Source organism: Trinickia dabaoshanensis, from assembly GCF_002879885.1.
In the GTDB taxonomy this organism is placed as follows: domain Bacteria; phylum Pseudomonadota; class Gammaproteobacteria; order Burkholderiales; family Burkholderiaceae; genus Trinickia; species Trinickia dabaoshanensis.
This window is the reverse complement of the sequence record NZ_PNYA01000003.1, coordinates 111,631-225,575: the sequence shown is the minus strand read 5'-3', so window position 1 is coordinate 225,575 and position 113,945 is coordinate 111,631. Positions and strand designations below refer to the sequence as shown.

Sequence of the window (113,945 nt, the reverse complement as noted above, 5' to 3'; positions counted from 1 at the left end):
TTTACTGCCTTGATTCGTCAGAATCAGGCGGCCGGTGGCGCATGCCGCCCCGTCCGCACCGAGGTCGGCACAAGGCACCCCCGCCGCGTTCGCATGGTTGTTGTCGATGGCAACCCGCAGCGCAAGGCTGCTGGCGAGAAAGGCGGTGAGCGCCGCTGGGCTCTTGGCGATGCCGGCGGCCGAATCCGGGCTCGCCGCGGGCGACGCCGCTAGAGCAACGGGCGGCAAGAGCGCGGCGGCCGCGGCGAGCAAGCCGGCGCGCGCGAAATGCGCAATGCGTTTCATAAAGTCTCCTCTGAAAAAAATGGCGATACGACGCCGCTCGATTACGTCGCTGCTATCGGGTCTTTCAAGGAAGCGGAAGCGCTACTGCCGAGATGAGGTGACGAGTCCTCTCGCATGACCGGTCCGAGGTGGGGACGGCAACCGGTCACGGGAGGATCTTAGGTGGACTTTGATTGGTATTCAAGTGGCATTAATTTGGAAGCTAATTGGTATTTAATGCCGATGGGAGGGGCGGGTCGCCGCGCGGGAGATGTAAGAAAGTCGAACGAGCGTTTTAAGCAGTGGGACGGCAGCGTGGCGTGACGAGGGCCCGGTTCGACACGCCGCCTGAGTGCGGCTAGATCAGCCCGCGGGCCGCCAGGTTCCGATACAACGCGCGCACGCCGAAACGCCAGGGCGCGATCTCGGTGGAAAGCCGCACGGTGTTGACGAGCGCACCGAGCGCCGGCGTCGCGATCGTCACGACATCGCCGAGGTGATGCGTGAAGCCGCCGCCCGCCGTGTCGCGATCCTTGATCGGCGAGAACATCGTGCCGAGGAACAGCATGAAACCGTCGGGATACTGGTGATGCGAGCCGCACGTTTGAGAGACCAGATCGAGCGGGTCGCGGCTGATCTCGCGCATATGGCTCACGCCCTCGAGCACGAAACCGTCCTCGCCCTCGATCAGCAGCGAAACGCTGGCCTCGCGAACGGTGTCGAGCGTGAAGTCGTCGTCGAACAAACGCACGAACGGCCCGATCGCACACGATCCGTTGTTGTCTTTCGCTTTGCCGAGCAGCAGCGCGGAACGCCCTTCGATGTCGCGCAGATTGACGTCGTTGCCGAGCGTCGCGCCCACGGCTCGTCCCGCCGCGTTCACGGCCAGCACGACCTCGGGCTCGGGGTTGTTCCAAGCCGACGTCGGGTACAAACCCACCTCGGCGCCGAAGCCCACCGCCGACATCGGCTGCGACTTGGTGAACACTTCGGCATCCTCGCCGATGCCGACTTCCATGTATTGCGACCAGGCGCCACGGCGTTTCAGTTCCTCCTTGAGCCGCATCGCGGCAGCCGAACCCGGCTTGATCTTGGCGAGGTCGGTTCCGATCAAATCATGCAGCGAGGCACGGATATCGGCGGCGCGGCCCGCATCGCCGCCCGCTTGCTCCTCGATGACGCGTTCGAGCAAGCTGACGGCGAACGTCACGCCGCAAGCCTTGATCGCCTGCACGTCGCACGGCGCGAGCAAGCGGGCCACGGCGTGCTCTTGGGCTTGCGGCTGCATGGCAGCCTGCAACAACGCGTGTGCGTCGCCGAGCAACTCGCCCGGGACCGAACGCGCGACGGCGGCGGCGTCGTCGCGATCGAACAGGTCGCTCGTGGTCGGCGCGCTGGCGGTGATATCGAATACCTGCCCGTTACGGATCACGACGACGGCCGGCCCGTTGTGGGGCGAGCCGCGCCAGAGCCGCCCCACGAGCAGGGCGCGGCCGAGGTCCGAGGGCAGACAGGAGGCGGGATCGAGTGGCATGAAGATCAGGTCTCGCGGTGAATGAAACGGTGGACTCGGAATCAGTGCGAGTGGCGCGGATCGCCGCGCGTCTCGATCACTTTCAGATAAAGCGTGGCGGGCTCGAGGCAGCCGCCCGTCGACAACTGCCCGACGAATTGCCGGTAGATCTCCTGCCACGGCGTTTGCGACGGCGGCACGCTCGGCGCGGCCTCGTCGCGGCGGCGCGCGAGTTCGGCTTCGTCGACGAGCAGCTCGACGCGCCGCGCGTTCAAATCGACGCGCACGCGATCGCCGGTGCGCATCAGCGCAAGCCCGCCGCCCGCCGCCGATTCCGGCGACATGTTCAGTATCGATGGGCTCGCCGACGTACCGCTTTGCCGTCCGTCGCCCATGCAAGGCAACGATGTGAGGCCCCGCTTCACGAGCGCGGCCGGCGGCGCCATGTTGACGACCTCGGCGCTGCCCGGATACCCGAGCGTGCCGCAGCCGCGCATGACGAGGATGCAGCGTTCGTCGATTTGCAGCGAAGGATCGTCGATGCGGGCGCGGTAGTCTTCCGGACCGTCGAACACGACGGCGCGCGCCTCGAAGGCGTTCTCCGCACCGGGCTCGCTGAGGTACGTCTGCCGGAACGCGTCGCCGACGACCGACATCTTGATGATCGCGCTATCGAAGAAGTTGCCCGACAGCACGATGAAGCCCGCGCCATGCTTGAGCGGTTCGGAGTACGAACGAATCACGTCGCCGTCGGCTTCCGGCGCTTGCTCGACGATCTCGCCTATCGTGTGGCCCGACACGGTTGCGCACTCGCCATGCAGCAGGCCCGCTTGGGCCAGTTGGCGCAAGACGGCGGGCACGCCGCCCGCGCGATGGAAGCTTTCGCCGAGGTACTCGCCGGCCGGCATGCAGTTGGCCAGTAACGGCACGTCCGCACCGAGGCGCTGCCAATCGTCGAGCGATAGCGGCACGCCGATATGCCGTGCGATGGCGATCAAATGCGGCGGGCAATTCGTCGATGCGCCCAGCGCCGAGGCCACGACGATCGCGTTTTCGAACGCCTCGCGCGTGAGGATGTGCGAGGGACGCACGTCCTCGCGCACGAGCTCGACGATCCGCTTGCCCGTGGCGTACGCCATCTGTCCGCGCTCGCGATAGGCGGCCGGAATCGAGGCGCAGCCCGGCAGCGACATCCCCAGCGCTTCGGCCAAGCTGTTCATCGATAGTGCCGTGCCCATGGTGTTGCAATGGCCGATCGAGGGCGAAGCCGCCGCGGTCAGCCGCATGAAGCCTTCGTAGTCGATCTCGCCGGCTGCGAGCAAGTTGCGCGCGTGCCAGATGACCGTGCCCGAGCCCACGCGCTTGCCTTCGAACCAGCCGTCGAGCATCGGGCCGCCGGAGAGCACGATCGCGGGCAGATCGACGGTGGCCGCGGCCATGAGGCAAGCGGGCGTCGTCTTGTCGCAACCCGTCGTCAGCACCACGCCGTCGAGCGGATAGCCGTGCAGGATCTCGACGAGCCCAAGGTAGGCGAGGTTACGATCGAGCGCCGCCGTGGGCCGGCGGCTTTGCTCCGCGAGCGGATGCACGGGAAATTCCATCGGAATGCCCCCGGCGTCGCGAATTCCTGCCTTCGTGCGCGCGGCCAACTCGATGTGATGGCGGTTGCACGGCGCGAGATCGCTCCCCGTTTGCGCGATGCCGATGATCGGACGGCCCGATTGCAGCTCCTCGCGCGTGAGGCCGTAGTTCATGAAGCGTTCGACATAGAGCGCCGTCATGTCGGCGTGACTCGGATCGTCGAACCAGTTTTGGCTGCGCAGCCTGCGCGGGGGCGTCGATGACATAGGTATTTCGTTCTCCTAATCGGTACGGTGTACGGATCAGCCAGCGTGCACGAGGCCGCGCGTGACGACGTTTTGGGGCAGGCCGGGAACGGGCGAGCGGAACGTGAACAGCGCGCCCGCCAGCGTCTCGCGCTCGCGCTTGTCCGCGCTCAAACCTTTCATCGCCGTCGTCACGTAGGCCGTGCGCAAGTCGTCTCCGCCGAACACGAGCTTCGTGATGTTCGAGCAGGGAAAGGCGACGGTGTCGATTTGCTTGCCGTCCGGCGAGTAGCGTTCGATGCAGCCTCCGTTGTATAGGGCGATCCAAACGCATCCTTGCGCATCGACCGCCATGCCGTCGGGATACGCCGATCCTTGCACTTTCACGAACACGCGCTTGTTCGAGAGCATGCCGTGCCCGTCCACATCGGACGCGTAGATCGTTTGCCCGCGCGTGTCGGTGTGATAGAGCGTGCGTGCGTCCGGGCTCATGGCCGGGCCGTTCGCGATGTCGTAGCCATCGTCGCGCCGTTCGATCGCGCCGGCGTCGCTCACACGATAGACGGCTCCGGTGGGCGCTTGTTCCTCATCGTCCATCGTGCCGAACCACAAATAGCCCTGCGGGTCGGAAAAGCCATCGTTCAGGCGATTGCCGGTTCGTTCGCGCTCGACTTCCACGAGTTTGTCGAAGGTGCCCGCGCGCGGATCGAATCGATACAGGCCTTTGCGCAGGCCGCAGATGAACGTTTCGCCGGAGGTGGGAATGACGAAACCCGGCTCGCTGGGAGCGGGCCAGGTCATCGTCTCGTGCGTCGCGGCGATATAGCGGTGCACCTGCTTGCGCTTGATGTCGACGAAATAAACGGCTTTCTCGGTTTTGCTCCAGACGGGCCCTTCGCCCAGTTCGGCCCCTAAGGGCCAGATACATTCGGGTGTGATCATGAAGATGCTCCATACCATCCCGCATCGACGAAGTACTCGCGTCCCGAGCATCGCGAGCCGTCGTCCGATGCGAGAAACAAGGCCATCCGTGCGACATGCTCGGGCTCGACCCGCTCGGGTAGGCATTGGTCGGCCACGAGCTTCGCCTCGCTTTCGGGCGATTGCCACAGCTTCATCTGCCTCGGCGTGCGCACGGCGCCCGGGATGATCGCGTTCACGCGGATACCGAAGGGACCGAGTTCGCGGGCCATCGCGCGCGTCATGCCTTCGATACCGGCTTTGGCCGTCATGTAGATCGACAGGCTCGGCAGCGCGCGATGCCACGAAATCGAACCGAGGTTCAGAATCACTCCGGAGCGTGCAGCCTTCATGCCGGAGGCCGCGTTTTGCGCGCAAAAAAATTGGTGCCGCAAGTTCACGGCGATCCGCTCGTCCCAGTAGGCCGGCGTGATCTCGCCGAAATGGTGGCGATCGTCATTGGCGGCGTTGTTCACCAAAATGTCGATCGAACCGGCTTGCGCGCAGATCGAAGCGAATACTTGCTCGATGGCGGCGATATCGCGCAAGTCGCAGCGGTGGAAGATGGGCGGATGGGCGCAAACGCCTAGGCGTTCGGCCAGCGCCTCGGAGTCGGCTTCGGCGATGTCGAGGAAAAAAACGCGCGCGCCTTGGGCGGCGAACGCTTCGACGATCGCGGCGCCGATGCCGCTTCCGCCGCCCGTAACGACGACGGTTTTATCGACCAAGCTCGGATAGATGGCGTACGACATGCGAAATTCCACGTTTGAGGAAAAGCCGGCCGTGCGTGACGCGCTCAGCGCATCGATAGCCGGCCGGGCGAGTTCGGGGGACGCCTCAGCGCCGGTTCGTGCGCGAGACCACGTCGATCCATACGGCCACGACCAAAATTGCGCCTTTGGCAATCATTTGCCAATAGGCATCGACATCGAGCATCGACATGCCGTTGTCTAGGCTTGCCATGACGAGGGCGCCGACGAGCGCGCCGTAGACGGTGCCCGATCCGCCGCGCATCGAGGTGCCGCCGATGAAACACGCGGCGATCGCGTCGAGTTCGCCCATGTTGCCCGCCGACGGCGACCCGGCCGCGAGCCGCGCCGTATTGACCATGCCGGCGAAGGCGCACATGAGGCCCATCAGCGCGAAGATCGCGAGCTTGACGCGGTTCGTATCGACGCCCGACAAACGCGTGGCTTCGAGGTTCGAGCCTACTGCATAGATGCGGCGGCCGAACACGGTTTGCGTGGCGATCCACGTGAAGATGCCGAGCATCACCAAGACGAGCAGCACGGGCACGGGGATGCCGCCGTAGTCGTCGAGCGTGGCGACGAAGGCGACGATGACGGCGGCCGCGCACACGATCTTCGCGGCGTCTTGCCAAAGCGGCGGCACGGCGAGCGCGTAGCGGCGGCGGTTGCCGCGGCCGCGCACCGTCACGAAGGCGAGCACGGCGATCAGCAGCAGCGCGAGCGCGTTGCCCGCCAGGCGCGGCAGATAGCCTTGGCCGAGGAAAACGAAGGGGTCCGATACGGGCGCGATCGTGGAGCCGCCCGTGATGCCGAGCAACACGCCGCGATAGGCGAGCATGCCGCCCAAGCCGACGATGAACGAGGGCACGCGCCGGTAGGTGGAGAGCCAGCCGTTGAAGAGGCCGGCGAGCACGCCGAGCGCGAGCACTAGCGGGATCGTCGCCGCGAGCGGCCAGTTGTGGTTCGCATCGAGAATCGCGGCGACGCCGCCGAGCAACCCGAGCAGCGAGCCGACCGACAAGTCGATTTCACCGGCGATGATGACGAACACCATGCCGCAGGCGAGCATGCCGCTGATCGCCATCTGGCGCAGCAAGTTCGACAGATTGCGCGGGGTGGCGAAGGCGCCGTGCGTGAGGACCGTGAAAAACAGCCAAATCAGCGCGACGGCGATGAGCAGCGCCAAAATCTTGTAGCGCGCGAACCATTGGCGAATGCGGTCGGCGCCGGCGGGGCCCGACGTGCCGGCCGGGCGGGCGGGGGAAAGGTCCGGTGTCATGCGGATGCGGTCTCGTTGGGTTGGGCGGCGCGGGCTCGATGCGCAGGCTCGATGGCCGCCGTCAAAATGGTCTCTTGCGTGAGGCCGTCGTTGGCGAAATCGCCGCGCAGTTCGCCCTCGCCCATGACGAGCACGCGGTCGGCGAGACCGAGCACTTCGGGCAATTCCGAGGACACCACGACGATCGCCATCCCTTGTTTCGCGAGCGCGAAGATGAGTTTGTAAATCTCGTACTTCGCGCCGACGTCCACGCCGCGCGTCGGCTCATCGAGGATCAATACCTTGGGTTCGGTGAGCAGTACGCGCGTGAGCACGGCTTTTTGTTGATTGCCGCCCGACAAGTGGGCGATCGGCAGCAGCGGGTGGGCGGCGCGCACGGAGAGTTGCTTCATCGATTTGTGGATCGTGTCGAGCTCGGCCGCGGCATCGATCGCGCCGCGCTTGACGAAGCGCCGCAGCACGGAAAGCGTGATGTTGTGGCCGACGCCGAGCTCAGGCACGATGCCGTGCGCTTTGCGGTCCTCGGGCACCATGCCGATTCCAGCCCGGATCGCGTCGCCGGGCGAGCCGATGTCGATCGTTTCGCCGTCGATCTCGACCTGCGCGCGATACGTGCCCGGATACGCGCCGAAGATCGCCTGCATGAGTTCGGTGCGGCCCGAGCCGACGAGTCCCGCCACGCCGAGGATTTCGCCGCGCCGTACGTGAAACGAGACGTCGTCCACGCGCTTGCGGCGCGGGTTCGTCACGTCGATGCAGGTGACGTTGCGCGCTTGCAGCACGGTTTCGCCGATCTCGTGGGGCTCGCGCGGAAACAGATTCGTGATCTCGCGCCCCACCATCAGCGCGACGACGCGAGCGGGCGGCATCGCGGCGAGCGGCGCCGTTTCGACGTGCCGGCCGTCGCGGATGACACTGACCGTATCGCAGACGGCCTGCACTTCGTCGAGCTTGTGCGAGATGTAAATGCAGGCGACGCCGCGCCGCTTGAGGTCGCGCACGATCTCGATCAGCACGCGCGTTTCGGCCGCCGTCAGCGAGGACGACGGTTCGTCGAGGATCAGGAGCCGCGCTTGTTTGTTCAGCGCCTTGGCGATTTCGATCAACTGCCGATGCCCGCCGCCGAAGTTCATCACAGGCTGCGCGACGTTGATTCCTTCGATGCGCAGTTCGCGCAGCAAGGCGTCCGCGCGCCGATGCATCGCCGCATAGTTCATGCGGCCGCCGGGCAGGGTGATTTCGTTGCCGAGGAAGATGTTTTCGGCCACGGACAGCTCGGGCACGAGCATCAATTCCTGGTGGATGATGACGATGCCGGCGCGCTCGGTGTCGCGCACGCCCGATGCGCGCAGGATCTGGCCGTCCCAGACAATCTCGCCGTCCCAGGTGCCGTGCGGATAGACGCCCGAGACGATCTTCATCAGCGTGGATTTGCCCGCGCCGTTTTCGCCGCACAGGCCCAGGCATTCGCCGGGGCGCACCGACAGGTCGATGCCGTCGAGCGCCTTCACGCCCGAGAAGGTCTTGACGATACCGCGCAGCGACAGCAAGGGTTCTGAGTGCACCATGCCTCTCGTTCCTTTTCCGATTGCGGAAATGCGCGGCCCGCCCGAGGGCGGCACCGCGCATGAGCCGTCGTTTATTGGCCCGAGAGCTGCGCTTGCGTGTAGAAGCCGTCCTTCACCACGACGTCCACGTTCTTCTTGGTCAGCAAGACCGGTTGCAGCAAAACCGTATCGACCTTCTTCTTGCCGTTGTCGTACTGCGCGTTGAAAGCGGGCTTCTTGCCTTGCGCCAGATCGACGGACAACTTGGCCGCCTCGGTGGCGATCAGCTTGATGGGTTTGTAGACGGTCATCGTCTGCGTACCGGCGATCACGCGCTTGACGGCCGCGAGGTCGGCATCCTGGCCCGAGACCGGCACTTTGCCCGCGAGTTTTTGCGCGGCCAGCGCCTGAATCGCGCCGCCGGCGGTGCCGTCGTTCGAGGCGACGATCGCGTCGATCTTGTTGTTGTTGGCGGTGAGCGCGTCTTCGACGATACGCAGCGCCGTCGAAGCGTTCCACTCCGGCACCCACTGCTGACCGACGACCTTGATGGCGCCGCTGTCGATCGCGGGCTGGAGCACCTTGAGCTGGCCTTCGCGCAGCATCTTGGCGTTGTTGTCCGTCGGCGCGCCGCCGAGCAGGAAGTAGTTGCCCTTGGGCTGTGCGTCGAACACGCCCTTGGCTTGCAGCTCGCCGACCTTCTCGTTGTCGAACGAGATATAGGCGTCGACGTCGGCGTCCAGGATCAGGCGGTCGTAGGAAATGACTTTGATGCCCGCCTTCTTCGCTTCGGCGACGACATTGCCGAGCGTCTTCGAATTGAACGGCACGATGACGATGACGTCGACGCCGCGCGAAATCAGGTTTTCGATCTGTGAAATTTGACGCTCTTCGCTCGCATCGGCCGACTGCACCGAGACGGTTGCCCCGAGCTTTTGCGCGGCGGCGACGAAGTAGTCGCGATCGCGCGCCCAGCGTTCGACGCGCAGATCGTCGATGCAAAAGCCGATGACGGGATGTGCCTTGCTTGCGTGCGCGAGCGGCGCCGCGAGGGTCAAGCCCGCGAGCACCGCGCTCGCGACGAACGAGCCTAAAATGGAACGACGCTTTGCGAATGCCATGTCTCCACTCCTGTCTTATATATTGGACGTCGCCGTTTTCCGATCGGGCGGCGCGTGCGCGCGGCGACTCGCGCGCACGCTGTGAGGTTGCCGCCGGGCCGCCGCGAGTGCGGGCGGCCGGGTCTCGGAGTGCGGCCATGGTGCAGCGGCGCCGCGCCCGCCACAATTGCGAAATTGCACAGCGGCATTAACGTTTCTTGCCGACGCATGGGGAAGTGGGCGGCGCGCGCCTCATTCGGGCCTAAAATCGCAGGAAGCGCCAGACGAGGCGAACGCGGCCCGGCCATAGCGATCGAGCCAAGCGGCGACGACCCGGGCGAGCGGCAACGATCGATAGGAGACGACACCATGCGCGAAGCCGAGACGGCCGCGCGAGAGCTGTGACGATGACGAGGGCCAACGCCCCCGCGCCGCAAAAGGCGCATCGCATCGCGCTGCTCTTCAACGCGAACAAGGTCTATGACCGCGAGATCATCGCGGGCGTCGGCCAGTATTTGCTATCGACGCGCGTCGGCTGGAATCTATTTCTGGAAGAGGATTTCCGCTGCCGGCTCGGCGGGATCGAACGCTTCGACGGCGACGGCATCATCGCCGACTTCGACGACCCGGCGGTATGCGAGGCGTTGGCCGACTGTCCGCTGCCCGTCGTCGCCGTCGGTTCGTCGTTCGAAGATCCGTCCCACTATCCGGGTAATGTGCCGTACATCGCCACCGATAACGTCAAGCTCGTCTCGCTCGCTTATACCCATTTGATCGGCGCGGGTTTGCGGCACTTCGCGCTCTATAGCTTGCCCCTCGCGAACGAGCACCGTTGGGCGTATCAGCGCGAGCTCGCGTTCGCGCGCTTGCGCGAAGCGGATGGGCGCACGCGCGAGCAAATCGACGCCGAGATCTACCGGGGCCTTTCGACGAGCGCGCCCACCTGGAACCAGGCGATCGAGCAATTGACGCAGTGGTTGCATGCGCTGCCCAAGCCGGTCGGCATCATCGCCGTCACCGATGCGCGTGCGCGGCAACTGCTGCAGGCTTGCTTGATCGCGGGCATTCCGGTGCCCGAGGACGTCGCCATCATCGGCATCGACAACGATCCGCTGACGCGAACCTTGACGCGTATCCCGCTTTCCTCGGTGATCCAGGGTACCGAGGAGATGGGGCGCACCGCTGCGCACCTGTTGCATCAGATGCTGCACGGCGCGCGTTTTCCGGGGCGCACGATTCTCGTGCCGCCCGTCGGCATCAACGTGCTCGATTCGACGAAGCATCAACCGCTCGCGAGCCCGTATGTGGCGAGGGCGCGGCATTTCATTCGCCAATACGCGTGCCAAGGCATCCGTACCGAACAGGTGGCCGATTACGTGGGCGTATCGCGCTCCTCGCTCGAAGAACACTTCCGGCGCGAACTCGGTTGCACGGTGCACCAGGAGATTCTTCGCCAAAAGCTCGACGCGGCCAAAGCGCTGCTCGTCAAACGCGACGTATCGAGCGCGGACGTGGCCGTGCGCTGCGGCTTCAAGTCGGTCCAGTATTTGCACGCGGTGTTTCGCCGGGAACTCGGCTGCACGCCGCGCGAGTTTCAGGCGCGCGCGGATGCGCGCGAGCCGGTTTGAGCGCATGCGATGGATGCCCCACGCTTTCGCGGCGCCTTTGCCCTACCTATCCAACTTCACGAGCCTATGATCAGCACTGCTAAGTTGTCGCACGAACCTTGGGGCTCGCTGCCCGACGGCCGGACGGTTCACTTGTTCACGCTACGCAATGCGCACGGCATGCGTGTGTCGATCAGCGAACTGGGCGCGACGCTCGTTTCGTGGCACGCTCCCGATCGTGCGGGACGGCTCGGCGACATCTTGCTCGGTCACGATACGCCCGCCGAGTATTGGGAAGCCAAAACTTACATGGGCGCGCTCGTCGGCCGCTGGGCCAATCGCATCGCCGACGGGCGCTTTACGCTCGACGGCATCGCCTACTCGGTCGATCGCAACGAAGGCGGCAATTCGCTGCATGGCGGCGTGACAGGGTTTCATCGCGCGCTGTGGACCGCGCGCGAGGACGACGGCGCGCTCGTTTTCACGCTCGATTCGGAAGAGGGCGATGCGGGCTTTCCGGGCAACGTGCACGCGCAAGTACGCTACACGCTCGATGACGACGGCGAATTGACGATCGATTATTTCGCGCGTACCGATGCGCCGACGCCGCTCAATCTGACGAGCCATGGCTACTTCAATCTGACGGCGCAAGCGGGCGCGGACATCAAGGGACACGTGCTCTCGATCGATGCCGATGCGTTCTTCGAAGTGGACCCGGCTTTGATTCCGATCCGGCAATCGGCCGTCGCCGGCAATGCGTTCGATTTTCGCGAGGCGGCGCCGATCGGGGCGCGGCTCGACTGGCCGCACGAGCAACTCTCGCTCGCGCGCGGCTTCGATCACTGCTACGTGCTGCGCGACGCGCAAGGCTCAAGCGAGCGGCCCGTGCGCCGCGTCGCGCACTTGTACGATCCGGCGAGCGGGCGCGAAATGACGGTATCGACCGATCAGCGCGGCTTGCAGCTTTATACCGGCAACTATCTCGACGGCGTGCCGGGGCGCCACGGCTCGGCCTACGCGCGCCACGCCGGCCTGTGTCTCGAAGCGGGCGGGTTTCCGAATCAGATCAACATGGCCGATCGCGAGGATGTCATCTCGCGGCCCGAGAAACCGTACCGCCAAGTGACCCGGTATCGCGTCGGCGTGCTCGACTGAGCACGCCGGACCCTGCCGCTAAGACACGCACTCGTAGCGGCACACTTCGTGCCCCGCGCGCAGGCCGGGATGCTCGCGCGTGGCCTGCCACAGCGGCGAGGCGCCGACGTTGCCGTCGTGCCCGTGATGGCCGCGCGCGGCCGCGCGGCGGTGCGCCTGCGCATCGGTCCAGCGCGCGAAGTTCAAAACGTGGGCTTCGTCGCGCGTGGCGAAAAAATTCGCCGAGATCAGGCCGTCGGGCGGTTCCGCATCGCCGTTCAGCGCGAGCGTGACTTTGTCGATCCAGCTTGCCTGAATGGCGGCGTTGGGTTTTTCGAGCGACTGGCGCACGACGACGAGGCACTCTCCGGGGCCGCTACGGCCGGAGCTCCATCCGCCGGCCGGCACCGCCACGTCCACCCACTGCGCGATGGCGTGCGCGCCGAGCGGCTCGATGGCGTGGGCGATGGCGTCGACGACCGTGCGCTCGGCCGCTTCGAAGCGGCTGACCCGCCAGGCCGCGACGAAAAGTAGCGCATTGGCGTCCGTATCGCGGTAGACGTCGGCCAAGGTGCCCGTCGGGACGGTGCGGGCGTGTTCGATCAGCGAGGGCATCGCGCGCTCGAGGGCGTCGCGCGAGGCAAATAGCACGCGGCCTGCGGCAAGCAGGCGAATATCCGGGTCAATGGGGTTGAAGCGGTTCGACAGGGGCGACATGAGCTTTTTCCTCCTCCATTGCATCTAAGTTACCGCGTCTTGGCGATGCTTGCCGTACCGATCGTTCGGATTCGTTGACCGGCCCTCATTTGACAACCCCGTAACGCTCGCGTAAATTTCGCGCACGCGTCGGGAGAGCGCGCTCGCGGTAGGGTTTTGACGCCCGCCGGGACGCCGCCGAAGGGGCACACCCACAAACTCTCAGGCAAAAGGACCGACCGCGTCGAAAGACCTGTTCGCGCAGGTGTTTTCGCACTCTGGAGAGAGGCGGTAGTTCATGGCGGCGCACCGGTAACCACGGTTTCGCGCGCCGGTTCAAGCCGCCCACCGAAGGGGCGCGCGTCGAGCGGGAAACGAAAATTCGTCCCCCCATTCGGCGCAATCTCTCAGGTACCGAGGACAGAGGGGTCATGCATCGCAGCCGCCGCAGGCATTCGAGCCCGCGCGCGTTGCCAGGCATGGCCCTTTTTTGTTTTCGCGATACCTTCGCGCGCCGAGGCTCCCATGACCGAATTGAAACAAACTCCCCTGAACGCCGCTCACCGTGCGCTGAATGCGCGCATGGTCGATTTCGGCGGCTGGGACATGCCCGTCAACTATGGCTCGCAGATCGACGAACACCAGGCGGTGCGCACCGACGCGGGGATGTTCGACGTTTCGCATATGTGCGCGGTCGATTTCGCGGGCGCGCAGGCTCGCGCGTTCTTCGAATACGCGATCGCCAACAACGTCGGCAAGCTGCAAACGCCGGGCCGTGCCCTGTATTCGTGCATGCTCAACGAGGACGGCGGCGTCATCGACGATCTAATCGTCTATTTTTTCTCCGACGATTTTTTCCGCGTCGTCGTCAATGCGGGCACGGCTGAAAAAGACATCGCCTGGTTCAACGCGTTGAATGCCGAGCGCGGGTTCGGTTTGTCCATCACGCCGCGCCGCGATCTGGCTATCGTGGCGGTTCAGGGTCCGAACGCTCGCGCCAAGCTGTGGCAAGTGCTGCCGTCCGTGCGCGAAGCCACCGAACCGCTGAAGCCGTTCAACGCCGCGCGCGTGGACGCGGCGCCGTACGGCGAATTGACCGTGGCGCGTACGGGGTACACGGGTGAGGACGGCTTCGAGATCATCGTGCCGGCCGCGCACGTCGTCGCGCTCTGGCAAGCGTTGCACGCCGCCGGCGTGCGGCCTTGCGGGCTCGGCGCGCGCGACACGCTGCGCCTCGAAGCCGGGATGAATTTGTATGGCCAGGACATGGACGAAAAAGTCTCGCCGCTCGATGCGGGACTGGCCTGGACCGTCGACCTCGCCGCGCCGCGCGCGTTCGTCGGCCGCGCGGCGCTCGAGCGCGACGGGTCGCGCCAAGCATTCGTCGGGCTCATTTTGCAAAAAGAGAACGGCAAGGCGGGCGGCGTGCTGCGCGCGCACCAGAAGGTCATGACGCCGCACGGCGAGGGCGAAATCACGAGCGGTACGTTCTCGCCGACGATGCAAGAATCGATCGCGTTCGCGCGGGTGCCCAAAGACGTGCGTCCGGGCGACGTGGTGCAAGTCCAAATTCGCGACAAAGCATTGCCCGCAAGCGTGGTAAAACTGCCGTTCGTGCGGGGCGGCAAGGTGCTCGCCGCCTAAGCGGCGGCCCGCGCACGAAGCGATACCCGATCGATCCCAATTACAACGCATCCACCCTATTCACCAGGAGTCTCAAATGAGCAACGTTCCGGCCGATCTGAAATACACCGACGAACACGAGTGGATCAAAGTCGAAGGTGACGGCACCGTGACGGTCGGTATCACCGACCACGCGCAATCGACGCTCGGCGACATCGTTTTTCTCGAACTGCCGCAAGTCGGCAAGGACATCAAGGCCGGCGATGCCGTCGGCGTGGTGGAGTCGGTCAAAGCCGCGTCCGACATTTACGCCCCGGTGGCGGGTGAAATCGTCGCCGTCAACGAGGAAGCCGCCGACTCGCCCGAAGAGGTCAACAGCGATGCCTATGGCTGCTGGCTGTTCAAGGTGAAGCTCGCCGACGCGTCCGCGGTCGACGGCCTGCTCGACGCCGCCGCTTACGAAAAGCTCATCGGCTGACCCTCATTACTCGTTCTTGCCGCGCGGCGCATCTCGAAGCGTTCCACGCTCGAGCGCCGCGCAATATACGCCGCCCTACCATGAAACTCGAACATCCGGATCGTCTGATGAACCGCTCCCCTCTCTCGCTTGCCGCGCTCGAAGTGCACGACGCCTTCGCCGAGCGGCACATCGGCCCGGATAGCGCCGACCAGCACACCATGCTGGAGGTGCTCGGTTTCGCGTCGCGCGCCGCGTTGATCGACGCCGTGATCCCGCCCGCGATCCGCCGCAACGGTCCTCTGCCGCTCGGGCCGTTCGCCGAGCCGCGCAGCGAGGCCGAGGCGATTGAGCGGTTGCGCGAACTCGCGGACAAGAACGAGGTGTTCCGTTCCTACATCGGGCAGGGCTACTACAACACGCACACGCCGGCCGTGATTTTGCGCAACGTGCTGGAGAACCCGGCTTGGTACACGGCCTACACGCCGTATCAGCCCGAGATCTCGCAAGGCCGGCTCGAAGCGCTGCTCAACTTCCAGCAGATGATCGGCGATCTGACCGGCCTTTCCATCGCGAACGCGTCGCTGCTCGACGAAGCGACGGCTGCCGCCGAGGCGATGACGCTGCTGCAACGCGCGGGCAAGTCGAAGTCGAACGTGTTCTACGTGGCCGACGACGTGCTGCCGCAAACGATCGAAGTCGTGCGCACGCGCGCCGAGCCGATCGGCATCGAAGTGCGCGTCGGTCCGGCCGATGCGGCGGCGAGCGCGGGCGCATTCGGCGTGCTGCTGCAATATCCGGGCGCGGCCGGCGACGTGCGCGACTATCGCGCGCTGACCGAAGCCGTGCATGCGGCGGGCGGCTACGTGGTCGTCGCGGCCGATCTGCTCGCGCTCACGCTCCTGACGCCGCCGGGCGAGTGGGGCGCCGACGTCGCCGTGGGCACGTCGCAGCGCTTCGGCGTGCCGGTGGGCTTCGGCGGCCCGCACGCCGCTTACATGGCCGTGCGCGACGAATTCAAGCGCCAGATGCCGGGCCGGCTCGTCGGCGTGACCGTCGATGCGCAAGGCAAGAACGCGCTGCGCCTCGCGCTGCAAACGCGCGAGCAGCATATTCGACGCGAAAAAGCGACCTCGAACGTTTGCACGGCGCAAGCGCTGCTCGCGATCATGGCGAGCATGTACGCCGTCTATCACGGGCCGCAAGGCTTGAAGACGATCGCGCAGCGCGTGCACCGCATCGCCGCGCTGCTCGCGGCCGGCGTCAAGCAACTGGGTTACGCGCTCGTCAACGAAACGTTCTTCGATACGCTGACGATCGAAACGGGCACGCGCACGGCGGCCGTGCACGAAGCCGCTAAACGCATGCGCATCAATCTGCGCCGCGTGAGCGATACGCGTGTAGGCGTTTCCATCGACGAAACGACCAAGCGTGCCGATCTCGCCGATCTGCTCGCGCTTTTCGCGCACGCGGCCGGCGCGATCGACGTGCCGCACGTCGATGCGCTCGACACGGCGCTCACGCGGGCCGAGGAGCAAGGGCAGGGGGGCTCGCTGTCGCTGCCGGCCTCGCTCGCGCGGACCAGCGCTTATCTGACGCATCACGTCTTCAATCGCCATCATTCGGAGACGGAAATGCTGCGCTATCTGCGCAGCCTCGCCGACAAGGACCTGGCCCTCGATCGTTCGATGATCCCGCTCGGTTCGTGCACGATGAAGTTGAACGCGACGTCCGAAATGCTGCCGGTCACCTGGCCCGAGTTCTCGCAGATTCACCCGTTCGCCCCGGCCGAGCAGACGGTCGGCTACCGTGAAATGATCGATCAGCTCGAGCAGATGCTCGTGGCGGCCACGGGCTATGCGGCGGTCTCGCTGCAACCGAACGCCGGTTCGCAGGGCGAGTACGCGGGGCTCTTGATCATCCACGCCTATCACGCATCGCGCGGCGAAGGCCACCGCGACGTCTGCCTGATTCCGGCATCGGCGCACGGCACGAACCCGGCGTCGGCCCATATGGCGGGCATGAAGGTGGTCGTGGTCGGCTGCGACGAACAAGGCAACGTCGATATCGACGATCTGAAGGCGAAGGCGGCCGAGCATGCGGCCAACCTGGCGGCGATCATGATCACGTATCCGTCCACGCACGGGGTGTTCGAGGCCAACGTGCGCGAAATCTGCGAGATCGTGCATGCGGCGGGCGGCCAGGTGTACGTGGACGGCGCCAACATGAACGCGATGGTCGGCTTGACGGCGCCGGGGCAGTTCGGCGGCGACGTCTCGCACTTGAACCTGCACAAGACGTTCTGCATTCCGCATGGCGGTGGCGGCCCCGGCGTCGGGCCGGTCGCGGTCGGTCCGCATCTCGCGCAGTTCCTGCCGAATCAAACCTCCACGGGCTATCGCCGCGCGGAAAGCGGCATCGGCGCCGTCTCGGCCGCGCCGTACGGTTCGGCCTCGATCCTGCCGATTTCGTGGATGTATATCGCGATGATGGGCGCGAAGAACCTCACGGCGGCCACCGAAGTCGCGATCCTGAACGCGAACTACGTGGCCAAGCGCCTCGCGCCGCACTATCCGGTGCTGTACGCGGGGCCCGGCGGACTGGTCGCGCACGAGTGCATTCTCGATTTGCGCCCGATCAAGGACGCGAGCGGGATCACCGTCGACGACGTCGCCAAGCGCCTGGCCGACTACGGCTTTCACGCGCCGACGATGAGTTTTCCGGTGCCGGGCACGTTGATGGTCGAGCCGACCGAATCGGAATCGAAGGAAGAACTCGATCGCTTCATCGAGGCGATGATCGCGATTCGCGAGGAGATCCGCGCGGTGGAAGACGGCCGCGCCGATCGCGAGGACAACCCGCTCAAGCACGCACCGCACACGGCGGCGGTCGTGACGGCGGACGAATGGCCGCATGCGTACTCGCGCGAGAGCGCCGCGTACCCGTTGCCCTCGCTCGTCACGCGCAAGTACTGGCCACCCGTGGGCCGCGCGGACAACGCTTATGGCGACCGCAATTTGTTCTGCTCGTGCGTGCCCGTCGCCGATTACGCCTGACAGCGTAACCGTGAGCGCAACGGCGCGAGCCGTCGGCGCGGCGACGCGCGATCGACGCCCCCGCCGCGCCTTGGCGTGCGCGGGTGTGCGTCGTTCGACGCGAATCCCGGTACCATCTCATCCCGCGATCAAGCCAACGAAGGAGCGACCGATGGGGCGAATGGTGCCGGCAGCGATGGCATGTCTGCCAACTGTGCAACGGGATGGATCGAGCACGCTCGGCGGTGAACGGACGGGGCCGGGGCGCCGTCACGCCCCGGTGAACGCCGAGGCGCGCCGGGGCGGCGTGTCGCTCGCGGCCTGCCTGATCGCGTGCGCGGGCTTGCTCGCGCATGCCGGCGCCGCGCGCGCGGCCATGAACTTCTGCGCGGCCCCGGCCATGCAAACGAGCGAGCGTACGAGCGCCGCGCCCCCGGTGCAAGCGCTCATGAAGAGCGTGGCGGCGCGGCTCGGCGATCAGCCCAAGCCGCTCGCGCGTCTGCATACCGAAGGCACGCTGCCGCACGAAGGCATTTACGACCAGAGCGTCGAGGCCGAGCAAGAACTCGAGCTCATGCGCGACGCGGCGCTCGTCTGGCGCGCGACCGGGGACGAACGCTATCTGCGCCTCGTCGATCGCTTCTTGCTGGCCTGGGCCACGACCTATCGGCCGAGTTTCAATCCGATCGACGAGACGCATTTCGATTCGATGATCTTGGCCTACGATTTGACCGCCAGCGCGCTGCCCGTCAAGACGCGTAACGCGACGGCCGCGTTCATCACGACGCTCGCGAACGGGTATGTCAACCAAGTGGACGCGCAGCCGCGGCCTTTGCGCGGGACTTATCGTAACAATTGGGAAAGCCATCGCGTCAAGCTCATCGCCATGGCCGCCTTCACGCTCGACGATCGCAAGCTCATCAATGCCGCGCAGCGGCTGTTCGTCGAGCAAATCGGCACGAATATCGCACCCGATGGGGCGACGGTGGATTTTGCCGAACGCGATGCGCTTCATTACGTGGCCTACGACTTGCAGCCTCTCGTGGAGGCGGCCTTGTCGGCCCGGCGCCACAACCGCAATTGGCTCACGCTGCGCGCGCCAAACGGCGCCACGCTCGCCGCCGCGCTCGATTGGCTCGCGCCTTACGCGCTCGGTGAAAAAACGCACGAGGAGTTCGTCCATTCGAGCGTGCCGTTCGATGCCAAGCGCCGCGAGGCGGGTTTGCCCGGCTACTCGGGGGAATGGGACCCGAAGAGCTCGGCGCAGTTGTTTCATCTAGCCGCGCGGCTGTCCGGCCGCTATGCGATCGTCGCGCAGCGCGTCGCTGCGATGCCGCCCGCGTGGCTGTCGGTCTGTCTGCCGTTGCCGGCGAGATAGCGAAGTTAGCGAAATCGGCGTGCCATGCCGCGATCCGGATGGCCGCCCCTTGAACGACGCCGTGACGGCAAATCCGGCGCGGCGTTTCCACTTATCAATCCGAGGCGCGTACCCGCCTCGATCAGCGTCTGGAGCAACAATGGCAGTCAGCGTTTTCGACCTCTTCAAAATCGGCATCGGCCCTTCGAGCTCGCATACGGTCGGGCCGATGCGCGCCGCGCTGCTGTTCGTGCAAGGGCTCGAACGCGACGGCTTGCTTGCCCAAACGGCGTCGGTGAAGGTGGAACTGTACGGTTCGCTCGGCGCGACCGGCAAGGGACACGGCACCGATCGCGGCGTCATGCTGGGCCTGATGGGCGATGCGCCCGATACGGTCGATCCCTCGACGATCGCGGCCCGGCTCGACGCCGTCCAAAAGTCTCGCCGGCTCGCGCTCGGCGGCACGCACGAGATCGCGTTCGTGCCGAAGGAGCAGATCGTGTTTTATCGGCAAGCGTTGCCCGAGCATCCGAACGGTATGAAGCTGCGTGCGGCCGACGCGGGCGGCGCGGTGTTGCGCGAGGCGACTTACCTGTCGGTCGGGGGCGGCTTCGTCGTGACGGCCGGCGCGCCCAATACGAAGGTGCTGCAAGCGGCCGACCAGCGCGCCCATCCGTTCAGCACCGGCAATGAATTGCTTGCGCTGTGCGCGTCGACGGGCAAGTCGATCGCCCAGCTCATGTGGGACAACGAGCGCGTGTGGCACACCGAGGAGGAAACGCGCGCCGGACTGCTGAAGATTTGGGATGTGATGCAATCGTGCGTGGCGCGCGGGTGCGGGATCGGCAATGCCGACGCCGACGGTACGCTGCCCGGACCGTTCCAAGTCAAGCGCCGCGCGCCGCAGCTTTATCGCGCGCTCTCGGGCAACCCGGAGCAGGCGCTGCGCGATCCGCTCTCGATGGTCGATTGGATCAATCTGTATGCGATCGCCGTCAACGAAGAGAATGCGGCGGGCGGCCGCGTCGTCACGGCGCCGACGAACGGCGCGGCCGGTATCGTGCCGGCCGTGCTGCACTACTACACGCGCTTCGTGCCCGGCGCGAACGAGCAGGGCGTCATCGACTTCTTGATGACGGCCGCCGCGATCGGCATTCTGTACAAGCTCAATGCGTCGATCTCGGGCGCGGAAGTGGGCTGTCAGGGCGAAGTGGGCGTGGCGTGTTCGATGGCGGCCGGCGCCTTGGCCGCGGTCATGGGCGGTACGCCGAAGCAAGTCGAGAACGCCGCCGAGATCGGCATGGAGCACAACCTCGGTCTCACGTGCGATCCGGTCGGCGGCATGGTGCAGATTCCGTGTATCGAGCGCAATGCGATGGCGTCGGTGAAGGCCGTCAACGCCGCGCGCATGGCGCTGCGCGGCGACGGCAGCCATTATGTATCGCTCGATTCGGTCATCAAGACGATGCGCGAGACCGGCGCCGATATGAAGACGAAGTACAAAGAGACGTCGCGCGGCGGCTTGGCGGTCAATATCGTCGAGTGCTGACGAGAACTTGGTCGGCCGGGTGCCGCACCACGTGTCAAACGGCGGGTCTATCGAGCAGACAAACCCGCCTCCAGGCGACTGCACGAAACGCGAGTAACGGTGTAAAATCGCTCCTGGAGTGCTGGTGCGCCGGATGTTTTAAGTTACCCGGGCGAGTGCTTCAACGCTTTTAGGGCCGCTTTCGAGCGGCCTTTTCTATTTCAGCGTGCAGGCGGCTTGTTTGCGTCTCCCTTCGGGATCACCGAATACAGTTCGGCTCGTGGCTTTCGTTGCGTCAGCTCCAGCACTGCCCGATCCCGCACTACATTTCCGTACCGGTCCTCTCTCCGCGTGACGCTTTCAAGCGCGGTCATCTTGGCATTGGGCATCACTACGGCATCGGCGGCTAGCGCGCTCGCGATCTGTCCCATGACATCCTCGATGGTGTAGTTGTCCCGCACAATGCGAGCCTACGGCCGTGACAGCCCCGGCGGGTCAGGCGTAAGCTGTCGGCGCCGTCTCTCGCGATTCGCTCGCCGGTCGTTCCTTCTCGAACAACAAACCCTAGCCAGTCAGGAGGTTGCCGCACCATGCCGAATGTCGCCGATACCGCCAACGTGACCGGAGCGCGCTTGCTCGTCGATGCGCTCGTCACGCACGGCGTCGACCGTGTTTTCAGCGTACCGGGTGAAAGCTTTCTCGCCGTGCTCGACGCGCTGCACGACGAAACGCAGCGGATTCGCACGATCGTCTGCCGGCATGAAGCGGGCGCGGCCAACATGGCCGAGGCAACCGGCAAGCTTACGGGCCGCCCGGGCGTGGCCATCGTCACGCGCGGGCCGGGCGCGACCCATGCCTCGATCGGCGTGCACACCGCGTTTCAAGACTCCACGCCGATGATCTTGCTCATCGGCCAATGCGCGCGCGACCATCTCGATCGCGAGGCGTTTCAAGAGATCGACTATCGCCGCATGTTCGGCCAGATGGCGAAATGGGTCGCGCAAATCGACGACGCGCGCCGTATTCCCGAGTACATGAGTCACGCGTTTCACACGGCATGCGCGGGCCGCCCGGGCCCCGTCGTGCTCGCGCTGCCCGAAGACATGCTCACCGACCTCGTCGCCCCCGTGCCCGCCGCGCCGCGCTTTCATCGCGTGGCGGCGTCGCCTTCGGCCGCGCAGATCGACCAAGTTCGCGTGATGCTCGAAGGCGCCCAACGCCCGATGGTGATCGCGGGCGGCAGCGGCTGGAGCGAGCAAGCGTGCGTGGATCTGCGCCGGTTCGTCGAAGCCTGGCAATTGCCGATCGGCTGCGCGTTCCGCTATCAAGACACGATCGATAACGATCACCCGAACTACGCGGGCGACGTGGGGCTCGGCATCAATCCGGCACTGGCGCAGCGCATTCGCGAGGCCGATCTGCTGCTCGTCGTGGGTCCCCGTCTGGGCGAAGCGACCACGGGCGGCTATACGCTGCTCGATATTCCGAAAACCCGGCAAACGCTCGTGCACGTGCATCAAGGCGCGGAAGAGTTGGGCCGCGTCTACGCCGCCGACTTGCCGATCGTCTCGGGCATGCCCGAAATGGCGGCCGCGCTGGCCGCGCTCGAGCCGCGCGCCACGCCTGCTTGGGCCGGCACGGCGCAGCAAGCGCACGGCGCGTACCTCGAGTGGCGCGCGCCGCGGCCGATGCTCGGCGACGTCCAACTCGGCGAAATCATGGCGCAACTGCGCGAGCGGCTGCCCGCGGACAGCATCGTCACGAATGGGGCGGGCAATTACGCCATCTGGCTGCATCGGCATTTCGCTTATCGCGAGTGGCGCACGCAGCTCGCGCCGACCAGCGGCGCGATGGGCTACGGCGTGCCCGCCGCACTCGCGGCGAAAGCGATGTACCCCGAGCGGACGGTGGTTGCGTTCGCGGGCGACGGCTGCTTCATGATGTCGTCGCAAGAGCTCGCCACGGCGATGCAGTACGGCCTGAACGTCGTCTTCATCGTCGTGAACAACGCGCACTTCGGCACGATCCGCATGCATCAGGAACGGCACTACCCGGGTAGAACGCACGGCACCGGGCTCACGAACCCGGACTTCGCGGCGTTCGCCCGCTCGTTCGGCGCGCACGGGGAAACGGTCGAACGCACGGCCGATTTCCTGCCGGCATTCGAGCGATGCGTGGCGAGCGGGTTGCCCGCGCTCATTGAAATCCGCGTGCCCAAGGAAGTCAGCACGCCGGCGGCGACGCTCGACGACATTCGCGAGCAAGGCCGGCGCGCACGCGCGTCGGCGACGAAGTAGGCGCGCGTCGCGTGGTGACTCGGTCGCCCACGCGCTCGCCGGTTCGATCGGCCGGTCGGTGGCGGCGTCAGTGCCCTCGATAGAGTGCCCGCTGGTTCTCGGATAGATCGAACCTGCTCGACGGCGGATGCGGGAACGACGGCATGCGCATCGTCGGCGCGATCAAGAAGCGCGGCAGCGTAAAAACGATGACCGGCGCGTGGGCGGCCGCGGTATGCGGCGGATGCTTGCGGCGATGCGTCACCCCGCGCCGGACGCCGTGGCCGCGTGCATCCCGAAGGCTCGCGCTTCGCGCTTCCAACGGAACGGATCGATGCTCGTTCGGACGCAGCGCGTCGGATGGCTTTGGGGGCGCTACCGGTGCGTCGGACGGCGGTGCGTCGCTGGATGCCGGCGGCGCCGAGCCCTCGATCGGGCCGTTGAAGCTTTTGTCGGCGGCGCCGGACGGCGGCGGCGCATCGCGCTCGTCGCTCGCCGCGCTGCGCGTTGCATGTACCGGCGCAGCCGCTTCGCTCGGCGGCGCTTCGTCTGAAGCCGCGGGCGCAGTTCTCGGTGATGCCATGCTCGAGAAGGTTGGGGCGCTGGCAACGGCGGGCGTTGCCGTTTCAGTCGAATGCGCGGGCGATCGTCGAGTATGCCTAGCTTTGGCGGGCGCGGCCGGTGTGGCCGCGGCGCGTGGGACGCTCGCCGTACCATGCGTTCCCCGGTGTGCACCGTGCTCGCGACGCAGCCGGGCCGCGTCGGCATCGTCGTCCGCATTCGCGTGGGCAATTTGCTCCGCCAGCAGCGGCAATTGTGCAGACGATAGGGGCGGGCGCGCCGCCGTTTGGGCCACGGCGAGTGCGTCGCTTGCGCGTTGCTTTCGAGCGCCCGGGCCGGTTCGATCGCGCGCGTTATTGCCGACGCCGTCACCGACACCCACGCCGACGCCGATGCCTTCGTCGATCGCCATGTAAGCGGCGAAGACGCCGACGACCACCAACAGCAACAATCCCGCTCCGAAACTGAGGCCCCAACGCCGGGCGCCATTCGCATCGGCGGGCGTCCAATGCCTAGGCAGCGCCTCGGCGAGCCATCGCGGGCGGGGACGTTCGGCTTCGCCAGCCGGCCCGATGCCCGGCGCCGCGCTCGGCGGCAATGGCCGAGTGCAACGTGGGCACTGCTGCAATCCGCGCGGGATCGGCGCGCCGCAGCCGGGACATCGTGCGCGTGGTAGGGGACGAGAAATCGTTCGGGGATGCATGATTTCGAATATCCGGCCCGCCGCCCGCTGCGCAATCGAGCGGACGCGCCTATGCTGGCGACTATGTGGCGTTGCGCGCACGCGGGCAATCGGTGGCGGTGCACGGGCGTGCGTTGGCCAACATACGGTCGCGCCGCGACCGTTCTTCATGTGAGTGATCGACAGCCACTTGCCACGAGAAGACGAGCATGAGCAACCGGCGCGCGCATCGGTGGCTTACGGGCCTTGCGATGGCGCATGCGCTCACGGCGTCGGCGCAGTCGGCCCCGCCTTCGCTATCGACATCGCCGCTTTGCGCGCCGGCGTTGTCGGTGACGGATGTCCAACCGCGGTTCCGTTTCGAGCGCGATTGCGGCATCGACCCGCATCGGCTCGAACGCTTCGTGGCCGATGCGAACCGTGCCGCTCACCGAGCGCATTTGCCGGGCAGCCAGCGCGTTGCCCTCGCTAAAGCGGCCGATTGGATGTTCGAGGCGATGCCGGAGCAGGGTTTCGACGCCGTCGCGCCGATCGTGCTGGCCCTCGCGGCGCAAAGCGGAGAGCGCGACGAAGTGGATTTCGTCGCCCTCGCGCACGCTTGGACCGAGCGCTACGCGTTGTTGCGCTGGCGCACGCGCGTCGTGCGCACGGACGATCCGCTCGAGCCGCAGGTCGACGCGGCGATTGCCGCGCTGGACTTGGACGGCGCGGCCAAACTGTTCGCCGCCGAACTCGCCGAGCCCGGTGCGCCGGACGATCTGATCGCAGCGCGCAGCTTCGACGCGGGCATCGTCGAATGGCTGCGCTTCTCACCGAGGCGCTCGCTGGCCTTCATCCGCGTCGCTCATGTACTCCGGCCCGACGATCCCGGCGTCGCCGAACTTTACGGCGATCTGCTGTTCGAGGCGCGCCTGCTCGAGCAGGCGCAGCCGGTCTACGAATCGCTCGTGCTGCGCTATCAGGTGCTCGCGCACGGCAAGCCCGAACGCTGGCGGCCGCGCTTTGCCGGGGCGTTGGCCAAGCTCGGCCGCTTATATGCGGCGCTCTCGTTGCCGGCCGACGCCGAAATGGCCGACTTGCGGGCGCTCGGGATGTATTGGAGCTTGGCACGCGAGCAGCCGGTGCGCTTCGGCCCGACCGTCGCCGATTTGCTCGGCACGCTGGGGGCGCTCTACCGCGATGCCGACCAGCCGGGAGATGCCATCGACGCCTACCGCGAGGCGCTCAAGCTCGAGCGCGCGCTCGTGCGGCACGATGCGCGCGGCTATACCGCCGATTTGGCGACGACGCTGAACGACCTCGGCGTGCTCTATGCGACGGCGCACCGTATCGACGAAGCACGCAACGCATACGCGGAAGCGCTCGACCTGCAACGCGCTTTGGTACGACAGAACGCGCTGGCTTACGAGTCGGCGCTGGCCCGGACCTTGAACAATCTAGGCAATCTGGACAGCGACGCGGGACGGCTCGAGCAAGCGGAGCAAGCCTACGGCGAGGCGCTGGCGATTCGTCGCAAGCTCGCGCAAGAAAGCCCCGCGCGCGGGGCGTCGGACGTGGCGCGAACGCTGACGAACCTGGGCGTGTTGTATCGGCGGCAGGGGCGCTCGTCCGAGGCCGAGCATGCGTACCGAGAGGCGCTGCGCACGCTCGCGTCGTTCGAGTCGGCGGCGCCCGCCGCCATCGGTGCGGAACGTGCCCGCACGCTGAACAATCTGGGCGTGCTGCTGAGTACGATGCGCCGTCTGTACGAAGCCGAAGGGGTCTTTCGGCGCGCGGTCGCGCTGTACGGCAGGCTCACGAAACAAGAGCCGGCCATCTATCGGGGCGACTACGTGCGCGTGCTCGGCAATCTCGCCAAACTGTACGGCGAGATGGGGCGCAAGCGCGATGCGAAAACCATATTGAAGACGATGGCCAAGTTGCAGCACGATGCGGCCGAATCGTCCTGAGCCGCGCGAGCGGGAAGTCAGCGCCGGGGTTTGCTTCTCGGCGGGACGTAACGCCAGGTCAACAGAACGGCGAGGGCGAAGAGGACGTAGGCGACGGTGAAGACCCACGTGGGCAGTTCGTAATATAGAAGCCGCCCGAGCCAATATTGGAGAAAGCCTTGCGGGCCGGCGCGGCCTGTGCGCAGCCAATCCTCGAGCGTCGTCGAGGGGCACGGTATGTCGAGTGCGGCGAGCAGGGCGACGATCGCGATCGCCGTGAGATGCACGAACCGGAACCGCCGTTCGCGCACCCATGCCCAGCCCCGCATGGCGCCGATCCAAATCGCGACGAATCCGCCGACGATGAACGTGGCGAGAGCGGCGTGCAGCACGAGGACGATGTCGGCGAGAGCGGTCATGGCGGACGAAGATCGGCACCGCGGAACAATGCCGGCCAGTATCGCACCGCCAGTGTCCAACGGTTCGGCCTATCCGCGGCCGCCGCCTATAAAGGCCCGCCTTCTGAGATTTGCCGGCCGTATTGGCCCCCGGCCCATTGCATGATCCACCCGCCGCGAGTAGGCTGTCGAACTGTCGGCGGCTCGCCTCTCGAGGCGCCGACACTCATCGGCCGCCGCGCTACTTGGCGAGCCGCTCACCTTTCACCGATTCGACATCGATGACGAATTGCATGCGTCCGCGCGGTTTTGTCTCCCGCACCTCCGGTTCGAACGCCGGCGGTGGACGCATCGCGTTCTCGACTGTCGTTGTGCTCGTGCACGCCGGCTCGCCTCCCCCGCCGAGGCAAGTCGTAGCCGGCATCGCCGCGCCGCCGCCCGCGCGCGGCTAAACGCCGGCTTTCCGGTTCGCCCGCGCATCCGCGCGCAGTGACCTCGCGTTCATTCGAACGCCGAGCGCGCGTGTGCGGGTCCCATGCACACTTGCACAGGTGACGTCCAAATGAATTCCATTCGAGCCGCGATGACGGCTTACGGCACGACTTCGCTTTTCGTTTTACTTTGGAGCAGCGGCGCGATCTTCGCCGAACTCGGTATCCGGCACGCGCCGGCCTTTGCCTTCTTGCTGATGCGCTTCGCACTCGCCTGCGCCGCGCTGGGCCTATTCGGGCTCTGGCGCGGGCGCTGGCTTCCCGCGCGCGGTACGCGCTGGCGCGTCGCGCTGACCGGCGCGCTGCTCACCGGTGGCTACTCGATCTGCTACCTGCTTGCACTCTCGCGAGGGCTGACGCCGGGCTTGCTTGCGACGATCCTCGGCGCGCAGCCGATCCTCACGATGCTGGCAACCGAGCGGCGCTATTCGCCGCGGCGCCTCGCGGGGCTTGCGATCGCGCTCGCCGGCTTGGCACTGGTCGTGCATCCGGGCGGCAACGCTGCCACGGCGTCGACCGGGGGCGCGCTGCTGGGACTGGCGTCGCTCGCGTGCATTACGGTCGGCGCGATTTTTCAGAAGCGCATCGCGCAGGCTCCCATCGACGTGCTGCCGTTGCAAAACGCCATCGGCCTCGTCATGTGCGCGGCGATCGCCCCTGCCATGCCGCTCGCGTTCAAGCCGGACGCAACGCTCGTCGTTTCGCTGCTGTGGCTTGGGCTCGTCATCTCCGTCGTTGCGCAATTGCTGTTTTACCGGTTGGTGCAACGCGGCGACCTCGTGAACGTGACGAGCCTGTTTTATCTCGTGCCGATCGTCACGGCGCTGATGGATTACGCGTTCCTCGGCAACCGCTTGCGAGCGGGCGAAATCGCCGGCATGGCGGCGATTCTGAGCGGTCTCGCGCTCGTCCTGAGCGCCGATCGCCAAACGCGAGGCATCGGCCGGCGCGTCGGCGTGGGCGAATGAGGGGCGGACGCACGGCGGGGGCGGCTACAATTGCGCACCGGTGCGTCCCTCACTCATTCGATTCATGTCCAATGTTGCTCGGGCCGATTTACTCGGCCCTTTGCTCAAAAGCGTTTCCCGCTCGTTCTATTTGACGTTGAACGTCTTGCCCGGGCCGATGCGCGATCCCGTCGGCCTCGCGTATCTGCTTGCGCGAGCCGCCGACACCATCGCCGACACTTCGCTGATCGAGCCCGCGCGCCGGTTATCGCTGCTGCTGGCGCTGCGCGCCGCCGTGGGTGGCGATCGGAGCGACGACACGCGACGGGCGATTCGCAGCATCGCGGGTGAAGTGGCCGGCCGGCAGGCACTGCCCGACGAGCAGCGCCTGCTCGAATCGGTCGAGCCGGCGCTGGCGGTATTGGACGAGTTCGATGTGGCCGACCGCGACGCCGTGCGCGAGATCGTGACGACGCTCACCACGGGGATGGAGTTCGATCTGCGCACGTTTCCGGCCGAGGATTCGGGAGAGATCGCCGCGCTGCGCGACATCGCGGAGCTCGATCGTTACACTTACCTCGTGGCCGGCTGCGTGGGCGAGTTTTGGACGAGGATGACCTGCGCGCATCTGCCGGGCACGTTCGGGGAGCCGGTCGAGACGGTGATCGCGCGCGGAGTGCGCTTCGGCAAGGCACTTCAACTGACGAACATCCTCCGGGATTGCTCGAAAGATCTGCGGATCGGCCGCTGCTATCTACCCGCGCCGCTGCTGGCCGAGCATGGCCTGACGCCGGCTTCGCTGATGGGGCCGGACGCCTCGCTGCGTGCGCGACCCGTGCTCGTCGAGTTGATGACGACGGCCCTTGCGCACTATCGCGCGGCGGCCGATTACGCGTTCGCGATTCCGCGCCTGTCGATTCGTCTGCGCCTGGCTTGCTTATGGCCGATCCTGATCGGACTCGAGACCTTGCGGCTGCTCGCCGCCAACGAAGCGTGGCTCGATCCGGCCAAGATTTCGAAGGTGACCCGCAACGACGTCTACCGGCTCGTTGCCGGATCGACGGCCGTCGTGTGTTTCGACAGCGTGCTGCGCGCATGGATCGAACGGATGATGCGCGAGATCGAGGCGACGCTCGGTACCACCGTTATTGCGTGATTTCGTAGTCGATGTGCGGTTGGCGGCGCATTAGCCCAAACCATGAAATAATCGAATCGTCCGCGCGACTGGCGCCGTGAGATGGAGCACACCATCGGGAAGCGCGGGACGAAGGTGCGGGCGAGCGTCTCGCTGGCGCCTTGGTCGACGGATTTGCCGCGCGCCTGGGCATGTAAGGCCTGCCGTCAATCCATCGTCGATCGAGGAGAAGCAATGCCCACGTCCAGTTCTCTACTTGCATTCGGTCTAGTCGCGCTCGGTATCGCGCTGACGCCCGGCCCCAACATGATTTATCTCGTCTCGCGCTCGCTTTGCCAAGGGCGCGCGGCGGGCATGATTTCGCTTGGGGGTGTGGCGCTCGGCTTCGTTTTCTATATGGTCAGCACCGCGTGCGGAATCACGGCGCTGCTGATGGCCGTGCCGTTTGCCTACGACGCGTTGCGCCTCGGCGGCGCGCTCTATCTGGTCTATCTCGCCTGGCAGGCGCTCAAGCCGGGCGGCCGCTCGCCGTTCGAGGTGCGCGATCTGCCCGCCGATAGTCCGCGCAAGCTCTTCGTCATGGGCTTCGTCACCAACCTGCTCAATCCGAAAATCGCCGTCCTCTATTTGTCGCTGCTGCCGCAATTTATCGATCCGCATCAAGGCAGCGTGTTGACACAGTCGCTGACGCTCGGCAGCTTGCAGATCGCGGCAAGTCTCGCCGTCAATACGGTGGTGGCGATGATGGCCGGCTCGATCGCGGCGTTTCTCGCGGGCCGTCCGAGTTGGGTGATGGTGCAGCGCTGGATCATGGGAACCGTGCTTGCCGGGCTCGCCGTTCGCATGGCGACGCAGGCGCGGCGCTGAGCCGAGCGCGAAAGACGCGGGCGCTCGCTCGCGCTTTCCAATGAAAAACGCGGCACGCCTTGGTGGCGGTGCCGCGTTTTTTATTGGGCGAGTTCGAGTTGAAGCTAAAGCTAAAGCCGCCCGTGCCCGTCAGTAGCCGATGGCCCTTGCGGCGCCATCGAGTTCTTGATTGATGACGCGCTGCTCGTCGGCCGAAATGCCGCCGCCGTGCTGGCCCGCCATGTCGCCCGTTTCTTGGCGGATGACGTCCAGGCGGTGATGCAGCGCTGCGCCCGTGGGCGGCGGATAGTACCCTTGGTCTACGCGTTGATCGATGCGGCGGCTCAGATTGTCGATTCGCTCGTCCACTTCGGCGCGCCGGGCGAGTTCGGCCTCGTGCGGATTGGGCCGGACCACCACGGGCGGCGGCGGCGGAGGCGGGGGATGCCGGCGCGGCGGCGGCGGCGTCACCACGCAAGCCGCCAGCGTGGAAACCAGCGCGCAATAAACGAGCGCGCGAATCGAGCGTTGCATCCCATTCTCCTTGTGGTTATGCATGGGTCTTCATGTGCGGGTAGGCCGTCGCGCCCACGCGATATCAAACGTTCGGCACGCTTACCTAGATGACATAACGGCCCAAAATGTTGCGTCGAGGGTCAAGCCGGCACGCGCACGAACGGTAGCCGTTTGCCCTCTCGCGCGCTTTCGTTCGCCAGTTCGATGATCGTCATGACGTCGACGGCGTCTTGCGGCGACACCGGGAACGGCGCTCCGCTCGCCGCCGCCGTCGAAACGGCGCGGTAGAACTCGACGTACGCTCCGTCGCGCGTCGGCACGGCGCGCTCGACCTCGCGTTCGCCCTCCAGAGCACGCAGCGTGCCCGCCGCGTTGCCACCGCCAAAGCCGGCCGCACCGGGGCGCAGCCCCGCTTTGAGTTGATCTTCCTGTGTGTCGAGCCCCGCTTTTACATAGCTGCCGCGCGTACCGTGGACGATGAACCGCGGCGGTTCGATCGCGACCAGCGCGCTCGCGTGGAGGATGACTTCCTTGTCGGGATAGCCGAGCAGCAGATGAACGTAGTCGGGTGCGCTCGCGTGGTCGCGGTGCTGCTTGACCGTTGCATAGACCGATTCGGGCGCGCCGAACAAAGCGAGCGCTTGATCGATCAGATGCGGGCCGAGGTCGAACAGCAGACCGCCGCCGCGCGACGCTTGTTCGCGCCAGCGCTGGCGCACTTCCGGCCGAAAGCGATCGAAATGCGATTCGAAATGGACCACGCGCCCAAGCACGCCGCTCTCGATGAGCGCGCGCACCGTCATGAAGTCGCCGTCCCAGCGCCGATTGTGGAACGGCGCGAACAGGACGCCGTGCTCGCGGGCGAGCCGAGCGAGCGTGCGGGCTTCGTCCGACGTCAAGGTAACGGGCTTGTCGACGACGACATGTTTGCCCGCCGCCAGCACTTTGGCGGCCAGCGCGAAGTGCGTGTCGTTCGGCGTGGCGATGACGATGCAATCGACCTCGCTCGAGGCGATGAGCCCATCGATATCGGCGACGATTTCGGCGTTGGGGTAATCGGCGAGCGCGCGTTCGCGCTGTCCGGTGGCGATCGCGGCGATGCGCGCGTAGGGCGTATCGGGTGTCTCGGGCGGCGCTCCGCAATGATCGATGACGGGCGCGTGAAACGTTGCGCCCGCGTATCCGTAGCCCATCAAACCGATTTTCAACGTGCAAGCCATGCGTGCTTTCCTCCGCGTGACGACAAAGGGACGCCCCGGCGAGACGGCGCCCGCGTGTTTGCGAACAAGCGCCGCCTCAGCCGTGCGACGGCGAGAGAGTCGAACATTGTGGCACGCATCGCGGCGAGGAGAAACCGATCCCATTCGGTCTGACCTGTCGATGCGCTCATCCGTGTTAACATCGCGCACTCGCCTTCACGGCTTTGCGCGCCGCATTCGCTACAGCATGGATGCGGGCCCCGCCAACCTCGTTACACCCATCCACAGACGATGTCCGCAGGATTGAATCCCGCTCAGAGCGAAGCGGTGCGCTATCTCGACGGCCCCTGCCTTGTGCTTGCCGGCGCAGGCAGCGGCAAGACGCGCGTGATCACGCAGAAGATCGCTCACCTGATCGAAAACAAAGGCTTCGAGCCGCGTCATATCGCGGCCGTGACCTTTACGAACAAGGCCGCCGCGGAAATGCGCGAGCGGGTGGGCAAGCTGCTCGAAGGCAAGACACTGACCGCTCCCGGGAAAGAGGGGCGGAAGGTGCCCGTCAATCAGTTGACGGTGTGTACGTTCCACTCGCTGGGCGTGCAGATCTTGCGGCAGGAAGCCGAGCATCTGGGACTCAAGCCCCAGTTTTCGATCATGGATTCCGACGACTGCTTCGGCATGATCCAAGAGCAGGTCGGCTCGACCGATAAAGGCTTCATCCGCAAGATCCAATCGATCATCTCGCTTTGGAAGAACGGCATGATCGACCCGCCGACGGCCGCGGCCATTGCCGCGAACGAAGACGAGCATCAGGCCGCGATCGTCTACCGGAACTACGTCGCGACGCTGAGTGCGTACCAGGCTGTCGATTTCGACGACCTGATTCGCCTGCCCACCGAGTTGTTCAGGCAGAACGAGGCCGTGCGCGACCGCTGGCAAAACAAGCTGCGCTACCTGCTGATCGACGAGTACCAGGACACGAACGCGTGCCAGTACGAACTCGTCAAACTGCTGGCGGGGCCCCGGGCCGCATTCACGGCCGTGGGAGACGACGACCAGGCGATTTACGGATGGCGCGGCGCTACGCTCGAGAACTTGGCGCAGCTTGGCAAGGACTTCCCGAAGCTGCACCTGATCAAGCTCGAGCAGAACTACCGTTCGACGGTGCGTATTTTGACGGCCGCCAATAACGTCATCGCCAACAACCCGAAGCTGTTCGAGAAGAAGCTGTGGTCCGAGCACGGCATGGGCGACACGATCACCGTCACGCCCTGCAACGACGAAGAGCACGAGGCCGAATCGGTCGTGTTCCGCCTGTCGGCGCATAAGTTCGAACGGCGCACGCAGTTTCGCGACTACGCGATTCTTTATCGCGGCAACTTCCAAGCGCGCATCTTCGAGCAGGTGCTGCGCCGCGAACGCATTCCGTATGTGATTTCGGGCGGCCAGTCGTTTTTCGACAAGGCCGAAATCAAGGATATCTGCGCTTATTTGCGCTTGATCGCCAACCCGGACGACGATCCCGCGTTCATCCGCGCGATCACTACGCCGCGGCGCGGGATCGGCAATACAACGCTGGAGGCGCTCGGCTCGTTCGCGGGCCAGGCGAAGGTGTCGCTGTTCGAGGCCGTCTATATGGGCGGGATCGAGGCGCGCTTGTCGGCGCGCCAGGTCGAACCGTTGCGCGTGTTCTGCGACTTCATGCAGCGAATCGCGGATCGGGCGACGAAAGACTCGGCAACCACGCTGATCGACGATCTGATGGAGGCGATCCATTACGAGGCGTACTTGTACGACACGTTCGACGAGCGGCAAGCGCAGTCTCGGTGGCAGAACGTGCTCGAGTTCCTCGAGTGGCTCAAGCGCAAGGGCACGAAGCCTGAGCCCGAACAGGCCGAGGACGGCGAGGCGACCGGGTTCGATAACGCGGACGGGTTGGGCGATACGGGCAAGAACCTGCTCGGCTTGATTCAGACGGTGGCCTTGATGTCGATGCTGGACGGCAAGGAGGAAGACCCCGACGCCGTGCGATTGTCGACGGTGCATGCATCCAAGGGGCTGGAATATCCGCACGTGTTCTTGGTGGGCGTGGAAGAGGGAATCATGCCGCACCGCGGCGGCGCGGACGACGAGCCGATCGACGATGCCCGTATCGAGGAAGAGCGGCGCTTGATGTACGTGGCGATTACGCGCGCGCAGCGCAGCCTGCATTTGAATTGGTGCAAGAAGCGTAAGCGGGCCCGAGAGACGGTGGTGTGCGAGCCGTCCCGATTCATTCCCGAAATGGGGCTGGACGAGGCGCCGCCGCCGACGCCTGAAGAGGCGCCGATGACGCCGAAAGACCGGCTGGCTAGTTTGAAGGCGCTGCTGCAGAAACCTTGAGGCGCTGCGACGCGTTGGGCGTCTAGTGTTGCGGTTCAGGTGTGAATAAGGCAAAAGGCCCCGATGCAATGATTGCTCGGGGCCTTTGCTTTGTGGTGCGCTGCCGTGCGGTTCGGTGCTGATCCGCGGATTACTTGGCTGCGTTGACCATGTAGTCGACGGCGGCTTTGACGTCGTCGTCGGAGGCGTTCGAGCCTCCTTTGGGCGGCATATTGCCTTTGCCGTGCAGCGCGTAGTTGTAGACCACGTCCATCGGATCTTTGAGCCGCGGCGCCCAATCGGCCTTATTGCCGAATTTCGGGGCGCCGAGCACGCCGGCGGCATGACAAGCCTGGCAGACCTGGGTGTAGAGCGCTTTGCCGGCTTGCGCCTTATCGGCTCCGGGGGACGCGGCGGCCGGTGCCGGTGCGCTCGGCAGGGCGGCGATGGCGGCGGCCGCTTGATCGTTCACGGTGCCGGTGCTGGCGGTGGGGCTTTGGGCGGCCGATGCGGCTGACGCCGGCTCGGCTGTTTGCGCGGCATTCGCGCCGGCGGCGGGGGCGGCCGGTTCGGGGAAGCTGGCACCGGAATGATCGGCCATGTAGACGACGGCGCGAGCGATCTCGTAATCGCTGTAGTCGTCGGGGCTCGTGCCGCCGCGTGGGGGCATCGCGTTCTTACCGTGCAGGGCCGATTGCAGTAGCGCCGCGTAGCCTTGCGCGATACGGGGCGCCCAGTCGGCATTGTTGCCGAACTTCGGTGCGCCGGCGGCGCCGGGCGTGTGGCAGGTGGTGCAAACGGCTTTGAAGACTTCCTCGCCGGTTTTGAAGACGTGCGGCGCGTTGGGATTGCGGACGTCTACTTGGGCGAGCGGGGCGATGCGTTGGGCGACGGTGGCATCCGCGAGGCCGTCGGTTCCGGCGCCCGAGCGCTCCGACTGATTGACGTAGTACGCGAGTAGCCAGATGACGACGATCGGAATGGCGAACGCCGCGATGACGGCGGCGATCAACTGGCCGGGCGTTTTGATCGGGGCTCCGTGTGGTGCTTCGCTCATGCTTGTCTCGTCTCCCGGGAATATTGTGTTGGTGAGCGGTAACAGCGCGACGGCAACAGCAACAGCTAAAACCTGAAACGGCTAAGTCGGCATCGACTTAATTAATTCGATCAAACACGGGTCGATTATAGACTCAACGTTTTGGCGACGGCGAGCGGGGCAGGTGGGGCGAGGGGGCCGCGTTTACCCGGGTTGGCGGATTGTGGGGACGGGGGCTCGGTGGACGCGATAGGCGAAACCAGGTATGCTCTCGGTCTCGCTCGGCGCCGCGCTTTCAAGCCGCGACGCCGCACGCGCTGAAGCGCCCGTAGCTCAATGGATAGAGTACTGCCCTCCGAAGGCAGGGGTTGCTGGTTCGATCCCAGCCGGGCGCGCCATATCTGGTAAGGCTTTTCGCGATTTCCCCTTTTCCTCGGACTGCGTCTTTGCAGCTAAATTGCAGCTAGCATCGGCGCGGGCGCAGTGGTCAGCGGCGTCACCCATTGCGCCAAATGGTCAGCCGACAGGTGCGCGTATCGCTGAACCATCTCCATCGTTTCCCAGCCGCCCAACTCCCTTCAACACCTGAAGCGGTGTGCCGCGTTGGACGTGCCAACTCGCCCAGGTATGACGCAGGTCGTGCCAGCGGAAATCGCCGATTCCGGCGCGTTTAAGCGCCTTTCGCCATGCCGCAGTCACGGTCTGATACACCGGTTTGCCGTGGTAGACGAAAACGCTGTCGATGAATTCCGGCGCTCGCTTCTTCGTGAGCTGCCGACGCAGCACCGCAATAGCAGTGTCCGACAGCGGGACAGTAATTGCCTTCTTCGCCTTCGCTTGGTCGGGATGAATCCACGCGACGCGCCTCACAATATCGACTTGCGACCATTGAAGCCCGGTCACATTCGACCGACGTAACCCAGTCTCGCGGCGTGTGCGTTCTTCTCCGTCGCGAGATCGGCGCTTGCCGTATCGAGCTTGCCGGCGTACTCGTCGACACGTGCGGCCAAGTTCTTCGCGAAACCCGCGAGTGCTTCGACGGCCTGCGTCATATCAGCGAATCGCTTGCCGTCATTGGCGCCCTTGTCTTTCACGAGGCCGAGCAGTTCGTCCACGCGCTTGAACAGGGATACCGCTCCTCCGCCCGCCGGCGCTACGGTCTCGAACTCGATCGCCGCTCCTTCGTCGATATCAGGCGTGCTCCATTGCAAAAAATTGCGGCAGGTGCGTCTGGCTCGCCCCGCGAGGAACGGCGATATCATAGTTCGTCCGGCCTCTAGAACGGGACGGACGAACTGCGAGACGTGACGCGTTAGTCGGCCTGGTTGATATTATTCAGAACGACCTTCCAACAAGCTTTGTCCCGCGATAAGCGAGCCAACAGCGCTTCACAGAATGACCACATCGAATGCTTCGAGTGTGTCGCCACTCTTTCTTACCCTAAAGCGTACCTTCTGATTCTGATTGTATTTAATGGTTTCGAAAGTGAAGAAGAATTGACGTTGTCCATATTCTATGAATCCGAATTTCTTCTCTGGGACAGTCTGGCAAATGGAGCCAACAAATGTTCCATCGAAATTTCCTTCGCTTCCGTCTAGACGATTGTTGGCCTCCTTGTTTCGATCGAGATAGATTTTCTTGGCCTGATCGAGAAGCTCTTTTGTGAGTGCTGCGTCTTGTGGTAAATCTCTGGAATTTCGTTTGCCTTCCCGGGTTTTTAAGGCGGAATTTAATAGAGAGATGGCTGTTCTGAAGTAGTCGTTAAAACTTCTTGCTGCGTTGTGCAACGCATCGCAATAACGCTTGCAGTATGCGGGATCACTTAGGCGTTTCGAATTGAACGGCCCGGTTGCGAGCATTCGGATAATTGCCGCAATATGAAACTTCCATTTCACAGGAATGCTATTGTTGCGCTTTATTTTTTCGGATATCAGATAAACCAGATAGCTGGCTGAGTAATATGGGTACGGATCATGGGTTTCGCTAAAAAGCGATGATTCATTGCCGGAGCTATAATCCGATAGAAGTTGTCCGTAATAAAAATGTATTTTGTGAGGTTCATCGAGGAACACGGATAAAAATGACTTTATTTGTGATGGAATCGAAATTATGCGATTGTGTTTGATTGTAGAGTCAAAATCATATTGGCCAGGCCGACGCTCGTAGTACAGTCGTTCGGAGATCGGAATGCTCGCATAAAATGCTTCCAACTCCTTATGAAAAGGCTGCAGCCCCGCAAATGCTTCCAGTTTGACCTCGGTTTGGCGATTTGTTGCCTTCGTGATTTTGTTTGCAATATCTACGTCTTCTGTCTCGATTAACTTTATCGTTACAAACTCGCTTCCAGAGAGTAGATCCTTGTTTCTATGGAGGACGTGACTGGTTTGGCAGCCATTAACAACCTGGAAATCTCGAACTGTAAAGTCGAAGCCGACTGGATTTATCGCCTTGCAAACGACGGTCACGCCGTTGTTTAAAAGGACGAACGTTTCGCGACCAGGGCCGTCAGACGCTAGAGTGGAAAGAATTTCTCGATTGACGGAGTTTTCACCTTGGAAATCGCGAACGTTATCGTAAAAGACATTTTTCAAAAGTTTGCCGTCATCGTCGCAGATAAGCTTGAGATACTCTTTGCACGGGAGAATGCCGATGAAGGCGCGCTTAACCCCCTGTATTTTCGGAAGGATTGTATGTTTTTCAAACGTAATTTGTTTTGTTACCTTATTGGAGAGACGGCGATAGATGGACTTTAAATCCTCTGAATTTATGAACTCGAAACTCACGGTAGAAAAGAGGCCTGTTGATTCGAGTAGTCCTTTTTCTCGAATTGCAGTTTCCGCGATGAGATCGCTCGGACGTCCAGCGCTAGTGGTTACATAGCGAAAATCAACTCTCGGATTCTCAACGAATTTTATGGCCTTCCGATAGATGGCCTCTTTGACATCATGCTCAGCGCCAAGTCCATAGGTAGCCGGCTTGGCATCTTTCGAAAAAAATTGACGTACTGCTTGCGTGAACTTGAGAACGTCGCCTTGATCGTATGAGGACGAGGTTTTCGATTGTATAAATAAAAATCTTACTTCGATATTATGTTTTGCCAACCCTTCGATCTCGGCGGCATCCTCAATTAAAATGTCATTTACAAAGATTGCAACCGAGTCGATGCCATTAGCATCGCCGACGGATAAGTTCTCGGCGTCGAAGTGCCCTTGATAATCTCTGGAAACTAGGCAGTGTGCGACGAAGTATTCGAATTGCAAACTTTCCTTTGTATCCGAATATTCAAATTTGTTTGCAAAATCATCGAGATAGCTTTTTAAAATTATGTCGTTCATTGGTCGATCCTCGTGGTGTGTTGCAGATTTTAGTTGTATGCAAGCCTTCTACCTGATCCTAGCGCAAAACGAGCATACGACAGTTTGAAGGTCGGATCAACGATAGGCGGGTCTCGATGTGCCGCTCGGCAAAATTCCAGTTGCTGTAAGGCCATCATGGGGGCGCGGCCGACCGATGTTGCATTGACGACGCTAGGCAATGATGCGGGCGCTCCCGTGCAGCGTTACGGCGTTTTTCTGTCGGACAAGCGTCGATTGTCGCCATCGAGTAAGCGGCTGCCGGGGCAAGCGGCGAAGTCAAGCCGCTGTTCGGGCGAGGTATTTTCGGACTTCGTGGCTGATAGGACTCTTCTGTCGGCCTAGTTTGCCGCACTGGCCGCGCTGCGAACCATTTCTATCCTCTGTCACGCCGAAATCGGGGAATCGGCACCACGGGCAATTCGATCGGCTCGCCAATCCAGAGCACCGGCCAGTTCCACGAGTCGTCGGTACCAATGAAATTCCAGAGCATCTGACCGTCTGCGTTCCAGCCGTTAAAGCGTGACGGTTGTATCTCGTCCTGCCTATTGGCTCGTGCTCCCATCGTGGCCGAGCTTCGTGTCGCGGCAGGTGTCTTGGAATCGGGGGCGGGAATTACCCTGATGCATCGGTCGGTGCTACGAAGCGCATGGATGACGATGCTCAACCGAGAGCTTCCCTTGTGCGTGATGGTGATTCTGGTCACGCACTCCCTGAGCGCAAGTAGCCCAGCGTCGCCGCTCGGCGCTCAGATCGTTGCACTGGCGGCCGTCGCGTTGAGTTACCTTCGTTGGCGCAATGCCTTGCTCAGCATGATCGTAGGGCTAGCTGTCCTGGCGATGCTTACGCGCTTCATTCACTAGGCCGAGCGCCTCATATTCTTGTTCGTCCGCCTCGTTGCGTCGGCGGGTGACCCAAGTCCCGTCATACCGGGCGAGTCTGCTCAACCGGACGTAGAGACCGGTTGCCCGGAATCGAACCACTACGGCATTGGTGCGTGTGTGCTCGCCTCAACCCCGCACGCCGCCCCATCGCCCCCTGTAGCGACGCGAGGATCTTGCGCAAGAACCGATGGATCTGCGCGTTCGTCTGCTCGATCTCCGGCATCAGCGCATTGAAATCGAAGCTCGGATGATCGGACGGCTCGGGCATGCGCAGCCATTCTTGCGGCGGCGCGCCAAGCCTGCCGGATGGGCCGCCGATGGTGGCGCCAGGCGCATCGAACGCGATCCCGTGCTTGTCTAGCAAGTCCTTTGCTTCCTTCAACGTCTCAACTCGAAACGCGCCGCTTCCGGGCACGTGCACGCCGTAGCCCTGCTGGGTCGAACTGGCCCACACGGCCGGGCGGCGCGAGGTCGTGGCCGGACGGCTGTCGACCATCATCGCTTGCGGTGCGCCGTTCGGTTTTTGGCTCGGGATGGATAGCCTCGGGGGGGGCGGACGCTGGGCGGAAGGGCTCGTATTGGTTGCCCCGCACTGCACGCCGCGCTTACCCAGTAAGGCTTGGGCTTCGTCGAGGTTCACGGCGAGAGACGCGCCGATGCTTGGAATATGCACGCCGCCGCGTTTGCGTCGAACTCGGATAGACCCGATAGCGCTCCTCGGCCTCTCGGCCGTAGCGGCGCCGAGGGCGCTTTGCCAATGCCAATGCCAATGCCAATGCCAGCGTCGAGCGGACGATTGCTCGTCGGCGTCAGCATCGACCGGAAATTGAACACGCGCAGCGACATGGCGGCAGCCGTATGGATGAAATCTAGCGATCGATGATTCGATTGTGCTGCGCCTCTTTTCGCCGGCCCATTCGCGCCTTCACCACTCAACATCGCTTCCCATCGGGCACCCCCGGCTTCGACACACGCGAGACGCCGGACGAATCGAGTGCGCTCATGCACCTCGATGCACCTCGACACATTCCATCTCCACTGCTTCGCACTGCGAGCGTTGCATTCGCATCGCGCCGGCGAAAGCGCATCGGATGCAAGAGACTTAGCGCCAGGGGACGCCCATAACGCAAGACCCGGCCGGCACGCATGACACGGCCATGCGTGGCGCCGCCGCACGCTTTTGATCGCATGACTCCAGCAGACGAGGACAACGTGACTTACACAAGATGCAGCGACGAGATAGCCGGCGGTCTCACCAAGATGTTATGGACGGCGTCGCAGTTCGACGATGAGGCCGACTTCGAGGATCTGCTCGAGGCGATGCGCGTGCTTCGCCCTAGATGGGACGGCGCCGGCACGGTCGCCGCATGGCGTTACGTGCGGCGCCAGTCGTGGGACGACGCGCGGCGCGTGCTCGAGGATGACGACGCCGATGCCAAGCGTTCGGGGCTGCATGCCGCGTTGATGGCGGTGTGCCTCTTCGGCCTCGAGGATCCGTTGTGGCACAGCTACGCGCGCACGGCCGTCGAACAGCGCGAGAACCCCGATGCCGCCAAGATCGGCGCGCGCTTGCTCGAGCGGGCCGCGAAGCTCGACGCTTCCATGCAACCGGCGGCGAGCCCGCAAGCTGGCGCGTCGGCGTCTACCTCGCCGCAGCCGCAAGGCTCCGATAACGGCGGCTTTTCCGCGTCGATGATGTGGGTCCGCGCGTAATGCCCGCTTCTCGCGCTTCGGTCGATTCGCGTTTCAACCGCAATGTTCGCGCCGGAGCGCTCAAGCAGTAGGAGCAAACCTAGACTGACTTCGCCAAGCAACACCGAAGGTCATCCGAAAACTCACCCGACAGGAAGGAAGCATCATGGAACTCAACGCCTCAGGCATAACGAATTACTCCACGGACCCGGCTGCGTACCTGCAGCGGCTGACCCACGGCATGGCCAACGGATCGTCGGGCAATTCGCCGCAAGATGTGCTCAAGGAAGTCATCGGGCTCATTAGCGAACTGCTCAAGCAAATGCAAAACGGCCAGGGCGGCGAAGGCGGCGGCGCAGGTGGCATGCCCGGCGCCACGGGCGGCGCAGGCGGCATGCCCGGTGGTGCCGGCGCGATGCCGGGCGGGGCCGGCGGCGTAGGAGGCGGTGCTGGTGCCGCCGGTGGCGCAGGTGGTGGCGCTGGCGGTGCCGGTGGCGCAGGCGGCGGCGCTGGCGGTGGCGGCATGTCGGTGCAAAACGCGGCGGGCGTGCTCGCTTCGTATATGGGCCAAAACGGCATCGACGCCGAAGACCCGAACGCGATGTATCAGCTGGCATCGAACGCCAACGGCAGCACGCCGCCGACGGTGCAGCAAGCCGCCAAAACGATGCTCGCCAATCCGAGCGCGTATCAGCAGATCGAGACGCACGACGTGGCCGGCACCGACGGCAAATCGGGCGTGAGCAACTTCCAATGGGCGGCGCAGGGCGGTCTAGGCGCCGCGGGCAATGCGACGGGTGGCGCAGGTGGGGCCGGTGGCGCAGGTGGTGCGATGGGTGCCGGCGGCGCAGGCGGCGCGATGGGGGCGGGCGGCGCAAGCGGCGCCGGCGGAACCGGCGGAACCGGCGGCTTCGGCGGAACCGGCGGCCTAGGCGGCGCGACGGGCGGTTTGCCCGCGAGCGGCATGACAACGCCGGTCAAGCCGGGCACCGGCGACCTCGTCAAGGACGGCAAGTCGATGCAAATGGCCGACGAAGGCAAGGCAATGTCCGACTTCAACAAACAGGACGGCGCCGACTTCCAAGCGATGGAAAGCGAACTGTCGCACGGCGACGGCAACGCCGCGACGAAGACGCTGGCCAAGGCGGTCCAATCGGGCAAGCTCAGTCAATCGGATGCGGCGGCGATCGGCTCGCAACTGCAGCAGACCGCGAACGCGCACGGCGGCGGCAAGATCGACGACGAGTCGAGGGACGCGTTGAAGAACGCACTCGGCGGCGCCGACGTCCTGACGCCGGGCAAATCGCGCCTCGAAGTCGCATTCGATCACTTGACGGGCATGAATACGGACTCGATCGCCGGAGTGAGCACGAAGTAAGGGCTAGAGAGCCAGGACGAGCGGGGCGGCCGCAAGGACCGCCCGGTTCAGTGCAAGAAGCACGGCCGCGCTGCATGACATTGCAGCGCGGCCGTTTTGTTTGGATTCGTTTGCTCTTTGCTTTTTGCTCTTCAACCCGTCATCTGCCGGCGCTGGCTAGCGTTGAGCGGACTCCAGTCGAGCAACGCAACGAGCCCGTCCGCCGCGGCAACGACAATCCAGCGGTGATATTCGTGCACGACCTGCCCGGGTTCATACCGATGCGGCTCCTTCCACGCCATCGCGCGCCGCACATGGACCTTCATTTGATGCAGCGGCGCGATGCATTCGCTGTTCCCGCATGCGCGCACGACCCTCATCACTTCGGCCACGGGCGTTGAAAAATCGAGCGTGCGCTGAGCGTCGTCGAGCCGCGGCCAGTAGCTGCCGCCGTTCTGGGTGCGCCGCCCGTTCCAGCGTTGTTCGAAGTCGCCCGCCACGCGCGCGGCGAGCCGCTTAGCGGCCATTTGCAGCTTCAATTGCAGCGTCTCGTGCCATTCGTCCGCGTCGAGCGGAAAGTGCTCGGCATCGATGATCTCGCCCGTATCGAACTGCGCATCGATTCGATGACAACTCACCCCCCAATCGCGCCGGCCCTCGAGGATCGCTTGCATCGCCGGATAGGGGCCGCGTCCGTCGGGCAGCGGCGACGGATGAAAATTCGCGGCATAGCGCAGGTGCGGTTGCCAATCCGGAATCTTCCAGCGATATCCGGCTACGATCAACGCGTCGCACCCGCGATCGGCGAGCCGGCGCAGATCGTCCTCGCAGATTCGCGAGAGCTGGACGGGAATGCCCAGTTGCTCCGCTCGCGCGACGATCTCGTTGTTGAAATCGAGCCGGTTGTCGACCGGAATCGAATACAACGCCATGGGCTCCCACCCGGCGCCGACGAACGCCTCGAACACCACACGCCAGCGGTCGAAGCCGGCGAACGCGAAACGCATGATCGTTTCTCCTTTTCAAAAGATGCCAACGACGGCCGATCGCCATCTCGGCATTCAGCTTAGGGACGTGCGAACGAGCGGCGCCTATCGAGGCCGAAGTTCGGTCGAGCGTTGCGAATCGTCCATGGTAGCCAAGCGGGCTTCGCGTTTCACGGCGCCGCTTCGTAGGAGGGGGCATGGCGCGCGATGCTTTTCTTTAGATTCGTGTATGAGCCGCCGAGATGCGGCTTTGCCTCGGGCGCCTCGTCAAGCGCGCCGTTCACGATCAAGGAGAAAACAAATGAGCTTTATCGGCAATGTCGTCAAAGACGTGGTTCACGACGTGACTCACGCGGCTAGCGATGTCGTCAACGGCGCGGGCAAGGCGCTCGGCGGCCTGGGTGAGATCGGCAAGGGGCTGCTCGATGGCAACCCCAAGGAAGCGCTCAAAGGCGCCGGCGATATCGCCAAGGGCGGCTTCAAGGCGTTCGAAGGCGGCAAGACGCTCGCCGAGGACTTGACGCCCGAAGGCGCCGCCACGACGGTCGCGCTGGCGGGCGGAAAGGAAGCGGTTAAATCGATCACCGGTGGCGGAGCCTCCGTGCCGCCGGCCTCGGCTTGACGGACAGGCGGTGGCGACGATGATGGCCCTGCTCACTGAAATGCCCGCCGACGCACCGGCGATGGCCCAATCGATCATCGAGCATATCGAGGCGAACGAACTCGACGAAGCGGAAACGTTGCTCGCGCAGATGAACGATACCTATCCGCAGACACGCGAAGTGCCGGTCTTCGCGGTGACGATCGCGCTCGTGCGCGGGCGCCCCCACGAAGCATGGCAGCTCGTCAACGGCCTGCCCGACGATCGCTCGCCCGAGCTCAAGGCCATCTGCCTGAAAATGCTCGACGATCCGTCATGGCACGGCTACGCGACGGCGTACGAGGATAGTCCCGATCCCTACGTGCGCCTAGCGATGCGGCGTTTGCTCGGAAGGGATTGATTGACGACGACACGGCCGCCGCCCCCGATCCACGGGGCGGATGCCGGCCGATCACAGATCGCAACGCACTCGTGGCCGCGTCGATGCCGGCCCTTCCTCACGATCCCTCCCATTCAGCGAATGCCGTGGCGGCTCCAACGACGTCCGCCTTTGGCGGTCTCCACGCTCGCTTCATCATCGCGATCCGATCAAACTCGATCCGATGCGAAAGGCTCCCGCTTGCGCGAAACGACGGCTCGGTCGCCGCCTGAGTAATCGACCCACACGACGGACCCAAAAAAATTCCGCCCGAAGCTCGGGCGGGACGGTAACGATAGATGCGGACGTGTCGCGATGGACGCGCGTGTATGACTCAGAGGCCCTGCTGGAAGAATTGCTCGGCGTACTGATCGCGATTTTGCATCTGCGGATCGCTCGCCTGTTCGAAATCCTTGTCCCAATCCAACGCTGCCTGCTCGGGCGTGGAGTCGTTCTTGATATCGCTGATCGTCTTGCTGTAGGTCGTATCGAGTTCCTGGTCCATATACCCGATATTGGCCTGAAGGCTGCCCGGATCGAGCCCGTGGTCGTGGGCATAGTTGATCTCGCCTTGCTTGCGTGCGCCGCCCCATTGAGCAAGACCCCAACCGTTGCCGTTGTCGTCGGCGAAATTGCCGGACGGTGCGCCTTTCGCGCCGCCTTGGTTGATATCGCCCTGAAGCCCGCTTTCCTGCTGCAGGTTGCCGAGCACGCCGGCTGCTTGCGCCGCGTTGAGGCCGTAACGCTGCTCGAGGTTTTGAGTGATTTGAGAGGCCGCATCGCCGCCGGATAGGGTCGGCGGCGCACCGCTGCCGCTGCCAGCACCACCACCGCCACCGCCTACGCCGCCAACACTGCCACCACCGCCGCCGGCTCCACCACCGCCACCACTGCCACCACCGGTATTTGCGACCGGCGCCGGTGCGGGCGGCGGCGCAAACGATGCGGGGCTTGCACCGCCACCACTGCCGCCGCCACCGACTCCGCCCACGCCGTCGTCGCCCGAGCCCGAACCCTGGCTCTGACTGAGGATCTGCTGAAGCTCTTGGATCAAGAGTTCAAGGAATTGCTCGATCTCGTTTTGATTGTCCGAGCCGCCGACGCCGCCCAGGCTGTCGAGGCCGCTCGTATATCCGCTGTTATAACCAAGGACTGCCGTGCTGGACATGATTTTCTCCAGGTGGGAAATGACGGTGTGAGGGAGTTGCCGGCCCGGAACAGCCGAAGCGGGCCGCCGCGAACACTAATTTATTGCGCAGCGCCTGCGCCGCCTTAGCTGACACGAAGTTATCGGCGGATTGACGAAGCGATCTCGCGGTGTACACGGGCGCCGAGCGTGCGGAAGGACAGATCCGCCGCTGTCAACGCGAGTCCTGGAAGTTCGAGGAGAAGCGAACGACTTCGCAATTCCTGTCGTCGCATCGCATCGCGGCCGACTCGTTTCGACCAATGCCAATAACCTGCCATGGCATTCCTCGACATTGCTGCGCAAAGGTGGGATGCGAAAGGCCGCGCCGTTGGCAGTTGAACGATGGCCGACGGCGAGGAACTCGTAATTTCACTCCAGGAGGTCGATCATGGCTAATGACATAGGAAGCATCCCAACCGGCATCGTAGGCAGGATGCGCGAGATGCTCGAACCGAAAATCGGCACGGGCACGGCTAACCCAGCGCAGGCGAAGCAATCTCCTGCGATGCGCAATCCGGGGGGACAGTTGGAAGGCTTGTCCAGCTTCAAGGGGCCGGACAGCGGCGCGTCGGCGGGAGCACCGCGGCGCTCGGGGTTGCCGGGCCAGACGTTGGCGGGCGCCGCGCTTCAGACGGCAAGCCATTTGATGCCGCCCGGACCGGGTTCGATGCTAGCGATGGCGGCGGGCCACGCACTAACGGCTTCGGGGAACCAAGCGCAAACGGCTTTCGCCGGCGACTCGATGGCGTCTTCGGTGATGGGAGGGGGGAACCAAGGGGATGCCGCGGTTGCGCAACATGCGACGCAGGCGGCTGACATGATCCGGCTGCAAGCCCAGATGTCGCAGATCGACAACGAGGGCAAGATAGCCGGGATGTTGATCAATCAGCAAAATGAAGAGGTTTCCACGTTGGCTACGCTTGGGAACGAAGGGACGAAAGCCATGACGAAGGCCGTCACAGGGCAATAACGTTGACGTGAGTCGCGAATGGAATACCGCGGCTCACCGGCTCAACTTTTCTGCTGCTTGGTTTGGAAGGGCTCCCGCCTTGCGGGGGCCCTTGGTCTTTGGTTCAATCGCCCGCATCCGCCGCGCTCATCCGTTCGACGATCGCTTCGATCGATCCGGCATAGCGGTCGCGTTCGGCGGGCGTCTCGGAGTGATAGGCGCCGATGGCGGCCCACGTGTTGCCGTATTTGATCATCATCTTGTGCAAGTGCCAGGCGGCGACGAAGACGCTCAGGCACGGGTTCATGAGATCCGTGGCCGAGACGCCGTAGCGAGAGAGCGTGGGCAGATGGATCGAGTTGATCTGCATCATGCCGTAGTCGGTCGAGCCGTTCCGGTTGCGATGCATCGCGTTGGCGTTGCCGTGCGACTCTTGCCACGCGATGGCGCGCAGCACGATGGGGCTCACGTGCTGATAGGCACCGGCCGCGGCGTAGCAGTCGATGACTTCAGCCCGCGCGGGCGCGGGCCGGGCGGACAGGATGGCGAGCATCAACGCAAGCGCAGGCTTCAGAAGAGGTGGTCGCATGATCGTGTACCCGGGGAGTGCGGCGATGCGCCCGAAAGCGGATATCGCGGTTCAAACAGAAACGCCGCCCGACCCACGCGTTGCGTGCGAATCGGGCGGCGCCGCTTCGAGAAGAAGCCGGACGCGGCAGGCGGCAGCCTGGCTCAGCGGCCCATCGTTTCCGACGGCGCTTCTTGGAACACGCGGCGATAGCCGTTGATCAGCGTCGAGCGATGGCGCACGCCCCACTTGTTGGCCACGTCGAGCAAGCGCGTGACGGGTGCGCCGTCGTCGAGCAGGTCGCCGCGGATGCGCTCCATGCGCTGGCGGCGGATCAGCTCGCTCGGCGACAGGCCCAAGTGGTTCTTGAACGCCGCCTGCATCGCACGCTCGGTGACGCCCACGTGCGAGGCCACTTCGCGCACCGACAAGTCCTTCTGATCGAGGTTGTCCATGAGGTAGCGATAGGCGCGGCGATATTTGGCGGGCAGCCGCGCGCTGACGTCGTCGGAGCGTTGCACCGTGCGCGTGCTCTGCACGTGTTCGCTCGCGACGGCGGGCATCGACATGCTGTCGGCCCGCACGTGCTGGATCGAAGCGAGCGCATAGCGGCCGTAGAACTGCGCGAACTCTTGCGTACGAAGCTGTTGCTGCATGATCTTCGCGCGGCAATAGAGGTAGTCGAGATACCAGCGCGCATGTTGGCTGCCCTGTGCGTTCGCCGCGCCCGAGGTATCGAGCATCGTTTCGGCGAGCGCCGTCGCATGGCCGGCGATCGCGGCGAGCGTGATCTCGAGGCACAGGCTGCGGTGGTAATCGGTGAGGCCCGCTTTGCGGCTCGCGCTCACGTGCTCCTTGAGGCCTTCGCTCGCGGCCGCGTCGCCGCGGGCGAGCGCGACCAGATGGCGCAGGTGCTCGAGCCGGTCGGCCAGTAGCGGCAGCACGGTGCCGTCCGGAGCGCAGTTGCGCATCGGTGCTTGGTCCGGCGCGAATTCGGCGATGACCGAGCGCCAGTAGATGTGATCGGCGAGCCGCTCGGAGCAGTGCAGTTCGTGCTGCGCGAACAGATCGCGGCGCAGCGCTTCGACGAGGTACGTCCAGCGCCGATCGCTATGCGTGGCGGCCAGCGCCGCCAGTTCGCCGAGACGATGGCAAGCGGCTTGGATGAGGCCCAGGTGGAACGAGACGAGCGTGGCGCCGACCAGGCTGTCGAGACGCTGCCGGGGCGTGGCCGCTTTCTCCTCGCCGACGCGCTTGAAGCAGCTCAGCGCCACGCTGAACTGATTGCGGAAGAACGCTTGCCAGCCCGTGTTGCGGCACGAGGCGATGCGCATGCCGTCGCGTTGTTGACGAATCGTCTTTTGCGCGCGGCGATAGATTTCTTCGGCCTCTTCTTGGCGGCCGAGCAACAGTTCGAGATCGCCGTAGATCTGCAGTTGCGCGTAGCTCGGCTGAACCTGCACCGCGTCGGTGTCGGCGTGATGGGCGGCGCTGCGGGCCGCCTCGAAGAATTGGCCATTGAGGAGCTTCGAGGCGACGTCGGTCGGCGTGTCGTCGAAGGAGAGGGCGGAAGCGGCTGCGAAGTAGATCGTCGAGAACATGTCGTGCTCCTGACTCGGTGAGCGGTGCGTTAGTCGGCGTGTAGCCATTCGTGAAGCAGTGAGTGCATGTTTTCATCGCGGACGAACTTTTACCGAGGTTTGTGATGGTTTGTTACCTTCGTTTTAACGTTTGCGCGCAGAAGCGTTTTCGATGAGGAAATCGGCCTTTTCAGGGTGGCGGGCGATCGGTTTCGTCTCGGTTTTTCGACGATTTGTTACGTTCGCCGACGAAAAGCGCTTGAAGTGCCTCGAGCCGCCGTATATCCGCCGCGCGCGAACGCGGCGGTAACACAGTTTCGTATAGGAAATATTTCCGTATTGCGATGGCGAGCGCGGGTGTGCATCACTGCCATTTCTTGGAGGGGAACGCGCAAAGTCTTACTGGGCGGGCGTCTCCAGTATCGACGCGCTCGCTCGCGAGCGCAGAGGTCCAGATGTTGAATATGCAGTGATGATGCCTATTTCAGACGATTTTTTTTTCGCTAAAGCTCTCGAGTAGGTTGCCGTAGACACGGATTGCCACGTAGTACTATCCTGGCGCCGGTTTTCCCATTTCCTACGGCGCTACCTTCAAATTCCTTACGCGCGCTGCCGCATTTTCGGAAAGCATCGATGCGTCGGGAACACGTGCGAGGAGCGGCTTGCCGTAGCCCGCGCGACTGGCGGGGTGCATGGTTTGAGCAGAATGAAAACGAACTTCGCAACAACAAGAGTCGAGTGTGCAATACAAGTGCGTCGCCTGAGCGGTGCAAGCCGCGAGTGGGGGAACACGGGCGAGCGCGGCCGCATCGCTTCAGTCGCGCTCAAAGCGTCGCTATGCTGCGCCTGGTTGTTTTGCGTCACGGCGCACGCATCGGATCGGCAAGTCGTCGTGGAAGGCGGCCAGCGCATGAGCGGTGTCGTGCGTACGAACGGGCACGACGTCCCGCTGTTGCGCGCGCTCGAACAGATCTTGCCGACGAGCTACAGCGTCAATGTGCCCAATGCGGGGGCGTGGGCCGATACGCCCGTGAGCTGGCATGCGGGCGGCGCGGTCACGCACGTGCTGGGTGAAATTCTGTCGGTCGATCCGGCCTTGCAGGCGCGCGTGGATACGGACTTGCGCCTCGTCACCGTGACCGCGCACGCGCGGCCGGCGAGCGCCGATCCGGCGCCGGCCGCGGCCGAGGCGTCATCGGGTGTGAAGGCGCTCATGCCCGTCGCACCGCCGGTTGCACCGCTCGCGTCGGACGTGTCGATGGCGCCGCTCTCCAAGGCTTCGAGCGTAGCGCCCGCGGCGACAGGCTTGCCCGCGGCCCCACCACTGTTGGTGAGCGCGGCGCCTGCCGCTCCATCTACCCCGCATGCCGCGACGCAATTGTTGCCCGTGGCCGCCGAGCCCGCTTCCGCGCCGGCTCCAGCGCCAGCGGTTGCACCCGCGCTTGCACCCGCGGCGCCGCCCGAGCGCACCGAATGGGAGATGCGCACGTCGGACGGCTCCGTGCGCAACGCGCTTGCGCGATGGGCGAGTGAAGCCGGTTGGCAATTCGTCTGGGACGTGCCGACCGATTTCGAGGTCGATGCGGCAGCAAAGATTCACGGCACGCTCGAGCAAGCGCTGCGGCAAGTGACCAATGCGCTGGCCGGCTCGCAAATGCCGATTCAAGTGGTTTTATACAAGGGCAACCGTGTCATGCGCGTCGTCCCGAGAGGAGCAAATTGATGAACGCGCTGCGTCGTCCCCTCGTCGTCGTTGCCGCGTGCTTGTCGCTGCTGGCGGGTTGCACCGGCCTTACTGAAAAAATCGACCGCAACGCGAAGGCGGATACCGCGCGCGCGGATCAACTGCTCGGCAAGGTAGCGGGCGGCGACAATCGCGCGCTGGCCGCTCCGGACGACGTCGTCGTCAAGAACGAGCTTTGGCTATCGGGCAAGACGATCAAGATCGCCAAGAAGTCGACCTTACCCGGTCTATTCGAGGAGGCCGCCAGTTTCGACGGGACCGTCGACTCGCTGCGCGCATTCGCCGATCGAGTATCGCGCCTCGCCCACATGCCGGCGAAAGTGGCGCCGGGCACGAGCGAGGCCGCCATGCGGGCGACGCAGCCCGCCGCCGATACGAGTTCGGGTGGCGGCGCCGCGGCGCCCTATCCGGGTGTGCCGCCGCTGCCCACGGGGCTTTTGCAGGGTCCCTCGCCCGCCACGAGCGCGCTGGGGCTCAACACCACACGTGTTCCCTCCGTGACGACGCCGATCCATATCGTCTACTCGAACGGTACGCTGCGCGGGCTGCTCGATACGGCGGCGGCGCGCTTCGGCGTCTACTGGAAATACGAGGACGGCTCGATCGTGTTCTTCTATACGGCGACGCGCGTTTATCAGGTCGTGGCGATCCCGGGTGAATCGAAGGTCGACACGAACGTCGTCAGCGGCGCAAGCAACAGCGGCGGCACGTCGGGCGGCAACGCGAGCGGCGGCGGAGGCGGCGCGACGAGCGCCAGCGGCGGCGCGGGCGGCGGCTCGTCGAGCTCGCCCTCGGTGTCCTCGGACAACACCGCGAACATCACGATGAACGCACAGCTTTCCGTCTACACGGGCTTGCAAAGCGCGATCAAAGCGATGCTCTCGCCGGCAGGCTCGGTCATCACCTCGCCCGCGACGGGCTCGATCACGGTGACCGATACGCCCGACGTGCTCGAGCGCGTGGGCGAATTCATGGAGCAGCAGAACCAGGTGCTCGCGCGGCAAGTGCTCGTGAACGTCACGGTACTGTCGGTGACGCTCTCGGCGCAGGACAGCTACGGCATCAACTGGACCGCCGTCTACCAAGCGCTCGGGACGCGCTTCGGCATCACGACGGCATTCACGAGCCTCATCCAAAATCCGAGCGAACTCTCGGCGACGGTCATCACGCCCTCGAGCCGCGCCTCGAGCACGTCGGCCATCATCGATGCGCTCTCGACGCAAGGCACCGTGCACCGCAAGACCTCGGCATCGATCACGACGCTCAACGATCAGCCCGTGCCCGTGCAGGTCGCCGAGCAGCAAGGTTATCTCGCGCAGATATCGACGACCAACACGGTCAACATCGGCAGCCAGACTTCGCTCACGCCGGGCACGGTGACGACCGGCTTCAACTTGACCGTTCTGCCGCATATTCTCGACGACGGCACGATCATGATGCAGTTCTACAGCAACATTTCGTCGCTCGTGAGTCTGCAGCCGTTCGGGCCGGCCAACGGGCAGATTCAGCTACCCACCGTCGATACGCGCAACTTCCTGCAGCGGATCGCGGTGAAGTCGGGCCAGACGCTCGTCATCAGCGGGTACGAAGGGATCAACGATCAGAACAACCGTCAAGGCGTGGGCAGTCCGTCGAACTATGCGATGGGCGGCTTCAATGCATCGGGCTCGCGCGAGGTGATCGTCATCCTGCTCTCGCCGATCGCGATCAACGGCGCTTGACGCGCGCGACGGAGCGGATTTCTCATGGCGACGCAAGTCATCCAGATCGGCCGTCAGCGCTTCATTTGCGGCCTATTCTGGCAGTCGCTGTCGCGCCGGCACGAACTTCGTGCCGAAGCGGCGGAGCTCGCAGGGCGCTTGAACTTCGATGCGATGGTGCTGCGCATCGATCGCACGTTCGCGGGCGCCGGTTTCGCGAGCACGCGCGAAGGGGCGCAGCTCGGGCTGCCCTCGCTCGGCGCGCTCGTATCGAAAGCGATCGCCACCGAGGGCGCATTTTACGACGGGCGCCAGCAGCCGGCGCCGAACTGGCTAGGCGCGTTCCTGTTGCCCGACGGGCGCTGGGCCTACTTCGCCGTGCGCGACGGCGCGTTTTTGCCGAACGGCGACTGGATCGGCTCGAGCGAGGAAGTGTTCGAGCGCTTGCATAGCGACTACGGGCTTGGCGGCTGGAACGTCGTGATCGGCGATCCGCAGCTCGAGGTGCAAGGGTTCCACAACTTCTACGCGCGCCGGATCGACGACATGATCCCGCGCCGCGGCGGCAAGCCCCATCTGCCGCGCTGGATCAATCTCACGCGTGCCTCGCGGCGCGCCCCGGTGCGCGAGATGCTGATCGCGGCGGTCGTGCTGGCGGTGCTCGTCGGCGGCGCCACGGGTTACGTGCTGTACCGGCGGCACCGGATCGAAGTGGAGCGCGAACAAGCCTTCGAGCGGATGCGTGCGCAGCTCGCGCTGCAGCAGCCCAAGCCCGTCATACCGCACCCGTGGGCAAGCGAGCCGCGCCCCGATGCGTTCGTGCACGCCTGTCTCGACCACTTCGCGGCCATCGCGCCGGGCGGATGGGACCTCGACGAATACGTCTGCCGTTCGTCGAACGTCAGCTATAGCTGGTCGCGCGGCGGCTCGAACGTGGCGATGCTGATGGCGGCCGAACCGCGCGCCACGATCGATGCCAACGGCGAGCATGCGACCTACGTCGAACCGGTCAGGCTTCCCCCGGGCGGCGATGAAGTCCTAGACGGCATTCACGGCGTGCGCTTGCGCATGTTGTCGGCGTTTCAACTGCTCGGTATCCCGCTGACGTTTTCGCCGGTAAGCGTTGCCGCGCCGGAGCGCGGCCTCGCGGCGCAAACGCTGGATCGGCTCCATCCGGGCACGGCGCAGCCGAGCGCGCCGGCTTGGCAGACGTGGCATCTGTCGGCGCAATTGGGCGAAGTGGGGCCCGACGGCGTCATCAAGTATCTCGACGAGCCAGGTGTACGCATCGAGACGCTTTCGTACAAGTCCGGGCAGTGGACCCTAGACGGAGTGCTTTATGAGAAATAACCGTGCATTGGCTGTATTGGCCGCATTGGCACTCGCTAGTGCGGCCGGGTGGCCGCTCGCGGCATTCGGCGAGGCCAGCGCGACGGCGGCCGACGCCGCGCCGCGCGTGGACGTCGTCCCCACGGCGGCCGCCAAGCAGGCGGCGAACGAATTGATGCGGCTGCAGGAGGACACGCTGATCCTGAAGGCGCAACTGAAGAAGCTCGATGCGCAGGCACAGGTCGTCGAGCGTCAAGAGACGCTGCATCGCATGGGCAGCACCGTGTCGACGTATTCGGACGTGTCGCTCGTCGCCACGCAAAGCCTTGGCAAGCGAATCAGCGCGACGGTGGCGACGAGCGACGGCGCCGAGTTCGACGTCGCGACCGGCGACACGCTGCCCAACGGCATGCGCGTCGCCGCGATCCGCTCCGGTGCGGTCGTGCTCACCGCGGCGGACGGCCATCGGACGACGCTGACGGTATCGGCGAGCGTCCGCGACCCGGCCCGCAACGTGGCGCAAGCCGGCGCGGGCGCGGTGCCGCCTATTCCGACTTACCCGATGCCCGCGAGGTGATGCCATGAGCTCGACCACTCAGCCCCCGGGCGACGGCCCGAAAAGCGTTACGCCGCTCGTGTTGTCGCGCGCGGTGAGGCCGCTGCAAGTGGACGCGGTCGCCCCATCCTCGCCGGTAGCCGGGCCGGTCGCCGTGCCGGTAGCCGTGCCGTTTGCGCAGGAGGCCACGCAAGAGGCGGCGCCGGCGCTCGCCTCGATCGCGCCGCCGCAAGCCGTACCTCAGTCGTCGGTACCGACGGCGCGTCCGCTCTCCGACAGCGGCGAGTTCGCCGCCAGCAACGAGGAGCGCAAATTCCTCTGCCTGCTCGATGACGGCACGCTGCTCATCGCCGAAGGGCACGAGATGAATCCGTTCGTGCTCTCGTACTGCGCCCGTCTGAACCGGCTCAATTGCCGCTACACGACACGGCTCGTCACGCTCGAGGTGATCCGGCGCAGCTATCAGGGCCAACGCCGCGACGGCAGCGGCGAGCGCATCGACCATACGCAGATGCAGGTCATCGCGAAGAACCTGATCGCGCGCGCGTGCGAGGAGCGCGCCTCCGATATCCACATCCGCGTCAACCGCTTCAGCACCGAGATCTTGTTCCGTGTCCACAACGAGCTCGTGCGCGTGTCGGAGCAGACGCGAGAGTACGGCGAGCGGCTGCTCGCGACGCTCTACGCGGCGATGTCGAGCGTATCGGACAACACCTACAAGCCCAACGAACGGCAGGATGCGGCGATCGGCGATCGCGACAAGCTGCCGGACCGGCTCTTCGGCGTGCGCATCGCCACCGCGCCGACAAGCATCGGCAGCGTCATGGTGCTGCGACTGCTCTACAACGATGCGGGCGAATCGACCGACCTGCGCGAGCTAGGCTTCACGGTGGCGCAGGCCAATGCATTCGATATGCTGACGCAGCAGCCGCATGGGATGAACATCATCAGCGGGCCGACGGGCTCGGGCAAATCGACGACGCTGCAGCGCGTGTTGACCAAGCAGCTACGCGAGATGGCCGGCACGATCCACGTGATCACGGTGGAAGACCCAGTCGAGTATCCGATCGAGGGGGCCGTGCAAACCCCGGTCGTCAACGCGCCGACCGAAGAGGCGCGATCGCTTGCTTTCGCCGCGGCGATCGCCAATGCGATGCGGCTCGATCCCGACACGATCATGATCGGCGAGATGCGCGACCGCGCGTCGGCGCAAAGCGCGTTGCGCGCCTCGATGACGGGGCACCAGGTGTGGACGACGGTTCATGCGAACGGCGCGTTGGCGATCGTCGATCGTCTAGTCGATCTCGGCTTGCCGATCGCGATGGTGACCGACGAATCGCTCGTGACCGGGCTCATCAGCCAGCGTCTGGTCAAGCAGCTGTGTCCGCACTGCTCGCGCCCGCTCGCCGATTCGATGGCGCAGCTCGACTTGGGGCTGGTCGCGCGCGTGAAGCGCGCGGTCGGCCCGCGCTTCGATCAGGTGCGTGTGGCGGGGCCCGGGTGTCCGCATTGCAAGAACGGTACGGTCGGGCGTACGGTCGTGGCCGAGCTGGTGCGGACCGACGCGACGTTCTGCGAATTGCTGCGCGCGGGCCGCAAGGCCGATGCGCATCGCTATTGGATCGACGAGCTTTCGGGGCAGACGGTGGCGCAGCATGCGCTCGAGAAAGTCGCGGCGGGCCTCGTCGATCCGCGCATGGCCGAGCGCATCGTCGGGCCCTTGGAGCCGACGACGGGCGAGTTGCAGATGACGCTGGGAACGGGCTATGGCACTTGATGTGAATCGCCGCTGGGCCCGCCTGCAACTCACGACTCAGGCGCGACTGCGGCTGTACCGCAAGATCGCCAAGATGCTTGCGAACGGCCTGCCGCTGCTCAAGATCCTCGAAGAACTCGAGATGCGCGCCTCGCATGAAGGGCGCAAGCCGAGCGAGCCGCTTGCCCTCACGCTCGCCGACTGGCGCGGCATCGTGCAAAACGGCGGGATGCTGGCCGAGGCGATGGCCTGGTGGGTTCCGCATACGGAGCAGATGATCGTTATGGCGGGCGAGCAGTCGGGCCGTTTGGAAGCCTCGCTGCTCAACGTCTGTGCGGTGGTGCAGTACAGCCGGCGCATCCGCACGGCGATCGTAGGCGGGCTGACGTATCCGGCGGTGATTGTTGCCATGACGATCGGGTATGTCTATCTGTTCGGCAAGCTCGTCATTCCGCGCTTCGCGTCGATCGTCAATCCCGAGCATTGGCATGGCGTGGCCAAATCGCTTTATACGTTGTCGCGCTTCGTGCAGAGCGGAATGGTCTATTGCCTCCTGGTGCTCGCCGCGCTTCTGATCGCGCTGTTCTATTCGATGCCGCGCTGGGCGGGGCGCTTGCGCGTTTGGCTCGACCGTTTTCCGCCTTATTCGATCTATCGCCTCATTACGGGGTGTGGCTTTCTCGTGGCGTTCTCCTCGCTGCAGCAGGCGGGCTTCACCGTCGAACGCTCGCTCGACCGGCTGGGCGCCGATGCGCGCCCGTGGCTGCGGCAGCGCATCGACGACATGTTGTTCGGCGTGAAGTCGGGCGTGAACGTGGGCGAGGCGATGAAGAACGCGGGATATGGGTTCCCGTCGGAGGAGATCGTTGACGACTTGTGCGTCTACGCCGAATACAAGGGATTCGCCGAAGCGCTGCACTCGCTCGCGAGCGAGTGGATGAGCGAGGGCGTGGAGACGATCGAGGCTCAGATGCGCGTCGTCAACGGGTTCGCGATCGTCGTGCTCGCGCTCGTGCTGTCGTGGCTCATCACGGGCTTCTTCGGAATTCAGCAGGAAATTGCGGCTATGGCTCGGAGCTTACATTGAGCCTGCCGTGTAATGCAGTGGGTGTGAACGATTGTCGGACCGGGGGGCACGTCTCTTTTCGTGCCGATTGCAGAAATCAAGGAGAGCAACATGACTGTTAAAACCGCGGCATCAATTCGCGCCAAAGCAGCGAGCCGCCGATCGCGACGCGCGCAGCGAGGAGCTTCGCTACTTGAGGCGATCGCGTATCTCGGGATTGCGGCAATCGTCGTGATCGGGGCGGTAGCGCTGCTCAACGGAGCATTTACGAGCGCGGGTACCAACGAGTTGTCGGAGCAGGTCGCCGCGATTCAAGCGGGCGTGAAGAAGCTCTACATGGGGCAGACGCAGGGATACACGGGCATTAGCAATTCGGTATTGGCTTCGGCGGGTGTGTTCCCTAGCACGGTTCCCATTTCGGGTGCGAGCGCGTCAAATAATTGGGGCGGATCCGTTACGGTCAGTTCGTCTTCTCAAGGTACGTTTGACATTGCATACACGAACGTGCCGCCAGCTGTATGCATCAACGCGGTTACTGCCGGAGGTAGTTGGACGCAAATCAAGATCGGCGCCAACGCTGTTACGACCTTCCCGATCACGCCTGCGATTGCGACAACCGACTGTGGCACGTCAGCTGTAGCTATCACGTGGACCTCTAATTGAGCAGACCTGAGTCTCGTTGATTAACTGGGCCCAGCCATGTTCATGATCTGGATCGTCGCCGTGCTCGGGATGCTGACGGGTGCCTACGCGCTCCTCGGGCAGGAATCGACGCCGGTGCCGCAAGGCCCGTCGCCGATGGCGCTCGCGGCGAACATGAGCGAATACCGTCAGGCCGTCGTCGCGTTCGCGCGCGCGAACCCTTCGTTCACCGGCGTCGTGCCGGCCGGCAGCCTCGCGCCGTACATGGGCGCGAACGTCCCCAATCCGATCTGGAAGAACTACGTCCAGCCCAATACAGCGTATACGGGCAGCCTCGTCGTGATCTACGCTTCCTCGCCGGCGGCGCCGGATGCAATCGTCGGCATGGAACAACTCGCACAGGGCTCGATGTTGGCGGGCGTCGCGCTCGGCGCGAACATCGTCTCTCCCGGCAATCCGGCCGTGCCGCTGCCGGCCGCGCTCGCGAACGTCATTCCGAACGGCATGCCGGTATGGATGGCGCAAGCCTATGACTAGGCAGGCCGGCGCGCGCGCATTCGCATCGATACGCCGCGACGATTCGCGGCGCCGCCGTTACACGTCCGGCTTCACGCTGATCGAAATGCTGGCCGTGCTGGCGCTGGCGGCGATCATGATGGCGGGCCTCGTGACGATGATCAACTCGTCGCTCGAAGATACGCGCGGGCAACAGACGGCGCTTTATCAAGCTCAACTGACCGCAGCCGCGACGCGCCTCGTCGAGCAGAACTACACGGCGCTCGCGGCGCAAGCGACGTCGGGCAGCCCGGTGGTGGTGAAGCTGAATGGCACGCCTTATGTGCTTTCGAATTACCTTCCAAGTGGGGTGGGGGGGACGAACGCCTACGGTCAGACGCCGTGCTTACTGATCTACAAAGCGTCGTCGGGCAATGCGCTGCAGGCGCTGCTCGTGACCGAAGGGGGCCAGACGATCCCCGATCCCGAACTCGGCTATATCGCGGCGAACGCGGGGGCGGGCGGCGGAGCGATCCAAGCGATAAACAGCCCGGCGGGGGCCGCCATCGGCGCGTTCGGGAGCTGGAAGCTCGCGCCGCCCAATCCCGCCGGTCAATCATGCACCGGCACGCCCACAGGCGTTGGCCATTTGGCGAGCCTCATTTCCTACGACGGCACGCAAGCGCAAAACGCCGACTATCTGTACCGCGTGGCCGTGCCGGGCAATCCGCAGGCGAACACGATGCAGGTGCCGATCGTACTCGCCCAGCAAACGGACTATGACCCATGCACCCAGTACGGCGCTATTGCAGCCGACGGTTTCGGCAACGTCGTCGACTGCGATCGGACAGAACGGCGATGGGTGCCGAAGGCCTCGTACCACTGGCGCGAAGCGGTGAGTTCGGAAGCCGCCCTCCAGGGCGCGGCGATGCCGGTGCAAGAGGGCGATGTGCGCGTCACGCTCCAAACCCATCGCGCTTACGTCTATAACGGCAATGCTTGGCAAGCGCTGGCCGTCGATGAAGCCGGCAACCTTGCACTCGGCAACACGAATAAGGCTGGCGACCCTTGCCCGCCCTCGCCTCAGCCAGGCGTCGCGGCGCCTGCGCCCAACACGACGCTAGTCTCAACCGATTCTGCCGGGCACGTGATGTCCTGCCAAAACGGCAAGTGGCAAACGCAGAACGATATCGAGATTGCCGACAGCGTAACGCAGTGCCAGATCATCATGGCCAATGCGAACGGCGGCGCCGGTGACTACAACAACTGCTTCGGTCAGCCCGGGGGCGCTTACACGTCCGGCGACTACTCATTTCAATCGAGCAACGGTACGTACTCGTACACCTATCAACGGAAGGTCACACTCGACAAGACCGGCATTATCGTCGCGTCGACATGGGCACATATGAACGACGGCCTGTGCAATGGGCCGACGGGCCATCACGCGCAGATTTCGCAGAGCGTCGACATCAAGAACGGCAGCGGCACCGTCGTGGCGCATACGGAAAGTCAATCGCCGACGCTGATCGACGATTCGGGGGGGATCAACAACTCGCTCACGCAAGGCTTGCAAAGCGACACCTATACCATCGTCGTCACAACCAATTGGGCAACCTACGCCGGCATTACGACGCCGTGGGTCAGCAACTTTTGCGGCGCGGGCAACACAACGATCCAGAACACGCCCATCGCGGCGGGCTGGACCATCAACTCTTACTACTGAGCGCATCCGGTGGGTCAACGTGAATTCTTCGACATCGTGTTTTGCCGCCGGTCTCTCGACGCGAGCGAGCCGCGCGCGCCGGGCGCGCCACGTGTCGCGCGGCTTCACGATGATCGAAATGCTGGCCGTGCTCGCGCTGGCTGCCCTGATGATCGGCGGCGTCGCGACGATGATCAACTCGACGCTCGACGACACGCGCGCGCAGCAAGCGGCGCTGTACCAGGCGCAGCTCACGGCCGCGGCGACGCACTTGATCGAGGGCAATTACACGGCGTTGACGACGCAGGCCACGACGAGCACGCCCGTGGTCGCGGCATTGACGGGCACGACGTACCAGCTTTCCACCTATCTATCGAATGCGACGGGCGCGAAGAACGCGTACGGTCAGACGCCGTGTCTCTTGATCTACGGCACGGCGACACCGGGCGTGCTGCAGGCACTGCTCGTGACGGAAGGCGGCAGCACGATCCCCGATCCGGCGCTCGGCTACGCGGCGGCCAACGCGGGGGCAGGCGGCGGCTCGATTCAAGCGACCAACAACGCCTCGGGCGCGGCCAACGGCGCGTTCGGGAGTTGGTCGGTGGCCGCCCCCAATCCGGCCGGCGCTTCGTGCTCGGGCACGAAGACGGGAACCGGGCATCTGGCGAGCCTCATCTATTACAACGGCACGCAGGCGGCGAGCGCCGATTATTTGTACCGCGTGGCCGTGCCCGGCAATCCGCAGGCGAACACGATGCAGGTGCCGATCGTGTTGGCCACACAGGTGGACTATCAAGCCTGCACGAGCCCGGGCGCGATCGCGGCCGATTCGCTGGGCAACGTGCTCAATTGCGATCGCGCGAGGGCCGTGTGGGTGCCCGAGGCTTCGTTCCACTGGCGCGACGCGGTGAACTCGGAAGCGGATCTGGCCGGCGCGCTGTCGCCGCCGCCTCAACCGGGCGACGTGCGCATGACGCTGCAAACGCATCGTCCCTACGTCTACAACGGCAGCACCTGGCAGGCGCTGTCGGTCGACGAAGCGGGCAACCTCGCGCTCGGCAACGCGCAAACGATCGGCGCGTCCTGCCCGCCGGCACCGCAGAACGCGGCGATCGCACCGGCCTCGGCCAGCACGACACTGATCTCGACCGACGCGCGCGGCCGCGTGCTCTCGTGCCAAAACGGCACTTGGCAGGCGCAAAGCGAAATCAATCCGCTCACGGTATCGACCGATTCCGACTGCGCGATCGACGTGGGCTCGGCAAGCGGCAGCACGAACTTCACGTGCGGCACGGCGCCTTCGGCGCCGCAATACGATCCGGCGATGGGCTATTGGGTTACCGTCGTCAATCGCGGTGTGCCGGCGCTGCCCGCGAACGGGGCAGTTTCGGTCTACGCCTGGGCGCATATGCAGGACGCCTATGTCACCTCGTGCCCGAGCGCGCCGCAGGACTTGAGCAATGGGCAGGGCGCATACGTGACGCTCTACGCGCAACTCATCGACAACGACACGGGCAACACGCTCGCCAGCGCGGTGAATCAGTCGTCGAAGATCGTCGGCGATCTGGCGAACGTCAATTTGAATTTGACGCACGCGCTGCCGAAAAACAATTCGGGCTACACGGTGCGCTTCACGACGTACTGGATCATTTACGGCGGCGCCAACCCAGCGTCCTTCCAGCCGAGCTATTGCGGCACCGGCAACAACATTTTCTACACGCCCGGCGTGGTGACCTCATGGACGATCACGCCGTTCTATTGATGCAAGCGGCCATAGCCGGCCGCCTGCAATCCTCAATGCGGCGCGAGCGTCTGCAGCATCTCGTGCAGCTCGAGCCGGTTGTAGGCGGCGCGCAGCGCGTCGCGCGGCAAGCATTGGTTCTTCGACGCGAGCGAGAACAGGTGCTCGTTGAGCAAGCGCGACATGTTGTCTTCCTTGCGCTTCATGAAATCGGCGAGGAAGGGCAGCTTGCCCGGATCGGTCAGCATGCTGCTGATCTGCTGGTTGTTGTTGAACAGAAGCTCGCTCGCGAGCACGAAGTTCTCGCCGTCCTGAGTGGGCACGAGGCACTGGCAGATGACGCCGATCAAGCAATTGGCGAGCGCGGCCGCGTAGCGCTCGCGCTGCTCGGGCGGAAAAAACGAGAGCAGCCGCGTGAGCGTGCCGATCGCACTGCCCGTGTGCATCGTCGCCAGCACGAGGTGGCCCGATTCGCCGGCTTGCAGCGCCGTCTCGGCCGTCTCCGGATCGCGCACTTCGCCCACCATGATGACGTCGGGCTTTTGCCGCAGTGCTTCGCGCAGACCGGCCGAAAAGCTCGGCGTGTCGTTGGGCACTTGGCGCTGCGAGATGATCGAGGTGCGTCCCTCCAGCTCGTACTCGATCGGCTCCTCGATCGTGACGATGTGGCTGTTGCGCGTGCGGTTGATGTGCTCGAGCAGCGAGGCGATCGTCGTCGTTTTGCCCGAACCGGTGGGGCCCGTCACGAGCACGAGGCCCTTCGCGCTGTCGATCATCGAGCGCACGTAGGCGGGCAGCCCGAGCTTGTCGAGCGTGAGCGGCTGCAGCGGCAGGCGCCGGATCGAGATGACGAGCTTGCGGCCGCCGTTGGTGCGGTAGATGTTGCAGCGAAGACGGCAGCGCGTCAGCACGAACGGGCGGTCGATCGCGCCGCGTTGAAGCAGCGCTTCCCAATCGGGTTCGATCGAGGCGAGCGTCGGCAGCATCTCATCGTAGAGCACCGGTTCTTCGCCGACGGCGAGCCAGCCGCGCGGCGCCTTGATCATGATCGGCCGGTCCTGCTCGATATGAATATCGGTAAACGTTTGTCGCAGGTCGACCAATTCGAGAATCTCGCGCGTCAAGTCGCGACGTTCGTGATTCGGAGCATTCATCGTCAGAGCCCTTCCAATGAGAGATAGTCGGAACTTACATGAAAACTTTGTCGATGTGTCGGAGAAGCAAGCGGCGATGCGTCTCTCCGCCCGTGGGCGGTGCGTCGTGAGCTGGGCGCATAAAGCGGGTACGCTCGCGCTGGCCGCCGCGCTTGCGATCGGCGCCGTCGCTCCGGCCGCGCAGGCCGCGCCCGTGCACTGGAAAGCGTCGATCGTCGATTACGAAGCGCAAGGCAAGGACATCAAGGACGTGCTGCGCGATTTCGGCGCGAGCCAAGGGATCCCCACGCGCATCGCGGCCGACGTGTCCGGTACGGTCAGCGGCAAATTCCGCCTGCCGCCGCGGCGCTTTCTGGATACCCTCGCGGCTTCGTTCGGCTTCGTCTGGTATTACGACGGAGAAGTGCTGGACATCACGACGGCCTCCGCACTGCAAAGCACGCTGATCAAGCTAGACACCGCTGATACCGCGGAGTTGCGTGCCGCGCTCGAGCGGCTGCATGTCACCGACGAGCGCTTCCCGATCGTCTATGACAACGCCCAAGGCACGGCGCTCGTGAACGGGCCGCCGCGCTACGTGCAGATGGTGGCGGACGTCGCCTCGCGGCTCGACAACACGGCGGCGCACCGCGGCGGCACACAGGTTCGCGTCTTTCCGCTCTACCACGCGTGGGCCGAGGACCGCACGGTGCCGATCGATGGGCATCAAGTGACGCTGCAAGGCGTGGCGGCCGTGCTCAACGGCATCTACCATCCGCATTCGGCGAAGGCGGGGGAGAAGAACGCTCAGGGCCAGGGCCAGGGCCAAGGCCGCGCCGCGAACGGCGTCACGCGCAACACGCCGACGAACGACGTCAACGGCAACGCGTACAACGGCCCCTACGTGCCGCCGCCCGTGCCTTCCGGCGCGGCCGGCAAGGGCATGTTCGCGGGGCTGACGGGGCAACCCTCGCCGGCCGTGGCCGCGGCGGTGGGCGATACGCAGCCGCCGCAGAACACGAGCGCGCCGCCCGCGGGCGACGATCAGCTACCGGTCATCGTCGCCGATCAGCGCACGAACTCGGTCGTCGTGCGCGACACCGCCGATCGGATGGACCAGTACGGCAAGCTGATCGATCGGCTGGACGTGAAGCCGCAGCTCATCGAGATCGAGGCGCACATCATCGAGATCGACGACAACGCGCTCGCGCAACTCGGCGTCGATTGGACCGCGCACAACAGCCACGTCGACGTGCAAACGGGCAACGGCACGCTGGCGCAAAGCACTTACAACGGCACGGTCTCGCAAACCTTCGGCCAAACGACGCTGCCCGGTAACTTGCTCGCCGCGGCCACGCCCGTGGGGGCATCGGTCGCCGCGGTGCTCGGCGACGCGGGCCGCTATCTGATGGCGCGCATCTCGGCGCTGCAGCAGACACAAGCGGCCAAGATCGATGCGAGTCCGAAGGTCGTCACGCTGAACAATATCGAAGCCGTGATGGACAACAAGACGCAGTTCTTCGTGCCGGTGTCGGGCTACACGTCGGGCGATCTCTACACCGTCTCGACGGGGATTTCGCTGCGCGTGCTGCCGATGGTCGTGGAAGAAGACGGCCACACGCGCATCAAGCTCGACGTCGCGATCCAGGACGGCGAACTCACGTCGCAAACGGTCAGCAATCTGCCCGTGATCCAGAACAGCACGATCAACACCCAGGCATTCATCGACGAAGGACAGGCCCTGTTGATCGCCGGCTATCGCGCCGATTCGACGACCAACGGCGTCACGGGCGTGCCGGGGCTGTCGAAGATTCCCTTGATCGGCGCCTTGTTCCGCAGCGACAACCATCAAAAGAGCCATATGGAGCGGCTCTTTCTGTTGGCGCCGCGCGTGATTTCACCGTAACCGTCCCCACCGGGGAATGCAGGAGGCCATGTGATCGACCGCCATGACCGTTCAAGCTCGCCGCCGCCCGGCCAGGCCGATGGCCCGCCGGACATCGTTCCCGCGCCCGGCGCCGCGCTCTCGGCCGGATGCGCGATGAGCGAATCCGATCGCCGCATCTCCGACGGCGAGGCGCGCCGCACGCGCGGCGTGCTGTGCGGCTTGCCCTGCGGCGTCGTCGTGCTCGATCGCGCGGGTGCCGTCGTGCACGCCAACGCGCGTGCGCTCGAGATGCTGGCGATGGCGCTGCCTCCAGGCGTGGACTTCGCGGTGGCGCTCAGCGAGCGCTTCGAGATGAGCGACGTGCCGCGCCAGAGCGATCTCGAGGCCGGCCGCGAAGTGCGCGTCGACGAATCGACCTTCTGGATTCAGGCGGGCTCGGGCGCGGACGAGTGCGTGATCGCGGTGACCGACGTGACGCCGTTCGCGCGCTCGCTCGACGAACGCGCGATGTCGCTGCGCTTCTTGCTGCACGATCTGCGTTCGCCGCTCAATTCGATCAGCGCGCTCACGCAACTCGATGCGAGCGACCCGGAGGCGTTCGAGCGCTGCGGCGGCATGCAGCAGATCACTTCGCTCGCCCAGTACGTGCTCTCGCTCGGCGAGCAGTTCATCTTCACCTCGGTGACCGAGCATCTGCACGCACGCGATTTCAAGCGCTTCGATTTGCGCGCGACGCTGCGGCTCATCATCTCCCAGCTCGAGGTCACGGCCGTCTATTGCGGCGTGGGCCTGCATCTTTGGCTGTCCGACAATGCGCCCGTCTGGGTCAGCGGCATGCGCAACTTCGTCGCGCGCGCGATTCAGAACGTCGTCGACAACGCCGTGCGCGCCTCGCCGCGCGGCGAGGCCGTGACGGTCTCGCTGCGCCATGCGGGCGACTATGCCGAAGTGGTCGTCGACGATCGCGCGGGCGGTCTGCCGGGTCTGCTCGAAGGCGAGCGGCTGACCGATTTCGAGAAGCTCGGCAAGCGCACGGCGACCGGCTTCGGGCTCGGGCTCAAGCTCGCGGTGCAGATCGTCGGAATGCATGGTGGCGCACTTTACGCCGAACGCAACGAACAAGGCGGTACCATGTTCGTGCTGCGGCTGCCGTGCTTGAACCTCGCGGCTGCAAAGCCGCCCGCCACATCGCTCGTCGATGCGGACCGGGCGCTGCGCGCGGGGCGAAGAGATTGAGGCGAGTGGCCGTGGCCCGTGCGGCACGCCGCGCTCATCGAAGCGAGAGCCGCCGCCTGCGTTCCCCCGTCACGATCAAAGGTTGACATGAAATCGCTTGCAGGCAAACCTGTACGCATCCTATTCGTCGAGGACGACGTGGCGCATCACGCGCTCGTGAACTCCTGGCTCAAGAGCGAGGGCTACCACATCGACGCCTTCCACAACGGGCTCGAGGCGCAGCAGTTTCTCGCCGAACACTGGGCCGATCTCGCTATTCTCGACTGGGACTTGCCCGGTGTTTCGGGCGACAAGCTGCTCCAGAAGATCCGCAGCCGCTCGCAGTCGATCATGCCGGTGATTTTTCAGACGGTGCATTCGGACGAGGCCGACATCGTGCGCATCCTCGATGCCGGCGCCGACGACTACCTCGTCAAGCCGTACGACCGTCAGGTCCTGCTCGCGCGTATGCGCGCGCTTTTGCGGCGCTTCGCGCCCATGCAGACGCAGGGCCGCAAGATGCTCATCGACGATTGCGCGCTCGATCAGCAGGCGCGCTCGCTCGTGGTCGAGGGCAAGGCGCACAGGCTCGGCACCAAGGAATTCGACATTCTCTGGCATCTCGCGCGCCATATGGGCGCTGTCGTGCTACGGCAGGATTTGATGAGCGTCGTTTGGGGCTGGAACGCGGCAGTGCAAAGCCGCTCGGTCGATATGTACGTCAGCCGCTTGCGCGGGAGCTTGAAAGCGGCCGGCGTCGGCTGGACCGTGCAGTCGGTCTATGCAACGGGCTATCGCTTGACGCTCAAGCCCGATACAGATACCGGTACCGAGGCGCCGCCCGAGCTGCCGGACGCATCGTCATGAGCGCCAATAACCGGCGCCGTCTCGTGCCTGTCGCACCCGTCGTAAGTGGTGCACTTGCCATGCTTGCATGCGCAGCATGCATGCAGGCGGTCGCGGCGCCCGTCGACTGGGCCGGCCAGCGCTTCGTCTATCGCACCGACGGCGCAAGCGTGGCCGACGCGCTGCACGTGCTCGCGGCGGGCCAGCAACTCCCGCTGCGTATCGACGGGCCGGTGCAGGGCGTGGTGAGCGGACGCTTCTCGATGCCGCCGCAACGGTTTCTCGATGTGCTCGGCCGCTCGTACGGCTTCGTCTGGTATTACGACGGCGCGGCGCTGCGCATTTCGCCGGCGAGCGCGCAGCAGCACATCGCCATCCGCCCGAATTTCGTCTCGGCGAGCGCGTTGCGTGCGTCGCTCGAGCAGGCCGGCGTCACCGATTCCCATTTCCCGCTCGCCGTCGATGCACTCGCTCAAACGGTCGACGTGAAAGGCCCCGCGACCTACGTCGCTCGCATCCGCGATGCGGCCGAGCGCTTCGAGCACGACGCGCGAAAGCGCGTACGCACGAGCGTGCGCGTGTTTCGCCTAACGCTCGCGCACGCCGCCGACGAGATACGCATGATCGATGGCCGCCGCATCGTCGTGCCCGGCGCGGCGACGCTGCTGCGCCGCCGCTTCGAGCCGCATGCCGCCCCGCTCGCGGGCCCAGACGCTGTGCAAGCGCCGGGCGCCGGCTCGACGGAAGTCGTGCAATTCGACGAGGGCTTGCCCGCGATCGAGGCCGATGCCGCGACCAATTCGATCCTGATCCGCGACAAGGCGGACCGGATCGATGCCGACGGCGCGCTCGTCGCCGACCTCGATCAGCCTGCGCGTTTGGTATCGGTGCAGACCTGGGTCATCGATGTCGATGCGGACGCATTCGGCTCGCTCGCCGCGGCGTTGCCGCCGGCCCTATCGGCCACCGGCAGCGCTTCATCGGACGCGGCGAGCTTTGGCGTCGCGCCCGATCGCGGCCGTGCGCTGCTCGCGCAGTTGCAGGCGCTGGCAGCGAGCGGGCAGGCCGGTATCGAGGTCTCGCAAACCGCCCTGACGCAGGATCGTTCACCCGCCGTCATCGACCGTCACGAAGCGCGTCTCGTGCAGCGCGAGCAAGACGGGGAGAGCGGGGACGGCGGCGGCGCGGATGGATCGGCCGATCTATGGCTTTCGGTGGAACCGGTCGTCGATGGCGTCGCCGAGTCGGTGCAGCGTATCGGCTTGCGCGTCGAGCTCGGTCATCGCGACGACGCTCGCCGCTATCGCAGCGTCGACGCGAGTGTGGCGCCGGGCGAATGCCTCGTCGTCGAGGGGGCGCCGCGCCGGGTCGCGCCGGCGAGCGATTCGGACGAATCCGGCAAGGGGCGGCTGCGGCGCCGCCTCGTACTGCTGGTCCCGCGCGTGGCGGCCTAGCGACGCGCCGCGCGGGCGCAGGATGCGAAAGGCTACGCGCGCAACCACATGAAGTTGCCCGAGGCGATGCCCTCGAACATTTCATCGGGCGATTCGAGAATGTTCTTCAGCCAGTAGCGGCCGTGCTCGGCGTAGTGCGAGAAAAGGTCGGCGAGGTACTCGCCCGTGATGGCGGGCCCCATCGGCAGGTGCACGAGCAGCACGACGTTGCCCGTATCGGCATCGAGACAGAGCTGTGCCTGGTCCTGCGCGTAGATGAGCAGATTGGCCTCGAGCATCAGCCGGAACACGACGAGCGACCGGCCGGGTGTCACGGCGCCGTAGTGGAAGCTGACGTAGATGGCGTCCTCGTCGGTCTCGTAATGATCGAGGTGGACGTCGAATCCTTCGATCTCCAGCGTTTGCGTTTCGACGACATATTCGGCGTCGGGCAAACCGACGACCTCGCAAACCTCGTGGATCAGTTCGACGAAACGTTCCCTGCCCATGGACGGAAATCTCTAAGCGTGAGCGGCGGCTCGATTGAAAGAAACGGGGGCACGGAACCGGGGAGCGTGGCTTCCCGCTTTCGTGCCCCTCGTCGACCGGCGTAGCGAGGGTACGGCTTACTGCCCCTTGGCCGCATCGGCGATGTTTTTCGCGCCGTTGTTGCCGACGGAGGCGAGTGCCGACGTTTCCTGCTGCTGCATGTTGATCTGCATGGAGGCCATCGTCATGGCGTTGTTCTGATTGGCCATCGCTTGCATTTGGCCGATCATGTCCGCGTTTTGCGCGCCGGCTTCCTGAACGCCTTGGCTTGAGATCGATGAAGACATTTGAATCCCCTTTTTCAAAAATTAACGAAGAAAGTACCGTCTGCTGAGTGATGCTTCGAAAAAGGACCAGGGCCGTGGCGACCGCGAGTCCGGACGGCTGGATGCCAGCCGGGGTGCTGCGACTGCGAACTGCGAAGTACGAATTCCTGCCTTGGCTCGAGCGCGGCCGTCATACCGCGTTGTGACGGGCGCTGTGGCGCTCGTGCAGCGTGAGCACGATGCGGCGCGCCGCGATCATGCCTCGGTAGAGCTTTTGCAATTCGAGGCGCTCGCGTTCGTCGGCCGCGCTTTGCGTGGCCGTGCTGATCCGGCGCGCGGTCTCGTCGAACGCCGCGGCGATGCGCGCGACGCGTTGCGCTCCGTCCGGCGCCGACAACGTGGCGTCCAGCGTATTCAAATCCTGCGCGATGGGAAGCAATGCGTCGTACATGTCCATTCCTTTCGTGGTCAATTGTTTGCCTCGTCCTTGCTGCTTGAGAACAGGTGCTTCGTACCGTCGGGCGTCTCGATGTAGCGCAACCCTCCCGTGGCTACGACCGCCGTGTACTCCACGTCGGGAACCGGCATCTGCGCTTCCTTCACGTCGACGTCGACGCGCTTGACGTTACCGTCCAGATCGGCCCGCACGCCCGCGATCAGCGTGCGGAACGTGGCCATCGATTGCACGTTGCCGCTCACGTGGAACACGCCGTGGCCCGCGTAGCGGACCGCCGCCCCCGTGCCCGCGAGCGACTGCTGAATGTTGTCGACGTCTTGCTGCGCGACGTCGTACTCGCGCCGCGCCTTGCCGCGCGCGAGGCTGTCCATGATGCGCTGCGCCTTGGAGCTGTCGTCGGCCGTGGCCACGATGCCTTGCACCGCCACGCTGTCCGATTTCACCGTCGTGCTCAAGTCGCCGAGTCCCTCCCGGTGCAGCGCCTGCTCGAGCTGCTTGGCGAGCGAATCGGGATCGAACCGCACGCTCGCGGCCTCGCTCGGTTCGGTGCCGGCCAGCATCATGCCGGCCACGGCGATGCCGCCGATGACGGCCGTGCAGGCCAGCGCGAGCGCTGCCGTGCGCCAACGCACGTTGCGCGGTGCACTGGGCTCAAGCGGCGCGTCGCTCGCCGCGGTCGATTGGCTCTCATCGCCCGGCGCCGTGGCTGGCGTCGCGGCATTCCCGGGCGTCGTATCGGGCACGGATGCGGGCTCCGCCGTCTTCCAAAGGCCGGCCAGCAGTTCGAGATCGCTCGGCCAAGCGGCACCGTCGGGACCGACGCAGAACACGACGTCGCCGAACGGCACGGCCACGAAATCGGCTACGAGCACTTCGTCGCCGTTCGCCGAACGCAGCCGCGCGACACCGTCTTCGCCGAGCACGAGTACGACTTCCTCGACGGCCCAGTCGCTGATGCAGATGTCGGCATCCTCGGCGACGCCGATCCGATAGCTGCCGCTCGTGAGCCGCACCTGCGCCCCTGCGTGGGTTCCGGTCAGTACTCGAAGGGCTTTCATGATCGTGGTTTCCGTGTATCCGCTGATCCGCTATTGCGTCGGCGGCCGGGGGATTTCCGCCGCCGCGCCGCCGTGCTTGATTCGTCGATATCAGTTTAGGTTTTCGCCCCGGGCCCCGTCTGCGCCGTGCGAACTTCGAGCGCCTTATCCGAAGCGCCGGTATTCGCGCTCGCCGCGCTCGTTGCGCTCCCGCCCGCCGCGGCCGGCGGCGTCCCGAGTGCGTCGAGGATGCGCTGCTTGATCATCGCGATGGATTGGTCGTCGTCGGAATACTCGATGCCGGCGCTTTGCCGCGCGAGCGTGTTGTCGAGCGACACGCCGATGAGGCCCGCGGTCGCGGCGGCTTTGCCCGGCGACGCGGCGTGCTGCGCGAGCGCGGCGCCGCGGTGCGCCTGCAGCCGCGCCGCGTTGCGCCGCAGCGCCATCGGCGAAGTCATACTCATCAGCAGCGGCACGGCGAGCAAAGAGCCCAGTTCGAGCTGCTTGGTCAGGCGCAGCACTTCCTTCGTGCACGCGTGCGCGAGCTGCGACGGCAAATCCGGCGCACCGAGCTTGTGTTGCGCGAGCGCTTGCATGACGGTGTCGAGCGGCTGCTTGCGCGCCGCGGCTTTGGCGCGGCCGGCCTTGCCGACCGCGAACTTGCGCGGCTTGTCGCGGCCTTCGCGCGAATCTTGGCCTTCGCGCTTTTGCTGGCCGTCGCGCGGGGCGTTTTGCTGCGGTTGCCGGCCGTCGCCGCCTTGATCTTGCTGCTGGCCGTGCTCATGGCCGCCGTGGTGCTGCCGTTGTTGCTGGTCTTGTTCGTGTTCGTGTTCTCGGTCGCGCTTTTGCTGTTGACCGTGTTTTTGCTGCTGTCCTTCCTCGTGCTTGCGCTCGTGCTCATGCTTCGGCTCGGGACCGTGCGCGAGTTCGGGCCGCTCCTGGGCGGCGCCCTCCTTGCCTCGGCCTTTCGTGGACGATCCCGGGCGGGGACGCTGGCCCAATTCGCGCATGAGTTTTTGCGCCGAGGGGGGCGGCGGCTTGCGATTGCCTTCGGCAAAGCGCTTGCCCCGGTAGAACGCGGCGGCCAGCATCTGGTTGTGCTGCATCCGCGCACGCTGCATTTTCGTGTGCTGCACCTTTAGGCGCGCGAAGCCGCGCACCTGCAAGGTCTGACCGTTGTGCTCCGCGCTCGCCTGCGCTTGCTGCGCGAGATCGGCCGAATGCGCGCGGTCGTTGCGGATGGGGGCGTTCATGACGGCACCGCGAGCGTGACGATTTCATTGGCGAAGTGCAGGATCGCGGCGGCGCCCCACGAGCCCATGACGAGCACGGTTGCGACGACGGCCACGAGCTTGACCGCATACGAAATGCTTTGATCCTGCATCGAGGTGATCGCCTGCACGAACGAGATCGCGAGGCCCGAGAGCGCCGCTACCACCACGACGGGGATCGACACGGACAGGCAGAGCAGCAGGCCCTGCGAGGTGATGCGAACGAGGGTATCGGTTTCCATGGCGTAAGGCTCAGCGATAGGTCATGACGAGGCCGTGAATCAGCGTGGACCATCCGCTCATCACGACGAACAAAAGCAGCTTGAACGGGATCGCGACGTTGGTCGGCTGAACCTGGTTCAGCCCCATGGCCATCAACACGTTGGCGATCACGAGATCGACGACGATGAAGGCGATGTAGAGCAGGAAGCCGATCTTGAACGCGTCGGCCATTTCGGTCAGCGTGAAGGCCGGAGCCAGCACGATCAGATCGTCCTCGTGTATTTTCGCGGCCATGTCTTTCGGCCAGACCACCGAGGCCGAGCGCACGAAAAAGCGCTTTTCGCGTTCGTGGGCGTGCTTTTTGAGGAACGCGCGGAACGGCTCCTTGGCCGCGTCGAAGGCGTCGAGCACGACCATCGAGGTATCGCCCCCCGAGTGGTGCATCGTCTGCATGGTCTGCATCGCTTGCATGCCGACGGGCGCCATGATGTAAGCCGAGACGAGGATCGCGATACCGTTGAGCACCATGTTCGGCGGCACCTGCTGGACGCCGAGCGCATTGCGCAACAGACCGAGCACGACGACGATCTTCGCGTACGAGGTCGCGACCATCGCGACGAACGGGATCATGCTGATCGCGATGACCGTGATCAGCAGCCCGGTGAGATCGCTAAACTGAACCATGGCCGTGCGAAACCTGAACGAGCCGCACGCCGAGATGATCGCCCACGCTCACGAGTTCGCCGAAGCCGATCGTTTGCCCGTAGGTGACGAGCCGGATGCGCGCATCGGGCACGGCGGTGGGCAGCTCGAGCACGTAGCCCGCGCGCAGCGCCGAGAGCTGAGCGACCGGCATCGACACCGTGTCGATTTCGAGCTTCAGCGGAAGGTCGAGTTGGCTGATCTCGACGGGCGTGTCGATCGAATCGGTCAGCGGTGCGCCGAACTGCGTGTCATGGCTCATGGTGGGGTCCTCGGTCAAAGTAAGAAGGTGGTGGCTCAGGTCGGCGTGGGCGCGAAGCTGCCGGGTTCCATAGCGGCCCCAGACCACTTGCATGCGGGCCGTGGCGGCCTCGCCTCGGAGCAGGGCCGCGACGACGTCCGGCACGGCGCGCAGCACCACGTCGCCGGGACGCAGCGAATCGAGCGTCGTCACGTTCATCGTTTTCTCGCCGATCTGGAGCCGGCCGGGAACGGCGATCTCGCTGACGTGCGTCGCGAACGGCGTGCATTGCCGCGTGACGAGCGCTTCGAGCGCGTCGAGCCAGCCGGCGTCGATATGGTCGATCGTGACGTCGAAGCGTGCGTCGCCCAGGCGCAGGGAGATCGCACAGCACGGCCCGGCAGGCGGCACCGTGGGGGGGCGCTCGAGCGAGGCGACTTCGACGCCTTCGAACCCTAGCGAGCGCAGCGCATTCAGTAGCGGATCGAGCAAAATGGCAGTCACGGCGTGGCGCAGCCGCGCGCCCGCGCCCTCGGCATCGTCGGAAGCGAGCACGCTCGCGAGCGCCGGATGCTGCGCGATGTCGATGCGTATCGATGCCGTCTCCATGCCCCAGCGCAAGCCGACCGAAGCGGCTCGCGCGGGCTCGATCAGCGCGCGTGTGCCGACCGACCAGCCCGACACGCCGACCGTATAAGCGAGCAGGGCGGCCAAGCGTTCGTCGACGGCGAGCCGGTGCTGGCGCGCGGTGGTCGCGGCCAGCGCCGGCAGCCGAGCCGCGTCGAGCGATACGGCGACTGCGTGGGCCTGGCCTGCCTGCGCGGCCTCGTCTGTCGGTAGCATGCGTGTGTGGTCCATGTTTTTTACGTGACGGTGATCTCGACGCTGCGCGTGCCGTCCAAGCGGCTTTGCATCAGTTGCGTAAGGCTTGCGTGAAGCGTCTGTACATGCATTGAGATTAATTGGCGCGAACTCTCCAACGCGGTCTCGAAGCGAAGCGTCAATTGGAAATGCGAAAGCGCGAGGCTCAACGTGCACTCCGGCAGCAGCGCGGAGTCGATCGGGATCGTGATTTGCCAGTTGCCGCTTTGCACGACGGCGGGATTGGCGCAGAACTCGCCCACTTCGGCCACGATCGATTCGGTCAGCCGCTGCATGGCGTCACGTTCGACGCTGCTCACCGCGTGCGCGGGCGGCGCGGCGCTCGGCGCAGGCAGTGGCACCTGCGGTATCGCGAGCATGGGCATGGCGTAGTGCATCTGTATCTGCGTCTGCATCTGCATGAGAGCCGCTGCGCCGTGGCCGTCGTCCCTCGCGTGCCCCTCGCCTTCGTCTCCGTTTCCGCTGCTTGCGTTGCCGCCGCCGCTATGGCCGCCATCGCGGCGATCGCCGTGACTGCCTTGCCCGTCGCGCGTGTCTTGCTGGGGCGGCTCGCGAAATACCGCATCGAGGCCGTATGACGGGTCGCTTTCGCTGCCGGCGAGCGGCGCTTCCGTGGAAGTGGACGCCGTCGCGCGTTCATCGTCCGGATCGGCGGCCGCGGCTCGCGCAGTGCCCTCGCGCAGGCGCCGGAACAACGCGGCTTGACGGCTCAGCTGCGCGGGCGGCGTATCGCCCGCCGTCTCTTCGTGGTGCGCGGGCGAGGCGAGGATGCGGGCGCGGTGGGATGCGAACGAATGCATGGTGTGGCGCGATCGCTTACATGGTTAGGCGGTCGACCGGCTGCAGGTCGATGTGCGCGCCCAACTCCTGATACGAGTAGACGGGCAGCCAGGGCAGGCGCGCCTCGATCATCCGCTTCAGGTAGCGGCGAATATCCATCGAGGCGATCAGCGCAAGCGGTTTGCGCGGCGTGTCGCCGACGATATGCTCGATTCGTCCCACGAGCGCCGCGATCTCGTCGGGCGGCAGCGCGAGGAAGTTGCCCGTGGGCGTTTGCTTGATCGATTGGCGGATGTGCTGCTCCACCTGCACGTCGACGAGCACGACGGGCAAGTCGCGCGGGCCGCCGGTGGCGCGGTAGGCGATGAGCCGGCCGAGCTCCATGCGGATGTACTCGGTCAACATCAGCATGTCCTTTTCCTTCGGCCCCCAGACGATGAGGCTTTCGGTGATGCTGCGGATGTTGCGGATCGGGACTTCCTCCTCCAGCAGCCGGCGCAGTACGTCGGCCATCTTCTGCAGCGGCAGCGCCTTTTGCACTTCGGCCACGAGGCCCGGATAGTCTTCGCCTAGCTGGTCGAGAATCCACTGCGCTTCCTGAATCCCGAGGAAAAGATGCGCGTTGCGCCGCAAAAGATCGATCGTGTGCCGCGCGATCACGGCTTCGGGCGTGGTCTCGCCCGCCTTGGCCCCTGCCGCCGTGGCGCCGGTCTCGGCGAGCGAGGCGCGCCCTTGGGGCACGTCGAAGATCAGCACTTCGTAGCAATGCTCGGGCAGCGTGCTGTCGGTCCACATCATGATGCCGGGGAACGGCAGGCCGACCTCGGCCTGCAGCGCGTTGCGCTGCGTGTCGAATGCGCGGTCGAGCGCGTCGGCCGCTAGGCGGGCGCTGACGTCGGCGGCGAGCCGCACGCCGAGCGGACAGGTGAACTGCGGCGGGCGCGGTAGGATCGAGGGCGCGTCGCCCTTCGCACCCGCGCGCTGCAAGGCGCCGACGGGCTTGCCGCCGCCCTTGGCCGAGCCCTTCTGTTGCTTTTGCAGGCGGTAGCCGACGAAACCGAGCGTTCCCGCCAGCAGCAGGAACAGCGGCGCCGGAAAACCGGGCACGGCGGCGAAGCCGAGCAGCAACAGCGCCGCGAAGTAGAGCGCGCGCGAGCTGCTCGTGAACTGGCGCTTGATGTCTTCGCCGAGCGACGATTCGCCGTGATCGCCGCCCTCGTCGACGCGCGTGATCATGACGCCCGCGGCGACGCAGATCAGCAGCGAGGGAATTTGCGAGACCATCGCATCGCCGATCGAGAGCACCGAGAAGCGGTTGGCGGCATCGCCGGCCGTCATGCCGTGGTAGGCGACACCCACCGCGATACCCGCCACGATGTTGATCATCGTGATCATGAGGCCCGCGATCGCATCGCCCTTGACGAACTTCATCGCGCCGTCCATGCCGCCGTGCAACTGGCTTTCGATGGCGAGCCGCGCGCGCTTCTTGCGCGCTTCCTCGGGCGTGAGGATGTTGGCGCGCAGATCGGCGTCGATACTCATCTGCTTGCCGGGCAGCGCGTCCAGCGTGAAGCGCGCGCCGACTTCGGCCACGCGCTCCGAGCCCTTGGCGATGACGATGAACTGCACGACGGAGATGATGATGAACACGACGAGGCCGACGACGAGATTGCCGCCGACCACGAGCTGACCGAAGCTCTCGATGATCTCGCCCGCATCGGCGTGCAAGAGGATCGACTTGGTCGAGGCGATGTTCAGCGAAAGCCGGAACAGCGTCGTGAATAGCAGGACCGACGGAAACGCGGAGAGCGTGGCGATGTGCCCGACGTACATCGTCACCATGAGCAGCGTGATGCTGATCGTGATGTTGATCGCGAGCAAGACGTCGATGACGGCGGGCGGCAGCGGCAGGATCATCAGCGAGACGATCGCAACGAGCAAAATGGCGATGCCGGCTTCGCCCACGCCCGGAAGTTTCATGGTCTTGAGCATCTGACTACTCCGTGATGGCGGTTCGAGGTGCGAGGCCGTCTACCCAGCGAAGAATCGCGGCGACGACCTCGAACAGTTCTTCGGGAATCGGCTGGCCCTGCGGTACTTTGTGCAGCATCCGCGCGACGGGCGGATTGGCCACGATCGGCACGCGGGCATGCATCGCCTGGCGCCGTATCCCGAGCGCTTGTTCGTCGACGCCTTTGGCGACCACGACGGGCAGCGGGAATTCATCCGGGTCGTAGCGCAGCGCCACCGCGTAGTGAACCGGGTTCACGACGACGACGTTCGCGCGCGCGACCCCGCTCTTGGGGCCTTCCTCCGACAATTCGCGTGCGAGGCGCTTGCGCTCGCCCTTGACTTCGGGGTTGCCGTCGCTTTCCTTGTGTTCGCGCTTGACCTCGTCCTTCGACATCCGGTTCTTGCGCACGAAGAGCCATTGCTGCAGCTTGTAGTCGAACGCGCCGATGACGATGAATACCGCCAGCGCGACGACCACCACGTGCATGAGCACCGACCACAGCACACCGATGAGCTGCGGCACCGATTGATCGAGCGCGCTCGCGACGACCGGCATCGCGCCCTTGATCGTCTGCCACATGACGGCGACGAGGACCGCGGCCTTGACGACCATCTTGACGAGATCGATCGCCGAGTTCATCGAAAAGATGCGCTGCAAGCCGGAGCCGGGACTCACCGACGCGAGCTTGGGCATGACCGCCTTCATCGAAATCTTCAGTCCCGTCTGCGGCGCCAGCGCGAGTAGGGCCGCCGCGAGTGCGACGACCGCGATGGCACAAACGAGAGTCAGCGCGTGCATGCCGATATGGGTTAGCGCGACCGACAAGTCCTCCAGCGAGCGTTCCCCATGCGTGAAGTCGATCGCTTCCTTGACGCCCGCGCGGATCGTATCGGCGAGATATCGCTCGCCCGCCGTCAGCACGAGCACGATCGAGGCGAGCGAAGCCACTTCCACGAGATCGGAGCTTTTCGCGACCTGGCCTTCCTCGCGGACTTTCTCGAGCTTCTTATCGGTCGGCTCTTCGGTTTTTTCGTCGCTCATGACGCGCGTCCTTCCGTGTTCGTCGGCGGGCGCCATCGGATGAGGCGCCCCGACGCAACGTTAGCGGTCCGTGCGAAGCGCGGGCGCGGCGATGCGAAGCGACGGCGGCTCGCGCGAAGCGACGCCGGTTCCCGCGGCGGGCGGCCGGCGCGACTCGTGTCTTTCTCGATGAAGTTCAGGCGCGCAGCTTCGCAATTCGTTTTGAGACTTCGTGCCTCGGCGGTGGCGCGAGCGCGCGGATGCGTAACTTAGCGTCAACGGAAGGCCCCGCCCCAACCATCGCGGGCCATCGGTCGAATCTGATTTCCTTGGGGGAAAGGATGGACGTTCTGAAGGATCTGCCGCAGTGCCCGTCAGGAGTTGTCGGTGCGATCGTCGACCTCGTCGGGGTCGCATTCGGCGGCGCCGGCACGCCCGCGCAGGTCGATATCGACGATATCGAGCATCTCGTTCAAGCGCTTCATCTGCTGCGCCCGGAATCGAGCGAGTTCGTGTTCTTCGACGGCTGGCTGCTGATGCTGCGCGGCGAATGGAGCGAGGCCGAATGGGTTTTTCGCGGGCTCGTCGAGCGCGCGATCTGCCTGCCGGCCAGTAAGGGGATGTTGCTGCAGTGCTTGAAAGCCAAGCAAGAGTTCGGCTGGCAGGAAGAAGCGCGCAAGCTCCTCGAGGAAGGCGGGAACGAGGATGTCGAACGGCTCGCGAAGGTGTTGCTCGCGAGCGATGAGTTGAAGCAGGCGGTAGCGACCGCGAAGCGAACCGGGCGTTTCGTTGCGCCGGATTCCGCTCTCGCATTCGAACAGGACGCGCAAGTCGAGGACAGTGGCGCTGTCGCGACGCCGTCGCAAACATCGAGCGACATGCTCCTGGCGATGAAATACATGCGCATCTGAGCCGTCGCGTTCACGAGGAGAAAGACCATGAGCATCATGACTGCATCGCAGCATCTCCAGTACGAGCTTGCAAAGGTCACCGGTACTTCGCCGGCCGCGCCGGACACCGACGCCGTCTCGCAGCATCTCGTCGACAAGTTCCAGGCCATGATGGCTCACGCCGATCATCAGGCGCAGCAGGTCGCGCCGGCCGAGCACGCCGATCTGGTGACGAAGGCCGTGGAGGAGCAAGCCGGCTACTACCGGCAGGTGCCCAACGACGTGCTCTACATGACCCAGCACATGAGCGCACTGTCGATGGAACGGCTCGCCGCCGCGGATATGACGATCCAGCTCGAGATCGCGAGCCTGAACGCCGACCTGCAGGTAAAGATGGCCACGGTGCAGTCGTCCAAGGATGCCGTGCAAACGCTCATGAAGAATCAGTGATATGAAATCGAACCTCGCGCTTTCAAAGGCCAAGCCCTGGCGTCTCGTCGCGGCGATGGCGATCGTGCTCTCGCTTGCCGCCTGCAAGCAGGAACTGTACGGCCAGCTCAGCGAAACGGATTGCAACGAGATGGTCGCCGCGCTGCTGCAGTACGGCGTCGATGCGCAAAAGAGCACGCCCGACGGGGGCAAGACCTGGACCGTCAGCGTCGACGACAAGCAGATCGTGCACGCGATGGAGGTGCTGCGCGCGCGCGGCATTCCGAGCAAGAAGTACGACGATCTCGGCGCGCTGTTCAAGAAGGACGGCCTCGTCTCGACGCCGACCGAGGAACGCGTGCGCTTCATCTACGGTTTGTCGCAGGAACTCGACGACACGCTTTCGAAAATCGACGGCGTCGTGGTGGCGCGCGTGCAGATCGTATTGCCGAACAACGATCCGCTCGCGCAGTCGGTCAAGCCTTCGTCGGCCTCGGTCTTCATCAAGTACCGGCCCGATGCCGACGTCGAACGCCTGACGCCGGCGATCAAGAATCTCGTCGTGCACAGCATCGAGGGACTCACCTATGAGCAGGTGAGCGTGACGAGCGTGCCGGCCGATGCACTCGATTTGCAGGCCAAGCGCCCGCAGCGCGACGGCACGCTCCTCTATGCGGGCGGAGCGCTCGGCGTGCTGCTGTTGTTGATCGCGGCCGGCTTCGCGCTGCTGCGCGGCAACGTCGAGAAGCTCAAGCGCGGTCCGCTCGCGGCGCTGTTCGGCGATCGCGCGGCGCGCCCGCCCAAAGCGCCGGCGTGATCGGCCATCCGCGAGCGAGCCGGCGATGAGCGCCTCCGAAGCAACCGATGAGCTCAGCGAGCGCGTGGATGGCGACGTGTGCGCCGGTGCGGCCGTCGGGGCGCTTGGGGGCGACACGCCCGAGGCTTGGGCGGCGCGGCTGACGGCGCACCACCATCGCCGCCGCACGTTGTTCGAATGGATGCATCCGCAGCGTCTGGCCGACGTGCCGTGCGTGAATCGCTTGCCGACGTGCGGGGCGGCCCGGAAGGCTCAACTCGCCGATGCTTTTCTCGACGCCCTCGGCATGCCGGCGCCGCCGCTCGATGCGTTCCGCGCGCCGGGCGCCGCCCTGGCCTTGCTGCCTGCGCCCGAATGCTTGAGCGTGTTTCGGCTGCGCGCGCTCGCGGAGCATACGGAGCAGTTGCGTGCCTGGATCGATCGGCCGCGGCGCACCTTGCTGGCCGAGTGGATCGGCGCGCGCGGCGTGAGCCTGCTGTTGGGGCGCGGCCGCGGCCTCGCGGGCGACGCGCGGCAGCTCGCGACGCGCTCGCGGCACGCGGCACCCGGGAGGGCGGCGGGGCTCGACGCGGCCGACGGCGACACGCTCGCCTGGCTCGGCTTTCGCCTGTTCGAGCGCGAATGCCGCTGGGCGGTCGACGGCCCGCTCGCGCTGATGCAGCTTGCGCTTGCGCCCGGCATGGACACTGCCGCGCCGCTGTCCGAGCGAGCTCGGGAGGAGGGGCCGAATGCGAGCCTTTCGATCGTTTCGCAACTGCCCGACTTGTTTCCGGAGTGGTCATGGTGATCTGGTTACGCAACCCTCAAGCCGAAGGCACGGGCCTTGGCGTGGGCATCGGAGACGGCGTGCTGCGCCGCGAAGGCTTGGCCACGATCGTTGAGCTCGATCACGGTTATGCCGAAATGCAACGCCAATGCGAGGCGGCGCTGGCCGCGGCGCGCGCCGGCGCCGACGCCCTGCTCGAGCAGGCGCGCGCGCAGGCCGGCGCACTCGTCGCGCGAGCCGAGGACGATTACGCGAATGCCGAGCGGCGCGGCTACGAAGCGGGTTTGCAGCGTGGCCTGGCCGATTGGCACGCGCGCGCGGCGCAGGTGCACGCCGACGCCAGCACGCTCGAGCGCAAAGCGCGTGACCGGCTGGCCGAACTCGTGGCGCTGGCGGTCGAACAAATCGTCGCCTCTGCCGATCCGAAGGCCCTATTCGCGCGCGCGGCGGCAACGGTCGAGCAGATCGTCGCCGACGGCAGCCCGGTGCATCTGCGCGTGCATCCCGCCGATGCCGCGGCTGCGGGCGAGGCCTTCCGAGCAATCGCCTCGTCCTGGCGCGAAGCGGGGCGCGCGGTGCGGCTGCAAGTGACCGCCGATGCGACGCTGGCGCCGGGCGCGTGCCTCGCGGAGACCGATCTGGGCACGCTCGACGCGAGCCTATCGCTGCACCTCGCCGCGATGCGCGATGCGCTGGCGCGCGCGGTGCGTAGCCTGGCGGAGACCGACTCGGCCGATGCCGTGGGCCGTGAAAACGGCGAGGGCGGCGAGCAGGAAGAGGGCGGCACGACCGAAAACGGGCAAGCCGAAGCCATTGCCGACACCGCCGAATTGGACGCCGTGCCGACCTGAGCATGGGCGAGCTGCCGTACCACAGAGCCTTGAAAGGATAACGAACGCCATGATCGACAGCGCAGACGATCCGATAGCGGACGACACGCTTGCGGCGCCGCGAGCCCCGCGCCGCTTCGCCGAGTTGATGGATGCGATGGAGCGCGAGTTGCGCGGGCGTACGCCGCCCACGGCGAGCGGCAAGGTGCAGGAGGTGATCGGCACGCTCGTGCGCGTGTCGGGCCTGGATGCGACGCTCGGCGAGCTCTGCGAATTGCGCTCTCCCGCCGGCGAGCTGCTGCAGCGCGCGGAAGTCGTCGGCTTCTCGCGCGACGTCGCATTGCTCTCTCCGTTCGGCCGGCTCGGCAGCGTCTCGCGGGCGACGCGCGTCGTCGGGCTCAAACGGCCGCTTTCGCTGCGCATCGGCATGGGCTTGCTCGGCCGAGTGATCGACAGCCTCGGCGAGCCGATCGACGGCAAGGGCGAACTGCAGTGCGACGAGTGGCAGCCGGTCATCGCGGATCCGCCCGACCCGATGTCGCGGCCCGTCGTCGATACGCCGATGCCCACCGGCGTGCGCGTCGTCGACGGGATGATGACGCTCGCCGAAGGCCAGCGTATGGGGATCTTCGCACCGGCCGGCGTCGGCAAGAGCACGTTGATGGGCATGTTCGCGCGCGGCGCGCGCTGCGACGTCAACGTGATTGCGTTGATCGGTGAGCGCGGCCGCGAGGTGCGGGAATTTTGCGAGCACATCCTTGGGCCCGAGGGGATGGCGCGCTCTGTCGTCGTCTGCGCGACGTCGGATCGCTCCTCGATCGAGCGTGCGAAAGCGGCCTACGCCGCCACGGCCGTCGCCGAATATTTTCGCGATCGCGGCATGCGCGTGCTGCTGATGATGGATTCGCTGACGCGTTTCGCACGCGCCCAGCGCGAAATCGGTCTCGCGATGGGCGAGCCGCCCACGCGGCGCGGCTTCCCGCCGTCGATCTTCGCGGAATTGCCGCGGCTGCTCGAGCGCGCCGGCCGCTCCGAGCGCGGCTCGATCACGGCGCTTTACACGGTGCTGGCCGAAGACGAGTCGGGCGGCGATCCGATCGCCGAAGAGGTACGGGGGATTTTGGACGGTCACATGATCTTGTCGCGCGAGATCGCCGCGCAGAACCGCTACCCCGCGATCGACGTCCTCGGCAGCCTCTCGCGCGTGATGACGCAGGTCGTCTCGCGCGAGCACGTGGCGGCGGCGGGTCACGTCCGCCGCTTGATGGCCAAGCACAAGGAGGTCGAACTCTTGCTGCAGGTGGGCGAATACCAGAGCGGCACCGACCCGCTCGCGGACGAGGCGATCGCGAAGATCGAGGCGATCCGAGCGTTCCTCGGTCAGCCGACCGAGCTGCTCGTCGATCCCGGTGAAACGCTCGGCATGTTGGGCGAGCTCGTTCAGTCGTAGCGCGGAGAACGACGATGAAAGACCGCCGTGTGGCCGCGTTCGAGCGGGTGCTTTCGCGCCGTCGCCAGTTCGATCGCAAGCTCAATGCGACGCTTGGGCTGCTGCGCGGTGAATCGCAGGCGCTCGCGGGCGCATTCCAGGAGCGCACAAGCGCCGTGGATGCGCACGCGGCCGAGCTCGCGCACCACGACGGCAAGATCGGGTCGTTGCTCGGCGGGGCCTCGTTCCGCGCCGACGAGTACCTGAAGCTGTGCGAGTTTCGCGCGCATTCGGCCGAGCAGCATGCGGCGCTCGAGGCGCAGGCCGCGCAAGCGGCGCAGGCATTGGCCGCGAAAGAGGCGCAGATCGCCGATGCGCGCACGCAGATATTGCGCAATCGCGCGCGGATCGACGTGTACGACAAGCGGCGCGACGCGCTCGTCAAAGCGATCGAGCTGGCGATCGAGGATGCGCAGGACGAGGAAACGTCGGAGATGCGCCGGCCGCCGCCGGCGCGTTGACGGGGACGGCGCCTGGGCGTGGCGAACGCCCGGCCGAACAACGATGACGAAAACGACAGGCAAGCGACATGAGCGAGATTTCCTACGCGACGATCCAATCGAGCCATGACCTCGTGCGGTTCATGATCGTGCTCGGACTGTGCAGCGAACGGTTGATGGTCTTGATGATGGTCTTCCCACCGACGTCCGAGAACGTCATCCAGGGCCGCGTGCGCACTGCGCTCGCTCTGCTGTGGGGCAGCTTCGTCGCATACGGACAGCGTGGGCTGCTCGAGCAAGGCGATGCCATGGTGCTCGTCGCCATCGGCCTGAAGGAAGCGCTGATCGGGGTGGGGCTGGGATTTGCCGCATCGACGGTGTTTTGGGCCGCCGAAAGCGTGGGTACCTACGTCGACGATCTAACCGGCTTCAATCAACTGCAGATGCAGAACCCGAGCCAAGGTCAGCAAACTTCGCTCACCTCGACGCTTCTGAGCCAATTCGCGATCACCGCGTTCTGGTGTCTCGGTGGCATGACGTTTCTGCTCGGCGCGATCTACGAGTCGTACACATGGTGGCCGCTGGACGGTGCGATGCCCGCGGGCGGCACGATCCTCGAGGCATTCGTGCTGATGAAGACCGATTCGCTGATGGAGACGGTGGCCAAGCTCGCGACGCCGATGATGCTGTTGCTCCTGCTCATCGACATCGGCTTCGGTTTTACGGGGAAGGTCTCGCAGAAGCTGGATCTGCCGTCGCTCGCGCAACCCGTCAAAGGCGCGCTGACCATCTTGATGCTCGCGCTGATGGCGGCCGTCTTCATCGATCAGGTGCGCGACCAGCTTTCGCTGACCGGGATCGCCGCCGAGGCGCGTGCGCTCGCGCACGGCCGGTGAGGGGGCGGTACCCGCTCAAGTATGGATTGGCGTATTGCTCGAAAAAAAAGCGCGGAGAACGAGATGATCGAGTCGATGAACGGGAACAAGGGCAACGAGATCGTTGCCGGGATGATGGATGTGCTCTGGGCGGGCGCGGCGCTCGACACGTTTGCGGACGTGCAGGATCTGATCGACGCGCTGGCCGTGCTGCATCCGCAAAGCGGCGAGACGCGCGAGGTAATGGCCTGGTGGCACGTGCGCGCACGCGCCTGGGGGGAAGGACTCGGTGAATTGCGGCGCGTCGAACGCGACGGCGTGCTGTCCTCGCGAGGCACCGCGCTGGCCGCGGTTTGCCTCTATGCGCTGGGCGATCCCGCATGGCGCACGTATGCCTATGCGGCGGCCTACCAATCGGACGACGTCATGGCCATCCGGACCGCCGAAGCGTTGCTCGCGGCGCCGCAGGTCCCGCGCCGCTGACGCGGCGGGGCGCCTCGGCCACCGCTCAGCCCGCGATCCTGAATACCCCGACCGCCTCCGACAACCGCCGTGCCTGCTCCTCGAGCGAACCCGCCGCGGCCGCGGCCTGCTCGACGAGCGCGGCATTTTGCTGCGTTACCTGATCCATCTGCGTGACCGCGCGATTGACTTGATCGATGCCCGTGCTTTGCTCGTCGGCGGCCGATGCGATTTCGCTCATGATCGAGCTCACGCGCGCGATCGAATCGACGATCTCCGTCATCGTCGTACCCGAGCGCTCCACGAGGTGCGCGCCCGATTCGATGCGCACCGTCGATTGGTCGATCAGATCCTTGATCTCCTTGGCCGCTGCCGCGCTGCGTTGCGCGAGCGAGCGCACCTCGCCCGCCACGACCGCGAAGCCACGCCCTTGCTCGCCCGCGCGAGCCGCTTCCACTGCGGCATTCAACGCGAGGATGTTGGTCTGAAACGCGATTCCATCGATGACGCCGACGATCTCGCCGATGCGCCGCGAATCGCCGACGATGCGCTGCATCGTATCGACCACCTCGCGGTTCAGATCGCCGCCCTGCGTCGCCAGCCCCGACGCGCCTTGAGCGAGCGAACTCGCATGCTTGACGTTGTCGGTCGTTTGCTTGACCGTCGAGGTCAGTTGCTCCATGCTCGCCGCCGTTTCTTGCAGCGATGCGGCTTGCTCCTCGGTGCGCTGCGACAAGTCGGCGTTGCCCGCGGCGATCTCGCTCACGCCCGTGTCGATCGCCATCGTGCCGCGGCGCACGCCGTCGACGGTTGCGATCAACGACTCTTGCATCTTGCGCAGCGCGGCCGACAGCCGGCCCATTTCATTGCCGCTCGTTACTTCGACGCGGCGCGTGAGATCGCCTGCCGCGATGCGCTCGAATTGCTCGATCGCTTCATCGACAGGCTGCACGATCGCGCGCATCAGCATCGCGCGCGCAAGCCATGACATGACGAGTGCGAATGCCATGCCGACCGCCACGCCGGCGGCCACGTAAGTGAAACGTTGTTCGGCGTCGCTATAGCGTTGCTCGCCATGGGCGAGGTGGAGCTTCTCGAGCGCCTGCATCGCCTTTTCGTAGCCGTTGTAGAGCGACGGCAGTTTGTGCGACTGCAATTCCAAAAACGTATTCTTATCGCCGGCTTTGAGCGCGGCCATCGCCGGCTCCACGCCCTGTTGCAAGAAGGCGTCGCGCTTTTCGTTCATCTGGTCGAGCAGGCGTTTGCCGTCCTCGTCGTCGCCGGCGATGCTGACGTAATGCGAAAGCAGGCTATTCGATTGCTTCAAATAGCTATCGAAACGCGTCAATACAGCCGCTGCGCCGGTCGAATCGTTCAATTCCGTTAGCGACGAATAAGTCGCCAATGCCAGGCGCAAACGCAGTAATTGTTCGGCGCTGCCCTCCAAATCGGCCACGGCGGGCGTATCGACTTGATACATCTGTTCGAGCGAGGCATTGCTCGCGCGCAGCGAAAGCAGACCGCCCGCCGCGCCGATGAGCAGAACGATCGCGACGAAAGCGACAAAGTACGTAAGTGATGCCCTAATCGACAACTTCTTCAACATGACGGGTTCCTCATAGGCCGTCGCCCGAGTGCCGTTGGGGCACCCGCGGCGGGCGCATTGCTGCGCGGATAATCGGCAGCGGGGGTGAAAACTTAATGGTTAACACGTAAAAAAAGCGTCGGATTCCAATATGTGGAAGTTTTATGTGAAATTCGAATGACGATCCTTTCAATCGATGCTGTGATTCGGAAAAAAATTCTTCATTGGGCAAGAATTCAATTGCACTGGCTATGCGTCTTTAAATGCAAAGTGCCCCGGAACGATCCGGGGCACTGAATGTAAGCGCTGCGCTATCGAGGTGCGGCGCGATTCAGACGAGTTTGCCGACTCCCGGCGTTTTCGTGTCGCCGCGTTCCGCGCCCAGCGATCGGTCGGGGGACATCGTGAACGACAGCACGATGCCGATCGCCATCAGCGCCATCGATACGATGAAGGGCAGATTCCAATTGCCGGTTTTATCGATGAGCCAGCCGCCGATGACGGGGCTCACGATGGCGGCCAGCGCGGAGCCGCAGTTCATGATGCCGCTCGCGATGCCCGAGTGTTTAGGCGCGATGTCCATCGGCACGGCCCACATCGGGCCGATCGTCATCTCGTTGAAGAAGAATCCGGCGCTCAAGCAAAGTGCCGCCACCGTGATCGAGATGTTCGACATCAGCAAGATCGGCGTGAGCGAGATCAACGTGAGCAGCATGCAGACGCCGACCATGACGTTGCGCGCCATGCGCACGTTACCGCTCTTGCGCAGGATCGCATCGGTGACCGAGCCGCCGAGCCAGTCGCCGAGCACGCCGGCGAAGAAGACGCCCGACGCGAACAGCGCCGATTCGCGGAGATGCAAATGATAGTTGTGCAGAAAGTATTGCGGAATCCAGCTCAGGAACAGCCAGAGTACCCACCCGTAGCAGAAGTAGACGGCCGTGACCGGACTCATGCGCGCGAACAGTAGCCGCCATGGCGCTGGCTCGCGCTCCTTGTTGCCGGAGTAGGCGGCGAGTTGGCCGCATTCCGTGTCGGTGATGCGCGGGTGATCGCGCGGATCGTCGCGGAAGTACCAAGCCCAGATGAGCGCCCAGATCAGGCTGCCGATACCGGTGATGATGAAAGCGCCGCGCCAGCTCGTCGACACCATCAGCCAGACGATCAAGGGCGGGGCGACCGCATTGCCGATGCGCGAGGCGGCGTGCGTGATGCCTTGCGCGAAGCCGCGCTTTTCACTGGGCATCCAGTTCGACATGGCGCGCGTGGCCGTCGGGAAGGTCGCGCCTTCGCCGAGGCCCAGCAGCAACCGTGCAACGATCATCGACACGAAGCCCGTGGCGAGACCCGTCAAGATCGTCGCGCCCGCCCAGACGATGCCGCAGACCGCGAGCGTGCGGCGCGGGCCGAACCGGTCGCCCACCCAGCCCCCGAGGATTTGGAAGATCAAATACGGATAGGCGAAGGCGGAAAATACCACGCCGATTTGCGTGTGCGTGAGATGCAGCTCGGCGCCGAAGGCGCTGGCCGCGGTGCTCACGTTGACGCGGTCGACGTAAGTGATGAGGTACATCACGCACAACAGCAACAGCACGCGCATGGTGGCTCGACGAAACATCATCGGTCTCCTTAAGTGGACGGACGCATCGGAGCGTCCGCTACAACTCGATCAAGTACGTCACTGTTCGGGTACGGCTCGGGTACGACGGCGCTTCGGATCAGGTCAAGGTCAACTCGACGGCGGGCAGGCCGTCGATCTCTCCGCGCGCGACGCCCGCGCCCGCGGGAAAGTGCATGCCGGTGTATGAGCCGCACGTGAGCACCGTGCCCGGGGCGAGATCGAGCCCGCGCGCGATACAGTGGTTGACGAGCCAGTACGGCAGCCAGCGCGGATCGCCGGCCGGATTGGCGGCGGGCGCCTGCGCGATGTCGATGCCGTCGAACGTGAAGCGCATCGAGGGCGAGACGAACGGGAAGTGCGCGTCGAACCAGGCGTCGTACGGCACGCCCTCGCCGACGACGAGGGCGCCGTTGTTTTGCAAGTCGGCGAGTTGACGGCGGCGGTCGATATCGGGCCACCCGGCGAACCGGCTCGCCACGACTTCGATCGCGGCATGCACGCTCGCGATCGCGTCGCGCACGGCCGTTTCGCTCGGCGGGCCGGCGTCGGCGCGAAAGCCGCTGCCTAGCACGAAGGCGACCTCGAGCTCGAGTCCGGGCTTCGCATAGGCCGCACGCGCAAGCGTCGCCGGGCCGCGGTGAACATCGCAAGCGGGCAGGGGCGCGCCTTGCGCAGGACCGCCGGCCGATTTGGCGCCGATCTTCCAGCCGCCCGCCGCTTGATTCATCGCACGCAGTATCGCGTCCTGCACCGCGTAGGCTTCATCTTCGCTCGCTGGCGCCAGATCATCGGGCAATTCGGCAATGCGCGCGTGGGGGCCCGCGGCTCGCGCGCTTGCCAGCATGCGCGCCAATCGTTCGATGCGCTCCATGCGTTCCATGCCCTCGAAGCGCTCGGTCGGCTCGCCTACGAGCGTCGCGTATCTCGACGGAGTGCTCATGCGGCCATCCCGAGCGCGGGCTTCACGGCGTGGCGCGTCAGATGATCCATCGCGGCCACGACGCCGCTGCCGGCGAGCTTTACGCCCGCGAGCCGCAGCCCCATTTCGCAGCCCGAGAGCGTGGCCATCAGCGTGAGGTCGTTGCAATCGCCCAGATGCCCGATGCGGAACATGCGGCCTTTGACTTTGCCGAGGCCGGTACCGAGCGACATGTCGAAATGTTCGTAGATGAGCTTGCGCACGGCATCGGCATCGATGCCTTCGGGCATCATGACGCCCGTTAGCACCGGTGAATAGACGGCAGGATCGGCGCATTGGATGTCGAGCCCCCAGGCCGTGACCGCGGCTCGGCAGGCGCCAGCCAGTCGCTGATGGCGCGCGAAGACGTTCTCTAGACCTTCCGCGAGAATCATGTCGATCGCCTCGGCCAGCCCATAGAGCAGATTCGTGCTCGGGGTGTAGGGCCAGTAGCCTTGCTTGTTCATTTCGATGATCTCGCCCCAGCCCCAAAACGAGCGCGGCAGCTTGGCCGTCTTGCTCGCTTCGAGCGCTTTGGGCGAAACGGCGTTGAAGCTGATGCCGGGCGGCAGCATCAAGCCCTTTTGCGAACCGGACACCGTAACGTCCACGCCCCACTCGTCGTGCCGGTAATCGGCCGAGGCCAGCCCGGAGATCGTATCGACGAGCAGCAGCGCCGGGTGCCCGGCCGCGTCGATCGCTCGCCGCACGGCGGCGATATCGGAGGTGACGCCCGTGGATGTTTCGTTGTGCACCACGCACACGGCCTTGATCGTGTGGCCCGCATCGGCGCGCAAACGTGCTTCGATCCGATCGGCCTGCACGCCCCGGCGCCAGCCTTCGGTGCCGGGCAAGCCGAGAAACTCGGGCTTGAGGCCCAAGTTCTCGGCCATCTTCTTCCAGAGCGTGGCGAAATGCCCGGTTTCGTACATGAGCACGGCATCGCCGGGGCTCAACGTGTTGGTGAGCGCCGCCTCCCAAGCGCCCGTGCCGGAGGCGGGATAGATCACCACGGGTTGCGTCGTCTTGAAAATCTTCCGAATGCCTTCGAGCACCTTCAAACCGAGCACCCCGAACTCGGGGCCGCGGTGATCGATCGTGGGCAGGCTCATCGCGCGCAAGATGCGATCGGGTACGGGGCTCGGCCCGGGAATCTGCAAAAAGTGACGACCGGCCGGGTGGAAGTCGAGCTTCAACATGAGTCGCATCCTTATTTTGCATTTTGAATGCAAAAAACTTTAGCTCAGGTTGGCGCCGGAGGGAAGAGAAAAATGGGGCAGGGTAATCACCGGTCAGCGTACGGCCTGAAAGGCGCGCGGCGGCGCGCGGCGCTACGGTAAAATTTCTGTCATCGGAGTAGGGAGGTTTGCATGCAAAATACGAGCGCACCAAGCGCCGATGTCGTACCCCTTTTGCCGAAGGTGGCGCGTCAGCAGTTGCACGACACGGTCGTCGACCATTTGCGAACGTTCATCGTCGAGGGGCTGCTCGCGCCCGGCATGAAGCTGAACGAGCGCGAGCTGTGCGAGCGGTTGGGCGTTTCGCGCACGCCGCTGCGCGAGGCGTTCAAAGTCCTGGCCGTCGAGGGCTTGGTCGAACTGCTGCCTAATCGCGGTGCGATCGTGTCGCAAATGAGCGAGGTCGAGATTCGCGAGATGTTCGAGTTGATGAGCGGGCTCGAGGCGTTTTCGGGCGAGTTGGCCTGCGAGCGCATCACGGCCGCCGAACTGGCCGAGATCAAGGTGCTGCATTACGAAATGCTCGCCTGTCACGCGCAGCACGATTTGCCCGGTTATTACGCGCGGAACCGCGCGATTCACGATCGCATCAACGAGGCGGCGCGCAATTCGGCGCTACGCCAGATTTACGCGGCGACCAACCGGCGGTTGCAGGCCATGCGGTTTCGATCGAATTATTCGGCGTCGAAATGGGAAAGCGCGGTCCGCGATCATGAGGAGATGATTCGAGCGCTCGAGGCGCGCGACGGCAAGAAGATGGCGGCGATTTTGCGCGCGCACTTGCTTGCCAAGCGCGATGCGGTGCTCGGGCTGGCGGCCGCGCAGGACGGCGGGGTTGTGGAGGGTTAGTGCTTGTGTTGGGCGTCCCGCTGTAGCGCATTGGGCTTCGTATGTAGCTGAAAATGCTTCAACCGGTTTTCGACGTGATATTCGACTCTCGCTTTCTGTTTTGACGAGGGCAGCCTTCGTCCTTGCTTGCGCCATCGGGGTCGCATTGTCGGAGGGGCTTGCGGATCGTAGCTAAAAAAGCTACATTTGTAGCCAATTATGCTTCAATCACTGTCCACCCTTCTGTTTAATGAGTATCGTCGGCGCGTGCTGGGCCTCTTGCTCTTGCAACCCGAACTGAATTGTCACGTGCGCGAGATCGCGCGCCAGACCGGGACCTCGGCGGGGACGCTTCACAAGGAGCTATCGCGTCTGGCCCAGGCTGGGATCTTGAGGCGCACCGTGCAGGGAAAACAGGTTTATTACGGCGCCGATCGCGACTGTCCGATTTTCGAAGAGTTGGCTAGCATCCTTCGCAAGACATCCGGCGTGGCCGACGTTCTCGCGCAGGCCTTGGCACCGGTCGCGGACAAAGTTCGGGCCGCGGCTATTTTCGGCTCAGTCGCGAAGGGAACGGAGCGGGCGGGTAGCGATGTCGATGTCCTTGTCATCGGCGACGTCGGTTTTGTCGAAGTCGTACGTCTCTTGCATCCAGCCCAAACTGCGCTCGGTCGTGAAGTGAACCCCAAGATATACAGTTCGGCAGAGTGGCAAAGCAAGTTGCTGGTCGGTGATACTTTCGCTCGCGACGTACTTGCGAAGCCAAAGATTTTTCTGATCGGAAACGAGCATGACCTTAGAGAACCTGTTGGGTAGAACGCTGGATGCGGTGGTCCCGAGCCGTGAAGCGGTGCAACGGCTCCTCGCTGCCGCCGAACGCAATCTGACCGACGCAGAACTCTCGGCCTTGAGCGCGGAGAACCGTTTCGACGTAGCGTACAAAGCGATCATGCAATGCGCGATGACAGCTCTCCATGCCAATGGGTATCGCACTTTGACCAGCCGGCCCGGCCATCATCAAACAGCGATCCAGACTTTGCCGCAGACCATTGGCCTTGCCAACGACGAGATGATCGTCCTCGACGCGTTGCGTAAGCAGCGGAATTTGGCAGACTACGATGGAGATCCAGTGCCGGATGCCACTGCCCGAGAGTGCCTCCTTTGCGCAAGGTCATTGCTCTCGGAACTCAGGCGCTGGCTTAATGAGAACCGACCGGATTTGCTTTAATGGCTCTCTCTCAAAAAGCCATACATTCAGTTTCCTTTGCAGCAAAGCGCGACTAGCCGTCTAGCCGCGCGGAAGCCGACCGGCACACGCGCAGTCGATTTACGCGTGATGACCGCGCGCTTCCAATAGCGCCAAATGCCGGAGCAGTTTCGTAACCATCACCACGACCGTACCGGCGAGAATGACGAAAAAGGCCGCGAGGGGCACCAGCGTATGCACCGACACGAAGCCGGCCAGTCCCATCATCGCGGACGAAACGAGCAGCAACGCGCAGCCGAGAATCGCGCTCGTCAAACCCGCGATATGCGGGAACAAAGAATTGCCCTTGGCCATCAACGTCGGATACATCGCGCCGGCGCAAAAACCCATGACCAGCACAGGCGTGGCGAGCGTCCAAACCTTTAGGCCGATCGTCGATGCGAGCGCGAACATGGCGAGCGAGGCCGCAATCATCGTCCATGCACCCACGCGCAGACGCGTCTCGGCCGTGGGAAGCCGCGGACCGTGGAGCCGGTTCGATAGCCCGCCGAGAAAGTACATCATGCCGATGCCCAGCGCGAGGTAGCCGAAATAGGTCGGCTCTTTGTGCAGCGTAATTTGGACCATGAACGGCCCGACGATGTTGAACACGAGCAAAATGCTGTAGCACAGCCCTTGCGCGAGAAAGCAACTTTGGAACACGGGGCTTGCGAGCACCATGCGTGCGTTTTTCACGAGCGTGCGGGGCTCCAAGTGTACCGGCGACGGCAGCGTTTCGCGGTAGCGCCAGAGAATGGCCCACATCAGCAGCGAATAGACGAGCAGAAAGACCAGGCACGCTTTCCAGCCGAACCACGTCTGCAAATGCGCTCCGATGACCGGCGCGACGATCGGCGCGAGCCCCCATGCGATCGACATGTAGGTGAACGCATGCATCAGCGCTTGGCCGGAAAACGAATCGGTGATGATCGCCTTGGCCAGCAAGTTCGTCACCGCGATGCCGAAGCCCTGCAGGCAGCGCGCGAGGATGAACGTTTCGAGGTTCGGCGCGGAGAGCGACAGCAAGCAACCGATCGTATAAATCACGAGGCCGAAGGCGAGTACGCGCTTGCGCCCGTAGGCGTCGGCGATCGGCCCGAAGATCAGTTGGCCGAGCGCATAAGCCGCCATATAGCCCGATACGCTCGACTGAATCGCTTGCGGCGACGTGGCGAAGAACCGCGCCATGGCCGGCAGCGCCGGGACGTAAATGTCGATGGCGAGTTGTCCGGCGGATGCGAACAGACAGATCAGCAGCAGCAAAAAGCGCGGCGAATTGCGTTTGCGCGGCGGCGCAAAGGAAGGAGCGGAAAGATCGGGCGTCATCGAAGCAGCGAAAAGCGGGGCCAGGCTCGAGGACCGGAATCGTTGCGCTCGGCCCGAGGGCCGCCTCGAGAAGAGCGTCGTGCGCTATTGTAGTGACTTGCGAAAAGCCTTGCTCGCGGTGGGGCGGGACGAGTTGGGAAGAGCGCCCGGCGCACCGCGGCTATCATGTCATGGCGCGCTCGCCGGCGACTTTCAGCGCGCGTTTCGAACTGACGTGGCGGCAGGTCCCGCCCTCGCGGCCACGCCGAGCGGCACGCCGCTTTGCCAAACCGACGGCTGGAATTGACGATGCGGATCGACGAGGACCGGTTTCAGAATTGGTTGATGGAGATGGGCGGCGCGATCGAAGCACTGCGCGAATCGCTCCCCGCCGACGTCGCGATTCGTCTGGATTTTACCGGCGACTCGCTGAGCGCCATCGAGCGATTCGCGCTGGCGCGTTATCCGAGTATCGAAAATATCAAGCGGCGTCGCGAAGCCCGATTAGTCGACGGCATGGCCCGTTATGTGGGAGAGGTTTTCCGCAAACATCTAGGCGGACGCTGGATCGTCCATTCGGACGCTTGTAATGCGTTTCACGGCTTGCCACAACTCGTCGATATGACGGGGCAATGCTCGCCATTATGTCCGCTGACGCTGGTGACCGCTTCGGTCGATCGGCGCACCGGAGATTTTATCCGCACCGTGTTCGATAACGCCGTGCGCAATGCGCTCGATTCGCTGCGGGCGAACTGAAGAACGACAGGCCGAATGTGTCGGTCGTATTAAGGACGCGTCATCCCGACGAGGCTGTTTTCAGCAGCGGTCCCCTCGCGCTTTATCCGTCTTCGCATTTTGTTCGCCTGTAGCGAATACGCGACAGCAATTCTGAAACAAACATAAGTCAATCGTTTGCGTCCGAGTGGCTTACCTTGGTTCACGTTTGTTTTTAAACAATTTAACGATTGTTTGGATGACTCTTCCCGGGATTTCAGAAAATTCGTTTCCGGTGCGATAGCGTGGGATTGAATCGCGGGAACGGCTCGATATCCGTTGCCCGATTGCCGCGTGCGCGCCCCAAGACCATACGACCAAGCCGCCGTTCATTGCGCGGTTATGCATTCACGGGGAAGTCACACCATGTCGCTCAAGATCCTGTCCGTTTTCGGCACCCGCCCCGAGGCGATCAAAATGGCGCCGGTCATCAAAGCGCTCGAAGATGCCCCCGGACTGGAGTCGATCGTTTGCGTGAGCGGCCAGCACCGGTCGATGCTCGAGCAAGTGCTGGAACTGTTCGACATTCGTCCGCGATACGACCTCGCGTTGATGACGGCGAACCAAACGCTCAACGGTCTTGCGTCCCGGTTGATCTTTTCGTTCGACGACGTACTCGCTCAAGAGCGGCCCGATTACGTGCTCGTCCACGGCGATACCACGACGGCCGCCGCCGCTGCCTTGGCGGCATTTCACCGGCGTATTCCCGTCGCCCACGTCGAGGCGGGGTTGCGCACGGGCGATTTGTCGAGCCCGTGGCCCGAGGAGATGAACCGCCGCATCGTCGATGCCATCAGCGATCTGATGTTCGCGCCCACCCAAAGTGCGAAGGCCAATCTGATGGCCGAGGCGCTGCAAGGACGTATCGTCGTCACAGGCAACACCGTCATCGATGCGCTCTACGCCACGACGGCGCGCATCGACGCCGATGCATCGCTGCGCGCCAAGCTCGACGCCCAGTTGCCGTTACTCGAGCCGGACAAGCCCATCGTGCTCGTGACCGGACACCGCCGCGAAAGCTTCGGCGAAGGTTTCGCTTCGATCTGCAACGCCATCGACGAACTGGCGCGCAGCGGCGACGTGCAAATCGTCTATCCCGTGCACCTCAATCCGAACGTGCGTGCTCCCGCACGCGCGCGCATCGGCGCGACGCCGGGCGTGCATTTGATCGAGCCGCTCGACTATCTCGGCTTCGTGCGTCTCATGCAGCGCTCCGCGATCGTCTTGACGGATTCGGGCGGCGTGCAGGAAGAAGCGCCCGCGCTCGGCAAACCGGTGCTCGTCATGCGCGAGGTGACGGAACGGCCCGAGGCACTCGAGGCGGGCGCCGTCCGGCTCGTCGGCACGCATACGGAGACGATCGTGCGCAGCGTGCGCGAGCTGATCGGCGCAGGCGACTGCGTGCGTACGCCGATCAGTCCTTACGGCGATGGGTTCGCGGCGAAGCGCATCGTCGCCGCGATCGTCGGCGCTCCCTTCGACGAGTTCGCCACCACGGTGCGCGGCGGCGCGGGCGAGCGGGCACACGATCCCATCGAGGCCGCCGCGCAGATTTGATGCTCGTCACCTAGCCCGGTCATGCGCCCCGGCGCAAGCGATGACCATCGCCTGCAACTCGCCCGGGCCCTTTCAACTTCGCGTATTCAACCCGAACATCGTGATGCCCAATCCTTCCGCGCGCGCCGTCTCGCGCTTTCGCGCCGCCTTGTGCGCCGTGCCTGCTCTGCTGCTCGCTCATTCGACGCCCGGGGTGGCGGCCGAAGCCGCCTTGGGCGATGCATTCGCGCATCTGGGCGAGCATCGCATGGTCGCGCGCACTGTGTCGCTTGCCGATCTCGGCCTGCGTGACCCGCTCGTGCTGTCCGCACCCGATACGCGCCATGAGCTCTATCTGCCGGTGCCGGCCGGCGTGCCGATCGACGATGCGACGCTGCAGTTGGACGGCGGCTATCTGCATGCCGACGGCGGCCGCGAAACGATGCTCGTATCGCTCGACGGCTCGCCGGTCCTGGCGCGCGGCTTTACCGACCCGCAAGGCAACGCGCAAGCGAGCATCGGCGTGGACGGCTCGCCGCGCAAGAGCGGCTTCGTGCGCGTGGGGCTGCAATGGTCGTCGATCATCGACGATCGGCTTTGCACGGATCAAACGGCCATCGGCAACGTGCTGCGCGTCGCGCCCAGCTCGCGTTTGACCTACCGCTTCGACGCAAGCGCCATTGCGGACGTACGCACGGCCTGGAGCGCGCTGCCGGCGGCACCCGAGATCGCGATTTCCGGTGAGCGTATCGGCGATGCGGCGTTCGATACCGCTTGGCGCGTGGATACGCTGATGGAGCGCGAGGGCCGGCACCCCGTCGTGCGGGCTTGGCCGAAGGTGGGCCAGGCGGTCGCGCTCGATCCGGCCGACGTGCCCGCCGCATTGCGCGCGGTGCCCGCCTTCGCGGCACTCGCGTCCGGCGGCAACGTGAAGCTCGCCGATGCGGCGCAGGTCGGCGCCGCGCTGGTGCTCGCCTCGACGAGCGCGTTCGCGCCGGACGTGATCGTCGCCGACGACGCATCGCGCCGGCAAGCGAACGAGGCGCTCGACGCGCTGCGCCAGCAGATCGCCGCACTCTCGCCGGACGGCGCCAGCGCGTTCGACGCATGGCGCGCTCGTGTGTTCGCGCCGATCACGAGCGCCTTGGCCACGGGTGAGCTGCGCATCGCGCACTTGCCGGGCCGCGCCGCGATCGTCGTCGGCGATCGCACCGCCGCGCAAGCGCTCGTGCGCGACTGGAGGCCCATCGGCGTCGCCGACCGGTACGTCGTGCACCGGCTCGACGATGCGCTCGGTCCGGACGTCAAGCGTATCGCGCTGTCGGCGCTGGGCGGGGAGCCGCGCACGCTGGACGTGCTGGGGCGAGCGACGTGGGACGCGAGCTTCGATCTCGCATCCGTGGCCGCGAACGGCAAGCTGCCCGACCAGGTCGTGTTGGATGTGGCCGCCGCGCCGACCCCGCGTCACGACGGCAACATCGCCTCGGTCTACCTGAACGGGGTGCTGATCGCCTCGAAGATGCTCGACGAAAGCGGTAAGCCTCAGCGCATCGCGGCCCATGTGCCGCGCTACGCGCTTGCGCCGGCGAACGTGCTGCGTGTGGTGTTCCAGCGCCGCCCCGACGGCGATTGCGAAGCACGCTCGCAGGGCTATCCGGTCGCGATCCTGCCCACGAGCCATATGACGCTCGCCCGCGCCGAGGCCGACGACGACTTCCTCGGCATGCTCGCGCGCTTTGCGACGACGGCGAACATCGTCGTGCCGGCGGCCTATCTCGACGATGCGACGCAAACGGTGACGCGGGTCGGCCGCTTGGCCGAGGTGTCCGGCATCGCGCCGACGCGCTCGATGTTATCGATCGTGCCGGCCGGTGCCGGTGCCGCGCCGACGGGGCCGTTCCTGGCGATGGACGTGGCGCTGCAGGGCGAGCAAGCGGCGCGCGCGCGATGGTCGGAAAACCGGCTGACGCTCGTGGACGCTTCGGACCGCGCGTATGCAGACGTCTCCGGGCTCTCCAACCTTGCGGTGATGCAGGTCGCCCGTGCGGGCGGGGCGATGGGGATCGCTTACCAAACGCTCGGTAAGCAACCGTCTCTGGTGCCCGCCTCGTTGCGGCTCGCGCGCGGCGACGTCGCGCTCATTGCGGCGGATGGCGTCGCGCGTTTATTCGATTCGCGTCATCCGGGCGAAGTCGTCACCGATCGCGCAGCGGACGATGCGTTCTCGCGCCGGTTGCCGTGGTTCGTCGCCACGGGCATCGTCGCCGCGTTGCTCGCTTTGTTCGCGATCGCCGGCATCGAGCGCCGCCGCCATCGCGCGAAGGGCGACGCGCAATGACGCTCGCGGCGTGGACTTGGTACGGCGGCTATGCCATGGGCCGCTACTTCACGGTGCTGGAATTGCTGGCCGCCGTGGTCGCCGTCGCCATTTTCGTGTCGAGTCTCGACGATCTGTTCGTCGATCTTTGGTACTGGTCGCGCGAAACGTTGCGGCTGTTCACCGTCAAGCGGCGCTACCGCCCGCTCACGGCCGAGCAATTGCAAGCACGCGAGGAGCAGCCGCTCGCGATCATGGTTCCCGCTTGGCTCGAATACGACGTGATCGCGGCGATGCTCGAGGACCTGGTGCGGGTGTTGGATTATCGGCAATACGTCGTATTCGTCGGCACCTATCGCAACGATGCGCGCACGATCGAGGAAGTCGAGCGTATGCGGCGGCGCTACCGGCAACTGCGCCGGGTCGAGGTGCCGCACGACGGGCCCACCTGTAAGGCCGACTGCTTGAACTGGGTCATTCAGGCCATCTTCAAGTACGAGCGCGAGGCGGATCTCGAATTCGCCGGCGTCGTACTGCACGACAGCGAAGACGTATTGCACCCGCTCGAGTTGAAGTTCTTCAACTACCTGCTGCCGCGCAAGGACATGATCCAGTTGCCCGTCGCTTCGCTGGAGCGGCACTGGTTCGAACTCGTGGCCGGCACGTACATGGACGAATTCGCCGAGTGGCACGCGAAGGATCTCGTCGTGCGCGAGAGCCTGGCCGGAGCGGTGCCGTCGGCCGGCGTGGGTACGTGCTTCTCGCGCCGGGCGCTGCTCGCGTTGATCGCGCAAACGGACAATCAGCCGTTCAACACCGAGAGCTTGACCGAGGATTACGACGTGGGCGCGCGCCTGGCCAAGCTCGGTATGCAATCGATCTTCGCGCGCTTTCCCGTCACGTTCGCGGCGCGCCGCAAGACGTGGTTCGGCCTCGGCCCGGTGCGCGAATTCACACTGACGATGCCGCTTTGCGTACGCGAGTTCTTTCCCGATACGCTGCGTACGGCGTACCGGCAACGCGCGCGCTGGACGCTCGGTATCGGCTTGCAAGGATGGCGGCAGACGGGTTTTTCCGGTTCGCTCGCCAATCGTTATCTGTTGCTGCGCGATCGCAAGGGCACGGTGACGGCGATCGTCGGCATGCTCGCCTATGTGCTCGTTGCGCAGTTTCTGCTGTTCGCGCTCGCCGACGCGCTAGGCATCGCCCCGCCTTTCGCCGCCTCGCCGCTCGCCGATGCGCGCTGGTTTCGGGCGCTGCTATGGATCAACGCGGTCGCGCTCATGCTGCGCGCCGTGCAGCGCATGTACTTCGTCACGCGTTTGTACGGATGGGAGCATGGGTTGTTGTCGGCGCCGCGGATGGTCGTGGCGAACTTCATCAACTTTCTGGCCGTCACGCGCGCGTGGCGCTTGTTCCTCGTGCACGTCGCCACGGGCAAGCGGCTCGCGTGGGACAAGACGATGCACGATTTTCCATCGGCCGACGGGCTGCTCGATCGACGCCAGCGTCTCGGCGAGCTGCTGATCTCGTGGCAGGCGATCGATGCCGAACAACTTCAAAGCGCGCTCGGCGAGGCGCATGCCCGCGAGGCGCCGCTCGGTCGCGTGCTGATGGCCAAAGGGTGGCTCGACGACGAGACGCTCGCCGAAGCGATCGCGTTCCAGAGCGAGCTTGCACGCGGCGCGCTCGACATGGCCGCGCTGGAGCGGCATCGTGCGCAGTTGCCGCTCGATACGATCGTGCGTTATCGCGTCTTGCCGCAAGGCGCGAGCGCCGACGGGCTTGCCGTCGTGCTGACGGCAAGCCCGCTCGGCGAGGCGTTGATCGATCAACTGGAGACGCAGCTCGGCGGCAAACTCGAGCAACGGATCGTGCGGGAAGGCGAGATCGCGCTGGGGCTGCGGCGATTGCGCGGCGTCGCCGGTGCGCAGGCCGGCGAGCGCACGCGCATCGACACGGCACGCGCGGACGACGCACGTGCGCACGGGCAGCCCGTGCGTGTGCCGTTGCTCGGCGACTTGCTGATCGAACGGGGTCATGTGCGTCGACAAGCGTTCGAAGCCGCGTTGACCGATTACCTTCCGGACCGGCATGGCCGCATCGGCGATTTCATGGTCGAGCGCGGCGTCGTCTCGCGCGAAGCCATCGACGAGGTCGTACGCGAGCAGCGGCGCGCCAGCGGGGCGGCCGGGGGGATCGCATGAGCGGCCCTCTTCGTCCTGTAGGTGCGTCGCGGCCGGGCGTACGCGCGGCGCGCCTGGCGGCGCTGACCTGCGCGGTGTCGTTCACGTTCGCGCAAACGGCCGCGCACGCCGCCGAGTACCCCGTCGCACCGCCGCCGCTGACCGGCGCCGCCTATCGCGTGGCCGAGCAAGCGTATGCCGGCTATGGCCGTCACGACTACGCGCAAGCCGTCGCGCTGGCTCGCGAGGCAATCCGGCAGCGGCCCGACGTGCCCGAGCTACGCCTGTTGCTCGCGAACGCGCTGGCCGCGCAGCACGGCTATGCCGCGGCGAGCCGCGCGCTCGCCGATGCCATCAAGGCATTCGGGCCGCTGCGCCCGCTCGTGAAGCGCCGGGCTCAGATCGACGTATTGGCTGCAGCCGCCGCGAAGGTCGTCCGGACGAGCGCGACCGCGCCGCTGCCTGCCGACGCCTTGACGGGCGATGCATTCGCGGCGGCGCAAAGCGCCTACCGCGCGTATGCCGAGAAGCGTTACGCCGATGCCGCGCAAAGCGCTCAGCAGGCGATCGCGCTCAGGCCCGACGTGTTGCGCTTACGGCTGTTGCTCATCGATGCGGCGAGCGCGGCCGGCAACGACCTACTCGCTTGGCAAGCCGACGTGCAGGCTGTGCGGCAATTCGGCGACAGCGACGATCTGCGGCTGCGACGCACGTTCATCGGCAACGGCCTTGCGCCGCAAGCGTCCAAGCGTGCGTTCGCCGCGCGCCAGGCAGGCGACCTTGGCGCCGCGATCGCGGCGGGACGAGAAGCCGTCGCGTATGCCCCTGACAACACCGACTACCGCGTCGCCCTGTTCGACAAGCTGATCGCCGCCGAGGATTGGGCGGGGCTCGAGGCGGCGGCGAGCGATGCGATCGGCTACGACGATACGGCCGTGATGCCGTACGTGTTCCGCGCATACGCGCGCGTGGCGCAGCAGCATACCGAGCAAGCCGATGCGGACTTGCAGGTGGCCTTCCGCGATCACGACGAGACGCGCGCGACGCTCAATAGCGCGCGCGCGATCGCCGCCGATATTTGGATGACCGAGGACCGTGCGCGCGAGGCCGCGGACCGGCTCGCGGCGGTGCCACCGACCGGGGACGATACGGATGCGTTCGTCGCCGAGCGCTTGGGACGCGCGCGCCGCAGGCTCGCCGCCGCGCATGCCGCCGTCCCGGCCTTGGCCGCGGCGCGTCCGATCGTCGATTGCGAGAACGATCCCGACTTCGGCGAAAGCTGCGACGTATGGCCGGCCGATCCGGGCCATGCCGCGGCGAGCGCGCAGGCGCGTGCAAGCGAGCGCGGCGACAAACAAGCCGCGTTGCGCTACGCACGCGAGGCCGTCGCGCTAGCGCCCGATAGCGCGCAGCATCGCGTCGAGGTGGTCGATGTGCTCGACGACGCGGGGCGCACGCGCGAAGCCGCCGACGTCGCGCGAGCGCTGATCGCCGACGGCCTGTTCGACTCGCTGCCGCCGCTCGAGGCGGGCTACATCGCACTGCGCGCGGGCGACAACGCGCGGGCACTCGCGGCATTCAAGCAGGCCGGCGCGCAAGGCAAGTTGTCCGCGGACGCGCTGGCCGATGCCGGTTATGCCGCCGAGGCCGCCAATCGCGATGCGCAATCCGCACGCTACTTCGAGCAAGCGATCGATAAGCTCGCAACGGAAAGCCGGCGCCCGTTGCACGGCGCGGCGAAGGGCGCGGCCGCTCAGCAACTCGAGGATTTGCGCGCGGCGCACTCGGAGGCGACGCGCCGATGGGGCTTCGACGTCTCGCTCGACTATCGGGGCGCCGGCCTTCAATCGGGCTACGCGAGCGCACCGCGGCCCACCGCCAGCAATAGCTGGCAAGCCGGCAGCGAAGTGTACTGGCGCCCGTTCGGCAGCCTGGGCGAGCGCATGTTCGAGTTGTATGCGCGCGGCTACGAGACGTTCGGCGTGGCGTCCGGCGGGGGCGCGAGCGGCGCGAGTTCGCTCGAAGCGGCCTTCGGCGTGCGCGGCAAGCCGTTCGCGAACATCGACGCCATCGCCGCGTTCGAGCGCATCGTGCCGATCGGCTCGCAAGCGCAAGGCGATTGGCTCGCGCGACTGGCGTATTCGGGCGGCGTCGGTACCGAGCGGCGCGTCGACGTGCCCTCGTGGTGGACCGTGTCCGCGTATGCGGAGGGCGGGCACTACATCGTCCATTCGTCCAATTACGCCACGGCCGTGCTCGAAGCGGGGCGCACCTATCGGATCGACCGCGTGAGTCCGCGCTTCACGGTGTTTCCGTACGTCGTGGCCGCAGCCGATTACGACACGACCATCGATCGAAGCGTGCCGATCGGCACCGGCGTGGGGATGACCGCCCGCTATGCGTTTCGCGATGGTCATTACGACACGCTGCGTTCGTCGGTCGAACTGTCGGTGCAGTACCGATGGAAGCTCGTCGGCGACGAGCGCGCACGCGGGGTGTTTTGCAGCGCCATCTTCTCCTACTGACCGCGGCCGCCCGAGGACATACGACCTTGTTTAGGACTTCTCAAGAAAAGATCGGAACGATGATGAAACGAACCTCACGCTTGCCTCGGCGTGTGCTCGCGACGGCGAGCCGCGCGAGAACGTATGGAACTGCCGCCCTGGCGTTGGCGCTCGCATCCGTGTCCGGCGCGGTGTATGCCGGCGCGGACGACGTCGCGAGCCTATACGGCCCTCAGCCGCCGGCCGACGCCACCTATGTGCGCGTGGTCAACCTGTCCCCGCGCGCGGCGAAGCTTTCGTTGCCGGGCGCCGCGCAGCCGATCGATCTCGCGCCCGGCGCGGCGACGCGGCTCGAAGTGGTACGACCCGGCACGGCGTTGCGCGTGAAGGTCGATGGCGGCTTGGCGGCGGGGCAGACCGGCCTCGCACCGGCGGCCGGTGCCGATACCGTGGGCGAGACCGTCACCGTGGGGCTCGAGCACGACGCCGCGGGTGGCTGGCGAGCGAAGCCCATCGCCGCCGCGGCGGCCGGCGCCGATGCGTTGCGGGCGCAACTGCGCGCGTTCAACTTCGTGGACGGATGCGAGGCCAAGATCGCGCTCGAGCAGAACCCTGCAACAGCGGTATTCACGGCCGTCGCGCCGGGCCACGTGGCATCGCGCTCGATCAATCCGGTTGCGGCCACGCTCGTCGCGGTATGCGGCAATGGGCTGTCGCAGCCGTTCGCACTGCCGCGGCTCGCGGCCGGGCAAAGCTTCAGCTTGTTCCTATCGGGCACCACCGCGCATCCGGTGCTCAGCGGCGCGATAGACGCGCTCGATTGGCCCGCGCGGTGAGCGGCACGGTGACGCGTTCTTTGGAAATCATTTCAGCCATGCAATCGAATCGTTCTATCGACGCGGGCACCACGCCCGCATTGCGGCGGCGGCGCTTGCTGCTCGCCTTGGCGGCCGCACCGTTCGCGGCCGGCCTTTCGTTCGTGCCGCGCGCGGCGCTCGCGGCGCGCCAAGCCGTCATCGAAGGGCGCGACCGGTGGTTGTTTCCCGGCTGGGAAAGCTATGTGGACGACGACACCCCTGCGTGCCTCAAAACCGTGGATCTGATCGCCGCCGCGGCCGGCAAGCTGGCGGCGCACGGCATTCGCTGCACGATCGTCGTGGCACCGCTGAAGGCACGCGCGGCCGCGGACAAGCTGCCAGAGGGCAACGCGCTCTCTCCCGCGCTCGCGCAGCGCTACGCGTCGATGCTCGCGCATGGCAAGCAAGCCGGCCTCGACTTCGTCGATGCGGTGGCTGCGCTCGGCAACGTCGACACGAGCCAGGACAGCACTTACATCCGGGCCGACTATCACTGGTCGGCACATACCGCCGAAGCGGTGGCCGATGCGGCGGCCGATCGGCTGCTGGCCGCGGGCACGTTGCCCGGCGAGCTTGCCGCGCCGCCCGCATTGGGCGAATGGACCGAGACGATGGATTTCGGCGATCTCGCGACGTTGCTGGCACCCGAGCGCAGGCGAGCGATCGGCAAGGACCGGTTCATCGTGCGCGAGCAAGCCGACGGCGGCGGACTGCTCGCCGATGCGACTCCGGTCGTGCAGGTGGTCGGCAACAGCATGGTGCAGCCGTACCTCGGTTTCCCGCAGCGGCTCGCGCATACGCTGGCGCGGCCGGTCGGGCTGACCTGGACCTTCGGCGATACGGGGCCTTGGAAGACGCTGCTCAATTATCTCGAGTCGCCTGGCTTTGCGGCGCAAAAGCCGCAGGCCCTGGTGTGGCAGTTCAACGAAGGGCAGATGGCTTATGGTCCCGGTGCGTCGGGGCAGTGGGACGCGCCGTCGATCATGGCCGAGGGGGCGTGGCTCGATCGAGTCGAGAAGGCGCTCGCGCGATGAGCGAGGCCGCCGTTCGACACGAGACGAGCGCACAGGCGCGGCGCCGAGAGGAGTCGCCTCACGCGCCCGGCGAACCCCAACGCGCGCACGCCGCGATGGCCGCGTGTATCGCCGCGCTACTGCTCGCGGGGTTCGTTCTTGCGCTGGCCTCGCTCGGCAAACATGCGAAGACCGACGCGGCGTTTGCGCTCGACGACATGAACGCGTGGCGCAACGGCGATGCGATGCGCGCCGTCGATCGTGCGATCGACGTGCCCTATGGCGCGGCGCTGCGGCGGGCGAGCGCGGCTGTGCGCTATCGCCTCTTCGGCGACTTGGGGCCGCAAGTCAGCGAGGGTTGTCCGGGCTGGCTGTTTTATACGGACGGCCTGCGCCCGCGGCCGTCGGCGCAAGCGCAGGCGCCGGCACCGGTCGCGCTGCGCGAGCAGATCGACACGATGCACCGGTATGCCGATGCGCTGCGCAGGGAGGGCATCACGCTCATCGTCGCGACGGTGCCCGACAAGTCGCGCGTCGAAACCGAGGCGCTGTGCGGCTTGCATCAGGACGCGCGAATGACGGCACGCTGGGACGCGTGGCGCGGCGCACTCGCGAGCGAGGGGATCGTGCAGGCGGACCTGCTCGGTCCATTGACGGCCGCGCGACCGTCCTTCTATCGCACCGACGTTCACTGGAATGCGCGAGGCGCGCAAGCGGCTGCCGATGCCTTGGCCGCCGTCGTCCTGCCGCACGTCGGCGGACGCGGCCCGACTCGCTTCTCCGTGGAGCCGGTCGCCGGCGTCCGCCCGCGCGTGGGCGACTTGTTGGAACTGGCCGGTTTGGCGAACGTGCCCGAGAACTGGCGGCCCGCCGTGGACGTCGAGGTGCCGGAGACGGTTCGCGCCGAGCATGCGGGCGGCTTGCTCGACGAGACGCCGCCGGCCCAAGTGCTGCTCGCGGGCAGTTCGTTCTCGCGCCGCAGCGGCTTCGCGGATCGCTTGGGACGCGCGCTCGGCCAGGAGGTATGGAACGTCAGCATGGACGACGGCCGCTTCGATCGCGCGTTCGCCTCGATCTGGGCGCGGCGCGCCGCATGGCCGCGCTCGTTGAAGGTCGTGGTATGGGAGATGTCGGAGGATGCATTGTCCGAGCCGCCCGAGCAACGATCGGAGCCGCTCGCCGTGCGTGCCGATCAAAGCCGGCGAGACTGAGGGACCGATACCGATGCTCTTCAACTCCTTCGTCTTCCTGACGCTCTTCCTACCGCTCGCACTGGCTTCGTACTATGCGCTGGGCTCGCGCTCGCCGCGGCTGGCCGCATCGTGGCTGTGCTTTTCGTCGTTTGTTTTTTACGGCGCGTGGGCGCCCGCGTTCGTCGGCTTGCTCGTGGCCTCGATCGCTTTCAATTACGGCATGAGCCGCGCGATCCTCGCCTCGCCACCGCGCTCGCGCGGCCGTCGAACATGGCTCGCCGCGGCGATCTGCGTCGATATCGGCCTGCTCGTGCGTTACAAGTATTGGGCGGCCATGGCGGGCGCGCTCATCGAGTGGTTCGGCCTCTCGCCGCACGGGTGGCTGGCTCAACCATCGGCCGGCGTCGTGCTCCCGCTCGGCGTTTCGTTCTTTACGTTCACGCAGATCGGCTATCTGCTCGATTGCAACGCGGGCATCGTCAAGCGTTCCGATGCTTTGGGCTTCGTGCAATTCGTCACGTTCTTCCCGCATTTGATCGCGGGCCCCATCTTGCATCACAAAGAGATGATGACCCAGTTCGCGCAGCCCGAAACGTATCGGCTGAGGGCCGAGAACATCTCGGTGGGCGCGAGCGTCTTCGCGATCGGCTTGGCCAAAAAGCTGTTGTTGGCGGATGCGCTCGCACCGTACGCCGATGCGGGCTTCGCGGCGCCCGGCGCGTTGGGCGCCTGGGCCGCTTGGGGGACAGCGCTTGCGTACGCGCTGCAACTTTACTTCGATTTCTCCGGCTATTCGGACATGGCCGTCGGCCTCGCGAAGATGTTCGGCGTGCGCTTCCCCTTGAACTTCAACTCGCCCTTCAAGGCCGCCAGCATCATAGAATTTTGGCAGCGCTGGCATATGACGCTCACGCGTTATCTGACGGCGTATCTGTACTACCCGTTGTCGATGCGGATCAACCGGCGGCGTGCCGCACGCGGCTTGCCGATCGGACGCGCCGCGCAGTCGTCGCCCTCGGGCTTCGCGGCGACCGTCGCCGTGCCGACGTTCTACACGATGGGGCTGGCGGGGATTTGGCACGGCGCTGGTGTTCAGTACTTGATCTACGGCTTGCTGCATGCCGCCTATCTCACGGTGAATCACGCGTGGCGCAACAGGCGCGCGTCTCGGCACGCGAGCCCGCCGGCTTCGTCCGGCTTTGGAGCGAAGGCAGGGCACGTGATGAGCGTATTGACGACCTTCGCCGCCGCGCTCGTCGCCTTCGTCTTTTTCCGCGCACATGGGGTGGGCGATGCGCTCGCCATGCTCGAGGCGATGGCCGGTGCGAAAGGGTTGGGCTCGAGCGCGTGGCCGCCCCTCGATGCGGGCGTGTACGGACCGGCTTGGCTCAGGCTTGCCGTAGGCCGCGCGATGCCGGCACCGCTGCTGGCGTTGGCGCTCGCCATCGCGTGGTTCGCGCCGAATTCGCACGAATGGATGGGGCGCTTCTCGCCCGCGCTCGAGCGCGCTTCGGGTGCGGTTCCGGCGCGGCTCGCTTGGTCGCCTTCGTGGCAATGGACGGCGGCGGTGGTGCTTCTTTTGCTCGTGTGCGCCGCGCAATTGCATGGGGAAGTGCGCTTCCTGTATTTCCAGTTTTGATTTTGTGACCGCTTTCATTCGAAGGGAGATCTCGATGACCTCAATCCAACATCCCGTGCCCGCGGCGGCTCTCGTGGAGCAAGTCCGGGCGCTCGTCGAATCGGTCGTCATGCGCCGGCTCGACGCCGACACCCCGCTGATCGAATCGGCACTGGTGGATTCGGTCCTTGCGGTAGAGATCGCATTGCGCGTCGAGACGACGTTCGGCGTGCAAGTGCCGCCGACCGAGTTGGGCGAGCATCTGGCGAGCGTGGCGGCATTGGCCGCCTACATCGCCGACAACACTACGCATCGATAGGCGGCCGGCATGCGTTTCGATTTAGCCGAGAGCCGCTTCGTCGAGTCGGACGTGCGCCCCGATGCGCCGGCGGTCATCGCCGCGGACGGTCAACTGAGTTGGCGCGAGTTGGCCAATGCCGCCGCCGCCTGGCGCGACGCCGCGTTGGCCGAGGGCTTCGAGCGCGACACGCCCGTCATCGTGCGCGGGCACAAGGAAGCTCAGTTTTTCGTGGCACTGACGGGGGCGCTGCTATTGGGCGCGCCGTTCGTGCCCGTCGATACGGTCTATCCCGACGAGCGTATGCGGCGCATCGCGCGCACCCTCAATGCATCGGTTTACTTCGATGCACGCCGAGGGTGCTTCGAGCGCTTGGATGCGAATGGCGAAGCGATGCAGGCAGGGTCCCGCGCGCCGGTGTTGCGCGAAACGGATCTCGCCTACGTGCAGTTCACCTCCGGGACGACCGGCGATCCCAAGGGCGTGCAGATAGGGCGCGAAAGCGTTGCTTCGCTCGCGCAGTGGATGCATGAGGACTTCGCGCTCGGGCTCGCGCCGGTCTTTCTGAATCAAGCGCCGTTCAGCTTCGATCTATCGATGTACGAGGTGTTCGGTACGCTCGCGCTCGGCGGCACGATCGTGATGATGTCGCGCGCCGCCTGCTTGCCCGGGGCCGCCTTCATCGAAGCGCTAGCGAACGCGGGGGTGAGCACTTGGGTGTCGACGCCGTCGTTCGCGCAGCAGCAGTTGCTCGATCCGCGACTGACGCAGGCATCGTTGCCGTCGCTAACGACCTTCTTGTTTTGCGGCGAGGCCTTGCCCGTGTCGCTCGCCCAGCGTTTGCGCGAGCGGTTTCCGAACGCTCGCATCATCAACACCTACGGCCCGACCGAGGCGACGGTGGCGGCGACGTGGATCGTCGTCGACGATGCGCTGCTCGCGGCGCATCCCGAGCGCTTGCCTGTCGGGTTCGCGCGGCGCGGCGGCGAGGTATTCGTCGAAGGGGACGAACTATGCATCGCGGGGCCGTATGTCATGCGCGGCTACTTGAACCGGTCCGACCTGAATGCGACGAAGATGTTCGAGCGCGACGGCATGCGGGCCTTTCGCACCGGCGATCTCGGGCGTGCCGATGCCGATGGTTTGCTCTATTGCGACGGCCGCATCGACGATCAAGTGAAGCTGAACGGCTATCGCATCGAACTGGCGGAGATCGACGCGGCGCTGGCCGCATTGCCGGGCGGGGCGCATGCGGCGGCGGTGCCGCTGCGGCGTGCGGACGGTACCGTGGCGCGCATCGTTGCGTTCGTCGAAACCGGCGCCAACGACGAATCGGGGGCTCGGCTTTCGTTGCCGGCGGATTGGCGCGTGCGGCTTGGCGATCGCTTGCCGCCTTACATGATTCCTTCCGAACTCATCGCGTGCCGGTTGCTGCCGTTGACGATCAACGCAAAGATCGACCGCGCGCGTCTCGCGGATGAATATCGTCTCGCCATGCAGGAACCGGCGGCACCTGGCAATGGACGGTAGATCGATTGAGCGTGCGCGGCGCTGGACCCGTGCGGCCGCGTTTGCCGGGTGGGCGGTGGCATTGTCGAGCATGGGTGTGGGTGCGGCATTCGCCGCGCCGCCCGCGGCGATGCGATTGGAACCGCTTCAGCCGGCGCTGGCGCAAGGGATCGTTTGGCAGCCTGACGAGGACCATGCGAATCCGCGCGGCGACTGGGATGCGCTCGGCGTCAGCGATCTGCTCGTGCAATGGACGGCCGTGGACGACGAAGCGCTCGTGCCGGCGCCCGGGCTGGAAACGGCATCGCGATTGCCCGATTGGCAGCGCATCGGCCAGGAGCCTTGGGCGCGCGACGTCATCGTCGGCCTTGCCGGGCGCTTCGATGAAACGCAGGCGCGCAGGCGACTCGCTCATCTCGCGGCGCAGTCGCTCGCGCTGGCCTCGGCGCCTTGGCCGATGCACGTTACCGGTTGGTATTTTCCGGTGGAGGTGGACCCGACTTGGACCGATGCGAAGGCGCTGGCGCCATTGCTCGAGCGGTTGCCTAAACCGCTTTGGATCAGCGTCTACGACAACTCGAACATCGGCGGAGCGGCGCTGGCGGCTTGGCTGGACGGGTGGTTGCCGCGCGACGTCGGGGTGTTCTTCCAAGATGGGTGCGGCGACTACGTGCGCGAGCCCGCGGTGGCGCGGGACTATGCGCAGGCGCTGGCGGAGCGTTTGGGGCCCGCGCGGGTGAGGATCATCGCCGAGGCGTTTCGCGGATTGCCGGGTGGGAAATTTCGCGCCGCGAAGGCGGCGGAATTGACGCCGCAACTGCGGGCCTATCGCGGATATCGCGTTTATCTTTTCGACGGCCCGCACTATGTGTCGTCGAAGCTCGTGCGTCAGGTGGTGGAGAGGGCGGGGGAGTAGGGGGTATAAGTGTGGGATATACATCGAGCCGTGCGGGGAGACTAGTCGCGCCTCGTGGCATCCGCATGGCGTCTTTTTACCGGCGATCTAACCTCTATCGCGTTAAAGCGACGGATCGTCAGGATCGAGCCCAAACGCAGCCAGCGTCTCCCGCCGCATATGCTCCTGGATGGCTCGTGGATCCGTCGGCCGCAACGGACTGCGCGTCCCGTCCGCTGTGTCGGTCGGCAGGTTTCCGACGTTGCGCTGCGAGGGGTTCTGAAGCTCATGAATTTCAAATAGATCCTGCTGGGAAATGGACGAGGGGCGGGCGTTGGGTGCGCCGGTGTGACATTGCGGCTCGTGCAACTGCCGGACTACCTCGGTCCGCACGGCGTCGTGCAGCTGCTGTGCGATTTCCGCCCGTACGACTTCGGGAAGGTCCGGCCCGACGCGTTGCTCGCCCCGCGCTTGCGGGCGACCGGCACGCCGCGGTCGCGGACGGTGTGGATCGACCCTAAAACCCATAATCCAGAATTCCCTTATCAGTCAAATACTTGACCAACCTTAGCATCGAACGGCTGTCCACTGCAACCTCGAAACGCACGCTGCGGGCCGTCCCGTTGACAAACCAGAACTGCGTACCACCCTCGCGATCTAGTAGCTGATGCAGGGACTGCACGGAGCCATCGGCGACGCCTGCTGGCAAGTGCGGATAATGCGCTATTAGCGGCTCGTCGTCCCGTCCTCCGAACGCCCCGTCGAAGCCATAACGCGGCCACGCGTAATAGCCAAGGAAACGTTGCATTCCTTTCGGCGTGGCCGTCTTGCGGCCGCCGATCGCGTAGGCGTGAATCGAACCGATCCGAAGCGCAAGGCACGCGCGCACGATCCGGCACAGCATCGCGGCCCCGATCCCGGCTGGTGCATTGGCGCCGTAATGAATCTGCTTGAGGTAGACGTAGAATTGTCGGTCAGGGGCGACGCGCACCTCGATGTGATTGCGCGTCGGGATCAGCGACGGATGGGTCACCTCGAAAATGAGCGCCTGCCCGTCGGAGTACATATCGACCGTCGCATTGCGGGGCGCTCCGCAAAGATGCACCAGGGTCGTGTCGGAAATGTGGTCCATGCCGAGTACGTCTGCTGCATCGACATTGTTGCGAGAGATTGGCAGCTCATCGTCAAACCATTCCGGTTCGAGCGTGCACAAGGCCAGTCGTAGCGAGGAGGCATGGGTTGCGGCCGTGACGGTCCAGGAGAGGAGCAAAGTATAAAGAGCCGCACCGTCTGACCCGAGAGGGGCAGGATTGCTCCCCCGAGCGCAATCGGCATGTTCGCGGAACACAAGGCGTCTTTCGCGGAAAATAAGTAAGAAATGGGCGAAAATCGGCTCAATAGGCGAGTCTTTGTGCCGGCGCCCGATGCCCGGATTTCGCGTGGTTTTCACACGCGGCGACGTTAGGTCTTTTTGAGAGAGGTATTCGGCCCAGTGTCGTATCGATCGAGATTAGCTGTCCATGGGTAGGGGACAAACTACTTCTAACGTTTCCCTCGCGAAGCCCCCGCCCCCGGATCTCCGAACGTCTCATCCAGATACCGCATCATCACGCGTTCCAAGTCGTCGATCACGGCCCCTCGATGCGCGAAGGATGCTTCGCTCTGAATCGCCACCGCGGCCTTCATCAATTGTTGAACCACCGCCGCGCGGACCTGCGCCTCGGCCGCCTTCATACCCGGCGCCTTTGCACGCAAGACTGCCGCGATCTCCGCGCGAATCCGCTCTCGTACGCCCACCACCGCCGGCAGTGAACGGCCCGGCGTCTCAACGAGCGGCGCGAACGCCGGATGTGCTGCTCGAAATGCCACCAGCGCCCGCGTCAGCCGATGCGCCAACGTCGCGACATCGAGCGTCGGCGCCGCCTCGCGCAATTGACCGAGGCCCTCCATCAACGTCGCCAAATAGGCCTCAAGCAGGGCATCGGCCAACACATCCTTCGTGGGAAAGAACTGATACAGCGAGCCGATCGAGGCCCCCGCGCGTGCCGCGATGGCCGTCATCGTCGCCGCGTCGAAACCCTTCTCGGCGAATTCCGCACCAGCCCCTTCGAGCAGTGCCGCGACACGCGCGCGGCCGCGCTCGCGGCGAGGCGCCTTCGCGTCCGCACGGACGTCATCGTCGGAATGACTTGCATTTCGTGAGGCCATCCTCATATACTCCATTTTGTGAGGCCATCCTCGCATTCGTGAGGTGTCGTTCTCATTAGACCCGTTTTGCCGGCCATGCTCAATGGCCTGCCGGCGGACGCCGTCACGCGATTATCGAGCGGAGCAGATTCGATGCGCGCTCGGCCCCACGCGATCAACGCCGCAGCCAAGGACATCAAGGACCCATCATGGACACTATCGATCCACGTACCACCGCGCTCGTCCTCATCGATTTGCAAGAAGGCATCCTTCCCTACGGCAAAGCGCCGCACGCGGCCGATGCCGTGTTGAACGCGGGCGCGCGGCTCGCCAAGCGCTTTCGTGAAGTAGGCGCACCCGTCGTGCTCGTGCGCGTCGGGCCGAGCCCCGATTTCGGCGACGTCTTGCGGCAAAGCGTCGATCAAGCCCCGCCCGTGCCGGCGGGCGGGTTGCCGCAGAATTGGTGGACCTTCCCCGCTGAACTCGAAGTGAGCGAACGCGACATTCAGATCACGAAGCGTCAATGGAACGCGTTTTACGGCACCGAACTCGATTTGCAGTTGCGCCGGCGCGGCATCAAGACGATCGTGCTTGCGGGGATCGCCACCAACATCGGTGTCGAATCCACCGCGCGCGCCGCGTTCGAACGCAACTACGCGATCGTCTTCGCGGAAGACGCCATGAGCTGCGCCTCGATCGAGCAGCACGAAGCATCGACTCGCTTCATCTTCCCGCGCCTCGGGCACGTGCGCAAAACCGGCGACGTGCTCGCCGCCATCGAAGGCTAACTCGAGCGCGATCCAATCGACGCATCGTGCGGCCCCGGCGCACGATGCGCTCCTCGCCTGAACCCGTCGCCGGAGCGCTCCGAGTTCCGGTATCGATTGGTCTCTTCACATCGCATGCTCGTCGTGCAATCGTCCGATCGCAGCAAAGCGTCGAGCGCCATGTGCCGCACTCATGCAAGTGCCCTTAACCCTTAGCGTAAAGGGGCAAGCGCGCACGCACCGCAATTTTCCGGCCACTTGCGCACCATTCGGGATCGCCCTCCAATTGATCGTTTAAGTCGCCAATACCCACCATTTTTGGTGGGACCGCTTTAGTACCAATATCGCTGAGGATCTCCTACGATACGGAGCGATTCATCGCCGCCGGACTCGAGCGGAAGGATGCACGGCTCGCCGACCGGCACCTTCAAACGTAACGAGGGCAGACCCATGAAGCGAACAATCACGAAGGTACTCGCGGCAACCGCTTTTTCGCTGGCCGCGATGGCTTCGCAAGCGAGCAACATCTACGCACCGTACGTCGATATGACCGAATGGCCCACGCCGATCCTCGATAAGATCGGCGTGCAGCAAGGTATCCAGCAATTCACGCTCGCGTTCGTCGTGGCCGGCTCGGGCGGCTGCGTGCCGTCATGGGGCGGCGTGCAAGCCATCGGGCCCGGCATCAGTTCCGATCTGTTGACCGCGATTTCCGGCGGCATCACCAACTATCGGGCGAAGGGCGGCGAGGTGGCGGTGTCGTTCGGCGGCGCGAACGGCACGCCCCTGATGCAAGCGTGCACCGACGTGCCCTCGCTGCAAGCGGCGTTTCAAACCGTCGTAGACACCTATAGCCTCGCGCATATCGACTTCGATATCGAAGGCTCCTCGCAGGACGATCTGGCCGCGCTCGCGCGCAACTTCCAAGCCGTCACCCAATTGCAGACGGCAATGGCCGCCAAAGGCAAGACGCTGCATGTGACGCTCACGCTTCCGGTCCTCGCTTCCGGCTTGACCGGCGAAGGCATGAACGTGCTCAACGCGGCGATTCAAAATCACACCGCGTTCGACGTCGTCAACGTCATGGCGATGGACTACGGCCCGTCGGGCGTGGAGATGGGCCAAGCCGCGATACAAGCGGCCCAGTCGCTGTACGCGCAACTCGATACGGCCTTCAAGGCCGCCGGTCAGACGAAA

General features: G+C 65.1%; 100 protein-coding genes, 1 tRNA gene, 1 pseudogene and 3 riboswitches (2 of these 105 only partly in view). Of the genes and pseudogenes, 60 read left to right on the top strand and 42 right to left on the bottom strand.

What is annotated here, in order from left to right; genetic code table 11:
* The 8 genes from C0Z18_RS04710 to xylF all read right to left on the bottom strand — a co-directional run.
* Positions 1-285: the 5' portion of a family 20 glycosylhydrolase gene (locus tag C0Z18_RS04710; protein ID WP_102644207.1), read on the bottom strand. Its footprint begins 2,196 nt before the window's first position; the window shows 285 of its 2,481 coding nt (coding positions 1-285); the start codon lies at positions 283-285; the stop codon falls past the left edge of the window.
* 337 nt (positions 286-622) lie between these two features.
* Complete coding sequence (locus tag C0Z18_RS04705; RefSeq protein ID WP_102644206.1) at positions 623-1,798, bottom strand: fumarylacetoacetate hydrolase family protein; 1,176 nt, start codon at positions 1,796-1,798, stop codon at positions 623-625.
* Positions 1,799-1,839: 41 nt separating this feature from the next.
* Complete coding sequence (locus tag C0Z18_RS04700) at positions 1,840-3,624, bottom strand: IlvD/Edd family dehydratase (RefSeq protein ID WP_102644205.1); 1,785 nt, start codon at positions 3,622-3,624, stop codon at positions 1,840-1,842.
* Between the two features lie 36 nt (positions 3,625-3,660).
* Entirely contained in the window at positions 3,661-4,545 is an 885-nt protein-coding gene (locus tag C0Z18_RS04695) for an SMP-30/gluconolactonase/LRE family protein (protein WP_102644204.1), read from the bottom strand.
* Positions 4,542-5,315: an SDR family NAD(P)-dependent oxidoreductase gene (locus tag C0Z18_RS04690; protein ID WP_102644203.1), complete on the bottom strand. Its 774-nt coding sequence runs from the start codon at positions 5,313-5,315 to the stop codon at positions 4,542-4,544. Before C0Z18_RS04690 ends, C0Z18_RS04695 begins: the two co-directional genes overlap by 4 nt.
* An 85-nt stretch (positions 5,316-5,400) precedes the next feature.
* Positions 5,401-6,591, bottom strand: a complete 1,191-nt coding sequence (locus tag C0Z18_RS04685) for a sugar ABC transporter permease (RefSeq protein WP_102644202.1) — start codon at positions 6,589-6,591, stop codon at positions 5,401-5,403.
* A complete protein-coding gene (gene xylG / locus C0Z18_RS04680) occupies positions 6,588-8,159 on the bottom strand; it encodes a D-xylose ABC transporter ATP-binding protein (protein WP_102644201.1) in 1,572 nt (523 codons plus the stop codon). The genes C0Z18_RS04685 and xylG overlap by 4 nt, the downstream gene beginning before the upstream one ends.
* A 71-nt stretch (positions 8,160-8,230) precedes the next feature.
* Positions 8,231-9,259, bottom strand: coding sequence for a D-xylose ABC transporter substrate-binding protein (xylF, locus tag C0Z18_RS04675; protein ID WP_102644200.1), 1,029 nt, complete (start codon positions 9,257-9,259; stop codon positions 8,231-8,233).
* A 386-nt stretch (positions 9,260-9,645) separates the two neighbouring features.
* On the opposite strand from xylF, the gene C0Z18_RS04670 reads away from it, so the two are divergent.
* Together C0Z18_RS04670 and C0Z18_RS04665 are read left to right on the top strand one after the other, a co-directional pair.
* Entirely contained in the window at positions 9,646-10,866 is a 1,221-nt protein-coding gene (locus C0Z18_RS04670; protein ID WP_102644199.1) for a XylR family transcriptional regulator, read from the top strand.
* Positions 10,867-10,932: 66 nt separating this feature from the next.
* A complete protein-coding gene (locus C0Z18_RS04665; protein ID WP_102644198.1) occupies positions 10,933-12,000 on the top strand; it encodes an aldose epimerase family protein in 1,068 nt (355 codons plus the stop codon).
* A gap of 18 nt (positions 12,001-12,018) precedes the next feature.
* On the opposite strand, the gene C0Z18_RS04660 is transcribed toward C0Z18_RS04665, so the two are convergent.
* Positions 12,019-12,696, bottom strand: coding sequence for an antibiotic biosynthesis monooxygenase (locus C0Z18_RS04660; RefSeq protein ID WP_158244197.1), 678 nt, complete (start codon positions 12,694-12,696; stop codon positions 12,019-12,021).
* Positions 12,697-12,816: 120 nt separating this feature from the next.
* A riboswitch (glycine riboswitch) is annotated at positions 12,817-12,923 on the top strand.
* A gap of 20 nt (positions 12,924-12,943) precedes the next feature.
* Positions 12,944-13,109: riboswitch (glycine riboswitch) on the top strand.
* 91 nt (positions 13,110-13,200) lie between these two features.
* On the opposite strand from C0Z18_RS04660, the gene gcvT reads away from it, so the two are divergent.
* The 5 genes from gcvT (at position 13,201) to C0Z18_RS04635 (ending at position 20,696) form a co-directional block, all read left to right on the top strand.
* Positions 13,201-14,319, top strand: a complete 1,119-nt coding sequence (gene gcvT / locus C0Z18_RS04655; protein WP_102644196.1) for a glycine cleavage system aminomethyltransferase GcvT — start codon at positions 13,201-13,203, stop codon at positions 14,317-14,319.
* Between the two features lie 76 nt (positions 14,320-14,395).
* Complete coding sequence (gene gcvH / locus C0Z18_RS04650; protein ID WP_102644195.1) at positions 14,396-14,776, top strand: glycine cleavage system protein GcvH; 381 nt, start codon at positions 14,396-14,398, stop codon at positions 14,774-14,776.
* Positions 14,777-14,856: 80 nt separating this feature from the next.
* Positions 14,857-17,811, top strand: a complete 2,955-nt coding sequence (gcvP, locus tag C0Z18_RS04645) for an aminomethyl-transferring glycine dehydrogenase (RefSeq protein ID WP_102644194.1) — start codon at positions 14,857-14,859, stop codon at positions 17,809-17,811.
* Positions 17,812-18,166: 355 nt separating this feature from the next.
* On the top strand, positions 18,167-19,168 hold the full coding sequence (locus C0Z18_RS04640) for an alginate lyase family protein (protein ID WP_233217072.1): 1,002 nt from the start codon (positions 18,167-18,169) through the stop codon (positions 19,166-19,168).
* 139 nt (positions 19,169-19,307) lie between these two features.
* Positions 19,308-20,696 carry an L-serine ammonia-lyase gene (locus tag C0Z18_RS04635; RefSeq protein ID WP_102644193.1) on the top strand — a complete coding sequence of 463 codons (1,389 nt, stop codon included), beginning with the start codon at positions 19,308-19,310 and terminating at the stop codon, positions 20,694-20,696.
* A gap of 200 nt (positions 20,697-20,896) precedes the next feature.
* Here C0Z18_RS04635 and C0Z18_RS04630 read toward each other — a convergent pair whose 3' ends face one another.
* Complete coding sequence (locus C0Z18_RS04630; RefSeq protein WP_199189387.1) at positions 20,897-21,106, bottom strand: hypothetical protein; 210 nt, start codon at positions 21,104-21,106, stop codon at positions 20,897-20,899.
* A gap of 159 nt (positions 21,107-21,265) precedes the next feature.
* On the opposite strand from C0Z18_RS04630, the gene C0Z18_RS04625 reads away from it, so the two are divergent.
* Complete coding sequence (locus C0Z18_RS04625) at positions 21,266-22,972, top strand: thiamine pyrophosphate-binding protein (protein ID WP_102644192.1); 1,707 nt, start codon at positions 21,266-21,268, stop codon at positions 22,970-22,972.
* Positions 22,973-23,039: 67 nt separating this feature from the next.
* On the opposite strand, the gene C0Z18_RS04620 is transcribed toward C0Z18_RS04625, so the two are convergent.
* Entirely contained in the window at positions 23,040-23,963 is a 924-nt protein-coding gene (locus tag C0Z18_RS04620) for a hypothetical protein (RefSeq protein WP_146013933.1), read from the bottom strand.
* Positions 23,964-24,403: 440 nt separating this feature from the next.
* Here C0Z18_RS04620 and C0Z18_RS04615 point away from each other — a divergent pair, with 440 nt between their 5' ends.
* A complete protein-coding gene (locus C0Z18_RS04615) occupies positions 24,404-26,143 on the top strand; it encodes a tetratricopeptide repeat protein (protein WP_102644190.1) in 1,740 nt (579 codons plus the stop codon).
* A 17-nt stretch (positions 26,144-26,160) separates the two neighbouring features.
* On the opposite strand, the gene C0Z18_RS04610 is transcribed toward C0Z18_RS04615, so the two are convergent.
* Positions 26,161-26,541, bottom strand: coding sequence for a DUF2784 domain-containing protein (locus C0Z18_RS04610; RefSeq protein WP_102644189.1), 381 nt, complete (start codon positions 26,539-26,541; stop codon positions 26,161-26,163).
* 541 nt (positions 26,542-27,082) lie between these two features.
* Between C0Z18_RS04610 and C0Z18_RS04605 the strand changes: the two genes are divergently transcribed.
* The 3 genes from C0Z18_RS04605 to C0Z18_RS04595 all read left to right on the top strand — a co-directional run bounded on the left by C0Z18_RS04605 (position 27,083) and on the right by C0Z18_RS04595 (position 29,960).
* Positions 27,083-27,979 (top strand): DMT family transporter, encoded by an 897-nt coding sequence (locus C0Z18_RS04605; protein ID WP_102644333.1) that lies wholly within the window; start codon positions 27,083-27,085, stop codon positions 27,977-27,979.
* Between the two features lie 64 nt (positions 27,980-28,043).
* Positions 28,044-29,114, top strand: a complete 1,071-nt coding sequence (locus tag C0Z18_RS04600) for a phytoene/squalene synthase family protein (RefSeq protein WP_102644188.1) — start codon at positions 28,044-28,046, stop codon at positions 29,112-29,114.
* Between the two features lie 54 nt (positions 29,115-29,168).
* A riboswitch (ZMP/ZTP riboswitch) is annotated at positions 29,169-29,291 on the top strand.
* Between the two features lie 36 nt (positions 29,292-29,327).
* The gene (locus C0Z18_RS04595) at positions 29,328-29,960 is read left to right on the top strand and encodes a LysE family translocator (RefSeq protein WP_102644332.1); all 633 of its coding nucleotides are present in this window, start codon (positions 29,328-29,330) and stop codon (positions 29,958-29,960) included.
* A 129-nt stretch (positions 29,961-30,089) separates the two neighbouring features.
* Here the strand turns inward: C0Z18_RS04595 and C0Z18_RS04590 are convergent, their stop codons facing one another.
* Positions 30,090-30,473, bottom strand: a complete 384-nt coding sequence (locus tag C0Z18_RS04590; RefSeq protein ID WP_102644331.1) for a hypothetical protein — start codon at positions 30,471-30,473, stop codon at positions 30,090-30,092.
* 122 nt (positions 30,474-30,595) lie between these two features.
* Positions 30,596-31,675, bottom strand: a complete 1,080-nt coding sequence (locus C0Z18_RS04585) for an oxidoreductase (RefSeq protein WP_102644187.1) — start codon at positions 31,673-31,675, stop codon at positions 30,596-30,598.
* Between the two features lie 270 nt (positions 31,676-31,945).
* Between C0Z18_RS04585 and C0Z18_RS04580 the strand changes: the two genes are divergently transcribed.
* Positions 31,946-34,036 (top strand): UvrD-helicase domain-containing protein, encoded by a 2,091-nt coding sequence (locus C0Z18_RS04580; protein WP_102644186.1) that lies wholly within the window; start codon positions 31,946-31,948, stop codon positions 34,034-34,036.
* A gap of 130 nt (positions 34,037-34,166) precedes the next feature.
* Here C0Z18_RS04580 and C0Z18_RS04575 read toward each other — a convergent pair whose 3' ends face one another.
* A complete protein-coding gene (locus tag C0Z18_RS04575; RefSeq protein WP_102644185.1) occupies positions 34,167-35,072 on the bottom strand; it encodes a c-type cytochrome in 906 nt (301 codons plus the stop codon).
* Positions 35,073-35,373: 301 nt separating this feature from the next.
* Between C0Z18_RS04575 and C0Z18_RS04570 the strand changes: the two genes are divergently transcribed.
* Positions 35,374-35,449: transfer RNA gene (locus C0Z18_RS04570), tRNA-Arg, on the top strand.
* Between the two features lie 54 nt (positions 35,450-35,503).
* On the opposite strand, the pseudogene C0Z18_RS04565 reads toward C0Z18_RS04570, so the two are convergent.
* From C0Z18_RS04565 to C0Z18_RS04555, 3 genes and pseudogenes are all read right to left on the bottom strand, one after another.
* Positions 35,504-35,978, bottom strand: a pseudogene (locus tag C0Z18_RS04565) (site-specific integrase); the annotation flags it as partial.
* Positions 35,951-36,313, bottom strand: coding sequence for a hypothetical protein (locus C0Z18_RS04560; protein ID WP_102644184.1), 363 nt, complete (start codon positions 36,311-36,313; stop codon positions 35,951-35,953). The gene C0Z18_RS04560 and the pseudogene C0Z18_RS04565, both read right to left, overlap by 28 nt.
* A 126-nt stretch (positions 36,314-36,439) precedes the next feature.
* Positions 36,440-38,386 (bottom strand): AIPR family protein, encoded by a 1,947-nt coding sequence (locus C0Z18_RS04555; protein WP_102644183.1) that lies wholly within the window; start codon positions 38,384-38,386, stop codon positions 36,440-36,442.
* A gap of 641 nt (positions 38,387-39,027) precedes the next feature.
* On the opposite strand from C0Z18_RS04555, the gene C0Z18_RS04550 reads away from it, so the two are divergent.
* Complete coding sequence (locus tag C0Z18_RS04550) at positions 39,028-39,267, top strand: AzlD domain-containing protein (protein ID WP_269845292.1); 240 nt, start codon at positions 39,028-39,030, stop codon at positions 39,265-39,267.
* A 61-nt stretch (positions 39,268-39,328) separates the two neighbouring features.
* On the opposite strand, the gene C0Z18_RS04545 is transcribed toward C0Z18_RS04550, so the two are convergent.
* On the bottom strand, positions 39,329-39,961 hold the full coding sequence (locus C0Z18_RS04545) for a hypothetical protein (RefSeq protein WP_146013931.1): 633 nt from the start codon (positions 39,959-39,961) through the stop codon (positions 39,329-39,331).
* A gap of 539 nt (positions 39,962-40,500) precedes the next feature.
* Here C0Z18_RS04545 and C0Z18_RS04535 point away from each other — a divergent pair.
* On the top strand, positions 40,501-41,001 hold the full coding sequence (locus C0Z18_RS04535) for an HrpB1 family type III secretion system apparatus protein (protein ID WP_102644330.1): 501 nt from the start codon (positions 40,501-40,503) through the stop codon (positions 40,999-41,001).
* Between the two features lie 145 nt (positions 41,002-41,146).
* Complete coding sequence (locus C0Z18_RS32605; protein WP_146013930.1) at positions 41,147-42,358, top strand: hypothetical protein; 1,212 nt, start codon at positions 41,147-41,149, stop codon at positions 42,356-42,358.
* 131 nt (positions 42,359-42,489) lie between these two features.
* On the opposite strand, the gene C0Z18_RS04515 is transcribed toward C0Z18_RS32605, so the two are convergent.
* Positions 42,490-43,344, bottom strand: coding sequence for a methionyl-tRNA formyltransferase (locus C0Z18_RS04515; protein WP_102644177.1), 855 nt, complete (start codon positions 43,342-43,344; stop codon positions 42,490-42,492).
* 280 nt (positions 43,345-43,624) lie between these two features.
* Here C0Z18_RS04515 and C0Z18_RS04510 point away from each other — a divergent pair, with 280 nt between their 5' ends.
* Complete coding sequence (locus C0Z18_RS04510) at positions 43,625-43,945, top strand: hypothetical protein (protein WP_102644176.1); 321 nt, start codon at positions 43,625-43,627, stop codon at positions 43,943-43,945.
* Positions 43,946-43,964: 19 nt separating this feature from the next.
* The gene (locus C0Z18_RS04505; protein WP_102644175.1) at positions 43,965-44,324 is read left to right on the top strand and encodes an HrpB1 family type III secretion system apparatus protein; all 360 of its coding nucleotides are present in this window, start codon (positions 43,965-43,967) and stop codon (positions 44,322-44,324) included.
* Positions 44,325-44,676: 352 nt separating this feature from the next.
* On the opposite strand, the gene C0Z18_RS33755 is transcribed toward C0Z18_RS04505, so the two are convergent.
* On the bottom strand, positions 44,677-45,510 hold the full coding sequence (locus C0Z18_RS33755) for a phage tail tip lysozyme (protein WP_146013929.1): 834 nt from the start codon (positions 45,508-45,510) through the stop codon (positions 44,677-44,679).
* 463 nt (positions 45,511-45,973) lie between these two features.
* Here C0Z18_RS33755 and C0Z18_RS04495 point away from each other — a divergent pair, with 463 nt between their 5' ends.
* Positions 45,974-46,501 (top strand): hypothetical protein, encoded by a 528-nt coding sequence (locus C0Z18_RS04495; RefSeq protein ID WP_146013928.1) that lies wholly within the window; start codon positions 45,974-45,976, stop codon positions 46,499-46,501.
* A 103-nt stretch (positions 46,502-46,604) separates the two neighbouring features.
* Here C0Z18_RS04495 and C0Z18_RS04490 read toward each other — a convergent pair whose 3' ends face one another.
* Both C0Z18_RS04490 and C0Z18_RS04485 read right to left on the bottom strand, forming a co-directional pair.
* Complete coding sequence (locus C0Z18_RS04490) at positions 46,605-47,033, bottom strand: lytic transglycosylase domain-containing protein (protein WP_408646961.1); 429 nt, start codon at positions 47,031-47,033, stop codon at positions 46,605-46,607.
* A 179-nt stretch (positions 47,034-47,212) separates the two neighbouring features.
* On the bottom strand, positions 47,213-48,649 hold the full coding sequence (locus C0Z18_RS04485) for a helix-turn-helix transcriptional regulator (RefSeq protein ID WP_102644172.1): 1,437 nt from the start codon (positions 48,647-48,649) through the stop codon (positions 47,213-47,215).
* Positions 48,650-49,334: 685 nt separating this feature from the next.
* On the opposite strand from C0Z18_RS04485, the gene C0Z18_RS04480 reads away from it, so the two are divergent.
* The 10 genes from C0Z18_RS04480 (at position 49,335) to C0Z18_RS04435 (ending at position 61,380) form a co-directional block, all read left to right on the top strand.
* Positions 49,335-50,351: a toxin co-regulated pilus biosynthesis Q family protein gene (locus tag C0Z18_RS04480; RefSeq protein WP_102644171.1), complete on the top strand. Its 1,017-nt coding sequence runs from the start codon at positions 49,335-49,337 to the stop codon at positions 50,349-50,351.
* Positions 50,351-52,093: a PilN family type IVB pilus formation outer membrane protein gene (pilN, locus tag C0Z18_RS04475; protein ID WP_102644170.1), complete on the top strand. Its 1,743-nt coding sequence runs from the start codon at positions 50,351-50,353 to the stop codon at positions 52,091-52,093. Before C0Z18_RS04480 ends, pilN begins: the two co-directional genes overlap by 1 nt.
* Before the next feature lie 24 nt (positions 52,094-52,117).
* Positions 52,118-53,422 carry a type 4b pilus protein PilO2 gene (gene pilO2 / locus C0Z18_RS04470; RefSeq protein WP_102644169.1) on the top strand — a complete coding sequence of 435 codons (1,305 nt, stop codon included), beginning with the start codon at positions 52,118-52,120 and terminating at the stop codon, positions 53,420-53,422.
* Positions 53,412-53,978 carry a type IV pilus biogenesis protein PilP gene (pilP, locus tag C0Z18_RS04465; RefSeq protein ID WP_102644168.1) on the top strand — a complete coding sequence of 189 codons (567 nt, stop codon included), beginning with the start codon at positions 53,412-53,414 and terminating at the stop codon, positions 53,976-53,978. The genes pilO2 and pilP overlap by 11 nt, the downstream gene beginning before the upstream one ends.
* Positions 53,979-53,982: 4 nt before the next feature.
* The gene (locus C0Z18_RS04460) at positions 53,983-55,734 is read left to right on the top strand and encodes a GspE/PulE family protein (RefSeq protein WP_102644167.1); all 1,752 of its coding nucleotides are present in this window, start codon (positions 53,983-53,985) and stop codon (positions 55,732-55,734) included.
* Positions 55,724-56,800, top strand: coding sequence for a type II secretion system F family protein (locus tag C0Z18_RS04455; RefSeq protein WP_102644166.1), 1,077 nt, complete (start codon positions 55,724-55,726; stop codon positions 56,798-56,800). The genes C0Z18_RS04460 and C0Z18_RS04455 overlap by 11 nt, the downstream gene beginning before the upstream one ends.
* A gap of 90 nt (positions 56,801-56,890) precedes the next feature.
* Positions 56,891-57,442: a type 4 pilus major pilin gene (locus C0Z18_RS04450; protein WP_102644329.1), complete on the top strand. Its 552-nt coding sequence runs from the start codon at positions 56,891-56,893 to the stop codon at positions 57,440-57,442.
* Between the two features lie 36 nt (positions 57,443-57,478).
* Positions 57,479-57,958 (top strand): type IV pilus biogenesis protein PilM, encoded by a 480-nt coding sequence (gene pilM / locus C0Z18_RS04445; RefSeq protein ID WP_102644165.1) that lies wholly within the window; start codon positions 57,479-57,481, stop codon positions 57,956-57,958.
* Positions 57,951-59,639 (top strand): shufflon system plasmid conjugative transfer pilus tip adhesin PilV, encoded by a 1,689-nt coding sequence (gene pilV, locus C0Z18_RS04440; RefSeq protein WP_102644164.1) that lies wholly within the window; start codon positions 57,951-57,953, stop codon positions 59,637-59,639. The genes pilM and pilV overlap by 8 nt, the downstream gene beginning before the upstream one ends.
* 19 nt (positions 59,640-59,658) lie before the next feature.
* Complete coding sequence (locus tag C0Z18_RS04435) at positions 59,659-61,380, top strand: prepilin-type N-terminal cleavage/methylation domain-containing protein (protein ID WP_233217021.1); 1,722 nt, start codon at positions 59,659-59,661, stop codon at positions 61,378-61,380.
* 32 nt (positions 61,381-61,412) lie between these two features.
* Here C0Z18_RS04435 and C0Z18_RS04430 read toward each other — a convergent pair whose 3' ends face one another.
* Positions 61,413-62,513, bottom strand: coding sequence for a type IV pilus twitching motility protein PilT (locus C0Z18_RS04430; RefSeq protein WP_102644163.1), 1,101 nt, complete (start codon positions 62,511-62,513; stop codon positions 61,413-61,415).
* A 76-nt stretch (positions 62,514-62,589) separates the two neighbouring features.
* Between C0Z18_RS04430 and sctC the strand changes: the two genes are divergently transcribed.
* The 4 genes from sctC to C0Z18_RS04410 all read left to right on the top strand — a co-directional run bounded on the left by sctC (position 62,590) and on the right by C0Z18_RS04410 (position 67,895).
* Positions 62,590-64,398 carry a type III secretion system outer membrane ring subunit SctC gene (gene sctC, locus C0Z18_RS04425; RefSeq protein ID WP_408646959.1) on the top strand — a complete coding sequence of 603 codons (1,809 nt, stop codon included), beginning with the start codon at positions 62,590-62,592 and terminating at the stop codon, positions 64,396-64,398.
* Positions 64,399-64,533: 135 nt separating this feature from the next.
* Complete coding sequence (locus tag C0Z18_RS04420; protein WP_102644326.1) at positions 64,534-65,616, top strand: sensor histidine kinase; 1,083 nt, start codon at positions 64,534-64,536, stop codon at positions 65,614-65,616.
* A gap of 87 nt (positions 65,617-65,703) precedes the next feature.
* Positions 65,704-66,462: a response regulator transcription factor gene (locus C0Z18_RS04415; protein ID WP_102644162.1), complete on the top strand. Its 759-nt coding sequence runs from the start codon at positions 65,704-65,706 to the stop codon at positions 66,460-66,462.
* Complete coding sequence (locus tag C0Z18_RS04410) at positions 66,459-67,895, top strand: type II/III secretion system family protein (protein WP_199189385.1); 1,437 nt, start codon at positions 66,459-66,461, stop codon at positions 67,893-67,895. The genes C0Z18_RS04415 and C0Z18_RS04410 overlap by 4 nt, the downstream gene beginning before the upstream one ends.
* A gap of 32 nt (positions 67,896-67,927) precedes the next feature.
* Here the strand turns inward: C0Z18_RS04410 and C0Z18_RS04405 are convergent, their stop codons facing one another.
* From C0Z18_RS04405 to sctU, 11 genes are all read right to left on the bottom strand, one after another.
* Entirely contained in the window at positions 67,928-68,383 is a 456-nt protein-coding gene (locus tag C0Z18_RS04405) for a CesT family type III secretion system chaperone (protein WP_102644161.1), read from the bottom strand.
* A gap of 117 nt (positions 68,384-68,500) precedes the next feature.
* Positions 68,501-68,710 carry a hypothetical protein gene (locus C0Z18_RS04400; RefSeq protein WP_102644160.1) on the bottom strand — a complete coding sequence of 70 codons (210 nt, stop codon included), beginning with the start codon at positions 68,708-68,710 and terminating at the stop codon, positions 68,501-68,503.
* A 169-nt stretch (positions 68,711-68,879) separates the two neighbouring features.
* On the bottom strand, positions 68,880-69,161 hold the full coding sequence (locus C0Z18_RS04395) for a type III secretion system protein (RefSeq protein WP_233217014.1): 282 nt from the start codon (positions 69,159-69,161) through the stop codon (positions 68,880-68,882).
* The gene (gene hrpD5 / locus C0Z18_RS04390) at positions 69,158-70,204 is read right to left on the bottom strand and encodes an HrpD5 family protein (RefSeq protein WP_102644159.1); all 1,047 of its coding nucleotides are present in this window, start codon (positions 70,202-70,204) and stop codon (positions 69,158-69,160) included. The genes C0Z18_RS04395 and hrpD5 overlap by 4 nt, the downstream gene beginning before the upstream one ends.
* Before the next feature lie 95 nt (positions 70,205-70,299).
* Entirely contained in the window at positions 70,300-71,436 is a 1,137-nt protein-coding gene (locus C0Z18_RS04385) for a helicase (RefSeq protein WP_233217013.1), read from the bottom strand.
* Entirely contained in the window at positions 71,433-71,696 is a 264-nt protein-coding gene (gene sctS, locus C0Z18_RS04380) for a type III secretion system export apparatus subunit SctS (RefSeq protein ID WP_102644158.1), read from the bottom strand. The genes C0Z18_RS04385 and sctS overlap by 4 nt, the downstream gene beginning before the upstream one ends.
* A gap of 10 nt (positions 71,697-71,706) precedes the next feature.
* Positions 71,707-72,360, bottom strand: a complete 654-nt coding sequence (gene sctR / locus C0Z18_RS04375; protein ID WP_102644157.1) for a type III secretion system export apparatus subunit SctR — start codon at positions 72,358-72,360, stop codon at positions 71,707-71,709.
* The gene (sctQ, locus tag C0Z18_RS04370) at positions 72,347-73,462 is read right to left on the bottom strand and encodes a type III secretion system cytoplasmic ring protein SctQ (protein WP_233217011.1); all 1,116 of its coding nucleotides are present in this window, start codon (positions 73,460-73,462) and stop codon (positions 72,347-72,349) included. Before sctQ ends, sctR begins: the two co-directional genes overlap by 14 nt.
* A 20-nt stretch (positions 73,463-73,482) precedes the next feature.
* Complete coding sequence (gene sctP / locus C0Z18_RS04365; protein ID WP_102644155.1) at positions 73,483-74,301, bottom strand: type III secretion system protein SctP; 819 nt, start codon at positions 74,299-74,301, stop codon at positions 73,483-73,485.
* A 16-nt stretch (positions 74,302-74,317) separates the two neighbouring features.
* The gene (locus C0Z18_RS04360; protein ID WP_102644154.1) at positions 74,318-76,273 is read right to left on the bottom strand and encodes an FHIPEP family type III secretion protein; all 1,956 of its coding nucleotides are present in this window, start codon (positions 76,271-76,273) and stop codon (positions 74,318-74,320) included.
* Positions 76,274-76,277: 4 nt separating this feature from the next.
* Entirely contained in the window at positions 76,278-77,336 is a 1,059-nt protein-coding gene (gene sctU / locus C0Z18_RS04355; protein ID WP_102644323.1) for a type III secretion system export apparatus subunit SctU, read from the bottom strand.
* 320 nt (positions 77,337-77,656) lie between these two features.
* On the opposite strand from sctU, the gene C0Z18_RS04345 reads away from it, so the two are divergent.
* The 9 genes from C0Z18_RS04345 (at position 77,657) to C0Z18_RS04305 (ending at position 84,334) form a co-directional block, all read left to right on the top strand.
* The gene (locus C0Z18_RS04345) at positions 77,657-78,226 is read left to right on the top strand and encodes an HrpB1 family type III secretion system apparatus protein (RefSeq protein WP_102644152.1); all 570 of its coding nucleotides are present in this window, start codon (positions 77,657-77,659) and stop codon (positions 78,224-78,226) included.
* Between the two features lie 27 nt (positions 78,227-78,253).
* Positions 78,254-78,655, top strand: coding sequence for a serine kinase (locus C0Z18_RS04340; protein ID WP_102644151.1), 402 nt, complete (start codon positions 78,254-78,256; stop codon positions 78,653-78,655).
* Position 78,656: 1 nt separating this feature from the next.
* Positions 78,657-79,451, top strand: a complete 795-nt coding sequence (gene sctJ, locus C0Z18_RS04335; protein ID WP_102644150.1) for a type III secretion system inner membrane ring lipoprotein SctJ — start codon at positions 78,657-78,659, stop codon at positions 79,449-79,451.
* 25 nt (positions 79,452-79,476) lie between these two features.
* Entirely contained in the window at positions 79,477-80,238 is a 762-nt protein-coding gene (locus C0Z18_RS04330; protein WP_102644149.1) for a type III secretion protein HrpB4, read from the top strand.
* On the top strand, positions 80,232-81,068 hold the full coding sequence (gene sctL, locus C0Z18_RS04325) for a type III secretion system stator protein SctL (RefSeq protein ID WP_102644148.1): 837 nt from the start codon (positions 80,232-80,234) through the stop codon (positions 81,066-81,068). Before C0Z18_RS04330 ends, sctL begins: the two co-directional genes overlap by 7 nt.
* A 49-nt stretch (positions 81,069-81,117) precedes the next feature.
* Positions 81,118-82,497 carry a type III secretion system ATPase SctN gene (sctN, locus tag C0Z18_RS04320; protein WP_269845270.1) on the top strand — a complete coding sequence of 460 codons (1,380 nt, stop codon included), beginning with the start codon at positions 81,118-81,120 and terminating at the stop codon, positions 82,495-82,497.
* Positions 82,498-82,511: 14 nt separating this feature from the next.
* Positions 82,512-82,997: a type III secretion system protein gene (locus tag C0Z18_RS04315; RefSeq protein WP_102644147.1), complete on the top strand. Its 486-nt coding sequence runs from the start codon at positions 82,512-82,514 to the stop codon at positions 82,995-82,997.
* 68 nt (positions 82,998-83,065) lie between these two features.
* Positions 83,066-83,872 (top strand): type III secretion system export apparatus subunit SctT, encoded by an 807-nt coding sequence (gene sctT, locus C0Z18_RS04310; protein WP_102644146.1) that lies wholly within the window; start codon positions 83,066-83,068, stop codon positions 83,870-83,872.
* 63 nt (positions 83,873-83,935) lie between these two features.
* Positions 83,936-84,334, top strand: coding sequence for an HrpB1 family type III secretion system apparatus protein (locus C0Z18_RS04305; RefSeq protein ID WP_102644321.1), 399 nt, complete (start codon positions 83,936-83,938; stop codon positions 84,332-84,334).
* A 25-nt stretch (positions 84,335-84,359) separates the two neighbouring features.
* On the opposite strand, the gene C0Z18_RS04300 is transcribed toward C0Z18_RS04305, so the two are convergent.
* The 4 genes from C0Z18_RS04300 to C0Z18_RS04285 all read right to left on the bottom strand — a co-directional run bounded on the left by C0Z18_RS04300 (position 84,360) and on the right by C0Z18_RS04285 (position 89,676).
* Positions 84,360-85,919, bottom strand: coding sequence for a methyl-accepting chemotaxis protein (locus C0Z18_RS04300; RefSeq protein WP_102644145.1), 1,560 nt, complete (start codon positions 85,917-85,919; stop codon positions 84,360-84,362).
* Between the two features lie 310 nt (positions 85,920-86,229).
* Entirely contained in the window at positions 86,230-87,519 is a 1,290-nt protein-coding gene (locus C0Z18_RS04295) for an MFS transporter (protein ID WP_102644144.1), read from the bottom strand.
* Between the two features lie 97 nt (positions 87,520-87,616).
* Positions 87,617-88,459, bottom strand: a complete 843-nt coding sequence (locus tag C0Z18_RS04290) for a 2-keto-4-pentenoate hydratase (RefSeq protein ID WP_332888202.1) — start codon at positions 88,457-88,459, stop codon at positions 87,617-87,619.
* Positions 88,456-89,676 carry a pyridoxal-phosphate-dependent aminotransferase family protein gene (locus C0Z18_RS04285; protein ID WP_102644143.1) on the bottom strand — a complete coding sequence of 407 codons (1,221 nt, stop codon included), beginning with the start codon at positions 89,674-89,676 and terminating at the stop codon, positions 88,456-88,458. Before C0Z18_RS04285 ends, C0Z18_RS04290 begins: the two co-directional genes overlap by 4 nt.
* A 171-nt stretch (positions 89,677-89,847) precedes the next feature.
* Here C0Z18_RS04285 and C0Z18_RS04280 point away from each other — a divergent pair, with 171 nt between their 5' ends.
* The 3 genes from C0Z18_RS04280 to C0Z18_RS04270 all read left to right on the top strand — a co-directional run bounded on the left by C0Z18_RS04280 (position 89,848) and on the right by C0Z18_RS04270 (position 91,771).
* Complete coding sequence (locus C0Z18_RS04280; protein ID WP_102644142.1) at positions 89,848-90,564, top strand: GntR family transcriptional regulator; 717 nt, start codon at positions 89,848-89,850, stop codon at positions 90,562-90,564.
* A gap of 198 nt (positions 90,565-90,762) precedes the next feature.
* On the top strand, positions 90,763-91,359 hold the full coding sequence (locus C0Z18_RS04275) for a nucleotidyltransferase domain-containing protein (protein ID WP_102644141.1): 597 nt from the start codon (positions 90,763-90,765) through the stop codon (positions 91,357-91,359).
* Positions 91,334-91,771, top strand: a complete 438-nt coding sequence (locus C0Z18_RS04270; protein WP_102644140.1) for a HEPN domain-containing protein — start codon at positions 91,334-91,336, stop codon at positions 91,769-91,771. The genes C0Z18_RS04275 and C0Z18_RS04270 overlap by 26 nt, the downstream gene beginning before the upstream one ends.
* A 99-nt stretch (positions 91,772-91,870) precedes the next feature.
* On the opposite strand, the gene C0Z18_RS04265 is transcribed toward C0Z18_RS04270, so the two are convergent.
* Entirely contained in the window at positions 91,871-93,115 is a 1,245-nt protein-coding gene (locus C0Z18_RS04265) for a multidrug effflux MFS transporter (RefSeq protein ID WP_102644139.1), read from the bottom strand.
* Positions 93,116-93,445: 330 nt separating this feature from the next.
* On the opposite strand from C0Z18_RS04265, the gene C0Z18_RS04255 reads away from it, so the two are divergent.
* The 12 genes from C0Z18_RS04255 to C0Z18_RS04205 all read left to right on the top strand — a co-directional run bounded on the left by C0Z18_RS04255 (position 93,446) and on the right by C0Z18_RS04205 (position 109,815).
* Positions 93,446-93,850 (top strand): hypothetical protein, encoded by a 405-nt coding sequence (locus C0Z18_RS04255; RefSeq protein WP_199189384.1) that lies wholly within the window; start codon positions 93,446-93,448, stop codon positions 93,848-93,850.
* A gap of 384 nt (positions 93,851-94,234) precedes the next feature.
* Positions 94,235-95,425, top strand: coding sequence for a non-hydrolyzing UDP-N-acetylglucosamine 2-epimerase (gene wecB / locus C0Z18_RS04250; protein ID WP_102644136.1), 1,191 nt, complete (start codon positions 94,235-94,237; stop codon positions 95,423-95,425).
* Positions 95,426-95,465: 40 nt separating this feature from the next.
* The gene (locus C0Z18_RS04245) at positions 95,466-97,742 is read left to right on the top strand and encodes a cellulose biosynthesis cyclic di-GMP-binding regulatory protein BcsB (RefSeq protein ID WP_102644135.1); all 2,277 of its coding nucleotides are present in this window, start codon (positions 95,466-95,468) and stop codon (positions 97,740-97,742) included.
* Positions 97,739-99,928: a glycosyl transferase family protein gene (locus C0Z18_RS04240; protein ID WP_102644134.1), complete on the top strand. Its 2,190-nt coding sequence runs from the start codon at positions 97,739-97,741 to the stop codon at positions 99,926-99,928. Before C0Z18_RS04245 ends, C0Z18_RS04240 begins: the two co-directional genes overlap by 4 nt.
* A complete protein-coding gene (locus C0Z18_RS04235; RefSeq protein WP_102644133.1) occupies positions 99,925-102,432 on the top strand; it encodes an NfrA family protein in 2,508 nt (835 codons plus the stop codon). Before C0Z18_RS04240 ends, C0Z18_RS04235 begins: the two co-directional genes overlap by 4 nt.
* Before the next feature lie 59 nt (positions 102,433-102,491).
* Positions 102,492-103,247, top strand: a complete 756-nt coding sequence (locus tag C0Z18_RS32595) for an alginate O-acetyltransferase AlgF (protein ID WP_158244195.1) — start codon at positions 102,492-102,494, stop codon at positions 103,245-103,247.
* A 38-nt stretch (positions 103,248-103,285) separates the two neighbouring features.
* Positions 103,286-104,302, top strand: coding sequence for an alginate O-acetyltransferase AlgX-related protein (locus C0Z18_RS04230; RefSeq protein ID WP_158244194.1), 1,017 nt, complete (start codon positions 103,286-103,288; stop codon positions 104,300-104,302).
* Positions 104,299-105,492: an alginate O-acetyltransferase AlgX-related protein gene (locus tag C0Z18_RS04225; protein WP_102644131.1), complete on the top strand. Its 1,194-nt coding sequence runs from the start codon at positions 104,299-104,301 to the stop codon at positions 105,490-105,492. Before C0Z18_RS04230 ends, C0Z18_RS04225 begins: the two co-directional genes overlap by 4 nt.
* Before the next feature lie 13 nt (positions 105,493-105,505).
* Positions 105,506-107,113: an MBOAT family O-acyltransferase gene (locus C0Z18_RS04220; protein WP_102644130.1), complete on the top strand. Its 1,608-nt coding sequence runs from the start codon at positions 105,506-105,508 to the stop codon at positions 107,111-107,113.
* A gap of 34 nt (positions 107,114-107,147) precedes the next feature.
* The gene (locus tag C0Z18_RS04215; protein ID WP_102644129.1) at positions 107,148-107,411 is read left to right on the top strand and encodes an acyl carrier protein; all 264 of its coding nucleotides are present in this window, start codon (positions 107,148-107,150) and stop codon (positions 107,409-107,411) included.
* Positions 107,412-107,420: 9 nt separating this feature from the next.
* Positions 107,421-108,920 (top strand): AMP-binding protein, encoded by a 1,500-nt coding sequence (locus C0Z18_RS04210; RefSeq protein ID WP_102644128.1) that lies wholly within the window; start codon positions 107,421-107,423, stop codon positions 108,918-108,920.
* Positions 108,921-109,029: 109 nt separating this feature from the next.
* Positions 109,030-109,815, top strand: coding sequence for an alpha-amylase family protein (locus C0Z18_RS04205; protein ID WP_102644319.1), 786 nt, complete (start codon positions 109,030-109,032; stop codon positions 109,813-109,815).
* A 496-nt stretch (positions 109,816-110,311) separates the two neighbouring features.
* Here C0Z18_RS04205 and C0Z18_RS04195 read toward each other — a convergent pair whose 3' ends face one another.
* Positions 110,312-111,244 carry a hypothetical protein gene (locus C0Z18_RS04195; RefSeq protein WP_146013926.1) on the bottom strand — a complete coding sequence of 311 codons (933 nt, stop codon included), beginning with the start codon at positions 111,242-111,244 and terminating at the stop codon, positions 110,312-110,314.
* A gap of 92 nt (positions 111,245-111,336) precedes the next feature.
* Entirely contained in the window at positions 111,337-112,002 is a 666-nt protein-coding gene (locus tag C0Z18_RS04190; RefSeq protein WP_102644318.1) for a TetR/AcrR family transcriptional regulator, read from the bottom strand.
* A 188-nt stretch (positions 112,003-112,190) separates the two neighbouring features.
* Between C0Z18_RS04190 and C0Z18_RS04185 the strand changes: the two genes are divergently transcribed.
* The gene (locus tag C0Z18_RS04185; protein ID WP_102644125.1) at positions 112,191-112,769 is read left to right on the top strand and encodes a hydrolase; all 579 of its coding nucleotides are present in this window, start codon (positions 112,191-112,193) and stop codon (positions 112,767-112,769) included.
* A gap of 483 nt (positions 112,770-113,252) precedes the next feature.
* On the top strand, positions 113,253-113,945 hold the 5' portion of the coding sequence (locus C0Z18_RS04180; RefSeq protein WP_269845291.1) for a chitinase. It continues 603 nt past the right edge of the window; only the first 693 of its 1,296 coding nucleotides appear in the window; it begins with the start codon at positions 113,253-113,255; its stop codon lies off the right edge, out of view.

Excerpts from the sequence above, each read along its gene's own strand:
- C0Z18_RS04575 (WP_102644185.1), bottom strand. The coding sequence starts at position 35,072 with ATGAGCGAAGCACCACACGGAGCCCCGATCAAAACGCCCGGCCAGTTG.
- C0Z18_RS04550 (WP_269845292.1), top strand. The coding sequence starts at position 39,028 with ATGCATCGGTCGGTGCTACGAAGCGCATGGATGACGATGCTCAACCGA.
- C0Z18_RS04265 (WP_102644139.1), bottom strand. The coding sequence starts at position 93,115 with ATGACGCCCGATCTTTCCGCTCCTTCCTTTGCGCCGCCGCGCAAACGC.
- C0Z18_RS04615 (WP_102644190.1), top strand. The coding sequence starts at position 24,404 with ATGAGCAACCGGCGCGCGCATCGGTGGCTTACGGGCCTTGCGATGGCG.
- C0Z18_RS04705 (WP_102644206.1), bottom strand. The coding sequence starts at position 1,798 with ATGCCACTCGATCCCGCCTCCTGTCTGCCCTCGGACCTCGGCCGCGCC.
- C0Z18_RS04640 (WP_233217072.1), top strand. The coding sequence starts at position 18,167 with ATGAACTTCTGCGCGGCCCCGGCCATGCAAACGAGCGAGCGTACGAGC.
- C0Z18_RS04190 (WP_102644318.1), bottom strand. The coding sequence starts at position 112,002 with ATGGCCTCACGAAATGCAAGTCATTCCGACGATGACGTCCGTGCGGAC.
- C0Z18_RS04630 (WP_199189387.1), bottom strand. The coding sequence starts at position 21,106 with ATGGGACAGATCGCGAGCGCGCTAGCCGCCGATGCCGTAGTGATGCCC.
- C0Z18_RS04255 (WP_199189384.1), top strand. The coding sequence starts at position 93,446 with ATGGGCGGCGCGATCGAAGCACTGCGCGAATCGCTCCCCGCCGACGTC.
- sctQ (WP_233217011.1), bottom strand. The coding sequence starts at position 73,462 with ATGCTACCGACAGACGAGGCCGCGCAGGCAGGCCAGGCCCACGCAGTC.
- pilO2 (WP_102644169.1), top strand. The coding sequence starts at position 52,118 with ATGGCGACGCAAGTCATCCAGATCGGCCGTCAGCGCTTCATTTGCGGC.
- C0Z18_RS04485 (WP_102644172.1), bottom strand. The coding sequence starts at position 48,649 with ATGTTCTCGACGATCTACTTCGCAGCCGCTTCCGCCCTCTCCTTCGAC.
- C0Z18_RS04205 (WP_102644319.1), top strand. The coding sequence starts at position 109,030 with ATGCGATTGGAACCGCTTCAGCCGGCGCTGGCGCAAGGGATCGTTTGG.
- C0Z18_RS04410 (WP_199189385.1), top strand. The coding sequence starts at position 66,459 with ATGAGCGCCAATAACCGGCGCCGTCTCGTGCCTGTCGCACCCGTCGTA.
- C0Z18_RS04510 (WP_102644176.1), top strand. The coding sequence starts at position 43,625 with ATGAGCTTTATCGGCAATGTCGTCAAAGACGTGGTTCACGACGTGACT.
- C0Z18_RS04455 (WP_102644166.1), top strand. The coding sequence starts at position 55,724 with ATGGCACTTGATGTGAATCGCCGCTGGGCCCGCCTGCAACTCACGACT.
- C0Z18_RS04360 (WP_102644154.1), bottom strand. The coding sequence starts at position 76,273 with ATGCTCAAGACCATGAAACTTCCGGGCGTGGGCGAAGCCGGCATCGCC.
- C0Z18_RS04450 (WP_102644329.1), top strand. The coding sequence starts at position 56,891 with ATGACTGTTAAAACCGCGGCATCAATTCGCGCCAAAGCAGCGAGCCGC.
- C0Z18_RS04275 (WP_102644141.1), top strand. The coding sequence starts at position 90,763 with ATGCTTCAATCACTGTCCACCCTTCTGTTTAATGAGTATCGTCGGCGC.
- C0Z18_RS04315 (WP_102644147.1), top strand. The coding sequence starts at position 82,512 with ATGAAAGACCGCCGTGTGGCCGCGTTCGAGCGGGTGCTTTCGCGCCGT.
- C0Z18_RS04690 (WP_102644203.1), bottom strand. The coding sequence starts at position 5,315 with ATGTCGTACGCCATCTATCCGAGCTTGGTCGATAAAACCGTCGTCGTT.
- C0Z18_RS04625 (WP_102644192.1), top strand. The coding sequence starts at position 21,266 with ATGCCGAATGTCGCCGATACCGCCAACGTGACCGGAGCGCGCTTGCTC.
- C0Z18_RS04330 (WP_102644149.1), top strand. The coding sequence starts at position 79,477 with ATGAGCGCCTCCGAAGCAACCGATGAGCTCAGCGAGCGCGTGGATGGC.
- C0Z18_RS04385 (WP_233217013.1), bottom strand. The coding sequence starts at position 71,436 with ATGAACGCCCCCATCCGCAACGACCGCGCGCATTCGGCCGATCTCGCG.
- sctU (WP_102644323.1), bottom strand. The coding sequence starts at position 77,336 with ATGAGCGACGAAAAAACCGAAGAGCCGACCGATAAGAAGCTCGAGAAA.
- C0Z18_RS04240 (WP_102644134.1), top strand. The coding sequence starts at position 97,739 with ATGACGCTCGCGGCGTGGACTTGGTACGGCGGCTATGCCATGGGCCGC.
- C0Z18_RS33755 (WP_146013929.1), bottom strand. The coding sequence starts at position 45,510 with ATGTCCAGCACGGCAGTCCTTGGTTATAACAGCGGATATACGAGCGGC.
- xylG (WP_102644201.1), bottom strand. The coding sequence starts at position 8,159 with ATGGTGCACTCAGAACCCTTGCTGTCGCTGCGCGGTATCGTCAAGACC.
- sctR (WP_102644157.1), bottom strand. The coding sequence starts at position 72,360 with ATGGTTCAGTTTAGCGATCTCACCGGGCTGCTGATCACGGTCATCGCG.
- C0Z18_RS04415 (WP_102644162.1), top strand. The coding sequence starts at position 65,704 with ATGAAATCGCTTGCAGGCAAACCTGTACGCATCCTATTCGTCGAGGAC.
- C0Z18_RS04560 (WP_102644184.1), bottom strand. The coding sequence starts at position 36,313 with ATGATATCGCCGTTCCTCGCGGGGCGAGCCAGACGCACCTGCCGCAAT.
- C0Z18_RS04490 (WP_408646961.1), bottom strand. The coding sequence starts at position 47,033 with ATGCTCGCCATCCTGTCCGCCCGGCCCGCGCCCGCGCGGGCTGAAGTC.
- C0Z18_RS04285 (WP_102644143.1), bottom strand. The coding sequence starts at position 89,676 with ATGTTGAAGCTCGACTTCCACCCGGCCGGTCGTCACTTTTTGCAGATT.
- C0Z18_RS04305 (WP_102644321.1), top strand. The coding sequence starts at position 83,936 with ATGATCGAGTCGATGAACGGGAACAAGGGCAACGAGATCGTTGCCGGG.
- C0Z18_RS04245 (WP_102644135.1), top strand. The coding sequence starts at position 95,466 with ATGACCATCGCCTGCAACTCGCCCGGGCCCTTTCAACTTCGCGTATTC.
- C0Z18_RS04480 (WP_102644171.1), top strand. The coding sequence starts at position 49,335 with ATGAAAACGAACTTCGCAACAACAAGAGTCGAGTGTGCAATACAAGTG.
- C0Z18_RS04635 (WP_102644193.1), top strand. The coding sequence starts at position 19,308 with ATGGCAGTCAGCGTTTTCGACCTCTTCAAAATCGGCATCGGCCCTTCG.
- C0Z18_RS04220 (WP_102644130.1), top strand. The coding sequence starts at position 105,506 with ATGCTCTTCAACTCCTTCGTCTTCCTGACGCTCTTCCTACCGCTCGCA.
- gcvT (WP_102644196.1), top strand. The coding sequence starts at position 13,201 with ATGACCGAATTGAAACAAACTCCCCTGAACGCCGCTCACCGTGCGCTG.
- C0Z18_RS04515 (WP_102644177.1), bottom strand. The coding sequence starts at position 43,344 with ATGCGTTTCGCGTTCGCCGGCTTCGACCGCTGGCGTGTGGTGTTCGAG.
- C0Z18_RS04210 (WP_102644128.1), top strand. The coding sequence starts at position 107,421 with ATGCGTTTCGATTTAGCCGAGAGCCGCTTCGTCGAGTCGGACGTGCGC.
- C0Z18_RS04290 (WP_332888202.1), bottom strand. The coding sequence starts at position 88,459 with ATGAGCACTCCGTCGAGATACGCGACGCTCGTAGGCGAGCCGACCGAG.
- sctP (WP_102644155.1), bottom strand. The coding sequence starts at position 74,301 with ATGCATTCGTTCGCATCCCACCGCGCCCGCATCCTCGCCTCGCCCGCG.
- C0Z18_RS04280 (WP_102644142.1), top strand. The coding sequence starts at position 89,848 with ATGCAAAATACGAGCGCACCAAGCGCCGATGTCGTACCCCTTTTGCCG.
- C0Z18_RS04405 (WP_102644161.1), bottom strand. The coding sequence starts at position 68,383 with ATGGGCAGGGAACGTTTCGTCGAACTGATCCACGAGGTTTGCGAGGTC.
- C0Z18_RS04215 (WP_102644129.1), top strand. The coding sequence starts at position 107,148 with ATGACCTCAATCCAACATCCCGTGCCCGCGGCGGCTCTCGTGGAGCAA.
- C0Z18_RS04695 (WP_102644204.1), bottom strand. The coding sequence starts at position 4,545 with ATGATCACACCCGAATGTATCTGGCCCTTAGGGGCCGAACTGGGCGAA.
- hrpD5 (WP_102644159.1), bottom strand. The coding sequence starts at position 70,204 with ATGAAAGCCCTTCGAGTACTGACCGGAACCCACGCAGGGGCGCAGGTG.
- C0Z18_RS04230 (WP_158244194.1), top strand. The coding sequence starts at position 103,286 with ATGCAATCGAATCGTTCTATCGACGCGGGCACCACGCCCGCATTGCGG.
- sctT (WP_102644146.1), top strand. The coding sequence starts at position 83,066 with ATGAGCGAGATTTCCTACGCGACGATCCAATCGAGCCATGACCTCGTG.
- gcvP (WP_102644194.1), top strand. The coding sequence starts at position 14,857 with ATGAAACTCGAACATCCGGATCGTCTGATGAACCGCTCCCCTCTCTCG.
- C0Z18_RS04580 (WP_102644186.1), top strand. The coding sequence starts at position 31,946 with ATGTCCGCAGGATTGAATCCCGCTCAGAGCGAAGCGGTGCGCTATCTC.
- C0Z18_RS04430 (WP_102644163.1), bottom strand. The coding sequence starts at position 62,513 with ATGAATGCTCCGAATCACGAACGTCGCGACTTGACGCGCGAGATTCTC.
- C0Z18_RS04600 (WP_102644188.1), top strand. The coding sequence starts at position 28,044 with ATGTCCAATGTTGCTCGGGCCGATTTACTCGGCCCTTTGCTCAAAAGC.
- C0Z18_RS04340 (WP_102644151.1), top strand. The coding sequence starts at position 78,254 with ATGAGCATCATGACTGCATCGCAGCATCTCCAGTACGAGCTTGCAAAG.
- C0Z18_RS04505 (WP_102644175.1), top strand. The coding sequence starts at position 43,965 with ATGATGGCCCTGCTCACTGAAATGCCCGCCGACGCACCGGCGATGGCC.
- C0Z18_RS04270 (WP_102644140.1), top strand. The coding sequence starts at position 91,334 with ATGACCTTAGAGAACCTGTTGGGTAGAACGCTGGATGCGGTGGTCCCG.
- pilP (WP_102644168.1), top strand. The coding sequence starts at position 53,412 with ATGAGAAATAACCGTGCATTGGCTGTATTGGCCGCATTGGCACTCGCT.
- sctS (WP_102644158.1), bottom strand. The coding sequence starts at position 71,696 with ATGGAAACCGATACCCTCGTTCGCATCACCTCGCAGGGCCTGCTGCTC.
- gcvH (WP_102644195.1), top strand. The coding sequence starts at position 14,396 with ATGAGCAACGTTCCGGCCGATCTGAAATACACCGACGAACACGAGTGG.
- C0Z18_RS04420 (WP_102644326.1), top strand. The coding sequence starts at position 64,534 with ATGAGCGAATCCGATCGCCGCATCTCCGACGGCGAGGCGCGCCGCACG.
- xylF (WP_102644200.1), bottom strand. The coding sequence starts at position 9,259 with ATGGCATTCGCAAAGCGTCGTTCCATTTTAGGCTCGTTCGTCGCGAGC.
- C0Z18_RS04685 (WP_102644202.1), bottom strand. The coding sequence starts at position 6,591 with ATGACACCGGACCTTTCCCCCGCCCGCCCGGCCGGCACGTCGGGCCCC.
- sctL (WP_102644148.1), top strand. The coding sequence starts at position 80,232 with ATGGTGATCTGGTTACGCAACCCTCAAGCCGAAGGCACGGGCCTTGGC.
- C0Z18_RS32605 (WP_146013930.1), top strand. The coding sequence starts at position 41,147 with ATGGAACTCAACGCCTCAGGCATAACGAATTACTCCACGGACCCGGCT.
- C0Z18_RS04295 (WP_102644144.1), bottom strand. The coding sequence starts at position 87,519 with ATGATGTTTCGTCGAGCCACCATGCGCGTGCTGTTGCTGTTGTGCGTG.
- C0Z18_RS04595 (WP_102644332.1), top strand. The coding sequence starts at position 29,328 with ATGCCCACGTCCAGTTCTCTACTTGCATTCGGTCTAGTCGCGCTCGGT.
- pilN (WP_102644170.1), top strand. The coding sequence starts at position 50,351 with ATGAACGCGCTGCGTCGTCCCCTCGTCGTCGTTGCCGCGTGCTTGTCG.
- C0Z18_RS04665 (WP_102644198.1), top strand. The coding sequence starts at position 10,933 with ATGATCAGCACTGCTAAGTTGTCGCACGAACCTTGGGGCTCGCTGCCC.
- C0Z18_RS04585 (WP_102644187.1), bottom strand. The coding sequence starts at position 31,675 with ATGGCTTGCACGTTGAAAATCGGTTTGATGGGCTACGGATACGCGGGC.
- C0Z18_RS04185 (WP_102644125.1), top strand. The coding sequence starts at position 112,191 with ATGGACACTATCGATCCACGTACCACCGCGCTCGTCCTCATCGATTTG.
- C0Z18_RS04495 (WP_146013928.1), top strand. The coding sequence starts at position 45,974 with ATGCTCGAACCGAAAATCGGCACGGGCACGGCTAACCCAGCGCAGGCG.
- C0Z18_RS04235 (WP_102644133.1), top strand. The coding sequence starts at position 99,925 with ATGAGCGGCCCTCTTCGTCCTGTAGGTGCGTCGCGGCCGGGCGTACGC.
- C0Z18_RS04345 (WP_102644152.1), top strand. The coding sequence starts at position 77,657 with ATGGACGTTCTGAAGGATCTGCCGCAGTGCCCGTCAGGAGTTGTCGGT.
- C0Z18_RS04300 (WP_102644145.1), bottom strand. The coding sequence starts at position 85,919 with ATGTTGAAGAAGTTGTCGATTAGGGCATCACTTACGTACTTTGTCGCT.
- C0Z18_RS04225 (WP_102644131.1), top strand. The coding sequence starts at position 104,299 with ATGAGCGAGGCCGCCGTTCGACACGAGACGAGCGCACAGGCGCGGCGC.
- pilV (WP_102644164.1), top strand. The coding sequence starts at position 57,951 with ATGACTAGGCAGGCCGGCGCGCGCGCATTCGCATCGATACGCCGCGAC.
- C0Z18_RS04460 (WP_102644167.1), top strand. The coding sequence starts at position 53,983 with ATGAGCTCGACCACTCAGCCCCCGGGCGACGGCCCGAAAAGCGTTACG.
- C0Z18_RS04400 (WP_102644160.1), bottom strand. The coding sequence starts at position 68,710 with ATGTCTTCATCGATCTCAAGCCAAGGCGTTCAGGAAGCCGGCGCGCAA.
- C0Z18_RS04605 (WP_102644333.1), top strand. The coding sequence starts at position 27,083 with ATGAATTCCATTCGAGCCGCGATGACGGCTTACGGCACGACTTCGCTT.
- pilM (WP_102644165.1), top strand. The coding sequence starts at position 57,479 with ATGTTCATGATCTGGATCGTCGCCGTGCTCGGGATGCTGACGGGTGCC.
- C0Z18_RS32595 (WP_158244195.1), top strand. The coding sequence starts at position 102,492 with ATGATGAAACGAACCTCACGCTTGCCTCGGCGTGTGCTCGCGACGGCG.
- C0Z18_RS04610 (WP_102644189.1), bottom strand. The coding sequence starts at position 26,541 with ATGACCGCTCTCGCCGACATCGTCCTCGTGCTGCACGCCGCTCTCGCC.
- C0Z18_RS04670 (WP_102644199.1), top strand. The coding sequence starts at position 9,646 with ATGACGAGGGCCAACGCCCCCGCGCCGCAAAAGGCGCATCGCATCGCG.
- C0Z18_RS04555 (WP_102644183.1), bottom strand. The coding sequence starts at position 38,386 with ATGAACGACATAATTTTAAAAAGCTATCTCGATGATTTTGCAAACAAA.
- C0Z18_RS04590 (WP_102644331.1), bottom strand. The coding sequence starts at position 30,473 with ATGCAACGCTCGATTCGCGCGCTCGTTTATTGCGCGCTGGTTTCCACG.
- sctJ (WP_102644150.1), top strand. The coding sequence starts at position 78,657 with ATGAAATCGAACCTCGCGCTTTCAAAGGCCAAGCCCTGGCGTCTCGTC.
- sctC (WP_408646959.1), top strand. The coding sequence starts at position 62,590 with ATGCGTCTCTCCGCCCGTGGGCGGTGCGTCGTGAGCTGGGCGCATAAA.
- wecB (WP_102644136.1), top strand. The coding sequence starts at position 94,235 with ATGTCGCTCAAGATCCTGTCCGTTTTCGGCACCCGCCCCGAGGCGATC.
- sctN (WP_269845270.1), top strand. The coding sequence starts at position 81,118 with ATGATCGACAGCGCAGACGATCCGATAGCGGACGACACGCTTGCGGCG.
- C0Z18_RS04660 (WP_158244197.1), bottom strand. The coding sequence starts at position 12,696 with ATGTCGCCCCTGTCGAACCGCTTCAACCCCATTGACCCGGATATTCGC.
- C0Z18_RS04700 (WP_102644205.1), bottom strand. The coding sequence starts at position 3,624 with ATGTCATCGACGCCCCCGCGCAGGCTGCGCAGCCAAAACTGGTTCGAC.